The following is a 103,815-nucleotide window of genomic DNA, read 5'->3' as shown; positions in this document are numbered from 1 at the left end:
TGTCGGTGTTCTCGGCCCCCGGCTTCCTGCTCTCCGGCGCCTCACTCGCTGACTTGAAGAAAGTTACGGGAACAAGTCCGTCGGCGTCAAATCGCCTGGTCAGGCACCCCCGGCCCAATTCACCGGACGTTCACCGAGGTGGCGGTTTCCGGATACTGCACCTCCCCGTACTTCGCTGTCACGATTCGGGCGATATTGCGCAGTGACTCCGAGCCCTCGTCCCAGTACTTGCTGTGTGCGGCGGTACTGATTCCCGGACCGTTGTCGGAGGTGAAGACCTGCGCACCGAACCCCCTGTCATGAGGGTCGGCGCCGTGGACTCCCTCGATCGTGTCGATCCAATCGTTCCTCGCGACAGTCGCCCAGATCCGGTCAGAGTTGGGCCGATCATCGGGACCGGTCAAGTTCAGGTCGTTCACGTCATCGGGCCCGCCCAACCCTGGACTGGCAACAAACACCAGGTCATCGACGTTCAGTTGCCGATCGCCGCTGGCCGCCTCGGCAGCGACAACAGTCCCGTAGGAGTGACTGACGACGGTGTTGTGTGAGGGACTCCCTCCTTCGCGAGTCGCCCGCAAGCCCTCTTGGAGATCAACAAGCGCCTTGGCTCCCTGCACTGCCGGCGCACCGGACCCGGCTGCCCCGATGTCCTGTGGTGCGTCGTAGCCGAACCAAGCAATGGCCGCGGTATCCGTCGTTCCATGCGGACTCGCAGCACGGACCATCCGTTCCGCGCGATCGACTCCCCCACTGATCTTGCCGAGTTTCGATCCCGTCCCCGGTACGTAGGTGACGACGTTGGCGGCGGTATCGGGATTGTTGACCGCAATCGCCCCGCGGCCCTTGGTATCGAGCTGCATCAGATAGCGCTTCCTCCCACCGACCTCGTCCCCGAGTGCGTTCTGCACCGCACTCAGCGCAACAAGGTCCCGCTGCGCCTTGTCACGACGTGATTGCCCCGCTTCGTCATTCGCGAGCACGTCACGAGACGCCGTTTCCAACTCGAGCAAATACCGGCGGTTGAAGTGATCACGGTCGGCAACCGGTATCCCGTCCATGTTGCCGAGGTCGCGGTTGCTATTCCACAACGCTGCCTTCTCTGCAGAGGTCAGACCATCCCAGAGGGTCTTGAGCAGGTACGGATCGCTGGGCAGCTTGCGTCTGCCATCCACCAGTTCCTGCACGGCTTGCCGTAGCGGGATGGGCGCGGTCGCCCGTTCGGCATTGAGCACCAACTCTTCGAGGGTCTTGGTGATCTGGACGGCCAGGGTCGAATCAGCCTGACCGGCAGCGATCAGTGCTTCCAACAACCACAGCTGATGGCCCGCGGCCTTTCGGTCGGCCAGCGCCCGGGCGTCGCGGATCGGCAGACTCGCCGGGATGTCGGTGGGATAGCCGGGCCGGGAACCGGCCGGCGCGGTGACGCTGCCGTCGTCGGCAACGAGGTAGCCGAGCCATGCGATGGAATTTGCGCGGTCACGGGCAACCCGACAGGAGTGGACGATGTCTGGCCCGAGCCGGTTGATGTCGTCGGCGATGTCGAGGATGGTGATCGCCAAGCGGCTACTCGCCTGCGTTTCTGCGTCAGCGCGGGCCTGTGATGCTTCGGCTGTGTCGCCCTGCCAGCCCTGCATCGTGGTTGTGACAGCGCGTGAGATGTCATTCATCCGCATGTCGAATGAGTCGACCGCAGAATCGATCTCGGTGGCGGCGTCCGAGAGCGCTTGTGCATGAGTCAACCACGTACGCACCTGTGACACAGTCGGTTTGCTCATCGTTCACAGCTTCAGCAAACCGCTGATCGAGTCGGCGTATTGGCCGTCGGTGATGCCATATGTTGTTCCGGCGAGCGCGTTCTTCTGCGCCAACGCATCAACACGAGTTGCGACGCGCTCGAGGGCCGACTCGATCTGCTGCTCCGCCGTTTCGCAGGCGACAGCTACGTCGGATCCCGCGAAACCTCGCAGTAGATCCACAAACGCCGTGTGGATGTCGATCGCTCGGATACCACGCGCCGCGGTCCACAAATCGGCCGCGAGCATGGCGAGCGCATCACGATCTGCCTTGAGTACTGGTGCCATCAGATTCCCCCAATGTCGTTGGACGAGTTTGACGCTAGGTGCGCGATCGCCATAAAGGAGGCAATCGGGCCCCAACCCCGTCTCTCCTGTTAACAGGTAAGGGAGATGTGGACAACGCGGAACACGGTGACAGTCGGCGTCCATCGAAATATTCGGGACTTCAACGGCATAGGGCATACTCCTTTCATCGTCGTCGTCTGATAGCGAACCCTCCCAAGCCAGGCGTTTCGCAGACCTGTCGATGCACGGTGTCCGGGGGCGGAACTAGGGGGGTGGATATGGCTTCTGTTGCAATTCCTACGCAGCCCGTTCACATGACAAAAGTCGAGGGTGACCCGGCGAGCGCCGAGGACATGAGCACGCGTTTGACAACAGCGGCCAACACAGCCGAAGGGCAACAAGACTTCGCTGACGACGGAGCCAAGAAGAACGTTGGGGTCAGCAACGGAGCATGGTCCGGCCGGGGTGCGTCGGCATATCTCGGTGCTATCGCACCATTCGGTGCGGAGGCAGCCGTTGCGTACGCGGGGCTCACGCGCGGCGCAAGGGCGTTGCTCGTATACGCCGACGCCCTGACCGAGCTGAAGAAGACACACAAAGAGCTCAACGAACGCCGCGCCACGTTGGTGACCACGATCCGCAACTTCGAGGACGAAGTTCTCGAGTGGGAGGGCAAAGAGGTCCCCGAGGAAACGTTGGCGGCCCTTCAAGATCGCTCAACGGATCTGACAAACCAAGCGAATACCTGCAACGCGGACAACGAAAAGCTACGGCTCGACACCGAGGCGAATGAAAAAGCCTTGGTCACGGCGCTCGGCAACTACGCAGGCGTTTCTGCAACTCAAAATTCAATGACAGCCGAGGGTTACGATCCGGCGCAGGCCACACGATCCGCGCTGGACAAACTCCCCCATGGCATACACCTCCAGGACCTCGCTGCCCTGTCGGCTGAGGAACGCGCGCGGTGGTGGGCCGGACTCACGGCATCTGAGCAGGAAGCACTTTTGCAGGAGTTCCCGGAGTCCCTCGGCAATGGGCAGGGCCTACCAGCTGCCGTTCGTGACATCGCCAACCGACAGACCCTCGACCGAGACATCGCGCAATCGGAGGCGATCATCCATGCACCGTTCAAGGGCTTCATCACCGCAAGAGAGCCGACCGTCGGTGAATCCGAGCGACGCGATGCCGAGAAGTCCCTCGTCGCCGCCTACGCGGTCAAAGACGGCCTGACCAAAGGCGAGGAAGCAGCACCTGGCGCAACCGTATTGCTCTACGGATACGATCCGCGCGCGTTCGGCGGCGACGGAAAGGCAATTGTCGGTATCGGCGACATGGATACTGCTCAGAATGTTGCGTGGAACGTCCCCGGAATGACAACCGACATCACCAAAACCGGCGGTAATGTCGAGTCTGCGACCACACTGTACGAAGAGGTGCATCGAACCGGTGCGGACATCGCGTCAGTTGCGTGGATCGGCTACGACGCGCCGAGCGGCAGCGATGTCCTCAGCGTCGCAGGTCCCGATGCCGCACAAGAGGGCGGCGCTTTGCTGGCCTCGGATATCGAAGGGTTCGTTTCAGCCCGCGATCAACTCGGCCTTGGCCAAGGTGATGGTGCGGCAGACAAACTCGATCTACATGTGATCGGCCACAGCTACGGTTCGGTCACCACCGGCTGGGCCGGGGACAACGGACGCCTTTCGGAGGATATCGACTCGGTCACCTTGATCGGGTCACCGGGAGCCGGCGGAAGCGAAACAGCCGCGGAGTTCGGTATCGGTGCCGAAAATGTCTACGTCGGCTCAGCATCCAACGACCCGGTCGCGAACCTTGGTGGTACCAAAGACATTCCAGGCGTACTGGCGGCATTGGGTACCGACCCGGCCAGCACTTCATTCGGTGGCGAGAGGTTCCAAGCCGAGGGTGGAGACTCAGGAATTGTCGGCCCCCACAACAGCTATTACCAGCGAGGCACCGAATCACTGTTGAATCTGGTCAGAATCGCAAGCGACGACGGTGCCACCATTACCCACGAGGACCGAAAGAGTGATGCACAGGTTTACGACATCGGTGCCGATCCTGCGAGCGAACGCAACCGAGGAGGTTCCTAGTGATCCCGAAGCAGCGCATACGATTCCGAACATTGTTGTTGCCGACGGTGATGACCGGTGTGATCATTCTGGCGGCCGCCTGCAGCAGTGAGACCCAGTCCCCGCTTCCGAGTTCGACAACTACTGTGGATGCGGACTCTCCGTTGAACCGGGCACAGGCACAAGACATCCGGCTCCACGGGCGAGAACTCATGGCGTCGGTGATCAACTCCGTCGAGCCCCACGGCGCAACCCTCAACGAAGAACGTGCCGAAGAACAGTGGTCCGGGTGCACCGCGAAGAGCACGCCGACTTCGTTCGGAATCAACTACAACGGCGTCCTTTACAGCGCGGACGTGCCATTCGATGCGCAAACTCCGTTCACCGAAGCGCAAGTACATCAATTCCTTGCAGCGCTGCCCATCGCTTGGACTGACTCCGACCCCAACCGCGGGACGAGTGACATCTACTCCGTCACGATCGTGTCCATTGACCCGTTACTCATGAGCGTCACCAGTCCCTGCTACTTCCTCAAAGAGGCAGAGGACAGCGGGACGATCTCCGAGGCAGACAAACGTAAGATCACCGGATTCACGTCCAAATTGTGGGCGGACGAATAATGGGAAGAGATACTGACGACCAAGACAAACGCTTTGTTCGCGAGCTCTTGCAGGTTGCGAGAGCGGCGATCACGGATCCGCGGGTTCGCGTGCAGCATATTCATCATCCGGGACAGCCACCGAGGACAACCGCAGAATCCGGCGCAGGGCATGCCGACACCGTCCTGCACGGGCGTATTTGGCGCGATGTCCAGGTACTCGAAACCGAATTCCTGGCCCTGTGGATGCACTCATGGATCTCTGACCACGACCCCGACTCCGCAGACATCCAGTTCAGCGTCGACCATCCCGACCGAATTCGTCCGATCATTCATGCCGTTACGACCGCTCGTCCAGGGGGCGATCTCATCGGCACGGCGGCCGATCGACTGATCGTCAGAGGTTGGATCCCCGAGGGGAAGCCAACCGATCGCGAACTGATTGCGAAAAAGCACGGCCGCCTGTTGAAGTTGTGCATCGACCCCTCCGGCGAAGCTGCAATCACACTCGACGGCCACTCGCTCGAGATTCCCAACCTCACCGACACACAAATTCGGCAACTGACTCGAGCGCCGACCTCGATAGATTTGAAGCCGTCCCGTTGACCGATGCGAAAGGCTGAAGATGGAGATCGAGAATGCGAAGGTACTAGCGATCAGTAATGGTTGGTACCAAGCCAACTACGCGCTGACCGAGGCTGCAACCAACGCCGGCGACGACAGTGGGACCTGGTCGCCGACAGTCAGCAGCTCCGTTCATTTGTTCGCCGACGCGTGGCGAACCGCACTTGGCCAGCTAGCAGCAGAGGCCCATACAACAGCCGAGAGCCTGACCGATGTCGTGTACACGTACCAGATGACCGACGACAACGCAGCGGCGCTGATGCAGACAATTCAGGCGTCGAAGGCACCTGAGTAGCAGTCTTCCGTTTCACCGCACTCAAGGTCTGCCATGTCACCGGGCCGGAAGCTTGGCGCCCATCTTCTCGGAGAACAGTTGTGTGGCTTTCATCGGGCGCAGCATGACGGTGAACTCGTCGATGAGGTGGTCGGGTGTCTCGTGGATGAAGTCGCATCCCTCGATGGCCAGGCCGTCGACCTTGGCCCTGAATATCAGGCCGGTGTAGCCATCGAGTGGTGAATTCAGTTCTCGGACATAGGTGAAATCCTCGAACGTGTCGAAGGCTGCACGCAGGATCATGTCGACGACGTCGCGTCCCTTGTAGGCATTGAAGGCGACCGGGCTGTGAAAGACGACGTGTTCGTCGAGCATCTCTGCGATGTCATCGATCCGTTGTTCCTCGACCGCCGCGCGGAATGCATGCATGTCCAAGCCTCCTCATAGTCCCCTAGAGCAACAGCTTCTTCTGCACCTTACCCATGGCGTTACGGGGTAGTTCGTCAACTACGCGAATTTCCCTGGGCCGCTTATGGTTCGAGAGCTCGGCGGCAACGAGGTCGATGAGTTCGGTCTCGTTGATGTCATCTCCGACCACAACAGCAACGATGCGCTGTCCCAGATCGTCGTCGGGCACACCGATCACGGCGACCTCATGCACGCTCGGATGGCCGAGCAACACGGTCTCGATCTCACCGGCACCGATGCGGTAGCCACCGGATTTGATGAGGTCGATCGATGCACGTCCGACGATCCGGTGCATGCCATCGGGATCGATGACGGCGACGTCGCCGGTGGCAAACCAGCCGTCGTCACTCCACGATTCCGCGGTGGCGTCGGGCCGATTCAGGTACCCCTGCGACACCATCGGACCACGAATCTGAAGGTTGCCGATGGTTTCTCCGTCATGCGGAACCTCGGCGCCCTGGTCGTCGCGCAGGCGGGATTCGACTCCGGCGATGGGGAAACCGACCCAGCCCGGACGACGTTCACCGTCGAAACGGGTACTGAGTGTGATGAGGGTTTCGGTCATCCCGTAACGCTCGACGATCTCGTGGCCGGTCAGCGCTTTGATCTTCTCGAACACCGGGACCGGTAGCGGAGCACTCCCCGACACCAGCAGTCGGGCCGGTGCCAATGCGCGGGCCGACTCTTCGTCGGCGGCGATCCTTGTCCAGACAGTCGGGACACCGAAGTACATCGTGCCCGCGGCCGCGGCGTAGTTCTCGGGAGTCGGCTTAACCGTGTGGACCACGGCGCTGCCGACTCGCAGCGGACCGAGGATACCGAGGATCAAGCCGTGAACGTGAAAGAGCGGAAGGCCGTGTACCAACACGTCTTTCGAGGTCCACGCCCACGCGTCCGCGAGGGCATCGAGGCCGGCGGCGATGGCGCGGCGGCTCATCGGAACGCCCTTGGGGAGTCCGGTGGTGCCGGAGGTGTACAGGACGAACGCCGTCGAATCCGGATGCGGTTCGGGATGGCTGTGCCACGACCGCGCGTACATCCGAACCGGGAGAACCTGCAGACCTGCGGTGTCCTCAGGGGCCGCGCCGAGCCAGGCCTGGGCACCGGAGTCGGTCAGCATGTGCTGCCGTTCGGTCGCGCCTGCATCCGGAGGAACCGGGACGACGGCGACGCCGGCGATCAGCGCACCCACCACGGCGACCACGGTCTGCGCCGTGGGCTGCGCCAGCACCGCTACGCACCTGGCCCCGCGGATCCGCTCGGCGACCGAGGTGGCCGCACCGATGAGATCGCTTCGCGACAGGATGGTGTCGCCGACCGTGACAAAGGCGGGGTCATCCGCCCTATTGGTGAGGGAGGCCTGGGTCAACGACGGAAAGAGCATCACCCGACCACTTTGTCATACCGCCGCGCCGCGTCATCGCCGATGCGCTCGCCTCCGACGGCGCCGAAATGTCAGACCACCCAGGCACACTGCAGCAATGATTCCTCGCCCCGTCACGATCACCGTCTCCGGCCACGCGAACCGGCAGTTCACCCCGAACCGCTGCACTGTGCATCTGTCGGTGCACTCTGACGGCGCCACCCGGGAAGGCGCGTCCGAACCGGTGACGGCTGCGGTCACCACCGTCACCGATCTGGTGAAGGCACTCCAAGAGCAGACCGCCTCACCCCTGCAGCGATGGTCTCTTGATCAGCTGCGTCACGACCGGTACCGGCCCTACGATTGGGAAGCCAAGGAGCGCCCGTGGGTGTACCGCTCATCCGCGTCGGTCAGGGTGACGTTCAAGGACTTCAGCGCGCTGGGCGCCTTCATCGATCAGGTCTCCGAGATGGAGGAGGTCGCGGTCGGTCGGATCCACTGGTGGCTCAGCCGCAAGGCCGAAGCAAAGCGGACCGCGCAGGTTCGCGACCTGGCCGTCCGCAACGCACTGGCCAAAGCCCAGGGATACACGCAGGGTCTCGGCTACAGCGAGTTCAATGCCATGGCGATCGCAGATCCCGGGATGCTCGGCTTGACCACGGGCGGTCAGCATTTCGAGCCGGACGGCGGGATTCCGCGCGCGATGGCTGTGTCCGGTGCGCCTCCCGGCGAGCTCGAAGACCGCCAGGTCATCGAGCTCGAGCCTGGTCGGGTCACGATCTCGGCCTACGTCGAAGCACGGTTCGAAGCGCTCAAGACCGAGCCGGCCGCCGAGGTCTGATGGCATTCTGAACGCCATGGGTACCGCCGGGACGTTCCGTGTTGTCGAGAAGTCCATCGCCGATCTGCGCCTGGCCCTCGACACGGGCGTAACCACGAGCGTCGAACTGGTCGGGCGCTATCTCGATCGGATCGATCACTACGACCACAACGGCATCCGGTTGAATGCGGTGCCGGTGATGAACCCGGATGCGCTCGATGAGGCGCGGGCCTCGGATCTACGACGCGAGCGCGGCGAGGTGCTCGGTCCGCTCGACGGCATTCCGTACACCGCGAAAGACAGCTACAAGGTGCGAGGGCTCACGGTCGCGGCCGGTTCTCCGGCGTTCAAAGACCTGATCGCCGGGGACGACGCCTTTGCGATCGCCCAATTGCGTCGCGGTGGTGCCATCTGTCTCGGCTTGACAACGATGCCACCGATGGCTGCTGGCGGTATGCAGCGCGGACTCTACGGGCGCGCCGAAAGTCCCTACAACGCAGACTTTCTCACGTCTTCGTTCGGTTCCGGTTCGTCCAACGGGTCGGGTACCGCCACGGCGGCCAGTTTTGCGGCGTTCGGTCTCGGTGAGGAGACTTGGTCGTCGGGGCGAGCGCCGGCCTCACACAACGGGCTGGTCGCGTACACGCCCTCCCGCGGTGTGATCTCGATGCGTGGTAACTGGCCGCTGTACGCCACGATGGATGTTGTTGTCCCGCATACCCGCACGGTCGCCGACATGCTCGAGATCCTCGATGTCATCGTCGACGACGACGAGCAGACCCGGGGCGACTTCTGGCGGATGCAGCAGGTGGTCGAGCTCCCGAAGCCCTCTGCGATCAGACCACCGAGCTATCCCACACTCACCGTCGCCGCCGCGTTGCAGGGCAAGCGCCTTGCGGTCCCCCGGATGTACATCAACCACGATGACCAGGGCAGGGATCCGGTACACACCAGGCAGTCGATCATCGACCGATGGAACAAGGCCCGCATCGTGCTCGAGTCGTTGGGTGCCACAGTCACCGAGACCGACTTCCCGGTGGTCGAGAACCATGAAGAGGACCGGCCCGACGCGCGGAGCATGGTCACCCGCGGATTGGTTCCGCCCGACTACTACGCCTGGGAGATGGGTGTTCTGATGATGTGGGGTTGGCAGGACTTCCTCGACGCCAACGGTGATCCGAACCTGTCGGCCTTGGCCGATGTCGACGGACCGCAGATCTTCCCCCATCCCGACGGCGCACTCCCCGACCGCTACGACGTCGAAGACGAGGACTTCTCGGTCACCGTCGAACGAGCCAAGCACGGTGTGCCTGCACTGGAGGATCTGCCCAATCTGCAGCAATCATTAAACGGGCTCGAAACCACCCGAAAGCTGGACTTCGAGGACTGGATGGACTCGAATGACATTGATGCCGTGGTGTTCCCGACACAGTCGGATGTCGGTCCCGCCGACGCCGACGTCAATCCTGCCTCCGCCGACATCGCGTGGGCCAACGGCGTGCGCTACTCCAACGGCAATCTCGCGATTCGCCATTGCGGCATCCCGACCGTCACCGTCCCGATGGGATTGATGGCCGACACCCAGATGCCGATCGGGCTGACGTTCGCGGGCAAGGCCTATGACGACAACCTGTTGTTGTCGATGGCCGCGGCATTCGAAAGCGCCGCTGATCCCAGGCCGGTCCCGCCGCGCACGCCCGAACTGCCGTAGGCCCCCGGGTTACGCCGGGCCGGTGGCCACCGGGTTGGCCGAATCCGAGCTCCACTGCGACCACGAACCGGGGAACAACGCCGCATCGACACCCACCAATTGCAGTGCCACGAGGTCGACGGCTGCGGTGACACCCGACCCGCAGTACACGCCGACCGGCGCCGATCCGTCGGCCCCGACGCCGGAGAAGAACTCCCGCAGCTGCTGCGGCGGCCGGAAGAAACCCTCTTCGTCCAGGGTGGCGGTGCTCGGTGCATTCACGGCACCCGGCACGTGCCCGGCCACCGCATCGACCGGCTCGACCTCGCCCCGGAACCGTTCGGGTGCACGGGCGTCCACCAGCACACCGGCAAATTCGCCGACCTGCTCAGCGGTCAACGTCGGCAAGACGCCGGCGTAGAGGTCCGGCTGCGACACCACAACGTCACCACCGACGACGGCGGTCTCTCCGGCGGCAACGGGCTCACCGGCCTTCACCCACGCACTCAAGCCGCCATCGAGAATCCGGACATCGGAGATGCCCGCCGCACGAAGCACCCACCAGGCGCGGGCAGAACCGGCGCGGTTCCAGTCGTCGTAGACCACCACGGTGTCGCCGTTGTTGACACCCCAGCGACGCAGCGCCGTCTGCAACGCCTGGCCCGACGGCAACGGGTGACGGCCCCGCCCCTCGATCGAGTGGTCGCTCAGTTCGGTCTCCAGGTCGACGTAGACCGCGGTCGGAATATGCGCTGCCGCAGAGGCTTCGCGTCCGTCCGGTGCGGGCAGCGACCACCGCACGTCGAGAATCCGCAGGTTGTCCCGCTCGGATGCCAGTTGATCGGCCAACTCCGAAACACTGATGAGAGTCATATCCCTACCTTCTACCACTCGCGCTCAGTTCGGTGGCCAGCGAGTGACGTCGCCGGCAGTCCGTGCACCAGGCAGAAGCTTCGCCGCCTTCCACTGATTCCGCTTGACCATCCCTACGCTTCGGTGGGACTTTGAGCGCAGAGAACAGCAGCAGCCAAGGGGAGATCGTGGATCAACTGAATCGCAAGAAAGAACGCCGCGGCGACCGCGCACTGCTCAACGAGATTCTCGATGAGGCACACGTCGCGACCGTGTCGACCGTTGTCGACGGGTTGCCGTGGTCGGTGCCGATGCTGATCGCCCGACACGGCGACACAATCCTGATGCACGGCTCGACCGGAGCCGGGGCGTTGCGCCATATTGCCGCCGGAGCACCGGTTGCGGTCTCGGCGTTTGTCGTCGACGGGCTGGTTGTTGCCGACACCCTCTTCGACCATTCGATGAACTACCGATCAGCGGTTGTGCGCGGCACCATCGAGAACTCCACTGTCGATCCACGCGAGGCACTGAACGTTCTCGGCGACAGCATCCTGCCGGGCCGCAGCGCTGAAGTGCGTCCACACACCGGCAAGGAGATCGCCGCAACGATCGTCCTGGCACTGCCGATCGTCGATGGCCAATGGATCACCAAAGCGCGCGCCGGTGGTCCCGGCACCGTCGACTCTGATGCCTGGACCGGACACATACCCATGCGAACCGTCTATGACAGACCCATCACCGACACCGAAGGTCAGATCCCCGAGTCGGTGCGACGCCTGATCACCTAGAGCGCGCCGAGCGACTTTGTCATCTGCTTCTGCGTCTCATCCGCGAGACGCTTGAAGACCATCCCGAAAACCGGATCCGACAGCTTCGCGACACCGTTGAAGACGACATGCGCGTGGTAAGCAACCGACGTCTTCGCCGGCCCCTGCGGATAGATCGAAATATCATCGATGCTGGTTGCGGTCTTGTTGACGCCCTCAAGGGTGACCCGATCAGGGTCGTCGCGGGTCAGCTTGTATTTCAGGTGGGTCCTGATCCCGGCGATCTTCGAGGTGTTGTCCCACTCGGTACCCAGGACGACCGGCCCGGATCCGACTTGCGTGCATTTCTGCGTTCCCGGGTCCCACTGCTCCGCATTGGCAAAGTCGCGTAGGTATGCGCGGACCTTGTCGACCGGCGCTTCGACCGTGAACGTGCGTTGAACATTAACCATCCTTCGACGGTAGCCGAATTTCCGCCGCGCCGCCCCTGACCTGCGAAAACAACTTGGTCAGAGTTCACAATCATCATCGAACGAGTGAACGAGATCGAGTCGGCGAAACCAGCCGTTGCCGAACCCGGGGTGCGACGAAGAAGTCGCCTCAGCCGACCGCGTCGCCGATCCGGCGTCGGCGATCGTCGCGGCGTTGGCGTCGTTCATCGATGGCGAGCGCCTTCAGTTCGGCAAGCTCGTAGGCGAGGCGGGCTCCCAGGTCAGGGAGAAAGTCCGCGGCATCGAGAGGCGATTCACTGAGCACCACGTCAACGATGCCCGATGCATGCAGGTCGGTGGCCCGAATACCCTGCTGCGCAGCCAGATCCGCTGCGTGGTCGGTGTCGCGATAGACGATCAGGCTGGCACCTTCGGGCGGTAGCGGTGAGAGCCAGGAGTTCTCCATCGCAATCACCCGGTCGGCTGGAAACAATGCCAGCGCCGCACCGCCGGCACCCTGTCCCAACAGCACAGAGATCGTCGGCACGGTCAGCGCGCTCAACTCCGCTATGCAGTGCGCGATCTCGCCGGCCAAACCTCCCTCTTCGGCATCGGAGGACAAGTCTGCGCCCGGCGTATCGATCACCGTCACCAACGGAAGACCGAGCCCCTGCGCCAGCCTCATCCCTCGTCGTGCGAGTCGCAGATCTGCCGGACCGATCAGTGCGCCGGGTACCTGCCGGTTGCGGTCCTGGCCCACCACCACCGCCGCCTCACCACCGAAACTCGCCAACGCCAATATGATTCCGCTGCGAGCGTCGACCTCACCGCCGCCCGCCAACTCGATCGACTCGCCGGTCGAACGCTTCAGCAGGTCACCAACCCCGGGCCGGTCGGTGGCGCGCGATGCCGTGACCACGTCCCATGGATCCTGCGCCATCACCGGAGCCGCATCTTTCAATGCCGGCTGCGTATCGCCCTCGGATTCCGAAGGTTCGAGCAGGCCGACGATGCGGGACACCGTCGCACCCAGCTCATCCACGGCAACAACAAGATCGATCAGCCCGTGCGACCGCAGGTTCTCCGACACCTGCACCCCGGCTGGGAATTCGTGCCCATAGAGCCCTTCGTAGACGCGAGGGCCCAGGAATCCGACCAACGCGCCGGGCTCGGCCAGCGTCACATGCCCCAACGAACCCCAAGAAGCGAACACCCCACCGGTTGTCGGGTGCCGCAAATAGACCAAGTACGGCAGACGCGCCGCCTTGTGGTCGACCACGGCAGCGGTGATGTTGACCATCTGTAGAAACGCCGGTGTCCCCTCCTGCATCCGCGTACCACCGGAAGCCGGAAGCGCCAGCACAGCAAGTTGTTCGGACGTAGCGCGCCGGATTGCCGCGACCACCCGTCGTCCGGCTTCGCGGCCGATCGACCCACCCAGGAACCCGAACTCGCTCACCACCACGGCAATGCGCTCACCGGACAGCGTGGCCTCTCCGCAGAGAACCGACTCGTCCAGTCCGGTCTTCTCGCGGGCGCGTGTGATGTCGGCCGCGTACGCCGGATCGTCGGGCAGCGTCGTCAACTCGACGTCCCAGGGTCGCCAGCTGCCCTCATCCACCAGCTTCGCCAGCAGTTCGGCAGCCGTCATCCGCTCCGGAGTACCTGTTGTCTCGCCCACGACATCAACCGTAGGCGGGTTTGCGGTCAGAAGTACTGAGCACCGCCATCTACGGATACGTGTTCTGCGGTCATGAACGACGATTCGTCCGAGGCCAGGAATGCCACGGCGTTGGAGATCTCCTCGGGTTCGGCCACGTACTGGTTGAGGAAGGGAGTACCCATCACCGCCAATCGAGGGTTGGCGGCGGCGGTCTCCTCGATCCGCGCGACCATGTCCCCCGACCCCATCGGGCTCGCCACAGCACCGGGATGCACGCTGTTGACCCGGATGTTGTGTGCGCCGAGTTCCGCTGCAAACGCGCGGGTCATGCCGGTCACCGCGTGCTTACTCGTGGTGTAGTGCACCATGAACGGCTGCACTTTCTTGCCGGCATATGAACTGATCAGAATGACCGATCCGCCACCACGCTCGACCAGTGCAGGCGCGGTGGCCATCACCGTGTTCCATACCCCCGTGACGTTGATGTCCATGTGATCGCGGAACATCTCCGGCGTCGACTCATCCCACGTCGCGGGAATGCAGATACCCGCATTGGCGACCACCACATCGATACCGCCGAACTGATCAACCGCGTCGACTGCCAGTGCCTTCAATGCGTCGAGGTCCCGGACATCGCCCTGACGCAGCAGCGCCTTGCGACCCTGCGCCTCCACCAAGGCCACGGTCTCGGCGAGATCGTCAAGCGTCGCGGAGTCATAGGGCACACCCGGCAAAGGGCCCGCAAGGTCGATCCCGACGATGTCGGCGCCCTCACTCGCCAGACGGACCGCATGCGCCCGTCCCTGTCCACGGGCTACCCCGGTGATGAATGCAACCTTGTTCTCCAGTCGTGACACCTGCACACCTCTTCTGTCGTAGACAACTCGCCCTGCCGACTGTATGCCTCCGCAAGAACATTGCAGTTCAAGATCTTTCACCGTTGCTGTGATCTACCATCAGGCAATGATCGACCATCTGGCATTGCAGTCACTTGATCCGGCTGCCAGCGCAGCGTTCTACGTCAGCGTCTTCGCGCCGCTCGAGGTTCACGAGGTGATGCGATTCGAACGCCCGGACGGTCTTGTGGTCGGCCTTGGGACGGGCGACTTCCCGGAACTCTGGTTCGGGCCGCTCGTCGACCCCGGGACCCGCCCGGTCCACCTGGCACTGACCGCATCCGGCCGTGAGGCGGTCGACGAAATCCACAGACTCGCGGTGGCAGCAGGCGCCGAGATCCTGCACGAGCCGCGAGTATGGCCCGAATATCACCCGACGTACTACGGCGTTTTTCTCCGCGACCCCGACGGCAACAACGTCGAGGCCGTGAACCACGGGTTCTAGTGCCACGACACCAGAGCGGGACGAGACCGGAGGGACGCATCACCATCCGTTGAGGTGGATCCCCCACGTCGGTAGTTAATCTCCCCCTGATCAGAAGGGTTCCGTCGACCTCGTATCCAGCGGATGCTCACCGTATCGCCAACCCGCACATACGTTTCGTACGAGCATCGGAGAGCACCCTATGAGCAGCACCAACCGATCCGTCGCCATCATCGGAGCCGGTCAGACCGGTATCTCTGCCGCCGTTGGCTTCCTGAACGCCGGATTCGACGTCACCGTCTACAGCGACCGAAACCAGCAGAGCCTGTTTCGCGATGTCTCCGCCACCGGTACCGCGGTCACCTTCGGTTTGTCGCAGGAGTCCGAGGCCGCACTCGGCGTCGACACCTTTGCCGGCCGTGCCCCGCAGGTCACCGGCATCAGTGCCCGCACCATCACCGGTAGCGGCCACGATTACACCGAACTCCTCGACTTCGACGCCGACTTCCCCGGTTTCGAGGCGATCGGAGTCGACACGCGGCTCAAGGTGGACGAGCGCATCACGCAGTTCCAGGAGAAGGGCGGCACGTTCATCGTCGAGGAGGTCGACCCGGACCGGCTCGACACGATTGCCGGCGACTACGACCTGACGCTGGTTGCAACCGGCAAAGGTGGACTGGCCAAGTTGTTCTCGGTGGACGAGGCGAGGTCGCCCTACAAGAGTCCGCAGCGCAGCGTGCTGCTGCTGACCGTCGAGGGCCTCGACCACGGTCCGGACGTGTTTGCGCACCGCAGCCCGGCAGGCGGCAAGCATCAGGCCTTCAACTTCGCCGATCAGGGTGAAGGCTGGTGGGGTCCGTACCTGCACAAAGACGCCGGACCGTCGTGGTCGTTCCTCGGCTGGGCACAGCCGGGCAGCGAGTGGGAGCGGCGCTTCCAGTCGGTCACCGATGCCCACTCAGCGCACAAGGTGGTCATCGACCTGCACCGCGAATACTTCGACTGGGATCTGCCCGAAGTGTTGCGCACCCGGGTCATCGAAGAGGATCCGCACTCGTGGCTACAAGGTGCGGTGACGCCAACCGTGCGTAACGCGCTGGGTCACACCGCAAGTGGACACCGCATCGCCGCATTGGGCGACACCGCGGTGGCCTACGATCCGATCACCGGCCAGGGCGCACAGAGTGGATTCATCCAGGCAGCACAGCTGGTCGTCGCGGCCAAGGACCACGAGGGCGAGTTCGATGACGCCTGGATCACCGACACCTATAACAACTTCTTGACCAGCCGAGTCGATGCCGCAAACCTGGCAACCCGAATCTTCCTGCGCGACCCGTTGTTTGCCGACTACGCCGCGGTTCTGTTCCCGGCTGCCGCCACCAACCCGAAGTTCGGTGCCGCACTCTTCGGGCTGCTGTCCGACCCGTCGCCGGTCCTTTCGATCAACTCGGTCGATGACGCGAAGGCACTGATCACCGCGGTGACCGGCGAGGACGCCGATTCCATCCTGGCGAAATTCGCACCGGCCGGGCGATTCTCACGATCTGCACTCAGCGCCCTGGCTCCGGCGATCTGACGAACCTGGGGCCGCTGGTCCCCCGGCCAGACCGAGCAAGTCATCGCCGGTGGCGGTGATCTCCCACCGATCACCGCCACCCACCGCTAGCCTCGTCACCATGGACTTCGACGATCAGCGCGCCGAGCTGGTGAGCGCCGCCCATCGACTGGCCCGCCATCGCCTCGTGATCGGCACCGGGGGCAACCTGTCGATCCGTGTCGAGGACCGGATCCTCGTGACACCCAGCGGTGCCGACCTCGAGCTCCTGACACCGGATCAGACGGTGGTCACCGACCTCGACGGCGTGGTGGTGGCTGACAGCGCCTACACACCGACGTCCGAACTGCTCCTGCATCTTGAGATCTATCGGTCGACGAGCGCGAAGGCCGTGGTCCATGCACACCCGGTGGCATCGATCGCGGTGGCCAATCTCGTCGATGAACTGCCGGCGGTGCATTACACCGCGGCGCTGGTCGGCGGCGGCGTGAAGGTGGCGCCGCACGAGATCTTCGGCACCCAGGAGCTGACGGACGCCGTGGCCAGGGCCCTCGTCGAGCGCACCGCCGCGCTGATGCGCAACCACGGATCGGTCGCGTACGGCGACTCGATCGAAACCGCTTGCGAACGAATCGAACTCGTCGAATGGCTGGCGGAGATCTACCTGCGGACCGCAGCGGTCGGAGACGGTGCCGTCTTGAACCAGGAACAGCTCTTCGCGGTGGCGGTCGCTGCCGCAACGCGTGGCTACTCGCCGATCAGCAGGAGATGACAGATGCAGATTGTGACGTTCGGAGCGCATGTCCTCGACGTGGTGGTACATCCGGTCGATGAGATCCCAGAAGGCCAGGGTGCGGTGCTGGTTCCGCACATCCGGCTGGTGCCTGCGGGTCCGGCTGGGGGCACGGCGATCACGCTCGCGAAGCTGGGCGCTGCGGTATCAACCGTCGGCGCGATCGGACACGACGACTCCGGCGATCTGCTGACCACGCTTCTGCAACGCCACGGTGTGGTCACCGAACATCTTGTGCGCGTGGAGGATCAGCCGACGTCGATGAGTGTGCTGCCCATCCGCAGTAACGGTGACCGGCCGGCACTGCACATGCCCGGTGCCAATCTCACCTATCCACTGGACCAGGTCCCACTCGATCTGCTGACCAGCGCCGACCACGTGCACATCGGCGCACCCGAACTGCTCAATCCGACCGAACTGGTGAAGGTTCTGGAAGCGATACATGCTGCGGGGGTGACGATTTCCGCCGACATCCTCGCACCGGGCGACCCCGGCGTCTTGGCCTGGATCGACCCGGTGCTGCCACACCTGGATTATCTACTACCCAACGACGAGCAGGTTCTCGGATTCACCGGGGCCACCGATCTGATCGCCGGATGCCGCGTCCTCATCGACAGGGGTGTCGGATGCGTGGCGGTCACGGCAGGCGCCGAAGGGGCGTGGGTCGTCACGGCGGCTGCCGCCGAACACGCCGCCGCCACCGAAGTAGAGGTCGTTGACACCAGTGGCTGCGGCGACGCATTCTCGGCCGGTTTCATCGCCGGCCGGATGGCGGACTTCAATCTCCTGCGATCGGCACAGCTGGGCTGCGCGGTGGCCGGAATTGTGGCCACCGGCCTCGGTAGCGATCACGGCGACTTCGACTGGACATCGCTGACGGCCACACTGCCCAGCTGAACCGGACCAACCCCGGAAGACCACCCGGTTCCGTTGTGCTCAATGCAGAAGAAAGCAAATCAATTGCACGCGGAAATAGAAAACGACCAATAGCGCCGATGTGCCCGCACATCAGTTTGCATTCGATTCAATTCGCGAATTGTCGCCATTTTATTTGATTGATGTCGCGGCCGGCTCCCACCCTCGATCGTCACGACTCGGAGCACGGAAGACCCGACCCGGGGCCCACACGCCTTTCCCGCGGTACAGCCGCCATTGTCGCCGACGTCCACACCGCTCGACTCCAGCGCGGCCGCGCGGCGACCCCAGCGACTGGCAGAGCACTTTATCGCCCCTACCAGCACCAACAGCCGAAACACAGAACGCCACCGGACTCCCCTTCCCAAGCTTGTCGGGCTGGTATCTCGACGTGCAGCCATCACGACACCCAACTCACTCGACCGCCAACTTACACGCATAAGTAAACCCTGTGTGGCCTTTCGTCAGATGCACCGGAGCACGCCCCGCAACCCGGCCCGAACGCCCGTCACAATGGCGGGAAATACGCTCTGGCTAACACCTGGAGTGCGTGATAATGTGACTTCCGCTGCAGCAGATTGTTGTTTTCCATGAGCCCGAAGAACGGAATGCAACTTCTTTTGTTGCCCGTGCGCTCCTTGCTCGGTGCGGACCGTTTCGAATTCCGTCGCAACAGCCGGCGATGGAATCGTCACGCACCTGGAGTCGATCACGAGGTTGTCCACTTCCCCCCGCGCGCCAGAGTGAGCTCGGGCGTATCCGGCGTCTTCATCGGCGTCACGTGAACTCAGCCAACCAGTCGAACAAATGGAGAAGTAATGTCGCTTCATACCACCAGCGCATCGTTGTATCCGCCGGAAGGATTGGCTCCTCCGAAGGATCGTCGCGGCCACGCCGTCGGCGACCTCGGACTCCCCACCGGGACCCAGGTGTTCTCGGCGGACAATCACATCTCACTCGCCGACGACATCTTCTTCGAACGCTTCCCCGCCGAACTTCAGGAGAAGGCTCCGCGAGTGTGGTACGAGGAGGGGGCTTTTCAACTGGGACGCAAGGGAAAATCTTTCCTACCCGGAGATTTCAGCCACGTACTGATGCAGTACGACCCCCTGGTCGGATCCGGCAGCGCGAACCTCGAGGCGAGGTTGGACGAGCTTGCCGCTGACGGTGTCTCCAAGGAACTCGCCTTCCCCAACGCGCTTCTGGCACTGCTGTATTACCCGGACCGCGACATCCGCGAACGCGCGTTCCGGATCTACAACGAGTACATCGCCGACCTCCAGGAGCGATCGGGCGGACGATTCTTCGGAGTCGGACTGATCAACTGGTGGGATGCCGCCGGTACCCGTCGCACCCTTGACGAGCTGAAGTCGTTGGGCCTCAAGACTTTCCTCATGCCGCTCTCGGCGGGCAAGGACCTGGAGGGCACACCCATCGACTACGGCAGCACGTCGATGATCCCGGTGTGGGATGCCATCGAGGAGTCCGGGGTTCCGCTGGCCCACCACATCGGCGAGGCACCGTTGTCGAGCCCGTGCGAGGTCAACAGTGTTGCCGTCGGCATGATGCACAACGTCGCCCCGTTCCGCGAGATGTTTGCCAAGTACATTTTCAGCGGCATCATCGATCGCCATCCGGGCCTCAAGATCGGTTGGTTCGAAGGTGGCATCAACTGGGTTCCGTCAGCCATCCAGGATGCCGAACACATGCTCGCATCGTTCCGTCACATGTTGAATCGCCCTGTCGAACACGATGTTCGACACTACTGGGACAACCACATGAGCGCCTCGTTCATCGTCGACCCGCTGGGGTTGGAGCTGATCGACCAGATCGGGATCGATCACGTCATGTGGTCGTCCGATTACCCGCACAACGAGAGCAGCTTCGGCTACTCAGAGAAGTCGATCGCCGCGGTGGTCGAAGCACTGGGCCCCGAGGACGCGGTCAAGGCCGTCAGCACCAACATCACAACGTTCCTGGGCCTCACGCAAGAAAGCGACGCAACCTCTTGACCTCATCTGTCTTGACCAGCAACAAAACCATATTGCGCGTCCCAGACAAACCCGACCTCGGCCGGATGCGACATGAGGTCGGTGTCCGCATCCGCGCGGAGATGGTGCAGCGCGGGATCGGTGCGTTGATCCTCCTCGGCAACAACGCGGTCGCCTACGCCACCGGCGTGAGCTGGCCGCTGGGTGATGCCGGACTGTCCCACGTCGAGCGACCGGTAGCGGTCATCCTGCCCGACGACGAATGGCCCTACCTCTTCTTGCCGATACGCGATGGCGCACCGGAAGATTCGGTCTTGCCCGACGATCATGTGCTGCCACCGGTCTATCTGGAGTTCGATGAGGGCGTCGAAACCTTTGCCCGGGCACTGGCCGACCTGGTGCCTGCCGACGCCATCTACGCCGTCGACGAGAGCACCGGGGCGATGCTGCGAGCAGCCAAGCGCTTGTTCCCCTCGGGGCCGCCGCGCGACGCCGCACTGATCATCGGTGCCGCCAAGCTCATCAAGACCCCTGATGAGCTGTCCTGCATCCGAAACGCCTGCCGCATAACAGAAGAAGCGATGGTCGAGGTCCAGGCAGCCCTGGCTCCGGGGATGCGGCAGATAGACCTGTCCGCCGGCTTTGTCCGGCGGGCATTCGAGCGCGGTGCAACGGCCAACATGCTCGATGCCATCTGGCAGGTGATGCCGTCGAGCAAAGACACCGGTGTCTGGACCACCCACGGCGATCTGGCGCTTCCACTGCTGACCACCGAACGCGAACTCGGTGCCGGCGACGTCCTCTGGGTCGACGTCAGCATCACCTACTCGGGGTACTGCTCCGACTTCGGTCGCACCTGGATTGTCGGACAAGACCCGTCACCACGTCAGCAGGCACAGTTCCGGCATTGGAAGGACCTCATCACCGCGGTGTTCGAGACCCTGCGGCCAGGTGTCACGCTCGAGGATCTGGCCACCGCGGCCATCGCAGTGAACGGCGGGTCCAAACCCTGGCTTCCACACTTCTACCTCGGCCACGGCATCGGTACCTCAGCGGCCGAAATGCCCATGATCGGAACCGATCTGGGTCCCACCTACGACAAGAACTTCGTCCTGCAACCCGGGATGGTGCTGGTACTGGAACCGGTTGTCTGGGAAGACGGCACCGGCGGCTACCGCAGTGAGGAGATCGTGGTCATCACCGAAGAGGGCTTCGCGCCGCTCACCGACTACCCGTACACGCCTTATGGCGACTGAGATCCTGGCCGATGATCGCGCTCTTCGCACCGGACGGCGAGAGCGCGCACTGGCCCAGATGCAGGCCCATGACCTCGACATACTCGTTCTGGGTCGACAGGCCAACGTCCGCTACGTCACCGGCGCGACCCAACTGTGGGTGGCAGGCACACGACCATTCGCACCGAACTGTGTCCTGTCCCGGGAGACCGGTGAGATCCACCTGCTCAGCACCTGGGACGAGGGCATCCCGGATGACATCCCCCACGATCACCTGTACGGCATCGCATGGAACCCGATGAACATCATCGCGGTATTGAAGGAGATCAACGGTGCTGCAACGGCCCGCCGGGTCGGGATCGACGCTCTGTCGCCAGGGTTCGCCGAACTGCTGCCCCACGCATTCCCCAATGCCGAGTTGGTGGATGCGGAGGTGGCACTACGGACCGCACGCCGAATCAAGACCGATGACGAGATCGCGTCCATCCGTGAAGCACTGCGGGTTGCCGAGGTGGGCTTGGCCTCGGCGGTCTCCGAACTCCGGCCCGGGATCAGCGAGCAGCGGCTCACGGGCGTCCTCCTGGAGGCGATGGCCGCAGGCGGTGTCAGCACCCCAGCCACCCAGGACGGAGCGTGGGTGACCTCGCCCGGCCACCACGGCCGGCGCGCCAACGGAGCAGGTGACGTCCACAACGGCGATCTCGTCGCCTTTGCGGCCGGAGTCCTCGACAGGGGGTATACCGGCGAGGTCGGTCGAACGTGGCCGGTGGGTGAGGTCACCGACGAGATCCGGTCGCTGTATCGCCGCTCGGAAGCCCTGCGAGAACGTCTCTTTGACGCCTGTCAGGCCGGAGTACCAGCCGGCGCGCTCCTATCGGCGTATGAGGCGGCCGGTGAGCCGTTGCCACCGACTCCGGTTGCGCACGGATTGGGCCTGGGCTTCGACCCACCCGTCGTATCGCCGCATCTACCGGAGACCAACGCCTCCGAGATACTTGAGCCGGGCATGGTCTTGGCCGTCACGAGCTACCTCTGGACGCAGGGCCGCGGTGCAGCCTTCGGTCGCGATGCCGTCCTGATCACCGACCACGGGCCCGAGGTTCTCACCACAGCTCCCTGGTGGACCGGATAACCCCCAGTGAAGGCGAATACAGAGGGAGTCAGCACAGCATGACCGATTCATTGCCCAAGCCCGAGGAGATCATCCTCTTCGAGAAGGACCGAAAGACCAAGATCGCAACGATCACCTTCAATCGTCCCGACCAGCTCAACGCACCGACCGCAGCGGCACGTCTGCGCTACGGCGACCTCATCCACCGATGCAGCATCGATGATGACGTCAAGGTACTGGTGATACGCGGCGTGGGTGATGACTTCGGTTCGGGCGCAGATCTTCCCGAGTTCATGGCGAACCAGAATGCGGATTCTCCGCAGGCCCGGCTCCGCGAGTTCAAACTCGACGAAGACGACGTCACGGCACCGCCGCGAGGGTCATTTCGGTTCGGTGCGTCGGTCAGCCAGTGGTATGCCAATCCACAGGCCGGATGTCGCAGCCTGCAGGAGTTCAAGAAGATCAGCATCGTGGAGACCAAGGGCTACTGCTACGGCTGGCACTTCTATCAGGCAGCGGACGCCGACCTGCTGATCTCGGCTGACGACACCCTGTTCGGGCACCCGTCATTCCGCTATCACGGCTGGGGTCCGCGGATGTGGACGTGGGCACAGGCCATGGGACTGCGCAAGTTTCAGGAGATGGTGTTCACCGGACGGGCCTTCACCGCCGCCGAGATGGACGCCTGCGGATTCATCAACAGTGTGGTGCCCCGCGCGGACCTCGAGGCAGAGGTCGACAAGTACGCGACCTCCTGTGCGCGCACTCGCCCGACCGATACCGTCTTCATGCAGAAGACGTTCTTCGAAATCATGAAACAGCAACAGGGCGAGTACATGGGCAGCCTCATGTCGGCGTTCTTCGAGTCGATGGGCAGCAACATCGCGGCCGACGGCGACGAGGTGATGCTCGAAGACGAGGACACGTTCGGCCGCGGCCTGAACAACACCGTGAAAGGCAACGACGATCAGTACCCGCCGGAGTTCAGGTTGAGCAAGTCCGGTCGCAAGAAGAAGAAGAAGTAGTCGATATGTCCATACCCGGTGCCGGTTACCCGCTCGACGGATACGTGGTTGTCGATCTGTCGGTGGGCATCGCGGGGGCGTACTGCACCAAACTCCTGGCCGACGGCGGTGCCCAGGTCATCAAAGTCGAACCACCCGAGGGTGATCCGTTGCGCAGGTGGTCCGCCTCGGGCGCACGGATCGCACCGGACTCCGATGGTGCCCTGTTCAGTCACCTGGCCTGCTCCAAGGACGGCGTCGTCGTCGACCCGGACAATCCCGACGATCTCGAACTCCTCGAAAAACTGCTGACCGGGGCCGATGCCGTTGTGTGGTCGCGGGACTCGCGCATCACCGAGCAGCCATCGTTGACCGCCGAAGAAATCCATCGCCGGTATCCGCACCTGACCGTCACCGCGATCACGCCATTCGGCTTGGATGGACCGTGGAGCGATCGTCCGGCCACCGAATTCACCGTGCAGGCCGCCTCGGGCGGCATCGTCGGGCTCGGACGAGGATCGCCGGACCGGGCACCGGTTCACGTGGGTGGTCAGGTGGGTGAATGGCTCACCGGCGCCTACGCGAGCGCGGGGACACTCGCATCGAGAATCGGCACCACCGAGAGCGGTATCGGCGACTTGGTCGACGTCTCGATGCTGGAGACCGAGATCCTGTGTCTCACCTACTATTCCGTCAGCTTCTTCGACGTCTTGCAGCGACCCTTCCGAACCAAGCGCGCCGCCGGTGTTCCCGGCGTGGCCACCGCGGCCGACGGGCTGGTGGCACTCGGCTGCGGCACCATGCAGCAGTGGTTCGACCTCGCGGTCATGGTCGGGCATCCGGAATGGATGGATGAGGAATCGACACTCACCCTCACCGAGCGGGCTCAGCAGCACGCCCCGGACATCTACGCTTGGCTGTCCGAGCAGGATGTCGCAGGCATCCGCGAGTTCGCCAGTGCGCTGCGCATCCCCAATGCCCCGGTCGTCAATGGTGAGAACGCCACCGCGCAGGACCATTTCCGAGAACGTCGGACCTTCATGACGAACCCGCGGGACGGATTCGACCAACCCACGTCGCCTTTCCGGATGCAGCCGGCACAGCTTCGCCCGCCGGAGCCGGCGCCCCACCTCGGCGAGCACACCGATCACCACCGTGCCGAGCCGCCGCGTCGGCGTGCCACACCCACGAATCCCCTGGCCCACAAACAACTTCCCTTTGCCGGGCTGCGAGTGTTGGACATGACCGCATACTGGGCCGGACCGTCCTGCACCCACTTTCTCGCGATGCTCGGCGCCGAGGTGATCCACCTGGAGTCGACCCGACGGCCCGACGGAACCCGGCTCATCGCAGGTGTTCCCGTCACCGAAGACCAGTGGTGGGAACGCTCACCCATCTTCTCCGGTCTGAATACCAACAAGAAGAGTTTGACTCTCGACTTCCAGACCGACCGGGGGCAGCAACTGCTCCGGGAACTCGTTGCGTCCTCCGACATCATCGTCGAGAACTACACACCGCGAGTACTCGATCAGATCGGTCTCGACTTCGCCGGAGTCCACGCCCTGCGTGCAGACGCAATCATGGTGCGGATGCCGGGCTTCGGTCTCGACGGACCCTGGCGGGAGAACCCGGCATTCGCGTACGTCATCGAGGATGCGTCCGGATTGACCTGGCTGACAGGGTATCCCGACGCCAATCCACTCGAGCCGTATTCTCTGGGCGACCCGAATGCCGGAATCCATGCGCTGGGTGCGCTGCTGCTGGCCTTGGAGCACCGCAAGCGCACGGGAGAAGGTGTGCAGGTCGAGGTCGCAATGGTCGATGCGGCACTGTCCATCGCCGCCGAACAGGTCACCGAGTACTCGGCATATGGAAACATCCTGCAGCGGGATGGAAATCGAGGACCCGTGGCCGCGCCGCAAAACCTCTACCGGACCGCCGATGTCGATGAATTCGGCCGAAATGACTGCTGGATCGCGGTGGCGGTGGCCACCGACACCCAGTGGACCGCGATGCAAAAAGCGCTCGGCGGACCGGAGTGGGCGATGGATCCCCGGCTCGACGATGCCGCTGGTCGCCACCGCCATCACGACCTCATCGACTCCGAACTCGCCGCCTTCTTCCTGATGATGGGCAGCGACACCGCCGTCGAATTACTCTGCGACGCCGGAGTACCCGCGGCGAAAGTCATGCAGCCGCACCGGACAACCGAGATTCCGCAACTCGCATATCGCCGGTTCTTCGAGCAAGTGGATCATCCGGTCAACGGACCCGCGGCCCACAGCACCACACCGATCCGGTTCACCGACAGCATCGACCACTTCCATCGATCGCCTGCGCCCCTGCTGGGCCAGCACAACCATCAGATCCTGTCCGAACTCGGCCTCACGGACGACGAGATCGCCGCGTTGCAGGCCGACGGCATCATCGGCACCTCCCCCGACCGATAATTCCCCAAGCGCAGACGGGGTGGGGTGGGGGTGGGTTCGGGCGCTACCAGGTGACCGGCAGCTGATAGACGCCGAAGGCCAGGCGGTCGTGCTTGAACTCGACGTCTTCAAACGGAATCGCCAACTTCAGGTTCGGGATCCGCCGGAGCAGGGTCTGGAAGACGATCTGCAACTCCACCCGCGCGAGCTGCTGGCCCACGCACTGGTGAACGCCGAAGCCGAAGCCGACCTGCTGACGGGCGGGCCGGAGAATATCCAGCTTGTCGGGCTCGGGGAACTCCCTGGCATCCCAGTTGGCCGGGGCCAGGTCGATGATGATGCCCTCCCCCGCCTTGATCGTCTTGCCGCCGATCTCGATGTCCTCAACCGCAACTCGGCGTTGCCCGTTCTGAATGATGCTCAGATACCGCATCAATTCTTCGACCGCGTTGGCCAGCACCTTCGGATCATCGGAGTCACGCAGCAACGCAAGCTGTTCCGGGTTCTGCAGCAACGCCAGCGTACCCAGCGAAATCATGTTGGCACTGGTCTCGTGGCCGGCAATCAGCAGTCCGGTGCCGAGCTGCGCGGCCTCCCGCATGGTGATTTCTTCGGCCCGAACCCGCTCGGCCAACTCGGTCACGATGTCCTCGGCCGGCTCGTCCATCTTCTTCTTGACCAGCTTGATCAAATACCTGGCCAATCCGGTCCGCCCCTCTGCCGCCTGCTCGGCCGAGGCAAACCGGCTCACCCCCGTGGTGGCATGCGCCTGGAAGAACTCGTGATCCTCGTATGGGACACCCAGCATTTCGGTGATCACCAGCGACGGCACCGGCAGCGCCAGATCCTCGACCAGGTCGGCGGGTTGCGGGCCGGCCAAAATCGCGTCGATGTGCTCGTCGGTGATCCGCTGGATGGCCGGGCGCATCGCGTCAACGCGCTTGAAGGTGAAGGGACGGGTCAACATTCGACGGAACTTGGTGTGCTCCTCACCATCGGAGGTGAACACCGACCGCGGCCGCAGATCAACCGTCGACAGCATCCCCTCATTCCAGTGTGGGAAGCCCGGGCGCCTGTCGTCGACGCTGACCCGCGGATCACCCATCAGCGCTTTCAGCTCGGGGTACCCCGTGACCAGCCATGGTGTGCTGCCGTCCCAGATCCGGACGCGGCTCAGCGGATCGGTGTCCGTCAGTGCCCGGACCTCCGCGGGAGGCGCAAACGGACACTGCGCCGACCGCTCCATCGGGTAGTCCGGAACGTCCCCGGTTCCTTCGATTGTGGTGCTCGGCAGCGAGTCAGACATGGTCACTCCTTAGGGGTTATCGGAAGATCGAGGGCGGTACGCGGGCGCAATGGGTGCGCTCATTCCTCCACGTGGATGGCCATTGCGGGACATACCGCCGCCGCTTCCCTGACGTGCCCATGCAGTTCGGCGGGTGGATGATCGTCGAGCAGCTCGACGATCCCGTCGTCATCACGTTGATCGAAAACATCTGCTGCCTCGAAGACGCACTGTCCGGCAGCGATGCACTTGGATTGTTCGACCGTCACTTTCATACGGGCCTTCTTTCTCCGTTGCTGTGGGCAGCGGCAGACGACTTGTCCGAGAAGTTCCGCTTCTTCAGCGGTTTACCGGCGACCGTGCCACCGTCGACCGGTAGGACCGTTCCCGTCACATATGAGGAGCGATCGCTACCGAAGTACAGGGCGACTTCTGCCACGTCCCCGGGCTCGCCATCCCGCTTGAGTGGCCGGTCGGCCTTCATGGCCTCGCGCACACCCCTGGTGAACCGCTCCCCCGCCTCCGGCGGCATCTTTGCCGCGGATGTGGCGAGCAGCGAGGTGGGAATGTTGCCCGGTGCAATGCAATTGACGCGAATGTCGTACTCGGCCAGTTCGATGGCCGCCGATTTCGTGAAGTGGATGGCAGCGGCTTTGGACGCCCGATAGGTCATCACACCGCCGCCTGCCAACACGCCGCCCACCGACGACACGTTGATGATCGAGCCACCGCCTGCAGTTGCCATGTAGCGGGCCGCGTTTCGGGTACCGAGCATCACCCCGAGGAGGTTGACACCCATCACGTGATGAAAGTCGGCCAGGTCATCCTGCAGGAAGTTCTTGTGCATGACTCCGGGGACCCCGGCGTTGTTGACCATGATGTCCAGGGCGCCAAACATATCCACCGCAACCGAGACGAGCCGTTCTACTTGCAGCGGGTCGGAGACATCGGTCGATTGGAATATCGCTTCGGGTCCATATGCGGCGGCGAGGGATTCGCCACCGACCCGGTCGGTATCCGCGATAACCACCTGGGCCCCTTCGGCCAGGAACCTCTCGACCGTCGCGGCGCCGATGCCCGCGGCTCCGCCCGTCACCACTGCGACCTTGCCTGCCAGTTCGCCCATCGCCATCACTTCCGTCGTTCGGTCGCGCGCGCACTCGCGCACTGGTTCTCAAAGAATTCGATGAGAAGCCGGCTCACTGCGGCCGGCTGTTCTACCTGCGGGCAATGACCGGCCTGTGGAACCACCGCCGATGAACCCACCCGCACCTGGTCGGCAAGTTCTTTTGCCCAACCCGGAGGCAGGAGTTTGTCGCACTCGCCCTCGACGACCAGTGTGGGCACCTTGACCCGTTCATAGGGCCGATCAGCCGTCACCGGAGATGTCGACGCCGGTCCTGGCCGCCGGAACCTGGCTGCTGCCACCGCTTCCCACGCTCCCGGAGCAGTCGCGGACTCGTGGCGCCTGCGAACGAAGTCCCCATCCGCCGGGTATGAGGCGTCGTGGAAGAGGGCCGTGACAACCCGACGCATGGCCGGCATCGTGGCGTCGTAGTCGTACAGCGCTTGTATGTGTTGGCTCGGCTGGATTTCTCCACCACCGCAGATGGCCACCAGGCTTCGGACCGGTAACACCGGGCGATCTGATGTGAGGTCGGCCAACAGCATGACCGCCCCCATCGAGTTCCCGACGAAGTGGGCCGAGTCCACACCCAGCACCCGGCACCAGGCCGCGACGTGCCGGATCCGCAGTCCGCGGCCGTCGTTGAAGTCCACCACCTTCGCCGATTCGCCGAAGCCCAGCATGTCGGGTGCGAGAACATGAAACCGCTCGGCGAGTGCGTCGAGAATCCGCTCGAAGCCCAATTCTGCACTGGCGCCGAACTCTCCACCGTGCAAGAGCACCACGGTGTCACCCGAGCCACCTTCGAGGTAGCTGGTGGAATGTCCGTCCACCACCACATGTCTGCGTGAAATATGGTCGGGCGGCAGCCGGCCTGCCGAGACCGTCATGACCGCCGCCCACCCGCGCCGGCGAAGGTCAGCACCTGTCCGGCCAGCATGTCCAACTGCCCGCGGACCGCCTCGTTCGTCAATTCACCTGAGTCATCCCAGATCTGGTCAGCCGAGTTGATGGCAACGCCCAAAGGTGTGGGCCACGCCCGCAACGCGTGCCCGATCGACCGGAGTTGCCCCAGCGTTCCCACGGCCGCCTGCCAGCCGTAGGCGCAGGAGATGCAACCCCAAGGAGTGTTGTCCAGGTACGTCCGCGGTTCGTCGCGCAGGTCCTCGATGTAGTCGATCGCATTCTTGATCAGCCCTGAGACGCCGCCGTGGTAGCCCGGGGACGACACGATCACCGCATCGGCACTGCGCAGGGAATCAACCAGTTTGCGCGCCTGCGGCGTCCGTTCCAGTTCGTGTGGCGAGTACATCGGCATGTCGAGGTCGGTGCCGCTGTAGATTTCGGTGCGTCCGCCCTGCCGCTCGATCGATTCGAGGCAGAACCGCAGCACCCGCTCGGTGGACGAGTTGGTACGCAGTGTGCCGCCGAGTCCGACCACCAGGGGTCTGGTATCAGCCGGCCCGTCGGTGGCCGTATTTGTCGCCGTGGCCCTGTTCGTCGCCGTCGTACTGTGTGTCATCGCGGGCTACTTGATCGCTATCGGATTGACCGGTGATCCCACGGCCCCGGTGACGCGCAAAGGTGGTGCGATCAACTGGAACTCGTAGACGCCGTCGGCTGCGCAATCGGCGGCCAGCGCCGTCAGATCCCAGTATTCGCCGAGCATCAACCCCATGTCGCGCAGGCAGAGCATGTGCATCGGAAGGAACGTGCCCTCGACAGCCGAGACCGGATCCTCGACCATCAGGTTGTCCGACGCTACCGCGGCCACCTCGTGATCGTGCAACCACGATGCGCAGGTCCAGTCGAGTCCGGCTCCGGGTTCGGATCCGGCACCGGTGGTGAGGAATCGCGCCCACCAACCTGTGCGGACCAGGACGACGTCACCGCGTCTGATGGTGATTCCCTGGGCCCTGGCGACGTCGTCGAGTTCGGCGGGGGTGATCGTCTGGCCGTGTTCGAGATACAGCTCGGCCCCGCGATGGCGGACCACGTCGAGCAGCACTCCGCGGGAGGTGATCCCTTTGCCATCCACCTTGTCGATCCCACAGTGTTTGGCACCCATGCTCGTCACCGAATCGGCCGGAAAGTTGTTGTACAGCTTGTCTTCGTAATACACGTGCGACAACGCGTCCCACTGTGTCGCGGCCTGCAGCGGCATGATGATCATGTCGTCGTTGAACCGGAACGGATTGTCCTCGCCGGCAAAGAAGCCGCTCAGTTCTTGGCCCACCGAGTTGATATCCCAATCCGTGCAGTGCTTGACCAAGGTTTCGGCGTCGCCGCCGTCCACCGTCATCACGTGGACGGGATTCTGCCGAAATTTGAAGGCGCCCTGGGGACCAGATGATCCGAAGTCGACCCCGAGCGGAAACACCTTGCCCTGCTTCACCAGGGACGCCGCTTCGGCCACCTTGTCGGCGGTGATGAAGTTGAGGGTGCCGAGTTCGTCGAAGCTGCCCCACCGGCCCCAGTTCCGGACCTCGTCGGCGACCCGGCGAAAGTCCTTCATCGTGGACATCGCGGTGGGTTCGACGGTGCTGACTCCACTGTGATCGCTCATGTCAATTCCTCGCGTCATGTGTATGTGCTTGATGGTCGGAGAGCCCGATGGTTGAAAAAGGTTCACGCAGCTCGTTGCTGTTCACGATTCCGCCGTCACCCCAAACCACCTGGCCTGAGACGTAACTGGCGGCATTGCTACCCAGAAAGACCAGAACCGCGGCTTGTTCCTGCGGGGTCGATACGCGCCCCAACGGTTTCGGTATGTCGTCAAGGTACGCCGGGCCGTACGCCGTGCGCAGCTGATCGAGTATGGGCGTCTCGGTCACGCCGGGAGCCGTGCAATTGATCCGGATCCCCCGCGCACCAAGGTATTCAGAGTTCAGGATGCAATAGTTGATGATCGCCTCTTTGGACAGTGTGTAGCCACCGTTGGCGTGTGCATCCGGGTGGTCACGACACCACTGCACTCCCTCGGCCATCGATCTGGTCGCGAGTAGTTCGGCAACCGTGGCCCGATTGTCGCGATACCCGGAAGCAGCCATCGAAGACACGCAGCAAATCGAAGAGCCGTCCGGCATCCGCCCCACCAGCGATTCGGTCAGGTGCCGCATGCCGAGGAAGTTGATCGTCACGACCAGGAGCGAATTCCCGATCCCCGACGACACCCCGGCAACGTTGAACAGGACATCGATCGGGTCGGCGCCGATCACGGCCACGGCGCGATCGATCGACTCCCGATCAGCGAGGTCCACCTGGTAGAACTCGCTGATCGGAAAGTCCTGGCCCGGCGCAGCTATGTCGAGACCGATGACTTCGGCACCCAGCTCAGTACTCTGCCTCGCGACCTGCTCACCGATGCCCGATGAGCATCCGGTGACCACGACGCGACGACCGTCATAGCGCAACAGCTGATCTAGATGGCCCATGACCGGAATACCTGCGCCGTGGCAATCATTGTGCCGCTGCCTCCTTCGCGGCCTGCGCCGCCTGGACCCGGCCTTCGTTGATCTCCGCCATGGCCTCTGGAATCTCACTCGCGGTGAAGCTTCCGCCGCGGCCGGTCGGCAGTCCACCGAAGGAGTAGTTGGGGTCGAACTCCGGCGCCCGCGACTCCGGACGGCGTGCCTCCACTTTTTCGATGACCGGCGCGAGCCGCTGAGCCTTTGCCTTGACCGCCTTTTCGTCCCGCTCGATGAACTCCGGCAGCACCTCTTTGCCCATCAGCTCGATCGATTCCATGGTCGCTTCGTGGCACCTCGGATTGAGCAACAGGATGATTTCGTCGACCCCGCTCTCCTCGTAGCCGCGCAGGAACTCACGAACCATCTCTGGCGAACCGATGGCCCCGCGGCCCGGACCGTAGGCCAGGGTGTCGTCATTGGCCACCTCCTCGAGGTAGCGTTCCCACACTCCGGTGCGGCCCGGAACGTGTTGTCCGGTCATGTAGTAATGCATGATCCCGAAGGAGAAGAAACCGCCACCGAGTCCGAGGCGATCAAGTGCCTGCTTCTCGGTCGGCGCGACCATCATCGACAGATCCCCGCCGATCGCGAGGATGTTCGGGTTGATCTCCGGCGTCGACGGGACGCCGCGCTCTTCGAACTCCTTGTAGTACGAGGCCACCCGGTCGCCGAGCGGTCCGGGTCCGGTGTAGGCGAAACTCAGTGCACCGATGGCCTTTTGCGCCGCCATCTGCACCGACGACGGGCGGGTACAGGCCACCCACACCGGCGGATGCGCCTTCTGCATCGGCTTCGGGATCACGTTGCGGGCCGGCATCTCGATGTGCTCACCCTTGAATCCGGTGAACGGTTCCTCGGTCATGCATCGAATGGTGACCTCGAGGGCTTCCTCCCACTGTCCACGCTTGTCCGCCGGATCGATGTTGAACCCCGCGAGTTCGGCAACGGAGGACGATTCACCGGTCCCGAACTCCACTCGACCGCCGGAGATGAGGTCGAGCGTCGAGACGCGCTCGGCGACCCGGGCGGGGTGGTTGATCAGCGGCGGCAGGTGCATCACACCGAAGCCGAGTCGAATGTCCTTGGTTCGCTGGCTGGCAGCGGCGAGGAACATCTCGGGTGCCGTTGAGTGGCAATACTCTTCGAGGAAGTGATGTTCGGTGAGCCACACCGTCGAGAATCCCGCCTTGTCGGCGGCCTCCACCTCGGCCAGGCCCTCTTGGAACATCTTGTATTCGTCGTCCTGGGTCCACGGACGTGGCAGCGCGAACTCATAGAACAAGGAAATCTTCATGGTTACCTCCGATGGGAATGAAACGGTTGTGAGGGAAGAGTGGAATCTTCTTGCGGTGTGGCGTCTTCGCCGGGTGGTGCGTTCTCCGCGATATGACGCGCAGCGGCATATCCGAAGGTCATGGCCGGCCCGATGGTGGCCCCGGCCCCGGCGTAACTCCGGCCCATCACCGCCCCGGAGGTGTTGCCCACCGCGTACAGACCGCTGACAACTGAGTCGTCGTCACGAAGGACGCGGGCGTGCTCGTCGGTCCGGAGTCCACCGGAGGTCCCGAGATCACCCAGCACCATCCGGAAGGCGTAGTACGGCGGCTTCACCAGCGGGTACAGGTTGGGGTTGGGCAATGTCGGGTCGCCGTAGTAGTTGTCGTAACTGCTGTCACCCCGGTTGAAGTCGTCGTCATGGCCTCGCTGGGCGAGTTCATTGAAACGCTCAGCGGTCCTGGCGAGTTCGTCGACCGGCACATCGATCTTGGTGGCGAGTTCTGCCAAGGTGGACCCTTCTTGGACAACTCCTGACTGCAACCACTCCTTCGGCATCTTGTGCCCGGTGGGTACGGGCGCGAACGGAATCCTGGGTAACGGCAGGTGCCCTGCCACGACATACTTCGCCCACGACCGTGAGTCGGTGATGAGCCAGCAGGGAATGTGGGTGACCCCGGTCTTTTCGCCCGCGATCATCGCGTGGCTGAAGTCCATGTAGGGCGCCGCCTCGTTGCAGAATCGGCGCCCGGCACCGTTGACCACGAACTGTGACGGCATCATCCGCTCGTTGAGCATGAACTGCATACGGCCGTCGGGCCATTGGATCGCCGGAAACCACCAGGCCTCGTCGAGTAGTTCGGTTGCGGCCCCGATCTTCTCGGCCGCCCGGATCCCGTCCCCGGTGGCCAACGGATTCCCGAAACTCCAATCATCGGACAGGACTGGTTGGTGTTCTCGACGCCAGTCCATGTCGTGATCGAATCCACCGGTCGCGAGAATCACGGCCCGGCGGGCCCGGATCCGCAGCGTTGCACCTTCGTGCTCGACCACCGCACCCAGCACCGACCGATCCGGACCTTCGATCAGCTCGATCATCGGCGAATCCAGCCAGAGCGGGATGTTGTGTTCTTTCATGGCCAGCCGTAACCGCGCCACCAGCGACTGGCCGATGGCCGCAATCCGGTCACCGAACACATGGGCCCGGAGCATGCGCCACAACAGTTTGAAGAGCACGACCTTGCCCTCCCAGGACTGCCGGATCCGATAGAACGCACGCAAATCCTTGGGGCCCAGCCACACGCCTTTCGGCGCAAGCGCCAAGGGTGTCAACAGGTTCTGTTCTTCGTCGCCGAGTTCCCGCAGGTCGATCGGTGGAACGTTGATGGTGCTGCCACGCTCGGAACCCCCCGGCAGTTCCGGGTAATAGTCGGCGTAGCCCGGCTTCCAGACGAACTCGAGCCAAGGGCTCGACTTCTCCAGAAAGTCCATCATCTCGGGGGCGGTCTTGACGTACTGCGCGATTCGTTCGTCACTGACCAGTCCACCGGTGATCGCACGCAGGTACTCCTGCACCCCGGCCGGATCCGGCGAGTACCCCTCGCGGCGCTGGGCAGGGGCGCCCGGAACCCAGATGCCACCGCCCGACAAGGCGGTGGAACCACCGAATTGCGAACTCTTCTCCACCACCAGGGTTTCCAGTCCGCTGTCAGCCGCTGCCAGTGCCGCGGTCATCCCGCCGCCGCCTGATCCGATCACCAGCACGTCGACTGTTTTGTCGTAGTCGCCGGGGGACGTGATCCCCGCTGCGGCTGGATCCACCACTGCGTCCTCCTCTCCGGTCAGCGGTTCAGTTGTCATGGGCGCACCTTGGTTGTCAGCTGTGCGGATCGGATCGCAAACCCCGCAATCAGTTCGGGTGCGGCCCGGTAGTAGCGCACCGGTGTCTCGTAGGGCCCTTGACTGGCCATCGCCGCGAATGCAGCGACCCAGGTGCGGATCTCGTGCGCCGAATTGCCGGCTTCACTGGTGATCTTCGTGTTGGACCAGCCATCGAACTCGTCGAGCCGGCCGGAGTCGATGATCTCCAGGAACTCGCGGTCCCAATCCGGATTCAATGGCCGCAGTGGTCCACGCCCGGCGGCAAAGTCCTGCGCTGCCTCGATGACCGCGCTCTGCCGGGCAGACCGTTGCTCAGGTGTCTGGCTGCCCCCGTGCACCATGCGCTCGCGGACTCCACCGGTTGCCGTGGCCAGCGAAGGGACCGGCGGATCGTGCGACAAACCACCTGAGCCGATGACGAGTACCCGTTGATCCAGACCTGCCAGGTAGTTGCCAACTGCCTCACCAAGCGCCCGTACCCGGTACAACGGACCGAGCGGCGCCGCAACGGAATTGACAAAGATCGGTATCACCGGCAGTGCACGGGAGTCACCGAGCAGGCGTTGCAGAGGCTGGACGGTGCCATGGTCGACGTCCATCGATTCGGAGACCGCAACATCGACACCGGCTTCGAGCACTGACCGCGCGCACGCATCGGCAAGCTCGCGAGGCACATCCAACGGATCGGCTTGCGTTCCGTAGTCGCCGACGCCTCGGGCGGCGTTACCTATGCAGAAGGGCGGCATCACCTGGTAGAAGAACCCGTTGTAGTGATCGGGCGAAAAGATCACCACCAGTTCAGGATCCCAACTCCGGACGAAGTCGGCGGCCACTTCGAGCGCGGCTCCGACGTCGTCGACGAGGTCCGGCGGTGTGCCCGGGAGTTCAAGCAGGGGGCTGTGCGACACGCAGCAGAGCGCCAGCGGCATCGGTATCCCCTTCCCCTGGTCCGGCTTGCCCTGATCTGACCTGCCCTGGTCCGAGTACGCCGAGCAGTGCGGCACTTGTCTCCGGGGCGCGTTGTGCGACACAGGCCGCGGCTATGCATCGGTCCGGGCGCAGAAACAGGACCGAGTCGGTCTGCGTATCGAACCAGCGCTTCACCTGCCCGTCGCTGTCGCCGATCACGATCACGTCGGGATCGTCGTGTCCGGTCCATTCCAGCTGACACTCCGGCCGGGCCGTGATGAATCTGGCGCCCTGGGCTTTCCACGCCGCGAACTGCTGCTCGCCCAGTACCGTGCGCGGATGGTTGTTCCAGCACAGCACCGCAAACCAGGTGCCCAGCACGTCGTCGAGCAGAACCCCGGTGCGGTCGCGGGTGTCCACCCGCGGCTGGATGAACAGGGTGCCCACCGCCGATCGAGGTGGGCGGGGATCGGCGTGGAACACAGCACCGTGCTCATACCGGGGCATCGGCTTGAAACGCATGGTCAGCACGTAGTTCTTCAGGGCCGGGAGCGCGGACGCACTGCGGACCAGCAGATCACGTGCCGCGGCAACCCGCCGATTTGTCGGCGAGATGACCTTGCCCACCATCGTCGACAGATCGATCATCGCTCGGGCATGACTGCGCCGTTCGCTGTCGTAGGTGTCCAGAAGAGCGTCATCGGCGCGACCGGTCACCACTGCGGCCAGCTTCCATCCCAGATTGGCCGCGTCGCGGATCCCGCTGTTGTAGCCCTGGCCTTGCCAGACCGGCATCAGATGCGCGGCGTCACCGGCCAGCAGTATCCGGCCTTTTCGGAATGCACCGGCGATCCTGGAGTGGTGCGTGTACACCCGACGCCGGATCACATCGAGTTGATCCGGGTACGGCACCAGTGGCGCAAGTAGTTTCGCCAAGAACTCCGGTCTCTGCGCGTCCTCGTCGCTCTCGCCGGAGTGGATCATGAACTCGAACCTGCGGATGCCGTGGGCGATCGACACCGACACGTTGGGACGCGCCGGGTCGGCGGCCACCTCGATGTTCGGGTGACCGAGCGGGTCGGTCGCCAGGTCGACAACCAGCCATCGTGTCGGTGATGTCGTCCCCTCGAACGACACCCCCATCAAATGCCTTGTCGCACTCCGCCCGCCATCGCAGCCGACCACGTAGCGCGCTCTCACGGTCCTACGTCCCCCGGTACCGGCGAGTTCGACCACCACACCGTCGCCGGTGTCGTCGGCCGCCACCATCGGAGAATTCCAGACCACCTGAACGTGATCGAAACGCCTCAGCCCGGCCAGCAGTTCCGCGTCGACCAGCGGCTGAACAAATGCGTTGCGCTTGGGCCATCCGAAGGAGGTGTCGGTGGGCGCGATTTCGGCCAGTAACCGCCGTTTGGCGTCGACAAACCGCAAGATCTGGTTCGGGCTGGTGTGCGGGAGCACCTGGTCGACCAGGCCGATCCCCTGGAAGGTACGCAGGGATTCATCGTCCAGCCCCACCCCCCGCGGATAATCGATCAACGTATTCCGCTCATCGACCACCAGGGTCCGAACATTCTGGAGACCAAGGATGTTGGCAAGGGTGAGCCCCACCGGGCCGGCACCGACGATCACCACATCGAACTTCGCCGTCTGTGGCGCGCGACCGACCCGGTCCTCCCCGATCGTCCCACCGTCGATTGCGGATGACACGCCTCAGCCTCCCAACAGGAACTCGAGGTGAAGCGCGTTGAATGTCTTCGCGTCCTCGTACTGCGGCCAATGCCCGCAACCGGTCATCACCTCGAAGCGTGAACCGGGGATCATGGTCGCGATCCGCCGCCCCTCGTCGACGTTCGCGGTCGGATCGTCACTGGTCCACAGCACCAGGGTCGGCGCGGTGATACGCCCGTATTCGGCCGGCCCCAAGAGATTTCGGGCCCTGATGTCTGGATCTTGCAACGCCATGATGTCGCGCATCGCATCGACAAATCCCGGTTGCCGGTAGATCCGCTGTCTACTGGCGACGATGTCGTCGTAATCCTTCGACTTGTCTGCCATCAGCCACTTGATACGGGCCTGCACGGTCTCCCACGACGGATTCTGCGCAGCGGCCATCGACAGATCGATGATCCGCTTCATCACCACCGGATCGGCTTGCGATCCGCCTGCGGTATTCAGAACCAGCCGGTGGACGCGATCCGGGTGGTCGGCGGCAACGCGCGAAGCAACCCAGCCACCCAGCGACTCACCACTCAGACTGGCCTGCCCGGCGCCGATGGCATCGAGAAATCCGAGGTAATGATCGACGTAGTGCGGGATTTCGAGCGGATGGCCCGGTTTGCCGGTGTAGCCGTGGCCCAACATATCGATCGACCAGGTCGAGAAGTGCTCGGAGTGTGCCTCAAAGTTGCGCACGTACGCTTCGGCGTGACCGCCTGACCCGTGGAGCAGCACCAACACCGGCTTGGTGTCATCCCCGGCATGAAGATAACGGGTCCGGATGCCACCGACCGTCAGATAGCCCTGCTCGAAGGCAACACCCTGAAGGTCACTCCAGATGCTTTCGTGTTCTGGCACTGGGTATCTGCACTCTCAGCGGATGATGGCGGGCATCGCGTCCCAACCCCGGACCGTCGAGGTCGGGGACAAGGTCGCGCGGGTGAGATCCACGTCCCATTCCGGGAATCGCTTCAGGATCTCTTCGAGCGCAATCCGTCCTTCCAGACGGGCCAACGACGAGCCGAGGCAGAAATGTGTGCCGCTACCGAAGGCAAGGTGCGGGTGGGCTTCGCGATTGATGTCGAAAACATCACCGTTCGGCGGGAACTGGCGATCGTCACGGCAGGCGGAGGCCAGCAGCAACATCATCACGCTGCCCGCCGGCACGGTCTGGCCGTAGTATTCGACGTCGCGGGTCACATACCTCGACGCATGGGGGCCTGGCGGCTCGAACCGCAGCAGCTCTTCAATCGCTTTGGGTATCAAAGAATTGTCCTCGACGAGCTGGCGCCGCTGATCCGGATGCTCGGCAAGAACCTTGCCGGCCCATCCGATCAGCCGGGTGGTCGTCTCGTTGCCCGCTCCGGCAACCACATTGACATAGGTGAGCAACTCTGCGCGGGTGAGTTTGCGGGTCGTCCCGGTCTCATCTTCGAACTCGACGTTGAGCAGTTCGGTCACGATGTCATCGGAAGGATGTTTGGCGCGCCAGTCGATGTAGTCGGCGAATATCTCACCGGTATCGATCCCTTCCTCGGCTGCCTTCATCGGTTTGCCTGCCTCGGTACGCATCTGGGCGTTGGCGTGTTCCCGGATGGCCACCTGATCTGCCTCCGGGATTCCGATCAGCATTCCGATCACCCGCATCGGCATCTGCGCGCCGAGATCGGCGACGAAGTCGAACTCTCCGGCACCGATCATTGGATCAAGACTGCGAGCGCAGAACTCGCGAATCTTCGGTTCCAGCTCAAACACCTTGCGGGGTGTGAACATTCGAGCCAAGAGCTTTCGGTGAACGGTGTGGACCGGCGGATCCTCGAAGATCAGCACACCGGGCGGGATGTCGATGTTCGCCCTGATCAGCTCGAGAATCGCACCACGCGCAGAACTGAAGGTCGTGGGGTCTGTCAGCGCGCCGTGGACATCGGCGTAGCGACTGAGCAGGTAGAAGTCGTGTTCGCTGTTGTAGTAGAGCGGCAACTCTTCCCGGAGCCGGCGAAACATCGGATACGGATCAGCGTTCAATTCCACGTCGTATGGGTCGAAATGCACATCACTACCAGCACTCACCGTCACCGGATTGCCCCTCCTTCTGTGCCGCTCACGCATGCTCGGCACGCTTCGCAGACCACTCTTCAAATCCGAAAGTGGCTGATGTTCTTCGCACGGTCCATCCCGGGGGCAGCCACCCGAATTGCGGGCCCTACATGCGCCGGAACACTTCAACTTGTTGCAAGGATTGGTTATGAACTGATTCGAGCTCTGAACTGACTGTGTACTTTGAACTGAATGGGAGCTTACACGCGTAAGTGACCCGCGTCACCAAGTTCGCAGAAGTAGTTCTTCGGATAATTTCAGATGTGTTCTGACCAGGCGAGATCAGGTCGACTGACGCTGGATCAGTTCAAAGACGTTCGCGCTACTGGGATCCTCATCGGGGAGATACCCGAGCTCACGCATCATCGCGGCCACGGCGGCGTCGACGATCGCACCGGCGTGGATCTTCACGGTGGTCAGCGGCGGATTGCTCACCGGCCCGAGCGTGCTGGCCTCACCGCCGATGACGGCGATGTCCTGCGGGCATCGCAAGCCCGCCTCCCGCAGCCCGTGGAGCACCACAAACGCGGCCTCGTCGCTCGCGCCGTAGATGGCGGTCACACCGCTGTCGGCCCACTCGGTGACTATGGCCGCCGCATTGGACCCACTGGGCTCGAATGACCCGGCGGTGACTTCGGGGAGCCCTCGTTCCCGTGCGGCCGCACGAACACCGTCACGACGAAAGCCGTTCAGCGCCCGCTGCTTGGGCACGTCGACGCCCGCAAACGCCAGATTGTTGTGCCCCTTGGAGATCAGGTGATCGACAACCAGTTCACCTACGGACAGATTCAGCGAATCGAACCCCTCGAGGTGGGTACTGACCACATCGATATGCCGGATACCGGCAGCCTCGACCACCGCAAGCGGTTCACCGGACAGCGGAAAGATGCTGGTCACCGCAATCGGGTTCAGATTTGCGATCGCGCCACTCATGCTCGCGGGATCCCTGGTCTCGAATTGCAACGAGACGACCACGCCGTGTTTGGCGAGCGCGGTTGTCAGGCGGCTGCCGACCTCGATCGGTAGCTCACTGAGCGCCATGCGTGGCAGCACGTACAGCACCACACCGCTGCCACCCACGGCGAGGTTGCGGGCGGCCAGATTGGGCCGGTAGCCGAGCGTCTCGGCGGCGCTGCGCACCACGGCCTGGGTTTGGGCGGAGATCTTCTGACCTGCGACGTTGTTCAAGACATAGCTGACGGTCGCCGGAGAGACCTTTGCCAAGCGGGCGACATCGGCTTTGGTCGGCCTCGACGGCCCCTTGACGCCCACTGCCACCTCCGGCCTCACACCCTGTTCGCCACCGTGGCCCACAGAGCGCGTCTGCGCCGGCGGGGGGTGCCTCGGTGCGAGATTATCAACACACCGGTCGCCGCGCCGCGTACGACTCGATCAGAACCCGGCGAATCCGGCACGGCCTGCCTACAAGGATGCGCCGGTTGCCGCCCTGTGACCTGCACGAAGCCCCCAGACCATGCCGGGGCCTATCGTGCCGCCCGCGCCGCCGTACGCGCGTCCGGTCACGCCCGCCATGGCGTTGCCGACAGCAAAGAGTCCGTCGATCACCCCACCGTCGACATGCAGGACGCGCGCGTCGCGATCAGTCCGCGGGCCACCTTTGGTTCCCATGGCGCCAACCGTCACCGGCACGGCGTAGAAGGGGCCGGTGTCCAGGGGTCCGAGGGTGCGGCCCGCGACGGTCGGCGCACTCTCGTCACCCCACCATCCGTCGTAGGCGCTCGCGCCACGGCCGAAGTCCGGATCCACCTCGGCCGCGACATTCCGATTCCACTCCGCCACCGTTGTGGTCAGGCCGTCGGCATCGATTCCCACCTTGGTTGCGAGTTCACGCAAATCCCGAGATTCTGAAAACCATTCTGGAACCGCGTCTTTCGGATCGACTCCCAAAAAGCCGAATCGCTTGAAATGCAAAGCGTCGAACACTATCCAACCGGGATCGTTGACGTAGCCGCCCTTGGGGTCCAAATAGTGAAAGGCTCCGGCCATCGAATTGTATTCTGACGCCTCGTTGACAAAACGCTTACCGGCGCGGTTGACCATGATGCTGCGCGGACGAGTGCGTTCCAGCCGAACGCTTCGGCTGCGCGGTCTGCCCTCGATCAGATCGCCCGGGATCCGCACGATCGGCACCCACCACGCCTCACTCATGTTCCCCAGGTCGGCACCGAGCGCCATCGCCATCCGGAGCCCGTCGCCGGTCCCATTCGGCGGCGACACCGGACCATGCATCGGGCCGCGCAGATAGGACTTCACCAACGTCGGATCCCACTCGAAACCACCGGTTGCAAGGACGACTCCCTGTCGGGCCCTGACCGCAAACCCCCTGTCTCCCTTATTCATCTGCGCTCCGACCACGCGACCGGATTCGGTGATGAGCCGATGTGCGCGGGTACCGGTCTCGGGTACGACCCCGGCGTCGAGCAAACCCCGGAGCAAGCCCCCGATCAGCGCGGCACCGGCCACACAGATGGTCGATGAATCCGAAACATCCACCGCCGCATTGAGTCTTGCTCTCGTCTCGGCATCAAAGCCGACGTTGCTCCAATCGGCGGGAAAGGTGGTGATCCGATTCTTCCACTCCCCCAAGCGATTGAGATCAAAGGGGATCGGACTCAGTGATCGCCCGCCCGAAGGCCTGCCTCCGGGCAACTCCGGCTTGTAGTCCGGGAACCCGTCTGCGATCTCGAAGCGGAGCGCACTGTGCGCCTCTACGAAGTCGATCGTCGCCTCACCGGTTCGGACGAACTCCTCGACGAGGTCGTCTTCCATCGAGTCCAGCGACTGCGCCCGCAGGTAACTCAGGGCATCGTCGATGGTCAGCTCGCCGTCGGGGCTGCGGTGATGCGCGGGGATCCAGGCGATCCCGCCCGAGACCGCACTCGTGCCACCGACGGTCGCCGCCTTGTCGTAGATCGCCACCGAGGCGCCGGCATCTGCGGCGGACAACGCAGCCGTCATCCCGGCGGCACCGGTTCCCAGGACGAGTACGTCGACCTCGCGGTCATATGACACGTCTTCCACGCCGACGGTGCGCTCACCGACAGGGTGACGATCGTAGATGTCTGACACGAGATGTCCTTTCAATCAGTTGGCGACAGCCGCGCCAATATCGTCGCCGGAATCAGTGCGTTTGCTGCGATTCAAATAGATTCTGTCGTCGTATCAAATGCTTTTGCACTTTTCCGCTCGGGGTCCTCGGAAAGTCACTCAATGCGGCGATTTGTTCAGGCCATTTGTGCCTGACAATCCCACAACTTTCGAAATGAGAGCGCATATTCTCGAGCGTCGGGATTTCATATCCGTCACGAACCCGGACGACTGCGGCGGCGTGCTCACCGAGCCGCGGATCAGCGACGGCGACCACTGCAGCCTCAGCCACCGCGGGCATCCGCAGGAGCACTTCTTCGAGCTCGAGGGCACTGATGTTCTCACCACCACGAATGATGATGTCGGCTTTTCGGTCCGTGATGGTCAGGCACCCGTCGGCGTCGATCACGCCGACATCCCCCGTCCGGTACCACCCCTCACTGTTGAAAGCCGCTGCGGTCAACGCGTCGTCGGTGTACCCCACGAACAGGTCCGGACCTCGGCTGAGGATCTCGCCATCGTCGTCCAACCGGACCTCGACACCCGGCATGGGACGTCCGTCTGTCAGCAGTCGGAATCGCTGCGGAGCGTCGAACGGTGAGCCGGTGATCGACGGATGTTCAGTGCTCCCGTACGCGCGAAACGCGACTATTCCCAGGTCAGCGAGCCTTCGCATCAACGCCGGAGATACCGAAGCGCCACCGAGACCCACGAACCGAACGTGTGCGAGATGTTCTGTGGTGAAGTCGGGATGATCGAGCAGGCTGCTCACGAAGTACGGCGGCCCACCACCCACGGACAGACCGTCGCGCTGCATCAAGGCCAGGGCCCGACCCGGGTCCCAGACGTCCATGAGGTTGACCGGCTTGCGATTGAGCACGGGGATGAGAAGCGCACCGACCATTCCGATGAAGTGGCCCACCGGTGTCGCCGTCAGCGCAGCGCCGGTGTCCTGGGCGTTCTGCGCCGCCAGCTGCCGTGTCTCACAGCCGAGGGTCTGATGACTGTGGACCACCCCTTTGGGCGCGCTGGTCGTACCAGACGTGAACGCGATGAGCGCGGGGCCATCGGGATCAACCGGGACCGCGCCGATCATCGGCTCGTCGCCAAGGAGATCGTCGAAGTCACGTCCGACCACGCCGACGATGGGCACGTCGGCCGCGACGTCCGGCTCATAGACCAACCGGCCGAATCGCTCCGCGGTGATGAAGACCGCAGGCTGGGCGACCGCCAGAATGTATTCGACCTCGCGGCGTCCGTATATGTGGACGATCGGCACGACCACCGCGCCGAGCAGGCTCGATGCCCAGAACGTGGCGGCAGCCTCCATCCAGTTCGGCAGCTGAAACGCCACCGCGTCACCCGGCTTGATGCCGCGCGTGCGAAGCCCGGTGGCAAGCCTGCGGGCGATCAGCTCGACGTCGGCGAAGGTCCCGGACCACGGCCTCGACTCGGAATGCACGGTGAACGAAAGGTCTCGGGTTCCGGCCAGGCCGGAGTCCAGCATCTGCCCGATCGACTCCCCGCTCCACCAACCTTCCGCAACATAGCGAGCGCGCACATCACCTGGGATCTCCCGCATCGTCGACACTCACTCCTTGTTCGAGACCTATCGCGTGGCGAAAACCGACCGCCCACCAACTCATGAGAATTCAGTACAGATGTGCCAATATCGGTCGATAATCAACGGTTTCCGCCGGATTCGATCACCCCTGCTCGGCCGGTCGCGGATGACCAGAAACCTTGTTGCAGAATCGCTCGTAGAGTAGCATTCTCGCAAACCACAAGATCATTCTTCCGGAATGAAATAACATTTCGGATACCGGGATGGCTTCGGCCGCAGGCCCGTCGATAAAAGCTACCGAGACGTACCAACCGGTGTTCTACGAATAGATCGAATCGGCGAAGGGGACGGGTTTCAGTGACGCAAAGGAAGGACACCTCGCGTGAGCACCGAACAATCGACTGACCAATCCACCGGAGACGCGTCAACGCGGAACGGTCTGCACTTCGATCGCCATACGCCCGAGTACCGACTCCAGTTCGAGTCGATCACCTCCGAGATGCATCAGAAGTGCCCACTGGCCTGGACCGAGACCTACAACGGACACTGGGTGGCGGCAGGCAACAGCGAGGTCTTCGAGCTCGCGCGCTCCTCTTACGTGTCGAACGACAACGACATCAACGGAATTCGCAAGGGGTACAGGGGAATCAGCATTCCCACACCCGAGCACGAGCTGATCGCGCGGGGCGGCATGCTCGAAATGGACGAACCCGAGCACCATCACTACCGCCAGGTCCTCAACCCTTACCTGTCACCCGCGGCGGTGAAGCGGTGGGAACCCTTCATCAAAGAAGTGGTCGACGCCAGCATCGACGAGAAGATCGAAAGCGGGACAATCGATTTCGTGGACGACCTGGCCAACGTGGTGCCGGCGGTCCTCACACTGGCGATGCTCGGCGTCCCGTTGGACAAGTGGTCGATCTATTGCGAACCGGTGCATGCCTCGGTGTACACGCCGGTCAACTCGCCCGAAGCGGTCCGGGTGTACGAGCTGTATCAGGAGATGGGCCTGGACCTGATGTCCAATGTGGCCGAGATCCGTGAGAACCCACGGCCCGGATTGATCCAGGCACTGGTCGACATGCGGATCGACGGGCAGCCGGCACCGGACCTCGAAGTGCTCGGCATGCTCGGTCTCATCATCGGCGGCGGCTTCGACACCACCACGGCGCTCACCGCACATGCCCTCGAATGGCTCTCGGAGAATCCGGACGAACGGACCCGCCTCAGCGACGACCGTGATGATCTCTTGAATCCGGCGACCGAGGAATTCCTGCGCTACTTCACCCCCGCCCCCGGCGATGGCCGGACCATCTCGAGTGACTGCACCGTCGCCGGAGCCGACCTCAAAGAGGGTGAGCGGCTGTGGCTTTCGTGGGCGATGGCAAACCGCGACCCCGACCTCTTCCCGGAACCCAACACCATCCAACTCGACCGCGGCGCCAACCGGCACTACAGCTTCGGTCTCGGAATTCATCGCTGCATCGGATCAAACGTCGCACGGACGGTGTTCAAATCGATGCTTCTCGCGGTACTCGACCGCATGCCCGACTACAGGTGCGACCCCGGCGCAGCGGTCCATTACGACACCATCGGTGTCATCCAGGGCATGCGCCACCTTCCCGCCACGTTCACGCCCGGCCCCAAGCTGGGCCCGGGTCTCGACGAGACTCTCAGAAAGCTTCAAAAGCTCTGCGCCGAACAGGAACTCGCCGCACCGATCACCGTCCGACGCGAGCAGGACAGCCGATGAAGACACACCCCGACGGCACCACCACACCCGTCATAGACACCAGCGTGCACATCTTCTTCACGTCGAACAAAGACATGCGCAGCTTCCTGCGAGAACCTTTCAAGAGTCGCGGCATCCCCGACGCCGAGATGGATTGGTACGGCGCACCGGGTGGTGAGTATGCGCCCGGCACTCGGGGTCCGGGGCGCGGCTATCCGGGCTCAGATCCCGAACTCGTCGCGCAGCATCTGTTCGTCGACCACGGCGTCGACGTGGCCATCCTGCACCCGATGACCCGCGGCATCCTCCCCGACCGCCACCTGACCAGCGCGGTGCTGGCCGCCCACAACCAGATGATGGTGTCGCGCTGGCTGGAATCGGCCGAATTCGGCGATCGCTTCCGGGGAACCATCCGGATCAATCCCGAGGATGTCACCGGGGCCCTTCGTGAAATCGACCGATGGAAAGACCATCCACGCGTGGTCCAGCTCGGTATCCCACTCCAGTCGCGCGAGCTGTATGGAAAACCCCAGTTCTGGCCGATCTGGGAGGCCGCAGCGGACGCGAATCTCCCAGTGGCAGTTCACATCGAGACCGGGGAGAGCATCGCTTTCCCCCCGACCCCTTCAGGTCATGCCCGGACATACGAGCAATACCTGGGTTTCATGGATCTGAACTACATCTATCACCTGATGAACATGATCGCCGAGGGTGTCTTCGAGCGGTTCCCGGGACTGAAGTTCGTGTGGGCCGATGGCGGCGCCGACCTGCTCACTCCGTTCATCTGGCGGATGGACACGTTCGGCCGCCCGCATCTCGAGCAGACACCGTGGGCACCGCGCATGCCCAGCGACTATCTACCCGACCACGTCTACTTCGTGCAGAGCAGCATCGACGGTCCCGGTGATACCGACTTCGCCGGAGAGTGGTTCGGCTTCACCGGAAAAGACGACATGGTGATGTTCGGCTCGAGCTATCCCCACTGGCACCACAACTCATTGGATGCGTTGCCGCACTCGTTGAGTGTCGGACAACGCGAGAAGCTCTGTTGGCGAAATGCCGCCTCGATCTACCGCATCGACGTCTCGGTCGCACTGGCCGCACCCGAGCCCGCGTGAAGGAGAAGCCATGACCAGCACCAAGATTCACGATCACACACCCGACACCGAGATGATCCCGGTCCGGGTTGTCGACTCCGACGTCCACCCGGTTCCGCGACGAGGCGAGCTGGTCGACCACATCCCGGAGCCCTATCGCAGCGAGTACTTCCTCAGCCACAAGGTCGGGGACACGATCATCTACGACGCACCCGACTACGCGCACTCGTATGCGATGCGGGTCGACTCGTTCCCGGCGGACGGCGAGTTCCCCGGCAGTGACCCGGAACTGGCCTTTCGTCAGCTGATCATCGACGCCGGTTCGGACATCGCGATCCTGGAACCGACCGTCAAGGCCACGCGGCTCCCCGAAACGACTGCCGCGCTCGCCACCGGGGTCAACAGCTGGTTGGCCGCCCACTGGCTCGACTCCCACAACAACTGGCATCAGCGCTGGCGCGGGTCGATCTGCGCCGGCATCGACGATCCCGCGGCCGCCGTCCGCGAGATCGAGAAGTGGGCCGGGCACGAGTACATGGCCCAGATCCTCATCAAGGCCGAACCTCGTCCGGCCTGGGGCAACCCGGCCAACGACCCGCTGTGGGCAACCGCGGTCAAACACGACCTCCCGGTCAGCTGCCATCTGGGCCGCGGATCGTTCGAGACGATGCCCATGCCGCCGGTGGGGTTCCCGAGCTACAACCACGACTTCATGGTCACCTACTCGCTCCTGGCCGCGAACCAGATCATGAGCCTGATCTTCGACGGGGTCTTCGACCGCTTCCCGGCGCTGCGGGTGGTGTTCGTCGAACACGCGTTCACGTGGATTCTGCCGCTGATGTGGCGGATGGACGCGATTTACGAGGCCCGCAAATCGTATGTGTCGATCAACCGCAAGCCGTCGGAGTACGTGAAGGAACACATCAAGTTCACCACCCAGCCGCTGGACTACCCGGAGGACAAAACCGAACTGACCCGGGCCTTCGAGTGGATGGAGGCCGACAAGATCCTGCTGTTCTCCTCGGACTATCCGCACTGGACGTTCGACGACCCCCGCTGGCTGGTCAAGCATCTCCCCCGGCATGCCCGTGACGCGGTCATGTACCGCAACGGCATCGAGACGTATCACCTGCCCGAATACGTTCCGGCCCTCAAAGATCAGGTCCGGGTGTTCTGAGATGGCAGACGAGACAACACCGGCCGACGCCACACCGCCTCGGCTCGCGCAGGGACGCGAACATGTGGTCGCCACCGTGGCCGAGATCCCGCCGGGCTCGTCGAAGATTGTTCCGATCGGACGGCACGGTGTCGGTGTCTACAACGTCGGCGGCACCTTCTACGCCATCGCCAACTACTGCCCACACGAAGGTGGACCGCTGTGTTCAGGGCGGGCCCGCGGCCGCACCATCGTCGACGACAGTGTGCCCGGCGATGCGGTGATGGTCCGCGACATGGAGTTCATCTACTGCCCCTGGCATCAGTGGGGCTTTGAATTGTCCACCGGGACAACCGCAGTGAAGCCGGAGTGGAGCATCCGCACCTACCCGGTGCGGATTGTCGGCGACGACGTGCTCGTCACCGCATGAGCGCAGGAGCAACTTTGCCCAGTCCATGCATCATGGAGATCAACGGCGGCAACGTCGTCTACGAAATCCTCGGTACCTCAGACGAACTCATCGTCCTGACCCCTGGCGGCAGATTCGGCAAAGACATCCCGGGCCTACGTCCGCTGGCGCAGGCCCTCGTCGACGGTGGCTACTCGGTCCTGCTGTGGGATCGTCCGAATTGCGGTGCCTCCGATGTCCAGTTCTACGGCCGGTCCGAGTCCCACATGCGTGCCGAGACACTCGCAAAACTGTTGAACGGGCTCGGCCGCGGCCCGTGCATCGTCGCCGGTGGATCCGGTGGCGCCCGGGACTCGATGGTGCTGACCATTCTCTACCCGGAACTGGTGAGCAAACTGGTGCTCTGGAATATCGTCGGCGGTATCTATGGAACGTTCAATCTGGGTGCACACTATGTACTTCCGAGCCTGCAGGCCGTCCGGGGACTCGGTGCCGAGGGGCTGCTACGGCTCCGCGAATGGCGGGAACGGATCGATGAGAACCCGGCCAACAAGCAGCGATTGCTGGACCTCGACCCGGACGAGTTCGTGAAACTGTCCCTGCGGTGGCTCGGCAGCTATGTCCCGAAACCGGGTCAGACGATCCCCGGAGTCGAAGACGAATTGTTCGATCGCATCACGGTTCCCACCCTCATCATCCGCGGTGGGGAGAACGATCTCGATCATCCCAAGCGCACGTCGTTGGAGGTCAGCTGCCTGATCAAAGGCGCCGTCCTGATCGATCCACCGTGGCCGGAGGATGCCTGGGAACGTGCGATGGAAGACCGCGCGTCCGGTAGGTCCAAGGGATTCAACATGTTCGACACCTGGGTCCAGGCCGCTCCCGCGATCCTGAAGTTCCTGGCGGACTCATGAGCCGCATTGTGGTGCGCTCACACCGGACGAATGTGGACCTCGCAGTTGAGGGAGGCCTCGAGTGCGGTGTGAATGCGGCTCTCGGGAATCCGGTCGAGATCGGTCTCCTGGATGTGGACAACCACCACATCCCAACCATCGGGTCCAGGTGTTCTCTCGATGTCGGCGATCAGCCCGAAGCCGGCGAGCACGCCGCGGGCATCGTCATCGGTTCCCCGGCTGATGAAGGTCACCACACCGGCACGCGGTACCACCTCGAAAACCCGCTCACACAACTCGAGTCCTTGCCGATGCAGCACATCAGGGTCGTCACCGGACATCAAGAGTTCGACCTCGCGCCGCTTGGCCGCGGCCGAAACGAGGTCGATGTCGATCAGCTCGGCGCCCAGTTGCGCCGCGCCGGAACGGAGCTGCGCCATGCCGGCTGTCAACTGCCCGGCGGTGAGTACACCGTCCGGATCGACGTTGATCCGCAGCACTGCCGTTCTCATGGGGGTGAGCCTAACCGTGCACTGCTGTGATGGTCGACCGATACCCCAACGCGGCCAGGAGAATCGAGGGTCATGAGTACCACCCCCACGAGTATGCCGACGGGCCGCCCGACACACATCGACGTGGCGGTTGCCCCCGGGCTCACACCGCGGCTCCTGCACGCCGATCGTCGCGCAGGCGAGATCGAGGATCTGACCGGCTACCGCCGAGGTGGTGGATACCGGCCAGTCGAGAATCCGGACACCGTCCTGCGCGAGGTGGAAGAGTCCGGGCTGCGCGGCCGCGGCGGCGCCGGATTCCCGATGGGCACCAAACTGCGGTCGGTCCGCGATCACGGTCTGCGGGCCGGCGCGGCCATCGTCGTCGCCAATGGCGAAGAGGGTGAACCTGCTTCGGTCAAGGACCGCTGGTTGATGCGGCATCGTCCCCACCTGATCCTCGACGGCCTCCGGCTGGCGGCCGCCGTCGTCGGGGCTCACCGGGGTCACGTCTACGTCTCCGACACAGATGCGGCCGCCACCATGGAGCGGGCGCTGACCGACGCCGTCGATCTGCTGGGCGACCTCGAACTCTCGGTGCTCGTGGTCGAACCCGGATACGTCAGCGGCGAAGAGACTGCTGCGATTCGCGCGATCAACGGTGGACCTGCCAAGCCGAGCGACAAACCGCCACGGCCCTACCAACAGGGCGTGGGCCAAATGCCGACGCTGGTCAGTAACGTCGAGACGCTCGCACACGTTCCGTATATCGCGCACAAGGGCGGTACGGCGTTCCGGACCATCGGGACCGCCACCTCCCCCGGCACATTTCTGGCCACGGTCACCGGTGCGGGTAAACCGGCTGTCCTGTACGAGATTCCACACGGACTGCCTGTCACCGACCTGCTGGCACTGCACGGCGTGGCACCTCGCCGGGTCCGCGGAGTGCTCATGGGCGGCTACTTCGGTGGCCTGCTCAATCGCGACGTCCTGGCCGGCCACCTCGATCACGACAGCATCCGCACGCTCGGTGGCGGACTCGGATGCGGCGCCATCTCGCTGCTCACCGACGAGTGTCCGGTGGCTGTTGCGGCGTCTGTGATGAGCTATTTCGATCGTGAGAACGCCGGCCAGTGCGGGTCGTGTTTCAACGGCACCGCGGCCATGTCGGCTGTACTCGACGCACTGCGCGATGGTGTTGCAACCGAAGACGACGTCGTACGCCTGAGGCGATGGTCGATCGTCTTACGCGGCCGCGGTGCCTGCGCGACGCTGGATGCGGCCACCAACGTGGCAGGCACGCTGCTGGCACTATTTCCGAACGCGGTGGCCGATCACCGATCGCGGCGATGCGTCACCTGCGATGCCTCGCTCTACCGCACCCTGCGACCGTTTGCGGCGGAGAACGGAGACGAGCTGTGAGGATACGACTCGACCGTACGATGTGCGACGGGTTCGGCACCTGCGCACGGCATGCGCCCGAATACTTTTCGCTCGACGACTGGGGCTACGCCTCCCTCATCGGAAACGGTGAGGTCCCGCCCGCCGACCGTGATCAGGTCATGCGGGCGCTCATGGACTGCCCCGCGCACGCGATCATCGAGATGTCAGAGACCAGCGCAGTCGGGCCAGAGAGACCCGGGAAGTGAATTGCCCCTTGTGTGGCACAGTCTGCCAATGGCACACTATGCCATGTGACCTCCGCCACACAAGGCAGTGCGGACCTGCCCCGATACCAGCCCCGAACCACCGAGGAACGTGCCGAAAAAACCCGGCGCGCAATCGTTGACGCGGCTCTGGATGCCTTCCGCATCCACGGATATGAGGCAACAACCATGGGCGCGATCGCGGCCCTCGCCGGTGTATCGCCACGTAGCCTGTACCGGCACTACGGAAGCAAAGGCCAACTCTTCGCCGAGACCGTCGCACTGCGCTCAGAAGACCTCATGACGTACTTCGTTGCCAATCTGGAACGAATGCCGTTGCGTGAGGCGATCCTCGACGCCGCCTGCGGGGCAACAGTCGATGCAGACGAAGAGAATCGCGAACTCCTGCACCTGGCCACCACCGAACGCGAGATGTCGCGCTTTCTGTACCTGACCACCCAGCGGATGGTCCCGCCTCTGGCCGACATCCTGCGTACCGCGGCCGGGGTCGGCGCCGAGAGCACAGATCCGATCGTGTGGGACACCCGCGCTGCCGCCCTGATCGGCGCGTTGACCTGCGGCTTCGGATACTGGGCCGCCACCCCGGACTCAGATGTCCGAGAACAGCTTTCCCGAGCGGTCGACACCGTCCTACCCATTCTGCAGACCAGATCCGGCAGCCAGGAGTCAGTCCGATGAGATATCAGCTCAATGTGGTTGCCCGCAGTGTCACCGACGTGGTGCAGCACGCGGGAGGGCTCGTGTACGACCGGGTGATGGCCGGCTGGGACGTCACCGTGATACTCACCGACAGCTGCGACACCCGGCCGGTGAAGATTCTCGGAGCAGACGTCGCCGACCTCGAAAACGCGCTGGCCACCAAAGGACTCGGCCGCCATCCACAGGCTCTTGCCATTGCCGCGGACCTGTTCCGAAGCGATGATCGAGTTCACGGGGGCGTGGTGAGAGCTCTCGCCGACGGCAATGTGGAGGTCACGTTCTGGGGTGATTCCTGGCCGCTCGATTCCGACACCGCCACCGACTCCGTCGTCCACCAACTGAGCTTCGCCGCGCAAGCTTTCAAATCGCACGCACTCACTGCGGCTGCACTTCCCGCCGACACAGTCGATTACACCGAGGTGTTCCACAGCAACGCCGGACAATCGGCCGCCTGACCACCCGTCGACCCGATCAAGCCGTTCACCAACGAAAAGCCGAGGCGCGATGACCAAAGCCGACACCACCGACCTGGCTGTGCTGGAAGCCGAAGCGCTCGCCGAAGCTGCCGAAGCCAGCGCGGTGGCGGCCCGCGCCCGCGCGCGAGCTGCCCGACTGCGACGACAATCCGAGGCGGAACCCACAGACATCAAGACCACACCTGCCGTGGATGACGTTGAGCCGGAAGCTGTTCAGTCAGATGATGTCGAGCCAGAAGACTCGACCGCGCCCGCCGAGGACGACGGTGTGCAGGAACCATCCCGCTCACTGCGATCGCGGCTCCGGCTCCGGCGCCCGAGCAAACGGTTGACAGCGATACTGGTTGCTGCCGTGGTGATCGTCGCGACGCTCGGGGTGAGCGGGTATCTGGCCTGGCAACACCGCGATGTGGCGAAGACCCAGGAACTCGAAGCCGAGTTCGACGCGGCGGCGCGGCAAGGCGTGGTCACGCTCACGTCACTGGACTTCAATCAGGCACAGGCCGATGTCCAGCGGGTACTCGACAACTCGACAGGGGCGTTCCTCACCGAATTCCAAAGTCGAGCCGATGATTTCACCAGTGTGGTCCAGCAGTCGCAGGTCACCACCAAGGGGCAGGTCAACGCCTCCGCGGTCGAGTCGATGACGGACGATTCGGCAGTTGTGCTGGTGGCGGCCACCTCGGAGGTCACCAACGCCGCCGGCGCCAAGGAAGAATCCCGGGCCTGGCGGCTCAGCGTCACCGTGACCAGAGTTGATGGAGAACTGAAGATGTCGAAAGTCGAGTTCGTGCCATGAGCGAATCCAGCGAAGCGGTGACCCTCACAAAGGAGCACGACGCGGCGGAGGCCGACGTCGACGAGTCGGACAATCCCAAGGCAGGGCGACGCTCGAGGTCTCGGCTTCGATTTCGGCGGGGAACCGGGTCCAGGCCGAGATTCAGTACTGTGGCACTTGCCTTACTGGTGGCCGCATCTCTGGTCACCGTCGCCCTCACTTACTTCTTCCTGTACGCCCCGGACAGGCAATCCGATTCCGGTGCAAAGGAATCAGCGATCACGGCGGCGGATTCCGCCACCGTGGCACTGTTGTCGTATTCGCCGGACACACTCAACGATGATCTGGCCGCCGCCAAAACCCATCTCACCGGCGAGTTCCTGACGTACTACACCGAATTCACCGAAAAGGTCGTCGCACCGGCCGCCCAGGAGAATTCAGTCGATACCCAGGCTGAGGTCGTCCGGTCCGCGGTGTCGGACATCGACGAGAACTCGGCAACGGTCCTGGTGTTCATCAACCAGACGACCACCAGCACCGACAAACCCGATCCGGCCCTGACTGCCAGTAGTGTCCAGGTCGCACTGACCAAAGTGGATGGTGCCTGGAAGATCTCGGCTTTCGATCCGGTCTGAGATCCACTCCCGGCGCGTTCGCGTCATCCCTGCGGCAGCATGCCCTGCCAGGTCGGCCTTGGTTGTGAGCCCGCGAGATCGGTCTGTTGGTACATCGCCCCATCGGGCCCGACATAGGTGCCCGTGGTCGGCGAGTACTGCGCCCCGGCCACGGCGGGGGTGATCCCCTGCGCCTGCAGATTCGGATCCGGCGGGTAGTCGCCGAGCAGGGGCTGCGTCGGCGATACAGGTACGAACTCCTCATCGCTGTTGCACAATTCAGCAGTCGCCGCGCGCTTACCGGGATTGCCGAGGCACGGGATGTTCCGCGCACCCCGCACCGCGATGTCGGAATCCTGCGGCAACTTGCAGTACAGACCTTCGGGTGTGTCGATGGTGGTCGTGTCCGACGGCGGACGCCACTGATCCGGCGGCAGGAACCCGACGGTGCAGGCAGGCGGATCGGAGATACCGCTGATCCGGAAGTCTCCCAAGCCCAGCCCGGACGCATTGTTCTTGGGCTGGACCGCCTGAATCATCGAGATGGACGGCGGCAGTAACACCAGCAGCTGCTCCAGAGCCGCGTTGTAGGTCACCGCGAGCTGACCCACCGAGGTCAGATTCGCCAGCAGAATCGGCAAGGTGAACTCGACCGATTCGAGTAGACCGGTCACCTCGTCCGAAAAGCCCGGCCCGGAAGCGAGAATCGCGCGGATCTGCGGATCATTGGTCCGCAGTTGATCGGTGACACCGGCCAGCGATCGACTCCAGATCTCGATTGCATCTGCTGAGCGCACCTGCGAGGAGAGCAACGGTTCCGCATCCTCGATCAGGGTCCTGGTCGTGTCCCCCAGGTCGCTGAAGTCGCCGGCGAGTTTCGAAGACGTGTCGATGAGCGATTGGAGCTCGAAACGCTGACCACCGAGACCCCGATACAACTCTTCGGTGAGACTGTTCAGTTTGTCCTTCGGAATGCTTCCGACGAGGTCACTGAGTTCGTCGAGCATCGGCCCGACCGGCTGCGGGATCTCGGACTTGTCCGAGGTGATCACCGATCCGTCATGGAGATACGGCCCCGAGTCCGTGTTGGGCCGCAGGTCCACATACTGCTCACCGACGGCCGACATGCTGCGCACCTGTGCCCGCAGATCCGCGGGGATCCGGGCGCCGCTGTCGATCGACAGCGAGGCCCGGACACCGCTGTCGGTCAGGCTCACCGACACGACCCTGCCGACCTCGGCTCCCCGGTACGTGACGTTTCCGAACCGGTACAGTCCTCCTGCCGCAGGCAGATCCAAGGTCACCACCATCCGGCCGATTCCGAGTTGGGTCTGAATCTGCATGTAGGAGAACAGCATCACCACCATTGCGACCGTGGACATGAGCGCAAAGGCGACGAGTTGGAACCGGACGAAACCCGAGAGGATCACGATTCACCTCCGGTGATCGGCGCGCTCAATGGATCCCGAACGTGTCGGCCATAACCCGGGTCTCCGACCGCTGCCTGAACAACCGCGTTCGGATCTCCCAGCGGAGTGCCCAGCAGGAGTTCACGTTGCATCCGCTCGACCGTGAGGTCGACCGTGGCATGGAGATTGATGTAGTCGCCACGGACAGCGCGATCAATCGTCTTCTGACCGTACGGATATACGGTCGCGTAGGCGATGGCCTTGTCCAGTTGCGGGCCGACGTCGGCCAGAGATCGCAGAGTGGGCGCCAGGTTCTCCAGGTCGGTCACCAGATCGTCCTGGACCGCCGCGACAACGCCGGTGGTGGTGTTACTGAACACCCGGAGCTTGTCGAGTGCGGTGGTGATCTGCGGGCGCTCCGACACCAGGACTTCCAGGGCGGGCGGTATCTTCTCCAAGGCTCCGACCAGGACATCCCGTTGTGTGGCAAATGTTCCGGCGAGCCGATTGGCGTTGTCGATGGTGGCCACGATGTTCGCGCGCTGTTGGTCGAGGGCACCGACAAACGTGTCGAGCCGCGTGATCAGGTCACGAACCGCGTCCTCCCGGCCGCTCAAAGCCGTGTTGAGGGAGGAGATTATGTTGTCGATCTCCCCGAGACCGCCTCCGTTGACAATGGTGGAGACCGACGCCAGGGTTTGCTCGGTGGTCGGGTAGGTGGCCGTCTCATCGATCGGAATCGTGGCGCCTGCGGGGAGTTGCCCGGTCGGTGGCGCACCCACCGGCGGATTGAGCTCCAGATGATTGGAGCCGAGCAGGCTCGTCTGACCGATGTGGGCCTGCGCGTTCCCGGGCACCACCACACCCTTCTTCACCCACACTTCGACATTCGCGTGCCAGCCGACAACAGTCATGTCCCCGATGCTGCCGACCACCACGTCATCGATCATCACCGGCGAATTCGACACGAGGGTACTGACATCGGCCATCTGGACGTGGAAGAGCTGAGAATCAGACCCACGGCCTTCGGTACCGGGCAACGGTAATGAGTTGACGCCCTGCCAGCTGCATCCGGCAACCGTCAACACCACACATACGACGATCATCGGCAGGCGTGGATCGATACGTCGGGGTGTCATGACGGGCGCCTTTCGATCGGCAAGAGCAACGCATCGAGTGGATTCGTCGCTGCTGCCGGCTTGGTGGGCATCGTCTTCGCCGGGACGAGGTCCGGCTCGGTGTAGATGATGTTGTTCGGATCAGCTGTGGGGCCGAGGAGCGGATTGAGCGGGAACGGCAGGTAGTTGAACGCCAGGAGCGGTAGGACCGGACCGAGGTACTCGCGACATTTCTTTGCGCCCTCCTCTGAGGTCAGGTTCTCCACCGCCGCAACGCCGGAACAGATGAACTGGATGGGATTCGAGAAGTTGTTCAACGTGAAAACCCCCGCTTCTGTGCCGGTGTCGGGGTTGTAGATGTTGTAGAAGTTGGCCATGCTCGTCGGGAACACGTGCAACAACTGCTCGATGTCGGCCCGGTGATCAACCAGGTTCTGCGTCACATTCACCAACCGCTGTACCTGTTCGGTTGCCTTGCTGCTGCTCGATGCCACGAACCGCTGGACCTCCACCACCGCGACCGAGAGATTTGTCAGTGCCGCATCAAGATCGGATCGGCTCTCGTCGAGCACACTCGACACCGTCGCGAGGCGGTTCTCGAATTGGACGATCTGTTCGTCGCTGTTGCGCAGGGTGGTGACAAAGGTCTGCAGGTTGGTGATGATGTCGACGATGTCGCCGCTGCCATCGGCCAGGATTCGTCCCACTCCCGACAGTTGCTTCACCGTCTCTCTGAGTTTGTCGCCGTTGCCGTCCATCGCGTCGGCCGTGCTTTCGATGAAGCGGCCCACCGAGCTCTCCGAGATGTCACCACTGGGACCCAGATCTGTTGCCAATCGTGTCAATTGGGTCTTGATCTCGTCCCATTCGATGGGCACACCGGTCCGCTCGAGTGGGATGACACCGTCGTCCGGCATGACCGGGCCCTCGGTCCGATAGGCCGGGGTGAGCGCGACCACCCGATCGGCGACCAGATTCTGGGCGATGATGATCGCCTGGGCGTCTGCCGGGATTTTCACACCACGATCGACCTTCATGTCGAGCCGGACCGAAGTCCCCTGTGGGTGTATTCCGGCGACCGACCCGACTTTCACCCCCGCGACCTGCACCTCGTCGCCTTTGTAGATTCCGGTCGCGGTGGTGAAGATCGCGCTGATCGACCTGGGCCCGAACGTCTTCTGGTAGGCGAACACCGTGCCGGCAAGCAATGTCGACAGCAACACCACCGCCACGAGAGCCACCACGATCCGCTTGCGCGTCATCGGCCCGGCCCCGCCGGTGTCTGAGCCGGGGCCCCAACCGGGATCTGGCCCCCTGGGATCGGGAACGGTACTCCCGGTTCGATTCCGAACGCTTTGTTGATGAACGGCTGGATCATGTGGCCGTCGATGAGGTTGGCGACAAAGGCGTTGTAGAACGGGCCGCTGGAGACCGCCTCACCCTGGGTGAGCGAGACTTTCGCCAGACCCGGTATCGCCTGCCCGATGTTGTCCCTGTTCTTCTCGAGCAGCGCTGCGACAGAGTTCAACCGGTCCAGGGTGGGCGCCAACTGCGCCTCGTTGTCGGCAACGAGACCCGACAGCTGCGCAGCGACAGCGGAGGTGTTGGCCAGCAGATCCACGATCTCCTGGCGCCGGTCCACCAGAACACCCAGCAACGAATTGGCATTGAGGATCAGTGAATTCAGTTCGTCACTGCGTTCGGCCAGTATCGAGGTGACCTCACTGGTACTGCTCAGCAGGTCACGCAGCGATTCGTTGCGGCCGTTGATCGACCGCGACAGTTCGCTCAATCCGTCGAACGTCGGGCCCAGTTGCGGCGCAACCTGATCGATGGTCGACGACAACGTGTCCAGGGACTGGTTCAAGGCGTCGGTGTCGATCGAGGTGACATTGGTGGTCAGGTCTCCCAGCGCATCGTTGAGCGAATACGGCGACGATGTCCGTGAGCGTGGAATGACATCCGAGGGGTGCAGGACGCCACCACCAACACTGTCCAGGGTCAGCATGCGCCTCCCCAACAAGGATCCGGTCTTGATCTGTGCGGTGCTCTCGGTCCCGAGGCGAACACCGTCGTCCACCCAGAACTCGACCCGGACGTCCCCTTCGTCCAGCGAGACCTTGGACACCGTCCCGACTTTCACACCCGAGAGCACCACGTCGGCCCCTGATCGGAGACCACCGGCCTCTTCGAACAGTGCCTGGTACGGCAAGGAGGTGAACCAGGTGATGTATTTCTGCCCCTGCAGACCCACGGCCACAAACAGGCAGATCAACACCACGCCGATGAACCCGTGTCGGGCAAGGCGACCACCGCGATATTTCAGCATGTCAGGGCGAGCACCTCCCGGTTGTCTGTTCGATCCAGGGCAGCACCACGACCGCGCCCGAGGAATCGGTCACGCGGACCGTGATCGCACAGATGAAGTACTGGATGAAGTTGCCGTATGTGCCGGTCCGCACCAGCTTTCGGAAGTTCTCCGGCGCCTTCTGCAGTGCCGTATCGAGACGACCTTTGTCGTCGTCGACCAGAGGGGCGAGCCTGGCGAGTTCGTCGACCGATTCGGCCAGCGGTGGCCGCGCCTGCGTGAGCAGGTCGGCCACCGCGGCGGTTCCGGCGTCCAGTGCCGTGATGGCGGAACCGATCGGATCACGGTGCTGCGCCAGTTCGGCCACCAGCTGGTCGAGTCGCTCAACCGTTGCCGAGAACTCGGGACCGTTGCGCGCCAACGTGCCCATCACCGTGTTCAGGTTGTCGATGAGATCCTCGATCACCACTCCGTCCTCGGCCAGTGTCGAGACAAACGAGGAAGTCTTGGCGAACAGTGATCCGACCGTTCCCTCCTGGCCTTGCATGATCTGCAGCAGCGACGACGTCAGACCGTTGACCTCCTGCGGCCGCAGACCATCGATCACCGGCTTCAATCCGCCCAGCAGAACATCGAGGTCGAGTGCAGGCGCCGTCTGCTGCTCGGGAATCTGGCCCCCCGGCGCCAACATCCGGGTCGATCCGGCCCCATCTGAGAGGTCGAGGTACCGGTCCCCCACCAAATTGAGGTACTTGACCCTGGCGTGTGTGCCCGCGGTCAGATGTACATTCCGATCCGCATTGAAGGTGACCTTCACGTGATGGTCATCCTGCAGGGATACAGCTTCCACGGTCCCCACCCGCACCCCTGCCACCCGAACGGTGTCCCCGGGCCCTAGTTCTGAAACATCCTCGAAGCGTGCCGAATAGCTGTGGGTGGAGCCGGTCCGAAAGTCACCGAAGACCACCACCAGAAATGCCGACAACACGATCATCACAATTGCGAAGATCCCGAACTTCACCGCCTGCGGGCTCCGGAGGACACTCATCTCGCCCTGCCGTCCATGATCGGACCAAACAGTGCCCGCTGCAGGCTCTCGACGTTGACCTCGAGGCCACGTCGGTCGGCCGCAAAGGGATTCGCCCCGACGTCGGCGACCACAAACGGGGGCTTTTCCTGATAGCCGACCGGCAGCACCTGACACTGTGGTCCGCCCGACGCCGCGATTTTGGGCAAATTGTTCGGGTACCTGTACGGCTCGGTGCCCCACAGAAAGTTCGCGGAAAGTCCGAGCCCGGGAACGTCGACCGGCGACGAATCGGCCAGGTAGGCCATGCCGTCCAGCGAGCAGGTCAGGGACTCGTTGTATTCGTTGGTCAGTGCCAGGGTCGGAACGAGGACCGCCGATATCGAATCGAGCAGCGGGCCGTTGGTGCGCAACACCCGGTCCCCCACGTCCGCCAGCCCGATCACGCTGGCCAAGAACGCATCCAGGTTCTGTTGCTCCTCGACGATCGACTGACTCAGGCCGGTCGCATTGTCGACGGTGGTGACCAGAGCGGGCGCGGCATCAGCATAGGTCTCGAGGACCTCCGGAGCCATCTCGAGGTCGCGCTCGAGCGCCGGCAGCCCCGGTTCAACCGCGGCGAGGAACGTATCGAAGTCCACCAGCATCTGGCCGACCTGATCGCCACGTCCACTCAGGGCCGTGGAGATCGCACCCAGGGTCTCGTTCAGCTTGTCAGGTTCGATCTGGGACAGAACGGACGTCAGCTGTTCGAAGACAGTGTTGAGTTCCACTGTGACCCTGCGGGAATCGAGCACTTGGCCGGCGTACATCGGTTTCGATGATGGATTCTCCGGGGGCAGGAACTCGACGAACTTCGCCCCGAACACCGTCGATGACGCGATCTCGACACCAACGTTGTCCGGGATATCCTGCAGCTGGGACGGATTCATCGCGAGTTCGATCGAGGCCTGACCGTCGGGCAATGAATCGATCGAACTGACCCGGCCGACCGTGACGCCCCGCATCTGAACCTTCGCGTCCGGATACATGACCAGACCCGCACGTGGCGACAGGACAGTGACGCGGACGGTATCGGTGAAGCCACCCCGGAACATGGTCACGGCGACAATCAGGACCGCGACAACCAGGAGTATCGATCCCAGACCGACCAATGGTCGAAGTACATTAGGCGACATACTGTTTCGCCTATCCCGACAGGTTGAAGTTGCCGTTGGAACCGTAGACGGCCAACGAGACCAGCAAGGTAACCGAGACAACCGCGATCAGCGACATCCGCACCGCATTGCCGACCGCCACACCCACTCCGGCCGGACCCCCACTGGCAAAGAAGCCGAAGTAGGTGTGGATCAACATGATCATCAAGGCCATCAGGAATGCCTGCAGGAACGACCACAGGAGATCGATCGGGTTCAGAAAGGTCGAAAAGTAGTGCTGATACAGCCCTGAGGATTGGCCGAGGATCACCACGGTGGTGAACCAGCAGGCAACAAACGACGCCGTCAGCGCGATCGCGTACAGCGGCGCCAGCACGATCATCCCCGCGATGATCCGGGTACCGACCACGTACTTCATCGGGTCGATGCCCATGGACTCCAGGGCGTCGATCTCCTCGTTGATCCGCATCGCACCCAATTGTGCTGTGGCACCGGCACCGAAGGTGGCGGCGAGCCCGATTCCGACCACCACCGGCGCAGCGATGCGCACGTTGATGAATGCCGACAGGAAGCCGGTCAGCGCCTCGATCCCGATGTCACCCAGCGAGCTATAGCCCTGGACGGCCAGCGTGCTGCCGGTGGCAAGTGTCAGGAACCCGACTATCACGACGGTCCCACCGATCACCGCGAGGTTGCCTGCCCCCATGCTGGTCTCGGCGATCAACCGGAGCGTCTCTCGTTTGTATTGCCACGCCGCGCGCGGAGACCCGATCAGCGCCTTCGCATAGAAGATCGTGTGATCTCCGATTCCGCCGAGCGTCTTCACCGGCCGGTTCAGTTCCCGGACCGTCCGGCCGTGCAACGTGCTCGGTGTCATGCCATCCCCCTCATCCGGCGGTCAGCTGGACGCCGACCGCGGTGACCACGACGTTGACCACGAACAACGCCATGAACGCGTACACAACCGTTTCGTTGACCGCATTGCCCACCGACTTCGCGCCACCAGTGACGGTGAGCCCCCGATAGCACGCCACCAGACCTGCGATGAGGCCGAACAGGAGTGCTTTGATCGACGAGATGACCACCTCGTTGATCCCGGTGAGCAACGTGATCCCGGAGGCGAAGGCACCGGGATTGACATTCTGGACAAACACGGAGAAGACGTAGCCCCCGACCACCCCGATGATGCAGACAAGACTGTTGAGCAGCAGCGCAACCAGTCCCGACGCGACCATCCGCGGCGTCACCAGTCGCTGCACCGGATTGATCCCGAGGACTTCCATGGCGTCGATCTCTTCACGGATGGTCCGCGATCCGAGGTCCGCGCACATGGCGGTGGCCCCGGAGCCCGCCACGATCAGGACGGTGACCATCGGGCCGACCTGCGTGATCGCACCGAAGGCCGCGCCAGCACCGCTCAAATCGGCGGCGCCGAGTTCACGAAGAAGAATGTTCAGGGTGAAGCTGACCAGAACCGTGAACGGAATCGCGACGAGCAGTGTGGGAACCAGCGATATGCGCGCCACGAACCAGGACTGTTCGAGCGTCTCCTTACCCTGAAAGGGTCTGCGGAACAGGAACTTCACCGCATCCGCCGACATCATGAACAGGCCACCGACCGATTCGAACGGACCGGACAGTTTGGGGCCGCGATATCCCCCGGACCGGCCGGTGCTACTGCGTTGCCATCCGGCCATCAGAATGCCTCACCATCGCCGACAGCCTCTGCATGCCAACCAATTCCCCACCCGATCGACATCCTTGGTGATTGCATCCGCTCACCTCGCTGTGCAAGAAACCTGATTCGGCCGCCACATCACCTCATGCTCGATGACATTGCCTGCCAGCCGATTTGGCAAAACCCGTAAGGCCACCCCCGCCCGGGCTGCGGGCCGTAAACCATCACACAAGTACGGTCGAGCGTTCGGCCACACAATTACTGTTGCAGCCCAGTCGATTTCGACCAGCAGTCAGCACTGACCACCAGAGGTATCAACCACCCCTTTCGCGTCCTGAAGACACTCATACCGGCGGGCGCAGCGAGGACGTGACACCCTCGACATCTGCCTGCGAGGCTGAACTTACACGCATAAGTAGACGGTGTGAGCAAAACCGGAGAGATTTCTCGAAACACCGGGGAGCCGCTCGCGCCCGTATCCGCCTGCCCCGTCCCCCGAATTGCCGATATCGGACCTCAATACGTGGATTACGCAGTGTCCCAACAAGAATGCAGCCGAATTCTGAATCCGGCATCAGTCGACAGCGGTCCGATATATGCTCCGCACATCTGCAAGAGCCCAACTCCCGCGTAGGAGAACAGCCCTGCTGGGCCGGTCCTTCCCCTGGAGTCGGCGACGTCCATCGGCGAGATCGGGAGTACCGGCGAACGTCACCCGAGAACGCGGCTCCCGCAGTACGGGTCATCTGGACCTGGCCACAACCAGACACCCGAGCCTCCCCAATCACATCGGGTGTCCGTCGGAGGAGGATGTCAGTTGAGAACACATCGCATGCTGGTCGTCGCGATGGCGGCCGTGCTGATGGTTGCCGGATGCAGTGATCGCGGCGGAGATGATGGTGAAGACGACGGTGGCGGCGGGGGTGGAACCGGATCGGCCGATACGGTTTCATCTACGTTCGGCGACCTGACAGACGTATGCCAATCCGGCTCGGCCGCAGGCTCACCCACGCAAGGAGTCACTGACACCGAGATCCAGGTCGGAGTCTTCACCGACCTGGGATTCACCCAGAACCCCGAGTTCGTCAACGCGGCGAAGGTCTTCACCTCCTGGTGTAACGCTCAGGGCGGCATCAATGGACGCAAGATCGTGGCCAACACACGTGACGCCAAGTTCATGGAGGCGCGCCAGCAGATGGTGACCGCCTGCAGCGAGGATTTCGTACTCGTCGGTGGCGGTAGCGGCCTGGACGGCCTCGGCGTCAAGGAACGTTTGAACTGCCTACTGCCGAGCTTCCCAGCCCAGGTTGCGCAGCTCACCTCTGCCGGTTCCGACCTCGAGATCAGTGCCGATCCCAGCCTCACCCAGGGATACGACCCGTATTACGGATTCCGGAGCTGGCTGATCAACGACGCCTACCCGGAATCGAAATCCGCGATCGGCTTCGTCAATGGCGACTCCCCCGTCACGAAGGTCCTCGGCGAACAGGCCGTCGAAGCCGTGGAGGCCGCGGGTGGCACATTTGTCTACAACGACCTGTACCCGGCGATGGGCGTGTCCGATTGGACGCCCTACGCACAGACGATCAAGAGCAAGGGCGTCAAGGGCCTGCTGTTCTATGGCGACTTCCGGCAGCTCGCGAAACTCGAAACCGTCTTGACCGGAATGGATTACAAACTCGACTGGATCGACACCAACAACAACGCCTATGGCCCGGAGTTCATCGAACTCGCCGGAACGTCGATTGATTTCCAGAACAACTATCTCGATCTCGGCGGCAACCTGCCGCTCAACAGCGACGAGCCGGCAATGCAGGATCTGCTGGCGCTCTACGACGAGTACGCGCCGGACGCCAACCTGACGTTGCCGTCCATCCGTGCGATGTCATCGTGGTTGCTGTTCGCCAAATCCGCGGCAAGTTGTGGCGACGACCTGACCCGGACCTGTGTGTACAACACGGCGAAGCAAGAGACCGCGTGGACCGGGGGTGGCCTGCACACGGCCCGGAATTTGGCGCAGCCCGTGCCACCGACGCCCTGCTTCAACGTTGCCGAAGCCGAACCCGATGGTTGGATAGCCCCCGATTTCGGAGCAGACCAGGGTCCATACCGCTGCAATATCCCGGTACACAAATACACCGGTGACTACCCGCAGCCGATGACGTTGGCAGATGTCGGGAAGAGCATGGACGACGTGCAGTAGCCCAGCCGAAAGATCTCCCCGGCACAAGAATCGGGGGTTGCGGTGGATCCGCAACCCCCGATTCTGACCGGTTTGGCTTGATTCGAGTCGGTCAGACGCCCTTGACCGCGTCCGCGATCGGGGTCTCACCGTTGACGAACTCGATGGTCGTGCCGACACTCGACGGCGTTTCGAGGACGGCGGCAAGTACGGCTGCCACATCGTCACGGCTCACTTCAGAGGCGTCTGCGCCACGTTCCTTGGTCGCGATACGTCCGGTACCGGGCTCGTCGGTGAGCGCACCGGGACCCACAATCGTCCACAGCAGCGTGGTGCCCCGGAGATACTGATCAGCCGCTGCCTTGGCCTCGGCGTAGGCGTAGAACGAATTGTCTTCGGGAACACCATGATCCGGGCCCGCGCCAAAGTACGACACCATGACGAATCGGGGTACGTCGACCTTCAGTGCAGCGTCGATACTCCGGATCGCGGCGTCCCGGTCGACGGCGTACGTGCGCTCCGGACTACCGCCACCGGCGCCTGCGGAGAACACCACGGCATCGTGGCCCTTGATGACCTCACCGATCTCATCGGTCGACAGGTTCTCGATGTCGGCGATCACCGGTATCGCACCGGTCGCCCTGATGTCGTCGGATTGGTCGGGGTTACGGATCAACGCGCTGACCTGGTGGCCTTCGCCGGCCAGCAGTTTCGCCAGCTTGCGCGCAATCTTGCCGTGACCTCCGATAATGGCGATCTTTGACATGTGAATCCCTCCGTCGTCGTTGACTCGCACTCTGTTGGGCACTTTGTAGTGCAACAAGGCCGACCCCGTCGGCATTCCAGTCATCCGCGCCGTGCGGGGGCGTTCAACGACCGCGACACTAGTCGCCGGCACCGTCCTGCGAGTAGTCGCGAATGATCTCTTCCAGAACTTCGCGGATGCGATCGGCATGCGTGGTGACGGGACTGGTGGTGTCGGGCCAGGTCTCGATTTCGGCCAGCATCCAATCGACCCAGGAGATGATGTGGGTGAAGTGGCCGACCATGTACTTGGCAGCGAACGCCAGCAGATGCTGACGGCTGGGAAACGATCCTGCGCCGGGAACGATGAGCAGCTTCGCGTTGCCGACGAAGATCTGCCGTTTCATCTCGGCCTGTGCACGGACGGTGCGAAGGGTGTTCCGCAAGTCGTCGATGGTGCCCTGCTCCGCCACGCACACCCGCAGCAGACCTTCGAATTCCATCGACGGAGCGCGGGTTTCAGTCGACATCCACTCAGCGAGGGCGGCGCGGCCTTCCGGGGTGATCGAGTACACGGTCCGGCTGCGCTGCGAGCCGGTGGATTCGGTGCGGGCTGCCACCAGACCACGCGCGACCAGCTTCTTGGGGGCGTTGTACCGCTGCCGATCGGCCCGCGGAACGATCTCCGACATGCCTCGGCCGATTTGTTCGGCCACTTCGTAGGCCGACCAGTCCCGAGGCGCCAGTATGCCGAGGATGGCATACGACATCGTGTTGAGGTCGCCTTGTGGCACAGCAACCCTCCCGGACTGGCAAATTAATAAAAGCAGCCGTTAGCGTAGCAACAGGAATATGAGGTGCCCGATCGCACCGTCGGGCACCTCATATCACCTGTTCAACCAGCGCGAACCTACCCGCCGCTGGTGTCGTCGGCCGTATCGTCGATGTCGTCGTCGGTGTCCGCGCCCGGCTTGGCATAGATGAACGGGACGAGTTCCCCGGCCACGCGCGCGGCGGCGGCCTGGCCGTCGATGGTCGGCGCGAGATTCGCCCACACCACCATGGTCACGTCGTTGACCGGGTCGTAGCCCATGAACGAGTTGTACCCCGGCATCTCACCGATGTGCCCGTACATGGGGCCCATTTGAGCGATTCCGTATCCGTACCCGGCCCCTTCCGGCTTATCCGGGTCACTGGGCTGCACACTGTCCATCCGAAGCTTCTGCGTCGCCTCGTCGAGCAGTTCGCCGTCGCCCATGGCCTTCACCCAGATGGCCAGGTCGTTGGCGGTCGCGATGCCCTGTCCGGCCGACCAGGTCCACGACGGGTTGTCGTTGGTGGTCACCCGTGGCTTCACCGTCCCGGCCTCGATGGCCGCGATCCGCTCCGGCGACAGGGACTCTTTGCCTTCGCCGAGCGTCTCGATATTGCCGCTGTAGGAGTAGCCGCTGGAATAGGGCGCGGGGATTGCGGTGTCGGTGTTGGCGGGGAACGAGCTACCCGTCATTGCGAGCTTGCTGAAGAACCGATCCTGGAAGATCTGGGCGATCGGCTTGCCGTCGAGCTCTTCGGCGATGAGTCCGAGCAACACCGTGTTGGTGTTGGAGTAGTGATATCCGTCGCCCGGCGGGAAATAGGGGGGATTGGCGAACGCCAGCGCCAGCAATTGCTCTGGTGTCCACACCTTTTCGGGTTCGTTGTCGAGCGCTTGATTGAGTTCGACTGTCTCGGTGTAGTTGTACAGCCCGCTGCGCATGTTCAGCAGCTGACCGATGGTGATGTTGTCGCCGTTGGGGACATCGGGACGGTACTTGCTGACCGGGTCGTCGACGGAAATCTTGCCTTCCTGGACCAGCTGCATGATCGCGGTACCGGTCCAGGTCTTCGTGTTCGAGCCGATGCGTACCTTCGTGTCCAGGGTTGGCGCATCGGTCGAGTCACTGGCGGTTGTGCCGAACGACTTGACGTACTCACCGTCCGGCGTACGGATCAGCACCATCATGCCGATCTCGCGGTACTCCGTGGCGAGTTCGTCGATCGCTTTGTCCATGGCCGCGGTGTCGAACGGCACGAGTGCGCTGTTCGATGATCCGCTCGAGCTCGTGGATGTTCCCGTACTCGCCGCAGTGCTCGACGAGGACGAACTGTCCGAATCGTCCGAGCATGCGGTGGCGACCAGCGCCGCCGACAGCAGCACGGCCAGTGCCGCCGGCTTGGCGCGGCTCGGTCGACGCCGTCGTGTGGCCCGCGGACCTGCTTCTAGTGGGGACATAATCCTTCTCCTCGAGTGGTGATCTCACCGGACCTCGCTGCGGTGGTTTCCACAGCGTGGGGAACTCATTGTGGCGCTCGCGTGAAGGTGCCGAGGTCGTCTTTGTCGAGATACTCGATGGTCAACGAACTGGCCGGTCCGGCGACGGTGAACTCGGCACCCGTTGGGCCCGCGGCGTTTTCGCCGGCCGGCTCGAACCAGTAGGTGTCGCCGACGTAGTGGGTGAGCGGGTAGCTCTGTTGCAGATCTTTGCCGATCCGCAGGACCAGGTTGTTGCCCTCCGCGACCACCTCGGCAGGGCCGTAGAACGGGCTGGTGTACATCCCGGTGTAGTCGCTCGCCGGGCGGGCCGGCGCGGCATCGGCCGGTGGGGTGGCGTAGTCGACGTCTGAGCGCCCGGAGGCGATGACCATCTTGAACTGCTCGGCTACAAAGGGCGGCCAATCCACCGTCAGCTTGCCGTTGCTCACGTAGTCGAGGAACTGAGCCGTCAATGTCTCCGACACCCCGACCGGCGCCGTGTTGGCGAGTACGACGATCCCGAGTTGCTCACTGGGCAGCATCTTGACGTCGGTGCTGGCGCCGAGCGCAAAGGCGCCGGCGTGCCCGATCTGCACTCGACCGTGGTCGTCGGTGTTGACGTTGAACCCGATGCCGTAGAAGCTGTCTCGCGCACCAGGGGTGGTGGAGGGGTGGGAGAAAGAATGAGCCTGGTGGGTGAACTGCAGCTCTTCAGGATCGACGATCTGCTGCCCGTTGAACATGCCGTCCGCAAGTTCCATCTGAACCCACTTGGCCATGTCATCGACCGACGACATGGCGCCACCGGCCGGCGCCTGCTCCGCGGGATTGCTGACGTACTTCGCCTCCCAGGTCTTGGCGTCGGGGTCGATGAGCTGATGGTTGAACGCGCGGTTGGGGGAGTTCAGCCACTCGTCGTACCGGGAGGTCGTGTTCTCCATCCCAAGTGGTTCGTAGATCTTCTGCTCCGACAGGTCCGCCCACGTCATGCCCTCGGCGTTGGCCGCAGCGTTCCCGGCGATCGAGAATCCGTAGTTGGTGTAGTCGTAGTGGTCGCGGAAGCGGTACAGCGGAACCTGGTTGAGTCGGCTGATCGTCTCGGGATACGTGTAGCCGAGGTCCTCGAGCAGGTCGCCGGCGTGGTCGGGCAGGCCCGATCGGTGCGACATCAGATCGGTGTACGTTGCGTTGGCGGTGACATACGGATCGGCCACGGCGAAGCCCGGCTCATGGGTTATCACCGGGTCGTCCCAAGCGATCTTCCCGTCGCCGACGACGGTCGCCACGACACTCGACGCCAGGGGCTTCGACACCGACGCCAGCTGGAACATGGTGCTCGTGTCGACCTTGCCTGGTTCACCGACCTTCCGGACGCCAAACCCCTTGGCGTACAGCACTTCGCCCTTGTAGACGACTGCCACGGCCACACCCGGAGCGCCGGTATCGGCCATGATGTTCTCGACGTAACCGTCGAGCCGGCCGATGGCCCCGTCGACGTCGGCCCGGTCGAGCTGGGCGTCCGGCACACTCGGTGGGACCTCGGCCATCGAGCTGGTGGACGAATCATTCGACGATGAACTGCATCCTGCCAGCGCGAGTACGACCACTGTGCCGAAAGTTATTGCCGTGCAGGCATATATCCGGGCACGTTGACGTCGATGCGACGGTGGGTTGGGTGTGGTTCGGGTGACCATGTTGCTCCATCCGGCGGCTCCGGCGTCACGGACGGCGCGCGGACTACTCATCCAGCGAGGGCTGTCCTGGGCACGCCGGTGCACCGACAGTACCTCAGTTTGGTGCAAAGTGCAGTATGCAATTTGCACCAAATAGAGTAGGTTGCGCTGAGATGGAACGTTCGCTGAGCGTGCTGCGCGGCGTCGACCCGACACGGAAAGTTGGTGCCTCATGCCAGGACGACGTCGCCGAACGCGCACAGCTCGAACGTTTCTGGCGATCGTGACTGCCGCCGGCATGCTGCTGGCAGCCGCCTGCTCCGGCGACTCGTCGGGCACGTCCGCGCCGAACAGAACCCAGGGCCAGGCGATACCGGCCGACGCCACCGCGATCATGGAAACCGATCCGTACACCGCGGCGCGGTGGTCATATCTGGTGATCGACCCCGAGACCGACGAGGTCATCTACAGCAATCAAGCCGACACCTTCATGTTCCTTGCGTCGCAGACCAAACACTTCACAGTCGGAACGGTTTTCAACGACCTCGGTGTCGACCGCACCATCACGACCCCCGTCTACGCGACGGCGGCACCGGTGGGCGGCACCCTGACCGGTGACCTGGTACTCGTCGGATCCGGCGACCTGGCACTCGGCGGGCGCAATGCCGACCAGGATCAATTCGACTTCGCCACAGAGGGAATCGATCACGTCTACGCCGACGCACTCCCCGGTGCGGTCCTGGCGCCGGGCAATCCGCTCGCCGGACTCGATGCGATGGCGCAGCAGGTTGCCGCATCAGGAGTCACGCGCATCGACGGCGACGTGCTGATCGATCCGCGCCTCTGGGAAACCTACGACACCGTCGAAGGCAAGGTGCCGTCGATCTTTGTCAACGACAACCTCGTCGATATCCAGGCACAGCCCGGCGAACCCGGGCAGCCTGCCACGATCGAGATGCTTCCGGGCAATGGCCTGTTCACCGTCGACGCACAGGTGACCACCGGCGCCGCTGACAGCGACTCCACCCTGAAGGTCGCCGCGGATGAGGTCGATCCGACGTTGCTCCGGGTGACCGGATCGGTTCCGGCGGGCAAGACCTCGCTGACCGTCTACCGCATCACCGACGCGTCGAGCTGGGCGCGCCAGCTGTTCATAGAGGCGTTGCAGCGCAACGGTATTACGATTGACACAACGTCGAAGGTCAACAATGCAGCTGTCCTTCCGCCGCAGGGCAGTTATCAGGACGACCTGCGGCTTGCGACGCTCGACTCGGCCCCGCTCGGCGAAGCGGGCGGCATGATCCTGGCAACGAGTTACAACACCGGGGCCAATACCTTTGTCTGCCTGCTGGCCGTCGAGGCGGGCTCCGACAAGTGCGCGGACGGATTGCCTGCGATCCGCGATCTGGCGACCGACGCCGGAGTCCCCGCATCAGACTTCGTGATCATGGACGGGCAGGGCGGTGACCCGTCGTCCGCGACCCCCACCGCCGTCGCCACCTGGTTGAAGTGGGTGAACGGTCAATCCTGGGCGGATACATTCTGGAGTGGGCAACCCATCCTGGGTGAGCGCGGGTCGCTGTCCGGGGTCGGTGTGGACAGCCCGGCCAAAGGAAAGGTGATCGGCAAGACGTCCACCTCTGCCGATGTCGAACCGGGCACCGAACGTCTGGTGATCACCACGCAAGGCCTGTCCGGCTACCTTGACGTCGGTGATGGCCGCCGGCTGCTCTTCGTGACCGCTGTGAGCAACGCCGTCTTCCCCGACCTACCGCGCGGGGTGTTCCAGGTCGGCGACGACGTCGGTATGGTGGCGGCAGCTTTTCAACAGGCGCAAGAGAATTGAGTGTGCTGTTGCAGCGCCGGGTCGCCGTGCACCGGGGGCGATCTCACCGAACCGGTGCAGTGCTCAGCTGCCGGTGAAGATGGGCGGGCGTTTCTCGGAGCGGGCCGCCCGACCTTCGGCCATGTCGTTGCTCTGCCACGCAAGCACCATTGCGGCGACGTGCTCTGCGGGGGGTTCGTCGCGCGCGCCATCGTCGCCCAGGACCAACTTGTAGTGCCGCAGCGTCAGCGGAGCAAGGGTCGCGATCATCGCAGCCCACCGCTGGGCCTCCCCGAGATCACCGATCCGGTTGGCGAACCCGACCACGTGCGCCCTCTCGGCACTCATCGATTCGCAGCCGAGCAGGATCCCCGCCGCATCTCCGGCACCGGCCAGGGAGACAAGACGCTTGATCGTCCATTCATCCACCGTGACACCGATTTTCGCCGCCGGAATGGCACAGAAGGACGACGGAGACATGACCCGTAGGTCGGCGGCGAGCGCCAACTGCAAACCGGCCCCGAGCGCAGGGCCGTTGAGGGCTGCGATCACCGGCATCGGAATGTCCTCGATCAATCGCAACGTCGCCAGCAATTTGTCGAGGAATGACTGCTCGTAGACAGGACCCGAGAGATCGGCCCCAGCGCAGAAAACACTGCCGGCCCCGGTCAGAATCACGGCTCGCGCACCAGAATCGGCAGCGTCGCCCAATGCATCCGCCAACGCCTCGACCATTTCGTGGTTCAACGCATTCCGCTGCTGCTCGCGCTGCAATTCGATGGTCAGCACGTCGCCGTCTCGGCTGGTCCCAATCATCAGGTCAGCGTACCGCTACTGTTCGATTGTGAACGCGAACCCTTTCGGCGATTCCACCGAGACCGATGTCCTGGTCATCGGCGGCGGACAGGCGGGGCTGTCCGCCGGCTATTACCTGGGCAAGTTCGGCCTGCGGTCTCGGACGCTGATGGTCGATCACTCGCCCGGCCCCGGCGGAGCATGGCAATTCCGCTGGCCGACATTGACTTTGGCCGGCGCCAACGGCGTTCACGACCTGCCCGGGTTGGGCCTGTCAGAGGCTTTGGGCATGGAGTGCGATCAGTGGCCTGCCGCCACCGCGGTGCGGGACTACTTCGCTCACTACGAGCAGAAGTTCGACCTCGACGTACATCGGCCGGTCGACGTCCGATCGGTGACACATCACGGCGAGGAATTCCAGGTCGCCACCGCCGACGGACACGAGATCTCCGCACGCACCATCATCAATGCCACCGGCACCTGGGACCGCCCGTTCGTTCCCTACGTCGCAGGCATCGAGACCTTCACCGGCACCCAGCTGCACACACACGATTACCGAAACCCCACCGACTTCGCAGGCAAGCGGGTCCTGGTGGTCGGAGCCGGTATATCCGCAGTTCAGCTCCTCATCGAGATCGCCGGCAACGCCGAGGGAGTCCAGACGTTCTGGTGCAGCCGCACCGAACCGAAGTTCACTGATGCACCGTTCTCCCCCGACCTCGGACGCGCTGCGGTGGCACGGGTCGAGGAGCGGGTCCGAGCAGGGTTGCCCCCGGGGTCGGTGGTGTCGGTGACCGGACTACCGGTGACCGATTCGATCCGGGCCGCACAGGCAGACGGGATCCTGGATTGGCGGCCGATGTTCACCCGCATCACGCCCGGCGGGGTCTGCTGGGACTGCGCGAACGAAGGCGAGCCGCTGCAGCATCTGGACGTCGACATCATCCTCTGGTGCACCGGTTTTCGGAGTGCACTCGATCATCTGGCTCCTCTGCGGTTACGGGCGCCCGGGGGTGGGATCGTCATGACGGGGCGTCTGGCCACAGTGGTCGAGGCACTGCCACAGCTACAACTACTCGGTTACGGACCCTCTGCATCGACGATCGGCGCCAACCGGGCCGGACGCGAAGCAGCGCGGGTGGTGCAAGAACTTCTCACGACCCGATGAGCGTCGCCGGCACCCGGTTCTGCTGCACAGACCCGAACAGAGTGCTGCAATTGGCATTGAGACAAAGCTGGAGCAACACGATGCCGGATGGTGACACATGCACACGTTTCGTCTCACGCTGATTGCTGCTGCTGTCCTCGCCGTCGGTGTCGCCTCGCCCAGCCTCGCCAATGCTGAACCCGACGGCGCCGCGACCACCTCGACCTCGCAGGTCCCGCGCCTGACCGGCCCGGCGCAGGTCACCCATGCAGACGCCTCGCGGTACGTTCGCCAGAATCCCGGTTCGGTCCCAGCGGGAGTGAACGACTTCACCTGCGTTCCTTCGAAGGAGCATCCGCGCCCGGTGGTGTTGCTGCACGGCACCGACTCGACCGCATATTCCGATTACGCCGCCATCGGCCCGCGACTGGTCGTTGCCGGCTACTGCGTGTTCGCGCTCAACTACGGCGGGCAACCCGGTACGGCCAACTTCGGAACCGAGGACATCACGGCGAGCTCCACACAGGTCGCGGTATTTGTCGACGACGTCCTGTCCGCCACCGGATCCGCCGACGTCGACATCGTCGGGTACTCGCAGGGAGCCACGGTCGGCCGATACTTCATCAACAAGCTCGGCGGGGCTCAGGTAGTCGGTCGGTGGGTGGGTCTGGCGTCACCTTCCTACGGGAGTTCGCTGTACGGTCTCGTTCCCCTCGCCGCACTGATCCCTGGTGCGATGGAGGTCGCTGCCAAGATCCCTCCAAGAGAGTTGGTGTCCACGGCGTTGTGGCAGCAGGCCCAGGGTTCGCCGTTCCTCAACGATCTGAACTCTCCCGCTGACACTGTGCCCGGAGTCGAATACACCACGATCGCATCGCGAGTCGATGAGGTCATCCAACCGGTGACCAATGTGGCGCTTCGGGACCGGGCCGCGACCAACGTCATCGTGCAGGATCTGTGCCCCGCCGATCAGAGCGGTCACTTCCGGATGCCCTACGACGAGTTCACCATCGCCCTCGTGTTGGCCGCCCTCGATCCAGCGGCTGGGTTCACCGACCAATGCGTCCCGGTGGCACTGGGTGACGGAATCCCGAACATGATCATCGCCGAGAATTCCTGAGCTCCTCCAGCTGACCTGTTCAGCCATCGATTTGCGAGTATCACCAACTGTTCCAGCAACGAATTAGTGCGATTCTTTGACATATTATTGTGTTTTCACAACACTGTCACAGGTGAGCCCCGTGAAAAAGGCAGGACATCTGCCGATCCACAATCGCATCGGCGTACTGCGCGCCGAGCGGCGGATGTCTCGGGCACAGCTCGCTGAACTGGTGGGGGTCAACGTCCAATCCATCGGATCACTCGAACGGGGCGACAACTACCCGAGCCTCGATCTGGCATTTCGGATCTGCGATGTCTTCCACCTTCCGGTGGAGGCGGTCTTCAGCAGGCACGAGTTCGGCGCCATGTCAGAACAGTTGTACCGCAATGACTATGGAGGGGCACGATGAACCATCCGAACTCCCCGATCCCGGAATCGGCGAAGCCCGGCTGGTGGCGTGGTTACGAGTCGTGGCAGGCCAGGAGTCATGAGAAGTTCCTGCGCCGCTGGGGCACCCGCTTTCCCCGCCTGCGTAATCGTCGCTCCGCCAGACGATTGGTCGTCACGCTGGTCATCACCTGGATACTCGTCCTCGCGTGCAGCATCGCCGCCTTTTTCACCAGTTGGTTCGGGCTTCCGTACATAGTGCTGATCTGTCTTGTCTTCCTGCCGGTCCTGTACATCTTGCGTGCGATCACCTTGAACGTCAGCGATGCACCCGCAGGAGCGCTCGACGAAATCCAGCTGGCCACCCGCAACGCGGCGCGTTCGCTCGCATACACGGCGCTCTGGGTGACCATGTTCATCCCCTACCTGGTGCTGATCGTGGTCTCCTTCGGCGACAGCGTCAGTGGCCAGGTGGTCTACGGCGCAGGCACCTTGCTGATCGTCCTGCTGGTGGCCGGCACCTGCCTTCCCACGTGCTTGCTCGCCTGGTGGCTCAACGATCCCGACCCGGAGGACTACGCCGTCTACGACCTGCCCGACGACATGCAAGCACACCTATCCGAAACCCGGAATGTCACCACCACAGAAGGATTGGATACATGACAGACCCGTTGATCGTCGACAGATTGACCAAGCGATACGGATCCCTCGTCGCCCTGGACAACATGAGCTTTTCCGTCGCCCCCGGCGAGATCTTCGGCTTCGTCGGATCCAACGGTGCCGGCAAATCGACCACGATGCGCATCATCCTCGGTGTCCTGTCCGCGGACTCGGGGCGCGTCCTGCTCGGTGACTCCCCCATCGACCTCGACACCCGCCGCCGTATCGGATACATGCCCGAAGAGCGAGGTCTCTACCCGAAAATGAAGGTGGGCAAACAGCTTTCCTTCTTCGCCCAGCTGCACGGGCTCTCTCGCCGCGAGGCCGACAGCCAGGTCGAACGTTGGGTCGAGCGACTGGGTATCGCCGAGCGCATCAACGATGACGTCAACAACCTGAGTCTGGGCAACCAGCAGCGCGTGCAATTGGCTGCGGCGCTGGTCCACGACCCAGACGTGCTCGTTCTCGACGAACCCTTCTCGGGACTCGACCCGGTCGCCGTCGACGTGATGAGTGAGGTTCTCGAAGAAAAGGCCGCGCAGGGTGTTCCGGTCATCTTCTCGAGCCACCAGCTCGATCTCGTGCAACGACTCTGCGACCGGGTCGGCATCATCACCAAAGGCACGATGCGCGCACTTGGGACCGTGAACGAACTGCGTTCCACCGGCGACATCCGGCTCGATGTTGTTGCGCCGCAAGCACCTCCCGGGTGGGCCGACCGGATCCCGGGTGTTCAGAGCAGCAACCACAACGGCACCACAACCACTGTCACGATGACGCCTGAGGGCGACGAGCAGGCAGTGCTCGCGACCGCGTTGAGCACCGGCCCGGTGACACACTTCGCCATCTCCAAACCCGACCTGACCGAACTGTTCCGTGAGGTGGTAAGCGCGTGATCACCGATAGTCCTTTCAAAATCGACAATTCAACGTCAACGAACACTCAGCGACTCGGCGCCTGGCGCGCGATCCGGCTTGTCGCCGGCCGTGAGATCACCACGCGCGCCGCAACCAAATCGTTTGTCATCACCAACGTTCTGCTGCTCGTGGTGATCGTGGCCGGCATCATCGTGCTGTCGATGTTCACCGGCAACAGCAAACCCACGAAGGTGGGTCTGGTCGGCGACGACCCACAGATCTCACAGACCATCGTTGCGATCGGAGACGCCTCCGGCGAGAAGATCGAGATCGTTCCGATCGGCAACCCTGACGACGCCCGGCAGCAGGCCGAAGACGGTGACGTGAAGGTCGCGCTGGTCCCTGGTTCGGGGAACAACTACGAGGCCATCACCAAAGACGATCTCGACGGAACCCTCGAAGGCGTCCTACGGACCGCCGTCAGCCAAGACGGGCTGAGTAAGGCTCTGGCACAGCAGGATGTCGACCTCTCCACCATCAGTGCCGACTCATCCCTGACGATCACCGAGACCAAACCGGCCAAACCCGATGAGGGACAACGTATCGCCGTAGCACTGACCGGCATGTCACTACTGATGTTCGCAGTGCTGCAGGGCGGCGGCATGGTCGCAGGCGGAGTCGTCGAGGAAAAGACATCACGGGTCGTCGAGATCCTCCTGGCCACGATCAAGCCCCTACATCTGCTGTGGGGCAAGATCATCGGCATCGGGGCGATGGCGTTTGCGCAGGTGATCGTCCTCGGCGGAGCCGCGCTGATCACCGCTCTGGCAACGGGACTGCTCGACGTGCCCTCAGCTGCCGGGTCCATGTTTGTCGCGGTGCTCGTCTGGTTTGTCCTCGGATTCCTGTTCTTCGCCACGCTGTACGCCGCCACCGGTGCGGTGGTGTCGCGGCAGGAAGAACTCGGGTCGAGTTCGGCACCTCTGACGATTCTCGCGATGGCGGTCATCTACGCGGCGATCTTCGGCATCAATGCCCTCGACAGCACACTCATGCAGACCCTGGCCTGGATCCCACCCTTCTCGGCGTCCATCATGCCGATCCGCATTGCCACCGGGGATGCGTCGATGTTCCAGATCATCGGTAGCGCGGTGTTGATGTTCCTCGCCTGCGCGCTGGCCACCTGGTTCGCGGCCCGGATCTACCAGCGCAACGTCTTGCGCACCGGTGCGCGGGTCAAGTGGATCGAAGCGATCAAAGGCTGATCCCGACCCGAAAGCGGGGGGTTCTGGTTGGCGTCACCTGGGTGAATGCTCGCCGGAACCCACCACTTTCGGGGGTCGGCGGATGAAGTAGTCACCCTCGTCCGGAGCAGTGAGCATCCGTGTCAATGTGGCGCGGTCGAAGGGCCACAGATCGATGGTCTCGTTGTCCGTGAAGTACCAGGAATTGCATCCGGTGTTCCAGACCGTGGGGCCCATCGCGTCCGCGACCTCCCTGTTGAACCGATCGGTGGCCGGCTCCGTGACTTCCACCGCGGTGATCTTGTTGTCCCTGAATTGCTCCAGCCATCGAACGATGTAACGAGCGGTGAGTTCGGCCGTGTACTGCAGGGATATCGAGCCCGTGGGTGAGTTGGGGCCGAGCACGGTGAACAGATTGGGAAACCCCGGTATGGCGGTCATCCGGTACGCACGCGGGCCGTCGGCCCACGCTTCGTCCAAGGTGATGCCATCGCGGCCCTCGATGCGCATGGGCCGCATATAGTTGTGCGCCTTGAATCCCGTGGCGAGAACGATCACGTCCACATCGTGGTGTGTCCCGGATTCCATGAGGATTCCATCCGGCGTGATCTCGGCGATGGCGCCCGAGGCCAATTCCGTGTTGGCGGCGGCGATCGCCCTGTAGTAGCTGCCCGACAGGACCTGCCGTTTGCAGAGTGGTTGATAATCCGGGGTCAGGTCCTCGCGTAGCGGCCGGTTGCGTACCTGCGCTCGCAGCGACCACCGAGCATAGGCCTGAACCAATCGGCGTCGCCACGACGGTTTGGTGACGATATCGGCCAGAATCCCTGAAGCCCAGAGCAATTGACGATGGACGGAATCGTGCAACCTGGGGTATTTCGCCAGGACTGTCCCCCACGCCGCCGGCTGCGGCAACCGCATCGGCGCCCACAGGATCCACTGGGGTGAGCGGACGAAGTGGATCAGCCGGGCAGCAGAAGGCTGCAGGGCGGACACGATCTGCACGCCAGTGGATCCGGTACCGATCACCGCTATCGACTTGCCTGCGGTGACGAGGTCGTCATCCCACCGGGCAGTATGTACGGTCGTACCCGAAAAAGACTGCAGCCCAGTAATATCCGGAATCGCGGGATGATGCAGGACCCCGGTGGCACAGATGACGAAGTCGGCGATCTCTGTCGCGCCATCGCCGGTCGTGACGTGCCACCGTCCCCCGGACGCGTCGTAGCGGGCACTGACCACCTCGGTGCTCAACCGCAGGTACTTGTCCAGCCCGAAACGGTCGACGACGTCGCGGTGATAGCGCTGGATCTCGTCCCCGTCGGCCCATATCTGTGACCAGTCCGGATTGGGGGCGAACGAGAACTGGTAGATCTGCGACGGCACGTCGCAGGTCAGCCCCGGGTAGCGATTCCAATGCCAGACACCACCGACGTCAGTGCCCTTCTCCAGGATCGTGAAATTGGCGAACCCGGCCTTTTGCAGGGTGTAGGCGGTCGCGATCCCTGCGACCCCGGCACCGATGATCACCACGCGGGGGTCTCGCCTCGGGGCCGTCATGCGCGTATCTCCGCGTCGGCCAGGGCATGCAGCACGGCGACGGCCGCGCTCGCGTCGTCGACCGGCTGCGTTCTGTTCCTGGTCCCCATCAGTTCCCCCAATGTACGAACGTGGTGAACTCTGCCGCACACCACTTCGAGTACCGAAGGTACGTCTACTCGAACTTTCAGGACAAGCGTCACCTCTGCCGCGCGGTTCTCGATGCCATCCATCATGAGAAACTCGGAGAGATCGCGGTCATCGCCGTATTGAGGTCATTTCTTTCCGGTATCGGAATCGGCGATACCGGCCTCGAACACCTCCCGGTCCCGCCGGCCAGCATCGCGAACCTCTTGCTCAGCACCGGAATCGGACTCGGTATTCAGCGCGCTGTCGACCCTTCGGTGTCCGCGGAACCCGCTTCCGAAGCCATCCGCGGTGTGTTCTCCATCTTGACGAGCCTGGCTCCGATCCTCGAATCAGAACAGAAGTGACACGCGTTTCTCGAAGGCGCTGAACGAGGTACGAGCGCAGTAACGCCGACGTAATCCAGAAGAAACCATCGCCGCCTAACGTCCCCGAATATGAGCCCTGCCGACTCCATGGGAGCAACACAGACGGACGTACAACCCGCCGTCGCCGCCACCAAAAGCCGCCCCTTGGGCACCGGAATCGACATTTCGGGGCTGACCAAAGAGTTCAAGTCCAGTGGCCTACGCGGCGGGTCTTCGGTGACCGCCCTTCACGATGTGGACCTGCAAACCTCCGAGGGCGCGTTCCTCTCGTTGCTGGGCCCGTCGGGTTGCGGCAAGTCGACGGTTCTGCGAATCCTTGCCGGGCTCGAGGAGTCCACCGCAGGCACTGCCCTGATGAACGGACTCTCGCCCAAAGAGCTCCAATCCCAGCACGAACTCGGTATCGCATTTCAGGATTCGGCGCTGCTGCCGTGGCGCAGCGTGGAAGCGAACATCAAACTCCCCTTGCAGGTCGCAGGAATGCCTGTCGACAAAGGAGCCATCAACGACCTCATCGAACTCGTCGGCCTCAAGGGCTTCGAGAAGGCGAAACCGGCCACGCTGTCCGGCGGCATGCGTCAGCGTGTGTCGATCGCCCGCGCGCTGGTCGTGAAACCGACCGCATTGCTCCTCGACGAACCGTTCGGCGCGCTCGATGACATGACCCGGCAACGGCTCAACATCGAACTCCTCCGCATCTGGACCGAGAAGCCGGCAACCACGCTGATGGTGACCCACGGGATCGGCGAAGCGGTCTTTCTCTCCGACGTGGTGGCCGTGATGAGTCCACGTCCGGGCACCATCCTCGAAACCGTCACGATCGACCTGCCACGTCCGCGGGTTCCGGACATGATGCGAACACCCGAGTTCCATGCCTTGCATGATCACCTCAGTGGTCTCCTGTTCGGCAGCAAGGGATCGGCGGGGGTGGCGTGAGCACCCTGACCGCGCAAAACCGTTCCGCGGGGGCACAGTTCGCCGACCGCGCGCAGCTTGCCGGAAAACGTTGGGGTGCAGGTGTGATCGGCATGGTTGCGGTGCTGATCATCTGGTCGATGGCCGGGCACTTCGAGTGGTTCAAAGGCACCATCCCCACTCCCTGGGCGGTGATCGAAAAGATCAACGACAAGGGTTTGGACTATTACGTCAACAACTTCGGCCCGACCATAGAGCTGTCGCTACGAGGCTTCATGTGGGGCAATGTGCTGGCCATCGGTCTGGCTTTGCTGGTGGTGGTCATTCCGCTGATCGAGGGTGTGTCAACCCAATTGGCGATCATCAGCTACTGCACACCGATCATCGCGGTGGCACCCATCGTCCAGGTGGCGTTTGCCGAGGTGCAGACGATGATCGTCTTCCTTGCCGCCATCTCGGTGTTCTTCACGACGATGATCGGCACGTTGTCCGGACTGCGATCACCACATCAGGCCAGTCTCGATCTGGTCAAGGTGTACGGCGGCGGCTCCATCGCCCAGCTCGTCCGGGTCCGGATCGTCTCCGCGCTTCCATCGACTTTTGCCGCATTGAAGATCGCCGCTCCCGCCGCCGTACTCGGCGCCGTGCTCGGCGAGTTCCTGGCCATGCCCGAAAAGGGTGCAGGCCCATCGCTGATCATCTCCCAGCAGGCCGGTGACATACCTGCGGTATGGGCGATCGCACTGCTCACCGGTGCGGTGGCCGGCATCGGCTACGCCATCGTCGCCGTCATCTCGGTATACGTCACCCGCTACAGCACCGGAATGGCAGGGACCAAATGACCGCCACCACAACAGCTCCCCCGTCGGCACCGGTCCCCGCCGACGCCGCGGCACGGGCGAACTCGGGCAACGCCAAGGCGATCACGTGGGAGATCGGGAAGTTCATCGGCTCGCTGGTGATCTCGTTCATCCTGATCCTGGTGATCTGGTGGCTGTTCTTGCTGGCCTTCCCCGACATCGGGCCGATCATCGGCAAAACCCCCGTCGATGTCTTCCACTACCTGTTCACCGAACCGACCTCGGCGACCGACCGCGCCGAGATCATGGACAACCTTCAGATCACGTTGAAAGACGCGGGAATCGGCTTCGTCTGCGGCATGAGCGCGGCGATCGTCGCGGCCGCCCTGTTCGTGATGTTCCGGCCCGTCGCCCAGACATTCATGCCCATCGCCATGCTCTTGCGTTCGGTACCCCTGGTGGCGATGACCCCGCTGATCACACTGGTGGTCGGACGCGGAGTGGCAGTGGTGGCGGTGATGGGCGGCATCGTTGTCTTCTTCCCCGCGCTGGTGATGATCATGACCGGCCTGGCCAACGCACCGCGCCAGATCAACGACGTGATCATCGCTTATGGCGGAACACGTTTGACCGCGATGCGGATGGCGTCGCTGCCCTCGGCGGTACCGGCACTGTTCGCCGCCGCGAAAGTCTCGGTGCCCGGAGCCATGATCGGCGCCACCGTTGCCGAGTGGCTGGGCACCAACAAGGGCCTGGGCGCGACGCTGCAGCAAGCGCTACCCGCGGCGGCCTACAACGAGCTATGGGCATCGGTTCTGGTCATCACCGTCGCGTCGATTGTGCTGTACGCGCTGGTCGGTGTCGCCGAAAAACTCGTCCTGGCGCAGATGGGCACCAAGACAACCTGACATCAGTTCGGGCAAAGCTCTTTTGTAACAATCCAATTCGCACCGGAAATACGGCGGAAACCGAACCGCCCTAACGTCAGCGTCGAGCAATCACAACCAAGGAGTCAACACATGGCCTACACGTTCGACCGCCGATCGTTTCTTCGGTACTCCATGATCGCCGGCGGCGCTGTGGGTAGCGCCAGCGTGCTGGCCGCCTGCAGCTCCGGCGGCAGTGACAGCAGCGGAAGCAGCACCACCAACCCGAAGGTCCAGCTGTCGTGGCAGAAGAACATCGAGTTCGCCGGTGAGTACTTCGCAATCGAGAACGGCTACTACGAGGCAGCCGGACTCGGGACACCTGAACTGATCACCGGCGGCGGCCCGGGTACCGGCGTCGAGACCGGCCTGACAGCCAACAAGGTGTGGATCGGTATGTCCTCACCGCAGTTGACCGCACCGGTGGTGCTGCAAGGTGCCAAGCTCAAGTCCATCGCCGCAACGTTCCAGAAGAACCCCTTCTGCATCGTGTCGAGTGAGAAGACGCCCATTCTGTCGCCGGAAGACATGAAGGGCAAGAAGATCGGCGTGCAGGCCTCCAACGAGAACGTCTTCAAAGCACTGCTCACCGCCAACGGGATGACCGAGTCCGACGTCCAAAAGATCACCGTCCAGTACGACCCCACGCCACTGACCACCGGCGAGGTGGACGGCTGGGTCTCGTATGTGACCAACGAACCGATCACCTTGGCCGCGGGCGGCTTCCCGAACACCAACTTCCTGTTCGCGGACTTCAACCTGCCACTCGTCGCGGAAACGCTTGTGGTGCGCCAGGAAACAATCGACAACGAGCGTGACAAACTCAAGGCCTTCCTCAAAGCCGATATCCAGGGCTGGTACGACGCGGTTGCCGACCCGGCAAAGTCTGCCGAGCTCGCGGTGACCAAGTACGGCAAGGACCTCGGACTCGAGGTCGCTGAGCAGACCCTGGAAGCGCAGGCCCAGAACCTGCTGATCGTCTCCGAGGAGACCAAGGTCAACGGCCTGCTCACCATTTCCCCGGCAATGATCGATCTCAACATCGAGGCACTGGCCAAGGCCGGGTACGACGTCACCGCCGAGCAGATGTTCGACATGTCGCTCATCACCGAGGTCTACGCGGAGAACCCGGACCTCAACAAGCGGGTCTGACAAACACATCACCGATATCGCCGGTACACCCAGATACTCGGGTGCACCGGCGATCTCGTGTTCAGCCCCTGGGGCGATTGATAGGTTCTGAGCATGCCCATTCGCGAAGAAGTCCATGGACGAACGCTGATCGTCCACCTCGAGCGCGAAGAGAAGCGCAACGCGATCGATGTCGAGATGGCGCTCGGAATCAGTGCGGCCCTCGACCGTCTCGACGATGACGACGACTTGTGGACCGGGATCATCACCGGCACCCCCAAGGTCTTCTGTGCGGGCACCGATCTGCGCGCGGGCGTCGGCGCCCACACCGACCGTGGCGGCGAGTACGGCGTGATCAGACGCAAACGGATCAAGCCACTGATCGCGGCCGTCGAGGGGCCGTGCATGGGCGGCGGTCTGGAGATCGCGCTGGCGTGTGACCTCATCGTCGCTGCGACCACCGCGAAGATGGCACTGCCAGAAAGCCGCCGAGGATTGGTCGCGACATCGGGTGCCCTGTTCCGGGTCACCCGGGCGCTGCCACCGAACATCGCCAAGCAGTTGTTGATCACCGGCACCGGATTGACTGCGCAGCGGGCTTTCGATCTGGGTCTGGTCAACATCGTCAGCGAACCCGGGCAGGCTCTGGCCGATGCGCTGACCCTGGCCGACGACATCAACGCGTCCGGACCGGTTGCGGTGCGGGCGACCCTTGCTGCATTGGCCGAACTGAACACCGACGCCGATGTCGCGGGGTGGCAGGCCACCGAGCGCGCCAAAGAAACCGTCGTCGCATCCGACGACATGCGCGAAGGCATAGAGGCGTTCTTCAGCAGGCGTCCACCCGAGTGGAAAGCCCGCTAGCCGACATCCCCGTCGGGTTCAGGGGAGGTTCTTGTAGCGGTCGAGAGCCACCTGGCGCTGCACTTTGTGGTCGACGATCGGCTCGGGATAGTCGTCGGGACGTAGCGCGCCGGGCTCATGCACCGCGGCTCCGCCGATGCCCCGCAGTTCCGGAATCCAGCGCCGCACGTAGTCCCCCGACGGGTCGAACTTCTTGCCCTGCGTGGTCGGATTGAACACACGGAAGTACGGGGCGGCATCCGTGCCACAACCGGCGACCCACTGCCAGCCATGCTGATTGCTGGCCATGTCACCATCGACGAGCTGGTCGAGGAACCACGCGGCGCCGCGTTGCCAGGGCAGATGGAGGTCCTTGACCAGAAACGATCCGACGATCATCCGGACCCGGTTGTGCATGAATCCGCTACCCAGTAGCTGCCGCATTCCGGCATCGACGATGGGGAATCCGGTCTTGCCCTCGCACCACGCGGCGAAATCCGCGTCGGCGTCGGCGCCCGAATCATGTTCCATCGCATCGAATTTTTTGTTCAGATTCCACCAGCTGCTGTCCGGACGCTGATGCAGCACGTCGGCATAGAAATCACGGAAGGCCAGTTCGCGGATGTACGCGGCGCGGCCTTCGCCTTCGCGTGCGTCGAGGTCGGCGAGCATCGCGCGTGGATGGATGTTGCCGAACTTCAGATACGCCGACATCCGACTGGTCGAGTCCAGATCTGGCCGGTCGCGCTGGGTTCCGTATTCCACGATGTCGTCGGCCATGAACTCCGCAAAGCGCTCGTATGCCGCTCGTTCACCGGCGGGAAAGTCCAACTCGGCGTTGGCGTTCGGTATCGTGATCCCACGAACCCCGGACACGTCGTCCGGGTTGATCCACGTTGCACTGCCGACGCCGCTATCTGCCGGTGCCCGCCAGCCGTGATCGCGCCACCGCCGAAAGTACGGCGTGAACACTCGATAAGGTTCTCCATCGTCTTTCAGGACTCGCCCGGGGGCCACCGCATACGGTGAGCCGTCGGCCCGCAAGGGTATGTCACCCAATGCTTTTCGGACCTTGTCGTCCCGCCGGATACCGTACGGCGCGAAATCGGCACTGACATGCACGGCCTCCGCGTCGAGCGACCGGGCAACATTCGGAATCATCGACTCCGGGGCGCCGCGCACGACCAGCAGCGAACCGTCGAGCTGATCGTGGATGTCGCGCAACGAATCGTAGAGAAACGACAGCCGGCGAGCGCCCGACGAGGCCTCGAGCACCGGGTCGAGCACGAAGCAGGCCAGCACCTCGCGCCCCTGCGCGGCCAGCAGCGGCGGAAGGTCACTCAGTCGCAGGTCCCGACGCAGCCACAGCACAATCGGTTGCTCACTCATGCCTCCATCGTGCACGGCGAGCGCGCCCGGCGGGTCAGTGGTGGGGATGACCCGGCGGACGCAGCAGTAGATCGATCACCAACGCCGTCCATCCGGTCTGGTGGGTGGCCCCGAGGCCGGCCCCGTTGTCACCGTGGAAGTACTCGCTGAACTGCAGGTTGTCTTTCCAGGCCGGATCGCTCTGGAAGATCTCCGTCCCGCCGTCGACCGGGCGCCTGCCGTTCGCGTCCGGCAACCAGATGGCGATGAGACGTTCGGCCATCTCGTGGGCGATCTCGAAGAACGTGTGTTCGGTATCGCTGCCGGTGGGAAACGGGATCTTGGTTTCTTCCCCGAAGAACCGTCCGTATTGCACCAACGCGCGGATCGCCAGATAGTTGACCGGGAACCAGACCGGTCCACGCCAGTTCGAATTGCCGCCATACATCGCGGTCCGCGACTCCGCCGGCTCGTAGTCGATGATCGCCCCGTCCGCATTCGGTAGTTCGTAGGGCACGGAGTACGCCTTCGACAACGACCGCAGCCCATACGGTGAGAGCAATGCGTCCTCGTCGAAGACCGTGCCCAGAAGCCGGCGCAGCTGATCGGCGTCGAGCACGGAGAGCAGAACCTTGGTGTGTCCCTTCCCGTCCGACCGAATCCGCCAGGATCGACGGTTCTGCGCCTCCACATCACTGAACCGACGACGAAAACGTTTACGGAGCCGTTGGGCACGGCTGGCGTCGTCGATCGAGACCGTTGCCGCTGCCAGGGCCGGTATCACCCCGACCAGCGACTTCACCTTGATGGCCGAACAATTTCCGGCGGCGTCCGTGAGGCGGTCGTAGAAGAAGCCGTCCTCCCGGTCGTACAGTCCCGATCGGTCGAGCGCCTCGCCGATCAATGCGAACTGTTCGAGAAACTTGGTGACCATGTCCTCGTAGACCGGATCGAAGTCGGCGAGGTGCTGGGCGATGGCCAGCATCGCACTCGAGTAGTACGCCATCCAGCCGGTGCCATCGGATTGTTCCAGAGTGCTGCCCGGCGGTAGGTGGGACCGGTCAACCGGACTGATGTTGTCCAGGCCGAGGAATCCGCCGCCGAAGATGTTGTTGCCCTCGGGATCTTCCCGGTTGAGCCACCAGGTGAAGTTGAGCAACAACTTCTGGAAGACGCGTTCGAGGAACTGAACATCTTTGGCACCATCGATGATGAAGACCCGGAGCGCGGCCAACGCATGAACCGGCGGGTTCACATCGTCGAAGCTCCACTCATACGCCGGCAGTGCACCGTTGGGATGCTGGAACCATTCGCGTAGCAGTACAACCAGCTGATACTTCGCGAAAGCCGGGTCGAGGTGCGCCCAGGGAATCGCGTGGAATGCCAAGTCCCAGGCGGCAAACCAGGGGTATTCCCAGGGGTCGGGCATGGCCAGGATGTCGTTGGCGTCGAGATGACGCCACCCGGTGTTGCGGCCGGTCCGATGCCCTGGCGGCGGAGACGGCTGCGCGGAATCTCCGTCGAGCCACCGACCGACATCGTAGGAGTACATCTGCTTACTCCAGATCAGGCCGGCACTGGCCTGGGTGAGGATGCGCATGCGTTCGGTGTCGATGTCGGCGGGCGCCAGCGCGGTGTAGAACTCATCGGCTTCCCGCTGTCGATCGGCAAAAGTGTCATCGAAGAATGTGTCGGACCAATCGGCCTTACTCACAGCCGATTCGGCATCTGCGAGCCGAAGACGCAACTGGACGCTCTGCCCCGCCGGTACCGACAACCGATACCGCCACGACACCTTCGTCCCACGCTGATCCGGATTCACGGTGTCAGCGCCGGCGACAACGTGGTCGTTGATCCCGTCTTTGGGATAGGCCGTGATCGGCTCCCCGCCAAAGATCTTCGGGATATTGGTTTCGTTGTTGCAGAACAACACCTGCGGTTCGGTACCGTCGTCCGCGACCGCCGCCTGCAGCCGATAGCCACCGAGCCGATGATGTTCGAGCACCACCGCACCGTCCTGCATCGCCAGATCCGGCAGGTCACCGTTGCCGTCCGGATTCCAGGTGTTGCGAAACCAGCCGGTGGGCAATACGTCGATGGTCTGTTCGTCGGGTCCGTTGTTGGTGATGTCAATCCGCATCATCAGGTCCGTGGGACTGGCCTTGGCATAGGTGACATCGACGATCCAGAAACGGTTGTCGTCGAAGACACCGGTGTCGAGCAGTTCGTATTCGAACTCCTCCCGCCCACGCCGGGCGTTCTCGTCGATCAGATCCTGATACGGGAACGCGGCCTGCGGATAGTGGTAACGCCATTGCAGCAGTGCGTGACTCGGCAATCCCTGCAGATACCACCAGCATTCTTTGACATCTTCACCGTGGTTGCCCTGCGGTCCGGTGAGACCGAACATCCGCTCCTTGAGGATCGGGTCGGCCCCATTCCACAGCGCGAGCGCGAGGGCGAACTCGTGGCCGACGTCCGAGACGCCTGCCATGCCGTCCTCATTCCACCGATAGGCACGCGAACGGGCATGCTCATGCGGAAAATACGACCAGGCGTCGCCGTTGTCGCTGTAGTCCTCCCGGACCGTGCCCCAAGCTCTCTCCGAGAGATACGGACCCCACTCGTACCACGGGTTCGCCTCGTGCAAGCCGTCTTCGAGCCGACCTGTCGCCTCTGCGAGTCGATCGTGTTCACGCGTACCGCCGGGCGGCTGACGATGCTCCATCACGAACGCTCCTCGGTCACAGGTTCGGCAGGTTCGATCCGAAAAAGGTGCCACAGCCACGGGTCGAGCTCGACGAACAATCCCGCACTCAGGTCGTCACCGCTGCGCAGATACTCGATGTCCCGGGTGTTGTCGACCAGCCGGAACTGACTGCCGCTCAGATCCTCCCAGCCGGTAGCGACCTTGCCGGAGGCCGGCTTGTCGCCGATGTTGACCACCACGAGCCATCGACTCCGGCCACTGCGGGTCCACGCCAACAGATCCCCGAAGGAATCATTGCCCTCCCACCCGGTCACGGCGCACGGCACCAGATCACCGGTGCGCCAGACGTTCTCGCGCAACGACCTGAGCAAGGCGTGATAGGACTCGGCCAAATCCTTGTTCGGCTCCACGACCGGACCTCGTCCGAGTTGCACCGGCAACCGCGTGGCCGCCCCGGAGAGTTGACCGTCGTAGATCAGCTTGGCGCCGAGCGCAGTGAATGTCGCAACAGCCGCCGCCTTTTCTTCGTCCGCACCAAAGGTTGCCGCGGCGCGCGGTTCGTCATGATTCTCCAGGAATCGGAGTAGCCCGCGCTGATAGCCGGCGTCGGAGAGGAGGTGTTGCCGAACAGCTTCGGCGCCTGTGTGTCCGGCGAAAGCGTCGTAGAGACGCTTGTCGTAACAGTAGTCGAATCCCTGTTCCTGAAGCTGTGATTCGAGGTCCCAGTAGGCCTCCGCGATGAACGTGAAGTCCGGGTGGACCCCGCGCACCGCGGCGATCGTCGTCGTCCAGTATTCGTCGCCAGGCGGGTCACCCGCACGCTCACCCCAGGTTCGGGTCACCACATCGTGAAGCGGCAGCATCGCCATGTCGCAGCGGACCCCATCGCACTGCTCGGCGATCGATATCAGGGTCGAAACGATCTGAGCCCGCAGTTCCGGAGAGAAAGTGTTGAGTTGCAACACATCACGCCAGGCCGGAAAGTACGGATCCCGCCCGTTCGCGAAAATCGTTCCACTGACCTCCACGAACGACTCCGGGTCCTCACGCAGGTCGTCATCGGTGCCGGTGATGAAATAGTCGGGATTGCTGTGGGCCCAGGGATGATCGGATGCGACGTGATTCGGGACGAAGTCGAGAATCAGGGACAGGCCCCGCCGGGCCAGCGCGCGCCGGGCGACGGCCAGACCTTCCGGTCCGCCCAGGCGGTCATCAACCCGATAGTCACGGATGCAGTAGGCGGATCCGACTACGTCATCGGCGGTGAAGTCCGGGAGGACATCCTCGAAGGACTGCATGAGCGCTGCGTCCGCCAGTGCGATCGACCGGCCGGCCGGGCTGCGCTGCCACACCCCCATCAGCCACACCGCATCGAAGCCCAGATCGGCGATCGTGTCCCACACGTGGTCGGGAACGCCGGCCAGGTCGGTGCCGAGATCCTCCAGCCACGGCCACGTATTGATCTCGTAGATGAACGGCTGTGCGATCACGGTGCCAACCTATCCGCAGCGACGAGGCATCGTGCCGGGGTTCGATCGAAATTCAGGTGCAGTACGTGCTGCAGACAAGAGAAAACCCTGCACGGTTCACGTGCAGGGTTTTCATTAGAACGCTTGGGTAACGGGTTAGCCGACACCCAGCAAGTCGATCACGAAAATCAAGGTCTTGCCCGACAACCGGTGTCCGGCACCTTCGGGGCCGTACGCCAGCAGCGGCGGGACGATGAGCTGACGGCGTCCGCCGACCTTCATGCCCGGAATGCCTTCTTGCCAGCCCGGGATCAACCGGTCGAGCGGGAAGTTCGCGGACTGACCGCGGTTCCAGGATGAGTCGAACTCTTCGCCCGTCTCGTATTCGACACCGACATAGTGCACGTCGACAACGCCACCGGCGACAGCCTCCGGGCCGTCTCCGATCACCAGGTCGGTGGTCACCAGTTCGGCGGGTGCGGGGCCTTGCGGCATTTCAATCTCAGGTTTACTCATGGCTCAGCGCTGATCCATCTTCAAGTAGTCACGTTCGGTGTATCCGGTGTAGATCTGCCGCGGACGGCCGATCTTTCCGGTCGGGTCGGCGTTCATCTCACGCCAGTGTGCGATCCATCCGGGCAAGCGACCCAGAGCGAACAGCACGGTGAACATCCGGGTCGGGAACCCCATCGCACGGTAAATCAAGCCCGTGTAGAAGTCCACGTTCGGGTACAGCTTGCGGGAGATGAAGTAGTCGTCCGAGAGGGCGACCTCTTCCAGACCCTTCGCGATGTCGAGCAGGTCGTCGTTGACGCCGAGGAGCTGCAGGATCTGGTCCGCGGTCTCTTTGACGATCGCCGCACGCGGGTCGTAGTTCTTGTAGACGCGGTGCCCGAAGCCCATGAGCTTGACGCCGTCTTCTTTGTTCTTGACCTTGTTCATGAACGCCTTGGTGTCGCCACCGGACGCCTTGATCTCGTCGAGCATCTCCAGGACCGCCTGGTTGGCGCCACCGTGGAGCGGGCCCCACAGCGCGTTGATGCCGCCCGAGATCGACGTGAACAGGTTGGCCTGCGACGACCCGACCAGACGCACGGTCGACGTCGAACAGTTCTGTTCGTGATCGGCATGCAGGATGAAGAGCATGTCGAGGGCTTTGACGATGTCCGGGTTGACCACGTAGGGCTCGGCGGGCAGGCCGAAGGTCATCCGCAGGAAGTTCTCGACCAGGCTCAGCGAGTTGTCCGGGTACAGGAACGGCTGGCCGACCGACTTCTTGTAGGCATAGGCCGCGATGGTCGGCAGCTTGGCCAGCAGACGAACGGTCGAGAGCTCGACCTGCTCGGGATCCTTCGGGTCCAGCGAATCCTGGTAGTACGCGCTCAAGGCGTTGACGGCGCTCGACAGGACGGGCATCGGGTGCGCGTTGCGCGGGAAGCCGTCGAAGAAGCGCTTGAGGTCTTCGTGCAGCAGGGTGTGCCGGCTGATCTTGTTGGTGAAACCGTCGAGCTCGGTCGGCGTCGGGAGCTCACCGTTGATCAGCAGGTAGCTGACCTCCAGGAAACTCGAACCCTTTGCGAGCTGCTCGATCGGATATCCCCGGTAACGCAGGATTCCGGCATCGCCATCGATATAGGTGATCGCGGACTTTGTCGAAGCGGTGTTGACAAACCCGCCGTCGAAGGTGGTGAGCCCGGTGTCGGAAAGGAACTTGCCCAACCCGACCCCGTCACTGCCTTCGGTGGCCTTGACGATAGGAAGCTTGATCTCGCCGCCCGGATAGCTGAACGTGGCGTTTGCCTCCGCTGCGGCTCCATTGGCGGACACTGTTTCGGCGGACACTGGGTCTTCCCCTTTTCGACGGGCTGACCGGTCTTGTGGACCGGATACAGATGTTTTGAATCCAGAGTCGTCGAACCGGTCGAACCGGCCGTGCAACCCGTTAATAACTTAGTCGGTTTACAGCTCGCCCGCCCATGGAGGGTCCGCCCCAGACCGTGAGATGGTCACCGAGGCTGCTTTCGCGGCAAACTCCAGCGCCTCTGACCAGTCATTACGGCTCATCCTACGCATCAGCGCCGGGTCGAGCATGCGCCGGACCCCCAGTCGGTGGAGCACCGCACCGCAAATCGTGTCGCCCGCTCCGATCGTGTCGATGACGGCGACCGGCGGGGCCTTCACGTCGACGGTGAAATCGGTCGTCATGGCGGTCAGTCCGTCGCCGCCGCGGGTGATCAGCACCGCGCCAACGCCGGCCTGCAGCCACTGCTCCGGGCCGGTTCCGGCCGGACCGCGGGCCAACCAGGCCGCATCGTCGTCGGAGACCTTCACGATGTCGAGGTCGGGCAGCCAACTGGCGAAACGGCGGCGATAGCCGTCCGGGTCGTCGATGACACCGGACCGGATATTGGGGTCGAGGAGTGTCAGCCGTCCCTCCGCATGGCTGCGACGCAACAGTTGTTCGTAGACGCTCGCACCCGGCTCCAGCACCATCGACAGGGTCCCGAAGGCCAGTGCGCCGACGGTTCGGGGCAGTGGACCCGGATCGGTCACCAGCCGATCGGCGGTGCCCTCGAGGTAGAAGGAATACTGCGCCGATCCGTCGGCGCCGACGCTCGCCAGCGCCAGCGTTGTCGGTTCCGGGCCGCGTTGCAGCAGCGACAGGTTCACCCCCGCGCCGCGCAATGCCTCCGTCAGCGCCTGCCCGTATCCGTCGGTCGACAATCGCGAACACAGCGACACCGCCGAACCCAGGCGCCCGAGTGTGATGGCCACGTTGAACGGACCACCGCCGAGCGCCGGTGTCAGTGGATCGAGCGGATCGCCGCCTGCCGGAACAAGATCAACCAACCCCTCACCGCATACGACGATCTCTCTCACGCCTGCTCCACTCCCCGATGTCGACCCGGCGCCTGATATCTCAGGCCCCAGCGTCCGGTCCAGACCTGCCCCGGTTCCAGAACGATGAGGTCGATTCCCGACGCCAGCGTATTGGGGGGTGCGGTCATCGGTTCGATCGCGACGGCGCGCCCGCGTCCGGGATAGGCCTGATCGTGCGAGGGATCGGCGGTGAACGCCTGAACCCAGCCGAAATTGAGGTCCGTCCACAACTCTGTTGCGCCGGTCGGACCGATCAGCCGGTGCGTGATGATGCCCTCGTCGGCGACCATTGCGGTGAACGGGGTGTCCAGCCATTGCCCGGCAAGCGGTCGCGGGGTTCGGTAGTCGTAGTCGGTACCGGCGACATCGACCGGATCTCCGCTCGGGAGCTGCCGCTCCGGGTCGAGCGGCTGGTGCTGCTGAGCTGCGAGTTGCAGCGAACAGTCATCGGCCGGGTCGTCCCCCACTCGGACAAACGTGTGCTGCCCCAAGGCATATGGAGCGGACTCGGCGCCGTTGTTGGTGGCGGTGTGGGTGACGGTCAATCCGTCGGCGCCGACGACATAGTCGGCGGTCAGCTGAAGGTCGTACGGCCATCCCGGATGCTGCCCCACCGAAACACCCAGCTTCACCGATGACGCGGTCTGGTCGAGGACGTTCCAGTCCACCATGCGGACGAAGCCGTGGTTTGCGTTGTTGCGGCCGGCCTCGGTGATCGGCAGGTGATGGGTCGTCCCGTCAAAGGTGTACGTACCGTCACCGGTCCGGTTGGGCCACGGAGAGAGGACCAAACCGGCGGACATCGGCGGTTTGACCCCCGGTTCGATCTCCCAGGTCTCGGTGAGGAGCCGATCACCACAACGCACCGCGCGCAGTCCGGCACCCGCTGTTGCGATCTCGGCGCTGTATCCGTTCGATTCAATGCTGTATCCACCCACGCCTGAAGTCTGCCATCACCGCCACCGCCAGTCTCGATTTCACCGGGCGCCCAAAGGGGCCGTTGCTGCTTTACTCGGTGTGAAACGAAGGAACGAAGGGTCGAGAGATGAGCGGCAGGAAGGTGCGGCGGCCAGATGCGTGAACTACCCGCCGGGCGCGATGCCATGTTGCTCGACTTCAGCGGTGAGCCGCACCCGTCGATCGCGACACTCAAGGCGCATTCGGTCCTGAAAGCCGCGATGTCCTCAGGGCTGCTGCCCGGCGTCCTCGATGTGATCCCGGCTGCCGAGACCGTCCTGGTGCAGGCCGAGCCCGGAGCAGGCCTGGACGAACTATCGATCCGGCGCGCGCTGCGTCATGTCGACTTCGCCGAAGGCTCCACCGACCCCACAGAGGACGTCGAACCGATCGCGATTCCGGTGCGCTACAACGGCATCGATCTGGGTGAGGCAGCCGAGCGGTCCGAACTGTCGGTCGCCGACGTCATCGCCGCACACTCCCGGACCCTGTGGCGAGTCCAATTCATGGGATTCGCACCCGGATTCGGTTATCTGGTGCCACAACACAATTCGACCGCAATGGCCCTGACATCCCTGCCCCGACGGGAGCAGTCCCGACCGCGCGTCCCGTCCGGTTCGGTTGCGGTCGCGGCCGGTTACAGCGCCGTCTATCCACGCGAGAGTCCCGGCGGGTGGTGGCTTCTCGGTAGCACAGATATCACGTTGTGGGACACCAACTCCGAACGTCCGGCACTACTGAGCCCGGGCGCAGTGGTCCGGTTCACCGATGTGGGCGTGGGCTCATGACCGACCTCGTGGTGGTCGCGCCGGGACCACTGACCACAGTCCAGGATCTGGGTCGCGCAGGCCACGGCGACCTCGGCGTCCCGCTGTCCGGTGCTGCCGACCGACGGGCACTCAAGCTGGCAAACCGGCTGGTGGGCAACACCGCAGGCGCGGCCGGCCTCGAGGTGACCCTGGGCGGCTTGCGGCTTTCAGCCCGACGTCAACTTCTGATCGCGCTGACCGGGGCACCCGCCGACGCCCAGATCGACGGCGTCGACCGTGGACACCACAACGCGACAGTGCTTCTCGCAGGCGCGGAGTTGTTCGTGCCGGCCCCTCGCAGTGGCCTGCGGACGTACGTGGCGGTACGAGGCGGCATCGACGTCGAACCGGTGCTGGGGTCGAGGTCGACCGATCTGTTGTCGGGTTTGGGCCCGGCCCCGCTACGCGCCGGCGACGAACTCGCCGTCGGAGACCTGGCAGGGCCCTGGCCGTCGGCAACCGAAGCACCGTGGGATGTGCTCGACCCCCACCGGCCCGTGCCGCTGTACGCATCTGCAGGCCCACGGCTCACCCACTTGGAAGACCCGGCCGGCCTCTACACCGGCATCTGGACGGTCAACGCCAACTCCGACCGTGTCGGTGTACGTCTCGACGGGAATCAGGAGTTGCGATTGCGCGGCGACGCCGGCGAACTGCGGTCGGAACCGGTCGCGCTCGGCTCGGTGCAGATACCGCCTGGTGGACAACCGGTCATCTTCCTGGCCGATCACCCCACCACCGGCGGCTACCCGGTGGTCGCAGTCCTGGTGGCGGAATCGATCGACGCTGCAGCGCAGCTGGTACCGGGCAGACAGGTTCGGTTCGTCGCGGATTAGCGCCCATCACATCGGTTTTCGCGGTCTGGATCTCTCCTGACGTGAGAGTGCGTGTTCAATTAGCACATCTAATAACCTTGCTCAAAATCCGGCGCGGGCCTTTTGCTCACCGTGAATCTTTGTCTTTCCCAACCTTCAAGGCCAGGATTACCGTTCCCCCATGCCTTGCACCACGACAGCGCGGACGGAGACATCATGACCGTAGATGCGCCACCCGTCTCACCGACCCGGAAGGTCGCAACAACGCGCCTCACACCCGAAGGTGGATCGAAGCGCAGGCGCAAGGTTCCGCGCTGGGCGATCAAGACGCTGAGCCCCGTCGCCATCGTGGTGTTGTGGCAGATCCTCGGAGACACCGGCGTTCTGGACGAGGACACACTGGCCACCCCGTGGCAGGTGTTCCAGACCGCGCGTGACATGTGGGAAGACGGAAGCCTGCAGGACGCAGTGACCACATCACTGCAACGCGTCCTGTTCGGCCTGGCCATCGGTTTGGCCGTCGCCACCGTGCTGGCAACCATCGCCGGCCTGTTCCGCCTCGGCGAAGACATCATCGATGCGCCCATCCAGATGCTCCGGACTGTTCCGGTCATCGGACTCATCCCACTGCTGATCGTCTGGTTCGGCATCGGCGAAGAGCCCAAGATCCTGCTCATCGCACTCGCAGTGACCTTCCCGCTGTACCTGAACATCTACGCCGGTATCCGCGGTGTCGACTCCAACCTCATCGAGGCCGCCCGAACCCTCGGCCTGAGCTGGTTCGGTCAGGTGCGCAACGTCGTGTTGCCCGCGGCCCTGCCCAATGCACTGACCGGCCTTCGCTACTCGCTCGGATCGGCCTGGTTGGCGCTGGTGTTCGGCGAGACCATCAACGCCACCGCGGGCATCGGCTACGAGATGAACACGGCCCGCGAGTTCTTCCGCACCGACGCCATCATCGTCTGTCTGGTGCTCTACGCACTCTTGGGCCTGGTGGCCGACTTCATCGTTCGATTCCTCGAAAGGACCCTCCTGTCATGGCGACCGGCGTTCAGCGGAGCGTGACCCCGGACCGGACCGACGACCTACCGGTCACGGTCCGCGGGTTGACCCGAACATTCGGTGACAAGGACGTCATCGACAACCTCGATCTCGACATCGAGCCCGGTCAGTTCGTTGCCCTCCTCGGTGCCAGCGGCTGCGGAAAGAGCACACTGCTGCGTATTCTCGCCGGACTCGACGCCGATATCTCCGGCGATGTGACCGTGGCGCAAGCGCGGGCAGTTGCGTTCCAGGCTCCACGGTTGATGCCGTGGAAGAAGGTCTGGCGCAACATCATTCTCGGTCTCAAAGGCGCGAACAAGGCGACCGCACTCGCCGCACTCGACGAGGTCGGACTGAGCCACCGGGCAACGGTGTGGCCGAAGGTTCTCTCCGGTGGCGAAGCACAGCGTGCCTCACTGGCCCGGGCCCTGGTCCGCTCGCCTGATCTGCTGCTGCTCGACGAACCCTTCTCGGCGCTCGACGCCCTGACCCGGCTGAAGATGCAGGATCTCGTCGAACAACTGTGGCGCAAACACGATTGCGCGATCCTGCTGGTCACCCACGATGTCGAAGAAGCCCTGATCCTGGCCGATCGGGTACTGGTGATGAAAGACGGTCAGATCGCCCACGACCTGACCCTCGACACCGCACGCCCCCGCGACATCGCCGCACCCGACCTCGCCGCGCTTCGCATCCAGCTCCTCGGCTGGCTGGGCGTTCACACAACCCTATTCGGCACAGATGACCCCGGTGCCAACACACTCCGCGCCAACACACCCGACACCAACAAACAGGGAGCCAACTCGTGAGCAACGACGCCGACGTCGAGATCATCGGCATGATCGGAACTCAACACGTCTCGGAGATCCACGCGCCGACGACAGATGCCGTCGATCCGGGCTTTGTCGCCCGGTTCGCCAAAGTCCACGAAGAAGCCGGATTCGATCGTGTACTCATCGGGCACAGTTCGAGCACTCCCGACGGCCTGCAGGTGGCCGCATACGCTGCGGCACACACCGAGCGGCTCAAGTTCCTGATCGCACATCGTCCCGGCTTTGTCGCGCCCACGGTCGCGGCTCGAGCCCTGGCCACCCTCGACCAGTTCAGCGGTGGGCGCACCTCCGTGCACATCATCTCGGGTGGCAGTGACGCCGATCAGCAACGCGACGGCGACTTCCTCTCCAAGACAGAGCGTTACGCACGCAGCGCCGAATTCATCGAGCTGCTCAAACTGGTCTGGACCAGCACCGAATCGTTCGACTACAGCGGAGATCACTACCAGGTCAACGATGTTCGTTCGGAAGTCTTCCCCGTCCAAACGCCCCGGATCCCGATCTATTTCGGCGGGTCGTCGGCCGATGCCTACCGGGTCGGCGGAACCCACGCCGACGTCTTCGCCCTGTGGGGCGAACCGCTGGCGCAGACCAAAGAACAGATCGACTCGGTCCGCGAAGCCGCGGCAACGGCAGGCCGCACCGACGACATCAAGTTCAGCGTCTCCTTCCGTCCGATCATCGGGCGCACAGAAGAAGAGGCCTGGGCGCGCGCCCACCGCATCCTCGAGACCATCAAATCCACGAACGGTCACTCCTTCACCGGCGCCCGCTACGACAAGAACGCCACCACCAACGTCGGTTCGCAACGCCTGCTCGAGGCAGCCGCTGCCGGCGAGCGCCACGATCGCGCCCTGTGGACGGCCACGGCGGCGGCTTCCGGCGCGAAGGGCAACTCCACCGCCTTGGTCGGCACGCCCGAAACCGTTGCGGCCGCACTACTCGACTACGTGGACATCGGTGTGCACGCACTGCTGATCCGCGGTTACGACCCCTACGACGACGTGATCGAGTGGGGCAAAGAACTGATCCCACTGGTACGCCGCGGTGTTGCCGCGCGCCAGGAATCGGCATTGGCAGGAGCACATTGAGCAACAACGACCCCCTCGTCTACGAGCCCACCGCCGCGGTCCGCGGCACCGTTGTGGTGCTGCACGGCCGGGGTGAGCATCCGGGCGTGTACGAACGCTTCAGCACGCGGATCGCTTTCGACGGCTACCGGGTGGTGGTACCGCCCGTCACCGATGCGCTGGATGTGGCAGCGCTGTTCGCCCCGTACACCGAAGGTGGGCGCATCCTCGTCGGCCACGACAACGGCGCAGCCCTCGCATGGAACCTTGCTGATTCGCTGAGTGCGGACGCCGTGGTGATCAGCGGCGCAGGCCCCGAATCCCAGTCCGCGCCAACACCTTCCGATCACACCGAAGAGCTCGATCTGCGCTCGGCCTGCCCCGTGCACCGGGCCCGGCTCGATTCCGATGAGGCTTTCGGTTGGGGCCACCTGGGCGCCACCCCGGTCGCATACAACACCGACGGACCGTCGGCACCGGTGCTGTTCGTCCATGGCGAAAATGACCTCGTCGCAGACGTGGCTCGTGCCGCGTCGCTGGCAACCCAGTCGGATTCGTACCGCATCTCGGTATTCGAAGACGGTCGTCACGACGTCCTCAACGACAAGATGCATCGCAGTGTCGCCGCCACGATCATGTTGTTCCTCGAGGACGTCTGCAAGGGCATCCGGACCACGGCTGCGGCTGCCGCGGAGGCGCCGCTGAGATCGAGACGAACTGCGCCGGTCCATATTTCGGCCCGCCTGAACTACACCCTCAAGGCCCTGGCCACGCTGGCGTCCGATGATGACGGACCCGTCAAATGCGAAACCCTCGCCCGCACCTGGGATCTGCCGCTGAACTCCTTGGTCAACATCATGGGCCAACTGCGACGCGCCGGAATCGTGACCAGTCAGCGCGGCTGTGACGGCGGTTATCAGCTGGCACGTCCGGCCACAGAGATCTCGGTCGCCGAGGTGGTCCGGGCGATCGAAGGGGCGGTGGTGACTCAAAGCGTCGCCGACACGGGGCAGGTTGTCTGGTCGACCCTCGAGACCCACGTCACCGATCTTCTCCAACAGTGGAACCTGGGCCAACTGCCCGGAGTACAAGCACCAAAGGAAGCAATTCATTCATGAGTACGCACGACGGTTTTCATCCGGATCTCCACACCACGAGCAGCGACTACGGGAAGCAATCGTTGCGTGCCCGCCTGCACCATGTGAAGGCCTCGGACGTCAACGACAACACGACGCAAACCGAAGGCATGCAGCGCTTTGCCGCGATCAGTGGCACCACGGTCGGCTCCGAGAAGATCTGGATGGGCGAAACCCACGTCGCTCCCGACACGGCGTCGGACAATCACCACCACGGTGAATCCGAGACCGCCATCTTCATCCGGAGTGGCAACCCCGAGTTCGTCTTCCACGATGGCGTCGAAGAAGTCCGGATCGCAACGACCGCAGGCGACTACATCTTCGTCCCGCCGTTCGTACCCCATCGCGAAGAGAATCCTGACCCGAAGAACCCCGCAGTGGTGGTGATCGCCCGGAGCACCCAGGAGGCGATCGTCGTCAACCTGCCCGGCTTGTACCCCCTCGAAGACGAGAAGTGAAGGCAACAGCCACACCATGAAGAACATCACCAGAAAACTGCGACTCTCGGCCACCGCGGCAGGTGTCGCCGCAGCGCTGACCCTGTCCATGGCCGCATGCTCGGATGACGAGTCGACCACCAATTCCGATGGCAGCGTCAATCTCTCGGCCGTAACGCTCAAGGTCGGTGATCAAGCCGGAATCCAGCAGGCCATCCTCGAGGCCTCCGGCGCACTCGATGGAGCCGAGTACCAGGTGGAATGGGCACAGTTCCCGGCCGCCGCACCGCTGCTCGAAGCCGAGAAGGCCGGGGCGATCGACATCGGTTACACCGGCGACGCTCCCCTGATCAACGCACTCGCGGCAGGCGCCGACGTCTCGGTCGTCTCCGCCAGTGTCAACGAAGGCGCCAACGGCCTGGCGCTCATCGTCCCCGAGGATTCGTCCATTCAGTCTGTTGCCGACCTGAAGGGCAAGACCGTTTCGCCCACGACCCAGGGCAGCATCGGACACTACGAACTCCTGTCGGCGCTCAAGGAAGCGGGATTGACCGCGGACGACGTGACGGTCAGCTTCCTCGATCCGGTCAACGCGGCGGCCGCACTCAAGTCCGGCTCCATCGACGCCTGGGCCACCTGGGACCCCTACACCGCTGCGGTCGAGATCGACGACAACGCGCGCGTCATCCGCGACGCCGAAGGGATTTCATCCAAACTCGGCCTCCTCAGTGCGAACAACGAGTCGCTCGCCGACCCCGCCACCAAGGCCGCGATGGAAGACTTCATCGGCCGCTTCAACACGGCGTTACTGTGGGCGAACGACAACGAAGACGAGTACGTGCAGATCTACAGCAAGCTGACCAAACGGCCGGAGAACATCGCTGCGCTCGTCGCAAAGCGGTCGCAGCGTGTCCCGACGGCACTCGACGCCGAGCAGGTCGCGAAGTTGCAGACCGTCGCCGACAACTACCTGCAGTTCGGGGTCCTCAAGAACCAGGTCGTCATCGCCGACAACGTTCAGGATCTTGCTGCAGCGCCCGTCGCCACCGGCTAGAGCCTGTCCACACCCCGAGCAGCTGTTCCCGCGCCGACATTCGGCGCGGGGACAGCTGCGTTCGGGTGCGCCAGAAACCGCCAGATCGAGCGCACCACCGAATTGATGGTCCGAATGCCCCGGCCGAACGGTCCCCCACCGCCGGAGGGACGTTGACACCCCAATGAGACGGATCTAAACTTTCGTCTCAAGAGGTGTGGTGTTCTGCACCGTCGACGAAAGGCCGTCAATGACCGATGTGCACGAGCCCGAGTTGGCTGCCGAGAAGTTCGCCAAGGCCACGCCCGAGGTGAACCCACTCGGCCCCGACTCCGTGACCTGGAAGTTCTTCGGCGGTTGGCACGGCATGCTCATCGGCCTGTGGTCCGGGTCGATGCAGAACATGCATCCGAAACTCGGTGCCGCGGTCTGGGAGCACTCCGACTTCTTCGGCGAGCGTTGGCAACGCCTGAACCGGTCGCTGTATCCGATCATCGGCGTCGTGTTCGACGGCACCACCGACACCGGTCACGAGGTCCGCGACTACCACCGTGAGATCAAGGGCACGATGCCCGATGGCAGCCGGTATCACGCACTCGATCCCGACGTCTTCTATTGGGCGCATGCCACGTTCTGGTACGGCAACATCAGGTGCGCGGAAGTGTTCGGCCCGCCGATCACCGAAGCCGAGAAACGAGCGTTGTTCGAAGAATCACGCACCTGGTACGCGATGTACGGCGTCAGCACCCGCCCCTGCCCCGACACCTACGAGGAGTTCCTCGAGTATTGGGATCACATGTGCCGCAACGTCCTCGAGGACCATCCCGCGGTGCGCACCGTCCTCGACATCTCCCAGCTCCCGCCGCCACCGTGGATGTCTGCGATGCCACTGCCGATCTGGAAGCTGATGGTCCGGCCGACGGAACGTTTCTTCACCTGGCTGACCACCGGGCTCTACCACCCGGCGGTGCGCGAGATGATGGGCTTCACGTGGTCCGACAAGGATGAGAAACGGTTCCGGCTTTTCGGCAAGGGTGTCAACGCCTTCATGCACGCCCTGCCGGAGCGCTACCGTCGGCATCCGCGTTGTCGAGACGCGTGGGATCGGTTGTCGGGCAGGGTCCCGGCCGCCGCCCCTCTGCTCGAAACACCGCTACGCAACCTGCCACCGGAGGCCGTACGCGACAAGCCGATGCATTATTGCCCGGTGACCGCCGCCCGTCGGGCCCAACTCCCCTGGCAATCCGACGACACCGGAGAATGTCCGGTCGCGCACTGAGACCCGTTGGCATCAAAGTCTTTGATGCCAACAGGTTTGGGGATCAGTACCGCTCGGGCTCCGGGCCCAGAGCGAAGCTGCGACCAGTGACCTGTCCGGGGGTGATCTCGACGTACTCGTACTTCAACGTCGCGATCCACGGCGTCAGCGGCAGCTTGTCGGCTTCGAGGATCTCACCCGACGACACCAGGTTCCGGGCGGTTCCCCGGATGATCACACTCCATGCCCAACCGTCGGCGGGCGAGGACGCGTCGACCTCGAACAGAACCGACGAATTGATGGTCAATTTCAGGAGTTTGCTTCCCGGTGCGGTGCGAAAGTAGATCCGACCTTCGCTCGCAACATAGTTGACGGGAAAGATGTCGATCTCGTCGTCGACAGAGACGACAACCCGTCCCAGTTCGATCTCTGCCAACTTCTCCCAGCACTCGTCGACGGCCATCTCTTGGACCGGACCACCCAACAACATCGACTCATCTCCTCGCCTACCACCCGACCGGTCGGCACTGTGCCAACCGCTTCGATCTCGCCGCCGGGCCAATCGTCCGCCCGGCCACCGAACGTGGTCACCTCTGTAGCGTCGCATGTCGAGGCCTCTACCACTAGGGGAGAAATGCCCTACCATGGCCCGAAGCATCCTGACCACCTGAAGTCTGGGGAGGGCGCAGAGAGCCACGCACCCCTCCTCACCTGCGGAGGACATATGACAGTCACCACCACGGAAGCGCCCCTGACGCTGCAGAAGGTGTCACTGACCAGTGAGGCAGCACGAATCGGAGCGACCGCCTGGCAGGCGGTCTGCGGCGGGGCCCGGTTCGCCGCGCGCGCCGTCGGATCCGAAGATCTGGCCGCGGCCGGAGCCGGGGAGACGCGCAACACATTCGCCGCGCTCGGACCCACGTACGTCAAGCTCGGGCAGCTGATCGCATCGAGCCCCGGGGTGTTTCCGCGGGTGTTGTCCGATGAGTTCCGCACGCTGCTCGACCGGGTTCCACCGGCCGACCCGGATCAGGTTCGCCGACTGCTCACCGACCAGCTCGGCCGGGATCCGGATGAGGTGTTTGCGCAATTCGATCCCGAACCGATCGCGTCGGCGTCAATCTCGCAGGTACACAACGCGGTTCTGGCCACCGGCGAGCACGTGGTGGTGAAGATCCAGCGGCCCGGGATCAAAGCG

At 63.5% G+C, this 103,815-nt stretch carries 98 protein-coding genes (1 of these 98 cut by a window edge); 51 read left to right on the top strand and 47 right to left on the bottom strand.

The window, feature by feature from the left end; translation table 11 throughout:
- Positions 1-119: 119 nt before the first annotated feature.
- Both AC1D75_RS23195 and AC1D75_RS23190 read right to left on the bottom strand, forming a co-directional pair.
- A complete protein-coding gene (locus tag AC1D75_RS23195; RefSeq protein WP_495517650.1) occupies positions 120-1,775 on the bottom strand; it encodes an alpha/beta hydrolase in 1,656 nt (551 codons plus the stop codon).
- A 3-nt stretch (positions 1,776-1,778) separates the two neighbouring features.
- Positions 1,779-2,081: a hypothetical protein gene (locus AC1D75_RS23190; RefSeq protein ID WP_495517649.1), complete on the bottom strand. Its 303-nt coding sequence runs from the start codon at positions 2,079-2,081 to the stop codon at positions 1,779-1,781.
- Positions 2,082-2,395: 314 nt separating this feature from the next.
- Between AC1D75_RS23190 and AC1D75_RS23185 the strand changes: the two genes are divergently transcribed.
- The 3 genes from AC1D75_RS23185 (at position 2,396) to AC1D75_RS23175 (ending at position 5,688) form a co-directional block, all read left to right on the top strand.
- A complete protein-coding gene (locus AC1D75_RS23185; RefSeq protein WP_495517648.1) occupies positions 2,396-4,192 on the top strand; it encodes an alpha/beta hydrolase in 1,797 nt (598 codons plus the stop codon).
- A gap of 32 nt (positions 4,193-4,224) precedes the next feature.
- On the top strand, positions 4,225-4,791 hold the full coding sequence (locus tag AC1D75_RS23180) for a hypothetical protein (RefSeq protein WP_495517647.1): 567 nt from the start codon (positions 4,225-4,227) through the stop codon (positions 4,789-4,791).
- Positions 4,792-5,394: 603 nt separating this feature from the next.
- Complete coding sequence (locus AC1D75_RS23175) at positions 5,395-5,688, top strand: hypothetical protein (protein WP_495517646.1); 294 nt, start codon at positions 5,395-5,397, stop codon at positions 5,686-5,688.
- A 36-nt stretch (positions 5,689-5,724) separates the two neighbouring features.
- Here the strand turns inward: AC1D75_RS23175 and AC1D75_RS23170 are convergent, their stop codons facing one another.
- Both AC1D75_RS23170 and AC1D75_RS23165 read right to left on the bottom strand, forming a co-directional pair.
- The gene (locus AC1D75_RS23170) at positions 5,725-6,096 is read right to left on the bottom strand and encodes a nuclear transport factor 2-like protein (RefSeq protein ID WP_495517645.1); all 372 of its coding nucleotides are present in this window, start codon (positions 6,094-6,096) and stop codon (positions 5,725-5,727) included.
- A gap of 22 nt (positions 6,097-6,118) precedes the next feature.
- Positions 6,119-7,519 carry an acyl-CoA synthetase gene (locus tag AC1D75_RS23165; protein WP_495517703.1) on the bottom strand — a complete coding sequence of 467 codons (1,401 nt, stop codon included), beginning with the start codon at positions 7,517-7,519 and terminating at the stop codon, positions 6,119-6,121.
- Positions 7,520-7,616: 97 nt separating this feature from the next.
- Here AC1D75_RS23165 and AC1D75_RS23160 point away from each other — a divergent pair, with 97 nt between their 5' ends.
- Both AC1D75_RS23160 and AC1D75_RS23155 read left to right on the top strand, forming a co-directional pair.
- Positions 7,617-8,339, top strand: coding sequence for an SIMPL domain-containing protein (locus tag AC1D75_RS23160; RefSeq protein WP_495517644.1), 723 nt, complete (start codon positions 7,617-7,619; stop codon positions 8,337-8,339).
- 16 nt (positions 8,340-8,355) lie between these two features.
- Positions 8,356-10,029 (top strand): amidase, encoded by a 1,674-nt coding sequence (locus AC1D75_RS23155; protein WP_495517643.1) that lies wholly within the window; start codon positions 8,356-8,358, stop codon positions 10,027-10,029.
- Positions 10,030-10,038: 9 nt separating this feature from the next.
- Here AC1D75_RS23155 and AC1D75_RS23150 read toward each other — a convergent pair whose 3' ends face one another.
- Complete coding sequence (locus AC1D75_RS23150; RefSeq protein WP_495517642.1) at positions 10,039-10,881, bottom strand: sulfurtransferase; 843 nt, start codon at positions 10,879-10,881, stop codon at positions 10,039-10,041.
- Positions 10,882-11,048: 167 nt separating this feature from the next.
- Between AC1D75_RS23150 and AC1D75_RS23145 the strand changes: the two genes are divergently transcribed.
- On the top strand, positions 11,049-11,648 hold the full coding sequence (locus AC1D75_RS23145; protein ID WP_495517641.1) for a pyridoxamine 5'-phosphate oxidase family protein: 600 nt from the start codon (positions 11,049-11,051) through the stop codon (positions 11,646-11,648).
- Here AC1D75_RS23145 and AC1D75_RS23140 read toward each other — a convergent pair.
- The 3 genes from AC1D75_RS23140 to AC1D75_RS23130 form a co-directional block, all read right to left on the bottom strand.
- Positions 11,645-12,079 carry an SRPBCC family protein gene (locus AC1D75_RS23140; protein WP_482139986.1) on the bottom strand — a complete coding sequence of 145 codons (435 nt, stop codon included), beginning with the start codon at positions 12,077-12,079 and terminating at the stop codon, positions 11,645-11,647. The two genes, AC1D75_RS23145 and AC1D75_RS23140, sit on opposite strands and share 4 nt — an antisense overlap.
- A gap of 148 nt (positions 12,080-12,227) precedes the next feature.
- Positions 12,228-13,709, bottom strand: coding sequence for a carboxyl transferase domain-containing protein (locus AC1D75_RS23135; RefSeq protein WP_495517702.1), 1,482 nt, complete (start codon positions 13,707-13,709; stop codon positions 12,228-12,230).
- 56 nt (positions 13,710-13,765) lie between these two features.
- The gene (locus AC1D75_RS23130) at positions 13,766-14,578 is read right to left on the bottom strand and encodes a mycofactocin-coupled SDR family oxidoreductase (RefSeq protein ID WP_495517640.1); all 813 of its coding nucleotides are present in this window, start codon (positions 14,576-14,578) and stop codon (positions 13,766-13,768) included.
- Between the two features lie 106 nt (positions 14,579-14,684).
- Here AC1D75_RS23130 and AC1D75_RS23125 point away from each other — a divergent pair, with 106 nt between their 5' ends.
- The 9 genes from AC1D75_RS23125 (at position 14,685) to AC1D75_RS23085 (ending at position 26,095) form a co-directional block, all read left to right on the top strand.
- Positions 14,685-15,062, top strand: coding sequence for a VOC family protein (locus AC1D75_RS23125; protein ID WP_495517639.1), 378 nt, complete (start codon positions 14,685-14,687; stop codon positions 15,060-15,062).
- Positions 15,063-15,243: 181 nt separating this feature from the next.
- The gene (locus tag AC1D75_RS23120; protein ID WP_495517638.1) at positions 15,244-16,617 is read left to right on the top strand and encodes a styrene monooxygenase/indole monooxygenase family protein; all 1,374 of its coding nucleotides are present in this window, start codon (positions 15,244-15,246) and stop codon (positions 16,615-16,617) included.
- A gap of 100 nt (positions 16,618-16,717) precedes the next feature.
- The gene (locus tag AC1D75_RS23115; protein WP_495517637.1) at positions 16,718-17,368 is read left to right on the top strand and encodes a class II aldolase/adducin family protein; all 651 of its coding nucleotides are present in this window, start codon (positions 16,718-16,720) and stop codon (positions 17,366-17,368) included.
- A 3-nt stretch (positions 17,369-17,371) separates the two neighbouring features.
- Positions 17,372-18,286: a carbohydrate kinase family protein gene (locus tag AC1D75_RS23110; protein WP_495517636.1), complete on the top strand. Its 915-nt coding sequence runs from the start codon at positions 17,372-17,374 to the stop codon at positions 18,284-18,286.
- Between the two features lie 836 nt (positions 18,287-19,122).
- Positions 19,123-20,316 (top strand): amidohydrolase family protein, encoded by a 1,194-nt coding sequence (locus tag AC1D75_RS23105; RefSeq protein WP_495517635.1) that lies wholly within the window; start codon positions 19,123-19,125, stop codon positions 20,314-20,316.
- Positions 20,317-20,381: 65 nt separating this feature from the next.
- A complete protein-coding gene (locus tag AC1D75_RS23100) occupies positions 20,382-21,551 on the top strand; it encodes a M24 family metallopeptidase (protein WP_495517701.1) in 1,170 nt (389 codons plus the stop codon).
- Positions 21,541-22,662, top strand: a complete 1,122-nt coding sequence (locus AC1D75_RS23095) for a M24 family metallopeptidase (protein WP_495517634.1) — start codon at positions 21,541-21,543, stop codon at positions 22,660-22,662. The genes AC1D75_RS23100 and AC1D75_RS23095 overlap by 11 nt, the downstream gene beginning before the upstream one ends.
- 38 nt (positions 22,663-22,700) lie before the next feature.
- On the top strand, positions 22,701-23,666 hold the full coding sequence (locus AC1D75_RS23090) for an enoyl-CoA hydratase/isomerase family protein (RefSeq protein WP_495517633.1): 966 nt from the start codon (positions 22,701-22,703) through the stop codon (positions 23,664-23,666).
- 5 nt (positions 23,667-23,671) lie between these two features.
- Complete coding sequence (locus tag AC1D75_RS23085) at positions 23,672-26,095, top strand: CaiB/BaiF CoA-transferase family protein (RefSeq protein WP_495517632.1); 2,424 nt, start codon at positions 23,672-23,674, stop codon at positions 26,093-26,095.
- Positions 26,096-26,138: 43 nt separating this feature from the next.
- On the opposite strand, the gene AC1D75_RS23080 is transcribed toward AC1D75_RS23085, so the two are convergent.
- From AC1D75_RS23080 to AC1D75_RS23005, 16 genes are all read right to left on the bottom strand, one after another.
- The gene (locus AC1D75_RS23080) at positions 26,139-27,380 is read right to left on the bottom strand and encodes a cytochrome P450 (protein WP_495517631.1); all 1,242 of its coding nucleotides are present in this window, start codon (positions 27,378-27,380) and stop codon (positions 26,139-26,141) included.
- 59 nt (positions 27,381-27,439) lie between these two features.
- Positions 27,440-27,634: a ferredoxin gene (locus AC1D75_RS23075; protein ID WP_495517630.1), complete on the bottom strand. Its 195-nt coding sequence runs from the start codon at positions 27,632-27,634 to the stop codon at positions 27,440-27,442.
- Positions 27,631-28,485 carry an SDR family NAD(P)-dependent oxidoreductase gene (locus AC1D75_RS23070; RefSeq protein ID WP_495517700.1) on the bottom strand — a complete coding sequence of 285 codons (855 nt, stop codon included), beginning with the start codon at positions 28,483-28,485 and terminating at the stop codon, positions 27,631-27,633. Before AC1D75_RS23070 ends, AC1D75_RS23075 begins: the two co-directional genes overlap by 4 nt.
- A gap of 5 nt (positions 28,486-28,490) precedes the next feature.
- Positions 28,491-29,375 (bottom strand): alpha/beta fold hydrolase, encoded by an 885-nt coding sequence (locus AC1D75_RS23065; RefSeq protein ID WP_495517629.1) that lies wholly within the window; start codon positions 29,373-29,375, stop codon positions 28,491-28,493.
- Positions 29,372-30,007, bottom strand: a complete 636-nt coding sequence (locus tag AC1D75_RS23060) for an NADPH-dependent FMN reductase (protein ID WP_495517628.1) — start codon at positions 30,005-30,007, stop codon at positions 29,372-29,374. The genes AC1D75_RS23065 and AC1D75_RS23060 overlap by 4 nt, the downstream gene beginning before the upstream one ends.
- Positions 30,008-30,013: 6 nt before the next feature.
- Positions 30,014-31,009, bottom strand: a complete 996-nt coding sequence (locus AC1D75_RS23055) for a cyclase family protein (protein ID WP_495517699.1) — start codon at positions 31,007-31,009, stop codon at positions 30,014-30,016.
- A 43-nt stretch (positions 31,010-31,052) separates the two neighbouring features.
- Positions 31,053-31,919: a coniferyl-alcohol dehydrogenase gene (locus AC1D75_RS23050; RefSeq protein WP_495517627.1), complete on the bottom strand. Its 867-nt coding sequence runs from the start codon at positions 31,917-31,919 to the stop codon at positions 31,053-31,055.
- Positions 31,920-31,944: 25 nt separating this feature from the next.
- Positions 31,945-33,249, bottom strand: a complete 1,305-nt coding sequence (locus tag AC1D75_RS23045) for an LLM class flavin-dependent oxidoreductase (RefSeq protein ID WP_495517626.1) — start codon at positions 33,247-33,249, stop codon at positions 31,945-31,947.
- Positions 33,250-33,251: 2 nt separating this feature from the next.
- Positions 33,252-35,090, bottom strand: a complete 1,839-nt coding sequence (locus tag AC1D75_RS23040) for an FAD-binding protein (RefSeq protein WP_495517625.1) — start codon at positions 35,088-35,090, stop codon at positions 33,252-33,254.
- Positions 35,087-36,040 (bottom strand): 3-carboxyethylcatechol 2,3-dioxygenase, encoded by a 954-nt coding sequence (locus AC1D75_RS23035; protein ID WP_495517624.1) that lies wholly within the window; start codon positions 36,038-36,040, stop codon positions 35,087-35,089. The genes AC1D75_RS23040 and AC1D75_RS23035 overlap by 4 nt, the downstream gene beginning before the upstream one ends.
- A complete protein-coding gene (locus AC1D75_RS23030; protein ID WP_495517698.1) occupies positions 35,997-37,706 on the bottom strand; it encodes a bifunctional 3-(3-hydroxy-phenyl)propionate/3-hydroxycinnamic acid hydroxylase in 1,710 nt (569 codons plus the stop codon). The genes AC1D75_RS23035 and AC1D75_RS23030 overlap by 44 nt, the downstream gene beginning before the upstream one ends.
- A gap of 30 nt (positions 37,707-37,736) precedes the next feature.
- Positions 37,737-38,600 (bottom strand): alpha/beta fold hydrolase, encoded by an 864-nt coding sequence (locus AC1D75_RS23025; RefSeq protein ID WP_495517623.1) that lies wholly within the window; start codon positions 38,598-38,600, stop codon positions 37,737-37,739.
- Between the two features lie 15 nt (positions 38,601-38,615).
- Complete coding sequence (locus AC1D75_RS23020) at positions 38,616-39,818, bottom strand: cytochrome P450 (RefSeq protein ID WP_495517622.1); 1,203 nt, start codon at positions 39,816-39,818, stop codon at positions 38,616-38,618.
- Between the two features lie 303 nt (positions 39,819-40,121).
- On the bottom strand, positions 40,122-41,111 hold the full coding sequence (locus AC1D75_RS23015; RefSeq protein WP_495517697.1) for a LacI family DNA-binding transcriptional regulator: 990 nt from the start codon (positions 41,109-41,111) through the stop codon (positions 40,122-40,124).
- Between the two features lie 150 nt (positions 41,112-41,261).
- Complete coding sequence (locus tag AC1D75_RS23010) at positions 41,262-42,872, bottom strand: FAD-dependent oxidoreductase (protein WP_495517696.1); 1,611 nt, start codon at positions 42,870-42,872, stop codon at positions 41,262-41,264.
- A gap of 109 nt (positions 42,873-42,981) precedes the next feature.
- Positions 42,982-44,529 carry an AMP-binding protein gene (locus tag AC1D75_RS23005; RefSeq protein ID WP_495517621.1) on the bottom strand — a complete coding sequence of 516 codons (1,548 nt, stop codon included), beginning with the start codon at positions 44,527-44,529 and terminating at the stop codon, positions 42,982-42,984.
- Positions 44,530-44,893: 364 nt separating this feature from the next.
- On the opposite strand from AC1D75_RS23005, the gene AC1D75_RS23000 reads away from it, so the two are divergent.
- The 5 genes from AC1D75_RS23000 to AC1D75_RS22980 are packed head-to-tail and all read left to right on the top strand — an operon-like array spanning position 44,894 to position 49,819.
- A complete protein-coding gene (locus AC1D75_RS23000; protein WP_495517620.1) occupies positions 44,894-46,264 on the top strand; it encodes a cytochrome P450 in 1,371 nt (456 codons plus the stop codon).
- Positions 46,261-47,361, top strand: coding sequence for an amidohydrolase family protein (locus AC1D75_RS22995; protein WP_495517619.1), 1,101 nt, complete (start codon positions 46,261-46,263; stop codon positions 47,359-47,361). The genes AC1D75_RS23000 and AC1D75_RS22995 overlap by 4 nt, the downstream gene beginning before the upstream one ends.
- Before the next feature lie 10 nt (positions 47,362-47,371).
- Positions 47,372-48,517, top strand: a complete 1,146-nt coding sequence (locus AC1D75_RS22990; protein ID WP_495517618.1) for an amidohydrolase family protein — start codon at positions 47,372-47,374, stop codon at positions 48,515-48,517.
- A gap of 1 nt (position 48,518) precedes the next feature.
- Positions 48,519-48,926, top strand: coding sequence for a Rieske (2Fe-2S) protein (locus AC1D75_RS22985; RefSeq protein WP_495517617.1), 408 nt, complete (start codon positions 48,519-48,521; stop codon positions 48,924-48,926).
- Positions 48,927-48,958: 32 nt separating this feature from the next.
- On the top strand, positions 48,959-49,819 hold the full coding sequence (locus AC1D75_RS22980; RefSeq protein WP_495517616.1) for an alpha/beta fold hydrolase: 861 nt from the start codon (positions 48,959-48,961) through the stop codon (positions 49,817-49,819).
- 17 nt (positions 49,820-49,836) lie between these two features.
- Here the strand turns inward: AC1D75_RS22980 and AC1D75_RS22975 are convergent, their stop codons facing one another.
- The gene (locus AC1D75_RS22975) at positions 49,837-50,310 is read right to left on the bottom strand and encodes a hypothetical protein (protein ID WP_495517615.1); all 474 of its coding nucleotides are present in this window, start codon (positions 50,308-50,310) and stop codon (positions 49,837-49,839) included.
- A gap of 93 nt (positions 50,311-50,403) precedes the next feature.
- Here AC1D75_RS22975 and AC1D75_RS22970 point away from each other — a divergent pair, with 93 nt between their 5' ends.
- The 6 genes from AC1D75_RS22970 to AC1D75_RS22945 are packed head-to-tail and all read left to right on the top strand — an operon-like array spanning position 50,404 to position 54,544.
- A complete protein-coding gene (locus AC1D75_RS22970; protein ID WP_495517695.1) occupies positions 50,404-51,711 on the top strand; it encodes an NADH-ubiquinone oxidoreductase-F iron-sulfur binding region domain-containing protein in 1,308 nt (435 codons plus the stop codon).
- Entirely contained in the window at positions 51,708-51,938 is a 231-nt protein-coding gene (locus AC1D75_RS22965) for a ferredoxin (RefSeq protein WP_495517614.1), read from the top strand. The genes AC1D75_RS22970 and AC1D75_RS22965 overlap by 4 nt, the downstream gene beginning before the upstream one ends.
- A 45-nt stretch (positions 51,939-51,983) precedes the next feature.
- The gene (locus AC1D75_RS22960; RefSeq protein WP_495517613.1) at positions 51,984-52,634 is read left to right on the top strand and encodes a TetR/AcrR family transcriptional regulator; all 651 of its coding nucleotides are present in this window, start codon (positions 51,984-51,986) and stop codon (positions 52,632-52,634) included.
- Entirely contained in the window at positions 52,631-53,110 is a 480-nt protein-coding gene (locus AC1D75_RS22955) for a hypothetical protein (protein WP_495517612.1), read from the top strand. Before AC1D75_RS22960 ends, AC1D75_RS22955 begins: the two co-directional genes overlap by 4 nt.
- Positions 53,111-53,159: 49 nt before the next feature.
- Positions 53,160-53,930: an Rv1363c family protein gene (locus AC1D75_RS22950; RefSeq protein ID WP_495517611.1), complete on the top strand. Its 771-nt coding sequence runs from the start codon at positions 53,160-53,162 to the stop codon at positions 53,928-53,930.
- Positions 53,927-54,544 carry a twin-arginine translocation pathway signal gene (locus AC1D75_RS22945; protein WP_495517610.1) on the top strand — a complete coding sequence of 206 codons (618 nt, stop codon included), beginning with the start codon at positions 53,927-53,929 and terminating at the stop codon, positions 54,542-54,544. Before AC1D75_RS22950 ends, AC1D75_RS22945 begins: the two co-directional genes overlap by 4 nt.
- 23 nt (positions 54,545-54,567) lie before the next feature.
- Here AC1D75_RS22945 and AC1D75_RS22940 read toward each other — a convergent pair whose 3' ends face one another.
- Genes AC1D75_RS22940 through AC1D75_RS22905 form a run of 8 tightly spaced genes read right to left on the bottom strand, consistent with a single transcriptional unit; the run spans position 54,568 to position 63,239 of the window.
- Positions 54,568-55,950, bottom strand: a complete 1,383-nt coding sequence (locus AC1D75_RS22940) for an MCE family protein (RefSeq protein ID WP_495517694.1) — start codon at positions 55,948-55,950, stop codon at positions 54,568-54,570.
- Entirely contained in the window at positions 55,950-57,071 is a 1,122-nt protein-coding gene (locus AC1D75_RS22935) for an MCE family protein (RefSeq protein WP_495517609.1), read from the bottom strand. The genes AC1D75_RS22940 and AC1D75_RS22935 overlap by 1 nt, the downstream gene beginning before the upstream one ends.
- Positions 57,068-58,312 carry an MCE family protein gene (locus AC1D75_RS22930; RefSeq protein ID WP_495517608.1) on the bottom strand — a complete coding sequence of 415 codons (1,245 nt, stop codon included), beginning with the start codon at positions 58,310-58,312 and terminating at the stop codon, positions 57,068-57,070. The genes AC1D75_RS22935 and AC1D75_RS22930 overlap by 4 nt, the downstream gene beginning before the upstream one ends.
- A complete protein-coding gene (locus AC1D75_RS22925) occupies positions 58,309-59,379 on the bottom strand; it encodes an MCE family protein (RefSeq protein WP_495517607.1) in 1,071 nt (356 codons plus the stop codon). Before AC1D75_RS22925 ends, AC1D75_RS22930 begins: the two co-directional genes overlap by 4 nt.
- Before the next feature lies 1 nt (position 59,380).
- Positions 59,381-60,406, bottom strand: coding sequence for an MCE family protein (locus AC1D75_RS22920; RefSeq protein WP_495517606.1), 1,026 nt, complete (start codon positions 60,404-60,406; stop codon positions 59,381-59,383).
- Entirely contained in the window at positions 60,403-61,563 is a 1,161-nt protein-coding gene (locus AC1D75_RS22915) for an MCE family protein (RefSeq protein ID WP_495517605.1), read from the bottom strand. The genes AC1D75_RS22920 and AC1D75_RS22915 overlap by 4 nt, the downstream gene beginning before the upstream one ends.
- Before the next feature lie 10 nt (positions 61,564-61,573).
- The gene (locus tag AC1D75_RS22910; protein ID WP_495517604.1) at positions 61,574-62,419 is read right to left on the bottom strand and encodes an MlaE family ABC transporter permease; all 846 of its coding nucleotides are present in this window, start codon (positions 62,417-62,419) and stop codon (positions 61,574-61,576) included.
- A gap of 10 nt (positions 62,420-62,429) precedes the next feature.
- Positions 62,430-63,239 (bottom strand): MlaE family ABC transporter permease, encoded by an 810-nt coding sequence (locus tag AC1D75_RS22905; RefSeq protein WP_495517603.1) that lies wholly within the window; start codon positions 63,237-63,239, stop codon positions 62,430-62,432.
- 813 nt (positions 63,240-64,052) lie between these two features.
- Here AC1D75_RS22905 and AC1D75_RS22900 point away from each other — a divergent pair.
- Positions 64,053-65,423, top strand: a complete 1,371-nt coding sequence (locus tag AC1D75_RS22900; protein ID WP_495517693.1) for an ABC transporter substrate-binding protein — start codon at positions 64,053-64,055, stop codon at positions 65,421-65,423.
- Positions 65,424-65,514: 91 nt separating this feature from the next.
- On the opposite strand, the gene AC1D75_RS22895 is transcribed toward AC1D75_RS22900, so the two are convergent.
- The 3 genes from AC1D75_RS22895 to AC1D75_RS22885 all read right to left on the bottom strand — a co-directional run bounded on the left by AC1D75_RS22895 (position 65,515) and on the right by AC1D75_RS22885 (position 68,196).
- Complete coding sequence (locus AC1D75_RS22895) at positions 65,515-66,168, bottom strand: SDR family oxidoreductase (RefSeq protein ID WP_495517602.1); 654 nt, start codon at positions 66,166-66,168, stop codon at positions 65,515-65,517.
- Positions 66,169-66,286: 118 nt separating this feature from the next.
- On the bottom strand, positions 66,287-66,940 hold the full coding sequence (locus AC1D75_RS22890; RefSeq protein ID WP_495517601.1) for a PadR family transcriptional regulator: 654 nt from the start codon (positions 66,938-66,940) through the stop codon (positions 66,287-66,289).
- Positions 66,941-67,056: 116 nt separating this feature from the next.
- On the bottom strand, positions 67,057-68,196 hold the full coding sequence (locus AC1D75_RS22885; RefSeq protein WP_495517600.1) for a serine hydrolase domain-containing protein: 1,140 nt from the start codon (positions 68,194-68,196) through the stop codon (positions 67,057-67,059).
- Between AC1D75_RS22885 and AC1D75_RS22880 the strand changes: the two genes are divergently transcribed.
- A complete protein-coding gene (locus AC1D75_RS22880) occupies positions 68,195-68,440 on the top strand; it encodes a hypothetical protein (protein ID WP_495517599.1) in 246 nt (81 codons plus the stop codon). The genes AC1D75_RS22885 and AC1D75_RS22880 overlap by 2 nt on opposite strands.
- Positions 68,441-68,483: 43 nt before the next feature.
- Here the strand turns inward: AC1D75_RS22880 and AC1D75_RS22875 are convergent, their stop codons facing one another.
- Positions 68,484-70,184: a serine hydrolase gene (locus AC1D75_RS22875; protein WP_495517598.1), complete on the bottom strand. Its 1,701-nt coding sequence runs from the start codon at positions 70,182-70,184 to the stop codon at positions 68,484-68,486.
- Positions 70,185-70,395: 211 nt separating this feature from the next.
- Here AC1D75_RS22875 and AC1D75_RS22870 point away from each other — a divergent pair, with 211 nt between their 5' ends.
- Positions 70,396-71,958 (top strand): D-alanyl-D-alanine carboxypeptidase/D-alanyl-D-alanine-endopeptidase, encoded by a 1,563-nt coding sequence (locus tag AC1D75_RS22870; protein WP_495517597.1) that lies wholly within the window; start codon positions 70,396-70,398, stop codon positions 71,956-71,958.
- A 63-nt stretch (positions 71,959-72,021) separates the two neighbouring features.
- Here the strand turns inward: AC1D75_RS22870 and AC1D75_RS22865 are convergent, their stop codons facing one another.
- Positions 72,022-72,753 carry an enoyl-CoA hydratase gene (locus AC1D75_RS22865; protein WP_495517596.1) on the bottom strand — a complete coding sequence of 244 codons (732 nt, stop codon included), beginning with the start codon at positions 72,751-72,753 and terminating at the stop codon, positions 72,022-72,024.
- 28 nt (positions 72,754-72,781) lie between these two features.
- Between AC1D75_RS22865 and AC1D75_RS22860 the strand changes: the two genes are divergently transcribed.
- The 6 genes from AC1D75_RS22860 (at position 72,782) to AC1D75_RS22835 (ending at position 78,150) form a co-directional block, all read left to right on the top strand.
- Complete coding sequence (locus AC1D75_RS22860; protein ID WP_495517595.1) at positions 72,782-73,900, top strand: NAD(P)-binding domain-containing protein; 1,119 nt, start codon at positions 72,782-72,784, stop codon at positions 73,898-73,900.
- A 97-nt stretch (positions 73,901-73,997) separates the two neighbouring features.
- Positions 73,998-74,999, top strand: a complete 1,002-nt coding sequence (locus AC1D75_RS22855; protein ID WP_495517594.1) for an esterase/lipase family protein — start codon at positions 73,998-74,000, stop codon at positions 74,997-74,999.
- Positions 75,000-75,111: 112 nt separating this feature from the next.
- The gene (locus AC1D75_RS22850) at positions 75,112-75,390 is read left to right on the top strand and encodes a helix-turn-helix transcriptional regulator (protein ID WP_495517593.1); all 279 of its coding nucleotides are present in this window, start codon (positions 75,112-75,114) and stop codon (positions 75,388-75,390) included.
- Positions 75,387-76,031 carry a hypothetical protein gene (locus tag AC1D75_RS22845; RefSeq protein WP_495517592.1) on the top strand — a complete coding sequence of 215 codons (645 nt, stop codon included), beginning with the start codon at positions 75,387-75,389 and terminating at the stop codon, positions 76,029-76,031. Before AC1D75_RS22850 ends, AC1D75_RS22845 begins: the two co-directional genes overlap by 4 nt.
- Positions 76,028-76,924 carry an ABC transporter ATP-binding protein gene (locus AC1D75_RS22840; protein ID WP_495517591.1) on the top strand — a complete coding sequence of 299 codons (897 nt, stop codon included), beginning with the start codon at positions 76,028-76,030 and terminating at the stop codon, positions 76,922-76,924. Before AC1D75_RS22845 ends, AC1D75_RS22840 begins: the two co-directional genes overlap by 4 nt.
- The gene (locus tag AC1D75_RS22835; RefSeq protein WP_495517692.1) at positions 76,924-78,150 is read left to right on the top strand and encodes an ABC transporter permease; all 1,227 of its coding nucleotides are present in this window, start codon (positions 76,924-76,926) and stop codon (positions 78,148-78,150) included. The genes AC1D75_RS22840 and AC1D75_RS22835 overlap by 1 nt, the downstream gene beginning before the upstream one ends.
- Before the next feature lie 33 nt (positions 78,151-78,183).
- Here the strand turns inward: AC1D75_RS22835 and AC1D75_RS22830 are convergent, their stop codons facing one another.
- Entirely contained in the window at positions 78,184-79,689 is a 1,506-nt protein-coding gene (locus AC1D75_RS22830) for a flavin-containing monooxygenase (protein ID WP_495517590.1), read from the bottom strand.
- A 110-nt stretch (positions 79,690-79,799) separates the two neighbouring features.
- On the opposite strand from AC1D75_RS22830, the gene AC1D75_RS22825 reads away from it, so the two are divergent.
- The 6 genes from AC1D75_RS22825 to AC1D75_RS22800 all read left to right on the top strand — a co-directional run bounded on the left by AC1D75_RS22825 (position 79,800) and on the right by AC1D75_RS22800 (position 84,819).
- Positions 79,800-80,162, top strand: coding sequence for a hypothetical protein (locus AC1D75_RS22825; protein WP_495517589.1), 363 nt, complete (start codon positions 79,800-79,802; stop codon positions 80,160-80,162).
- A gap of 108 nt (positions 80,163-80,270) precedes the next feature.
- Positions 80,271-81,119 carry an ABC transporter ATP-binding protein gene (locus AC1D75_RS22820; RefSeq protein ID WP_495517691.1) on the top strand — a complete coding sequence of 283 codons (849 nt, stop codon included), beginning with the start codon at positions 80,271-80,273 and terminating at the stop codon, positions 81,117-81,119.
- A gap of 92 nt (positions 81,120-81,211) precedes the next feature.
- Positions 81,212-81,940: an ABC transporter permease gene (locus AC1D75_RS22815; protein ID WP_495517690.1), complete on the top strand. Its 729-nt coding sequence runs from the start codon at positions 81,212-81,214 to the stop codon at positions 81,938-81,940.
- Positions 81,937-82,806 (top strand): ABC transporter permease, encoded by an 870-nt coding sequence (locus AC1D75_RS22810; RefSeq protein WP_495517588.1) that lies wholly within the window; start codon positions 81,937-81,939, stop codon positions 82,804-82,806. Before AC1D75_RS22815 ends, AC1D75_RS22810 begins: the two co-directional genes overlap by 4 nt.
- Positions 82,807-82,917: 111 nt before the next feature.
- The gene (locus AC1D75_RS22805) at positions 82,918-83,976 is read left to right on the top strand and encodes an ABC transporter substrate-binding protein (protein ID WP_495517587.1); all 1,059 of its coding nucleotides are present in this window, start codon (positions 82,918-82,920) and stop codon (positions 83,974-83,976) included.
- Positions 83,977-84,069: 93 nt separating this feature from the next.
- On the top strand, positions 84,070-84,819 hold the full coding sequence (locus AC1D75_RS22800) for an enoyl-CoA hydratase-related protein (protein WP_495517586.1): 750 nt from the start codon (positions 84,070-84,072) through the stop codon (positions 84,817-84,819).
- Positions 84,820-84,837: 18 nt separating this feature from the next.
- Here the strand turns inward: AC1D75_RS22800 and AC1D75_RS22795 are convergent, their stop codons facing one another.
- The 7 genes from AC1D75_RS22795 to AC1D75_RS22765 form a co-directional block, all read right to left on the bottom strand.
- Positions 84,838-86,187 (bottom strand): cryptochrome/photolyase family protein, encoded by a 1,350-nt coding sequence (locus AC1D75_RS22795; RefSeq protein ID WP_495517585.1) that lies wholly within the window; start codon positions 86,185-86,187, stop codon positions 84,838-84,840.
- A 34-nt stretch (positions 86,188-86,221) separates the two neighbouring features.
- Positions 86,222-88,894 carry an MGH1-like glycoside hydrolase domain-containing protein gene (locus tag AC1D75_RS22790; RefSeq protein ID WP_495517689.1) on the bottom strand — a complete coding sequence of 891 codons (2,673 nt, stop codon included), beginning with the start codon at positions 88,892-88,894 and terminating at the stop codon, positions 86,222-86,224.
- The gene (locus AC1D75_RS22785) at positions 88,894-90,366 is read right to left on the bottom strand and encodes an alpha-amylase family glycosyl hydrolase (RefSeq protein WP_495517584.1); all 1,473 of its coding nucleotides are present in this window, start codon (positions 90,364-90,366) and stop codon (positions 88,894-88,896) included. Before AC1D75_RS22785 ends, AC1D75_RS22790 begins: the two co-directional genes overlap by 1 nt.
- A gap of 135 nt (positions 90,367-90,501) precedes the next feature.
- Entirely contained in the window at positions 90,502-90,861 is a 360-nt protein-coding gene (locus AC1D75_RS22780) for an FKBP-type peptidyl-prolyl cis-trans isomerase (protein ID WP_495517583.1), read from the bottom strand.
- A gap of 3 nt (positions 90,862-90,864) precedes the next feature.
- Positions 90,865-92,187 carry a citrate synthase gene (locus tag AC1D75_RS22775; RefSeq protein WP_495517582.1) on the bottom strand — a complete coding sequence of 441 codons (1,323 nt, stop codon included), beginning with the start codon at positions 92,185-92,187 and terminating at the stop codon, positions 90,865-90,867.
- Positions 92,188-92,304: 117 nt separating this feature from the next.
- Complete coding sequence (locus AC1D75_RS22770; protein WP_495517581.1) at positions 92,305-93,225, bottom strand: carbohydrate kinase family protein; 921 nt, start codon at positions 93,223-93,225, stop codon at positions 92,305-92,307.
- On the bottom strand, positions 93,222-94,163 hold the full coding sequence (locus AC1D75_RS22765; protein ID WP_495517580.1) for an aldose 1-epimerase family protein: 942 nt from the start codon (positions 94,161-94,163) through the stop codon (positions 93,222-93,224). Before AC1D75_RS22765 ends, AC1D75_RS22770 begins: the two co-directional genes overlap by 4 nt.
- 135 nt (positions 94,164-94,298) lie before the next feature.
- Here AC1D75_RS22765 and AC1D75_RS22760 point away from each other — a divergent pair, with 135 nt between their 5' ends.
- The 9 genes from AC1D75_RS22760 (at position 94,299) to AC1D75_RS22720 (ending at position 102,638) form a co-directional block, all read left to right on the top strand.
- Positions 94,299-94,970, top strand: a complete 672-nt coding sequence (locus tag AC1D75_RS22760) for a 5-oxoprolinase subunit B family protein (protein WP_495517579.1) — start codon at positions 94,299-94,301, stop codon at positions 94,968-94,970.
- The gene (locus AC1D75_RS22755; protein ID WP_495517578.1) at positions 94,967-95,827 is read left to right on the top strand and encodes a 5-oxoprolinase subunit C family protein; all 861 of its coding nucleotides are present in this window, start codon (positions 94,967-94,969) and stop codon (positions 95,825-95,827) included. The genes AC1D75_RS22760 and AC1D75_RS22755 overlap by 4 nt, the downstream gene beginning before the upstream one ends.
- Before the next feature lie 195 nt (positions 95,828-96,022).
- Complete coding sequence (locus tag AC1D75_RS22750; protein ID WP_495517577.1) at positions 96,023-96,871, top strand: ABC transporter permease; 849 nt, start codon at positions 96,023-96,025, stop codon at positions 96,869-96,871.
- Positions 96,844-97,659, top strand: coding sequence for an ABC transporter ATP-binding protein (locus tag AC1D75_RS22745; protein ID WP_495517576.1), 816 nt, complete (start codon positions 96,844-96,846; stop codon positions 97,657-97,659). The genes AC1D75_RS22750 and AC1D75_RS22745 overlap by 28 nt, the downstream gene beginning before the upstream one ends.
- The gene (locus AC1D75_RS22740) at positions 97,656-98,774 is read left to right on the top strand and encodes an LLM class flavin-dependent oxidoreductase (RefSeq protein WP_495517575.1); all 1,119 of its coding nucleotides are present in this window, start codon (positions 97,656-97,658) and stop codon (positions 98,772-98,774) included. Before AC1D75_RS22745 ends, AC1D75_RS22740 begins: the two co-directional genes overlap by 4 nt.
- Positions 98,771-99,871, top strand: coding sequence for an Rrf2 family transcriptional regulator (locus tag AC1D75_RS22735; protein WP_495517574.1), 1,101 nt, complete (start codon positions 98,771-98,773; stop codon positions 99,869-99,871). Before AC1D75_RS22740 ends, AC1D75_RS22735 begins: the two co-directional genes overlap by 4 nt.
- Entirely contained in the window at positions 99,868-100,347 is a 480-nt protein-coding gene (locus tag AC1D75_RS22730; protein WP_482140115.1) for a cupin domain-containing protein, read from the top strand. The genes AC1D75_RS22735 and AC1D75_RS22730 overlap by 4 nt, the downstream gene beginning before the upstream one ends.
- A gap of 16 nt (positions 100,348-100,363) precedes the next feature.
- Complete coding sequence (locus AC1D75_RS22725) at positions 100,364-101,380, top strand: ABC transporter substrate-binding protein (protein WP_495517573.1); 1,017 nt, start codon at positions 100,364-100,366, stop codon at positions 101,378-101,380.
- A 229-nt stretch (positions 101,381-101,609) separates the two neighbouring features.
- On the top strand, positions 101,610-102,638 hold the full coding sequence (locus AC1D75_RS22720; RefSeq protein ID WP_495517572.1) for an oxygenase MpaB family protein: 1,029 nt from the start codon (positions 101,610-101,612) through the stop codon (positions 102,636-102,638).
- 43 nt (positions 102,639-102,681) lie between these two features.
- Here the strand turns inward: AC1D75_RS22720 and AC1D75_RS22715 are convergent, their stop codons facing one another.
- On the bottom strand, positions 102,682-103,107 hold the full coding sequence (locus AC1D75_RS22715; protein ID WP_495517571.1) for a pyridoxamine 5'-phosphate oxidase family protein: 426 nt from the start codon (positions 103,105-103,107) through the stop codon (positions 102,682-102,684).
- 234 nt (positions 103,108-103,341) lie between these two features.
- Here AC1D75_RS22715 and AC1D75_RS22710 point away from each other — a divergent pair, with 234 nt between their 5' ends.
- Positions 103,342-103,815: the 5' end (the start) of an ABC1 kinase family protein gene (locus tag AC1D75_RS22710; protein WP_495517570.1), read on the top strand. Its footprint extends 852 nt past the window's final position; only the first 474 of its 1,326 coding nucleotides appear in the window; the start codon lies at positions 103,342-103,344; its stop codon lies off the right edge, out of view.

The organism is Williamsia sp. Y712 (assembly GCF_059445525.1).
This window is presented reverse-complemented; position numbering and strand designations above follow the sequence as displayed.

Coding starts and splice junctions, on each gene's coding strand:
- AC1D75_RS23195 (WP_495517650.1), bottom strand. CDS start 1,775: ATGAGCAAACCGACTGTGTCACAGGTGCGTACGTGGTTGACTCATGCA.
- AC1D75_RS23190 (WP_495517649.1), bottom strand. CDS start 2,081: ATGGCACCAGTACTCAAGGCAGATCGTGATGCGCTCGCCATGCTCGCG.
- AC1D75_RS23185 (WP_495517648.1), top strand. CDS start 2,396: ATGACAAAAGTCGAGGGTGACCCGGCGAGCGCCGAGGACATGAGCACG.
- AC1D75_RS23175 (WP_495517646.1), top strand. CDS start 5,395: ATGGAGATCGAGAATGCGAAGGTACTAGCGATCAGTAATGGTTGGTAC.
- AC1D75_RS23170 (WP_495517645.1), bottom strand. CDS start 6,096: ATGCATGCATTCCGCGCGGCGGTCGAGGAACAACGGATCGATGACATC.
- AC1D75_RS23165 (WP_495517703.1), bottom strand. CDS start 7,519: ATGCTCTTTCCGTCGTTGACCCAGGCCTCCCTCACCAATAGGGCGGAT.
- AC1D75_RS23160 (WP_495517644.1), top strand. CDS start 7,617: ATGATTCCTCGCCCCGTCACGATCACCGTCTCCGGCCACGCGAACCGG.
- AC1D75_RS23155 (WP_495517643.1), top strand. CDS start 8,356: ATGGGTACCGCCGGGACGTTCCGTGTTGTCGAGAAGTCCATCGCCGAT.
- AC1D75_RS23150 (WP_495517642.1), bottom strand. CDS start 10,881: ATGACTCTCATCAGTGTTTCGGAGTTGGCCGATCAACTGGCATCCGAG.
- AC1D75_RS23140 (WP_482139986.1), bottom strand. CDS start 12,079: ATGGTTAATGTTCAACGCACGTTCACGGTCGAAGCGCCGGTCGACAAG.
- AC1D75_RS23135 (WP_495517702.1), bottom strand. CDS start 13,709: ATGACGGCTGCCGAACTGCTGGCGAAGCTGGTGGATGAGGGCAGCTGG.
- AC1D75_RS23125 (WP_495517639.1), top strand. CDS start 14,685: ATGATCGACCATCTGGCATTGCAGTCACTTGATCCGGCTGCCAGCGCA.
- AC1D75_RS23120 (WP_495517638.1), top strand. CDS start 15,244: ATGAGCAGCACCAACCGATCCGTCGCCATCATCGGAGCCGGTCAGACC.
- AC1D75_RS23115 (WP_495517637.1), top strand. CDS start 16,718: ATGGACTTCGACGATCAGCGCGCCGAGCTGGTGAGCGCCGCCCATCGA.
- AC1D75_RS23110 (WP_495517636.1), top strand. CDS start 17,372: ATGCAGATTGTGACGTTCGGAGCGCATGTCCTCGACGTGGTGGTACAT.
- AC1D75_RS23105 (WP_495517635.1), top strand. CDS start 19,123: ATGTCGCTTCATACCACCAGCGCATCGTTGTATCCGCCGGAAGGATTG.
- AC1D75_RS23100 (WP_495517701.1), top strand. CDS start 20,382: ATGCGACATGAGGTCGGTGTCCGCATCCGCGCGGAGATGGTGCAGCGC.
- AC1D75_RS23095 (WP_495517634.1), top strand. CDS start 21,541: ATGGCGACTGAGATCCTGGCCGATGATCGCGCTCTTCGCACCGGACGG.
- AC1D75_RS23090 (WP_495517633.1), top strand. CDS start 22,701: ATGACCGATTCATTGCCCAAGCCCGAGGAGATCATCCTCTTCGAGAAG.
- AC1D75_RS23085 (WP_495517632.1), top strand. CDS start 23,672: ATGTCCATACCCGGTGCCGGTTACCCGCTCGACGGATACGTGGTTGTC.
- AC1D75_RS23080 (WP_495517631.1), bottom strand. CDS start 27,380: ATGTCTGACTCGCTGCCGAGCACCACAATCGAAGGAACCGGGGACGTT.
- AC1D75_RS23075 (WP_495517630.1), bottom strand. CDS start 27,634: ATGAAAGTGACGGTCGAACAATCCAAGTGCATCGCTGCCGGACAGTGC.
- AC1D75_RS23070 (WP_495517700.1), bottom strand. CDS start 28,485: ATGGGCGAACTGGCAGGCAAGGTCGCAGTGGTGACGGGCGGAGCCGCG.
- AC1D75_RS23065 (WP_495517629.1), bottom strand. CDS start 29,375: ATGACGGTCTCGGCAGGCCGGCTGCCGCCCGACCATATTTCACGCAGA.
- AC1D75_RS23060 (WP_495517628.1), bottom strand. CDS start 30,007: ATGACACACAGTACGACGGCGACGAACAGGGCCACGGCGACAAATACG.
- AC1D75_RS23055 (WP_495517699.1), bottom strand. CDS start 31,009: ATGTCCACGATGAAGGACTTTCGCCGGGTCGCCGACGAGGTCCGGAAC.
- AC1D75_RS23050 (WP_495517627.1), bottom strand. CDS start 31,919: ATGGGCCATCTAGATCAGCTGTTGCGCTATGACGGTCGTCGCGTCGTG.
- AC1D75_RS23045 (WP_495517626.1), bottom strand. CDS start 33,249: ATGAAGATTTCCTTGTTCTATGAGTTCGCGCTGCCACGTCCGTGGACC.
- AC1D75_RS23040 (WP_495517625.1), bottom strand. CDS start 35,090: ATGACAACTGAACCGCTGACCGGAGAGGAGGACGCAGTGGTGGATCCA.
- AC1D75_RS23035 (WP_495517624.1), bottom strand. CDS start 36,040: ATGCCGCTGGCGCTCTGCTGCGTGTCGCACAGCCCCCTGCTTGAACTC.
- AC1D75_RS23005 (WP_495517621.1), bottom strand. CDS start 44,529: ATGCGGGAGATCCCAGGTGATGTGCGCGCTCGCTATGTTGCGGAAGGT.
- AC1D75_RS22995 (WP_495517619.1), top strand. CDS start 46,261: ATGAAGACACACCCCGACGGCACCACCACACCCGTCATAGACACCAGC.
- AC1D75_RS22990 (WP_495517618.1), top strand. CDS start 47,372: ATGACCAGCACCAAGATTCACGATCACACACCCGACACCGAGATGATC.
- AC1D75_RS22985 (WP_495517617.1), top strand. CDS start 48,519: ATGGCAGACGAGACAACACCGGCCGACGCCACACCGCCTCGGCTCGCG.
- AC1D75_RS22980 (WP_495517616.1), top strand. CDS start 48,959: ATGGAGATCAACGGCGGCAACGTCGTCTACGAAATCCTCGGTACCTCA.
- AC1D75_RS22975 (WP_495517615.1), bottom strand. CDS start 50,310: ATGAGAACGGCAGTGCTGCGGATCAACGTCGATCCGGACGGTGTACTC.
- AC1D75_RS22970 (WP_495517695.1), top strand. CDS start 50,404: ATGCCGACGGGCCGCCCGACACACATCGACGTGGCGGTTGCCCCCGGG.
- AC1D75_RS22955 (WP_495517612.1), top strand. CDS start 52,631: ATGAGATATCAGCTCAATGTGGTTGCCCGCAGTGTCACCGACGTGGTG.
- AC1D75_RS22950 (WP_495517611.1), top strand. CDS start 53,160: ATGACCAAAGCCGACACCACCGACCTGGCTGTGCTGGAAGCCGAAGCG.
- AC1D75_RS22945 (WP_495517610.1), top strand. CDS start 53,927: ATGAGCGAATCCAGCGAAGCGGTGACCCTCACAAAGGAGCACGACGCG.
- AC1D75_RS22935 (WP_495517609.1), bottom strand. CDS start 57,071: ATGACACCCCGACGTATCGATCCACGCCTGCCGATGATCGTCGTATGT.
- AC1D75_RS22930 (WP_495517608.1), bottom strand. CDS start 58,312: ATGACGCGCAAGCGGATCGTGGTGGCTCTCGTGGCGGTGGTGTTGCTG.
- AC1D75_RS22925 (WP_495517607.1), bottom strand. CDS start 59,379: ATGCTGAAATATCGCGGTGGTCGCCTTGCCCGACACGGGTTCATCGGC.
- AC1D75_RS22920 (WP_495517606.1), bottom strand. CDS start 60,406: ATGAGTGTCCTCCGGAGCCCGCAGGCGGTGAAGTTCGGGATCTTCGCA.
- AC1D75_RS22915 (WP_495517605.1), bottom strand. CDS start 61,563: ATGTCGCCTAATGTACTTCGACCATTGGTCGGTCTGGGATCGATACTC.
- AC1D75_RS22910 (WP_495517604.1), bottom strand. CDS start 62,419: ATGACACCGAGCACGTTGCACGGCCGGACGGTCCGGGAACTGAACCGG.
- AC1D75_RS22905 (WP_495517603.1), bottom strand. CDS start 63,239: ATGGCCGGATGGCAACGCAGTAGCACCGGCCGGTCCGGGGGATATCGC.
- AC1D75_RS22900 (WP_495517693.1), top strand. CDS start 64,053: ATGCTGGTCGTCGCGATGGCGGCCGTGCTGATGGTTGCCGGATGCAGT.
- AC1D75_RS22895 (WP_495517602.1), bottom strand. CDS start 66,168: ATGTCAAAGATCGCCATTATCGGAGGTCACGGCAAGATTGCGCGCAAG.
- AC1D75_RS22880 (WP_495517599.1), top strand. CDS start 68,195: ATGGCCGCGGTGTCGAACGGCACGAGTGCGCTGTTCGATGATCCGCTC.
- AC1D75_RS22885 (WP_495517600.1), bottom strand. CDS start 68,196: ATGGACAAAGCGATCGACGAACTCGCCACGGAGTACCGCGAGATCGGC.
- AC1D75_RS22875 (WP_495517598.1), bottom strand. CDS start 70,184: ATGAGTAGTCCGCGCGCCGTCCGTGACGCCGGAGCCGCCGGATGGAGC.
- AC1D75_RS22865 (WP_495517596.1), bottom strand. CDS start 72,753: ATGATTGGGACCAGCCGAGACGGCGACGTGCTGACCATCGAATTGCAG.
- AC1D75_RS22855 (WP_495517594.1), top strand. CDS start 73,998: ATGCACACGTTTCGTCTCACGCTGATTGCTGCTGCTGTCCTCGCCGTC.
- AC1D75_RS22845 (WP_495517592.1), top strand. CDS start 75,387: ATGAACCATCCGAACTCCCCGATCCCGGAATCGGCGAAGCCCGGCTGG.
- AC1D75_RS22840 (WP_495517591.1), top strand. CDS start 76,028: ATGACAGACCCGTTGATCGTCGACAGATTGACCAAGCGATACGGATCC.
- AC1D75_RS22830 (WP_495517590.1), bottom strand. CDS start 79,689: ATGACGGCCCCGAGGCGAGACCCCCGCGTGGTGATCATCGGTGCCGGG.
- AC1D75_RS22820 (WP_495517691.1), top strand. CDS start 80,271: ATGGGAGCAACACAGACGGACGTACAACCCGCCGTCGCCGCCACCAAA.
- AC1D75_RS22815 (WP_495517690.1), top strand. CDS start 81,212: ATGGTTGCGGTGCTGATCATCTGGTCGATGGCCGGGCACTTCGAGTGG.
- AC1D75_RS22810 (WP_495517588.1), top strand. CDS start 81,937: ATGACCGCCACCACAACAGCTCCCCCGTCGGCACCGGTCCCCGCCGAC.
- AC1D75_RS22805 (WP_495517587.1), top strand. CDS start 82,918: ATGGCCTACACGTTCGACCGCCGATCGTTTCTTCGGTACTCCATGATC.
- AC1D75_RS22800 (WP_495517586.1), top strand. CDS start 84,070: ATGCCCATTCGCGAAGAAGTCCATGGACGAACGCTGATCGTCCACCTC.
- AC1D75_RS22795 (WP_495517585.1), bottom strand. CDS start 86,187: ATGAGTGAGCAACCGATTGTGCTGTGGCTGCGTCGGGACCTGCGACTG.
- AC1D75_RS22790 (WP_495517689.1), bottom strand. CDS start 88,894: ATGGAGCATCGTCAGCCGCCCGGCGGTACGCGTGAACACGATCGACTC.
- AC1D75_RS22780 (WP_495517583.1), bottom strand. CDS start 90,861: ATGAGTAAACCTGAGATTGAAATGCCGCAAGGCCCCGCACCCGCCGAA.
- AC1D75_RS22760 (WP_495517579.1), top strand. CDS start 94,299: ATGCGTGAACTACCCGCCGGGCGCGATGCCATGTTGCTCGACTTCAGC.
- AC1D75_RS22755 (WP_495517578.1), top strand. CDS start 94,967: ATGACCGACCTCGTGGTGGTCGCGCCGGGACCACTGACCACAGTCCAG.
- AC1D75_RS22750 (WP_495517577.1), top strand. CDS start 96,023: ATGACCGTAGATGCGCCACCCGTCTCACCGACCCGGAAGGTCGCAACA.
- AC1D75_RS22745 (WP_495517576.1), top strand. CDS start 96,844: ATGGCGACCGGCGTTCAGCGGAGCGTGACCCCGGACCGGACCGACGAC.
- AC1D75_RS22730 (WP_482140115.1), top strand. CDS start 99,868: ATGAGTACGCACGACGGTTTTCATCCGGATCTCCACACCACGAGCAGC.
- AC1D75_RS22725 (WP_495517573.1), top strand. CDS start 100,364: ATGAAGAACATCACCAGAAAACTGCGACTCTCGGCCACCGCGGCAGGT.
- AC1D75_RS22720 (WP_495517572.1), top strand. CDS start 101,610: ATGACCGATGTGCACGAGCCCGAGTTGGCTGCCGAGAAGTTCGCCAAG.
- AC1D75_RS22715 (WP_495517571.1), bottom strand. CDS start 103,107: ATGTTGTTGGGTGGTCCGGTCCAAGAGATGGCCGTCGACGAGTGCTGG.